Origin of the sequence: Ideonella sp. WA131b, assembly GCA_023657425.1 — a bacterium.
Taxonomy (GTDB): domain Bacteria; phylum Pseudomonadota; class Gammaproteobacteria; order Burkholderiales; family Burkholderiaceae_C; genus Rubrivivax.
The window spans coordinates 965242-1074831 of the sequence record JAGTJW010000002.1; the positions used below are offsets into that span (position 1 = coordinate 965242).

Genomic DNA, 109590 nt, shown 5'->3' on the forward strand with positions numbered 1-109590 from the left:
GCCGCCCGGCCGCGGTCCTGGCCTACGACATCCAGACGATGGGTGGCATGGAGGTCATGGCCATGCTCGACACCCTGCGGCCGGCCTACCGCGACCGCGTGCAGTTCCTCGTGGCAGCGCTGGGAGCACCGGACGGCCAGGCATTCGGCAAGCGCCACCAGGCCATCAGCGGCACGGTGGTTCTGTTCTCGGAGGCCGGCATCCCGGTGCGCACGATGCACGGCCCGGCCAGCGCCGCCGAACTGCGGCAGGCGCTCGAAGGCCTGCTTGCCCAGGGCATGCCGCGCCAGGAGCGTGAGCAGCGGTGATGGGCCCGCGGTGACGCCCTCCTGGCAAGGTGCGGGTCCGCAATCAGCTCGCCGGGCCGTCGCCGAGCGCCAGAAGCGGCTGGCCCGACACGGCCTGGGCCATCGTCAAGGCCACCAGCCCGAAGCCCAGCGCCGCAGCTGCCCAGACGCCGGCCCGCGCACGCCGCGTCGGCCAGTGCCCGGCCGCGGCGCCGCGCGCCATCAGCCAGCCGGCCAGCGGCAGCGCCTGAACCAAGTGCGTGGCCACGAAGTGCGGCACGCGCAGGTCGCCGCCCGTCGTGGACCAGCCCAGCAACGGCAGCCCCGCGCCGTTGCCGGGCACGCCACCCACCCAGGGCCCAGGGCCGGCGATGACACCGCTGGACAGCGGCACCGCCACCAACAGCGTGGCGATGCTGCCGCCCAGCAGGCCGAGCACGGCGCCCAGCCAGAGCGAATCGCGCCGGTCCGCGTTCGGTCGCTCGCGCGGGTGGCGCCACAGCGCCACGCCCACCGCTGCGGTGGTGGCCACGATCAGCAGTGCGCCAGTGCCCATGAGCGCCGTGTAGAGGAAGGCCTCGAGCCAGGTGTCGTTGTTGAAGTGCGAGGCGCGCCCTCGCGCGGCCTGCAGCACGATGTACAAGAGCTCCACCAGCGTGGCGAAGGCACCGATGCGCAGCGCCCAGCGCACCAGCGGCAGCCCCTGACGTGCGGGGTCGAGCAGGCTCAGCAGCAGCGCCACCGTGGCCCAGTGCAGCGCCAGCGAGACCTGGAACTTGAGCGGCTTGGCCCACACGCTCACGCCGGAGAGCTGCCGCGCGTCGACGGCCAATGCGCCCAGCGTGGGCAGCGCCAACACGCCGCAGGCCAGTGCGATGTGCAGCGCGGCGCGGCGCGCGTCGAACTCGGCCGGCGTCATGCCGCCGTCCCCCGCCGGCGTCGCAGCGCCAGCACCGCCGCTCCCATCAGCAGGCCCAGCGGGCCGAACATGAAGGTCACGCCCAACACCGGCGCCTGCAGCCAGCGCGACACGCCCTCGGCGTCGGCCCGCCGCGCGATCCACAGGCCCACCGCCAGGTCGAAGGCCAGGTAGTGCACCCAGCCGGCCAGCGCCACCTCGGGCACGGTGAACAGGCGCATCACCTCGGCCAACGTGCCGAAGCCGCCGCCGGGCACCGTGAAGAAGAAGGCCATCGCGAGCACCGCATAGACGAGGCACAGGCTGCCGACCACGCCGCCGCCGATGAGCCACCGCGCCCAGGGCCGGCGCGGCCCCAGGATGAGCAGCAACCAGCCCAGCAGCGCCGCGGTGCTGACGGCGCCGAACAGCGACTCGACCGGTATGGCGACGCTCATGCCGACAAAAGACCCGACGGCAAGGCCGCCCGCAGCGCGTGCAGCCGCTCGCGGGCGTAGGCCTCGCCACGCTGGCGCGAGTCGAGAAAGTAGCTGCGCCAAGGGCCGGCGTCGTAGGCGAGGTCGGGGTGGAGCAGAAAGTCGGCCTGCGCCGCCTCGCCGTCGATGCGCGCGCGGCGGCGCCGGTCGCGCTCGCGCTGGGCCGCCGTGGCCGTGGCCGGCGTGGCCCCCGCGCGCACCGACACGTCCACCGCGATGACCCAGCGCGCACCCGCCGCGCGAGCCGCCGACACCGGCAGCGGCAGCGACTCGTCGCCGTCTTCGTACTCGACCCCCTGGATGCCGACCGGCGAGACGATGCCAGGCACCGCGCCCGACGCGCGCACGGCCACGCCGGCATGGCCCCGCATGAAGTAGAACGGTGCCTTGTCGCTGCGCCGCGTGGCCGCCACGATGACGCGGCGCGGCAGGTCCTCCAGGCGCCTACCCTGCACGCCCGTGTTGACATAGTCCTGAAGGCGCTGCCCGATGATCCAGCCGCGGTCGGCGAAAGGCCAGGGGTCGAAGACGGTCAGCGGCCCGCCGCTGAGCGACAGCGCGTCGAGCTGCGCCGCCGACAGCCCGCTGGCCCAGAAGGTGCCGATCAGGGCACCGACGCTGCTGCCCACCACCAGGTCGGGCACGATGCCGGCCTCCTCAAGCACACGCAGCACACCCAGGTGGGCGTAACCGCGCGGCCCACCGCTGCCGAGCACCAGCGCCAGCCGCGGGCGGGGTTGCAGCGGCGTCAGCGCGCCCAGCGCCTCGGGGGCGTCGGCGGCCCGGTAGTCGAAGGCAGCGCAGCCACCCAGCCAGGCCGGCGCCAGCGCGCCGGCGGCGACCAGCGCCCCCGCCAAGCGGCGGCGGCCGGGTGAGGGCCGGGCGGAAGAGGCGGCGTCATCACGGGTCATGGGCGCATCGTCTCACGCCAGGGTTGACACTGTCAACTCACCGCCCCCGCCAGACCGGCGCGTAGCATCCGGCCATCGCTGCCATGCCGCCCGTCGACGCCCCGCCCACCGAGCTCAAGGACGCCTGCGTCCGCGAGGCGCGGGCGCTCATCGCCGAGCACGGCATCGAGCGGCTGAGCCTGCGCGAGGTGGCGCGCCGGCTCGGCGTCTCGCACCAGGCGCCCTACAAGCACTACCCGAGCCGCGACCACCTGCTGGCCGAGCTCATCCGCCGCTGCTTCCGCGAGTTCGCGGCCTTCCTCGACGACCGGCCGCCCGAGCCCGGCGCGCGCCGCGACCTGGCCGCACTCGGCGAGCGCTACCTGCGATTCGCCGCGAAGCACCCGCTGGAGTACCGGCTGATGTTCGGCACGCCCTGGCCGCAGGCCGAGGACGGCCAGGCCTGGCCGGCGCTGGTGGCCGATGCCGTGCATGCCTTCGACGTGCTTCGGGTCGTCCTGCGTCGGCTGCACGGCGCCAGTGCCACCCAGCGCACAAAAGTGGACCTGGACGCGATGGCCATCTGGTCGACTCTGCACGGCCTGGCCACGCTCACGCAGGCCGACGTGATGGACCACCTGAAGCTGGCCCCGCGCGTGCCGGGCCAGGTGCAGGCCCACGTGATGGCGATGCTCGGCCACGCGCTCGACGCGACGCTGGGCCGCTGAGGCGGGGGCGTGACGCTCAGGCCGGGCCTCGTTCGGCGAGCACCGCGCGCATCGCGTCGGTGAGCTCGTCGTCGTCGGGAGGCGGCGCGCCGTCGGCCAGCAGCAGCCGCAGCACCTCCGCGTAGTCGCCACCGGGCACCGGCTCGTGGCAGCCGGCATGCAGGCAGCTGCCCAGCGCGTCGCCGCCGTAGCCGTTCTTCTCGTGCCAGCGCGCCCCGTGCCGCAGCAGCAGCGCCACCATGGCGGCATCGCCGCGGAAGGCCGCCTGGTTCAGGGCGCTGGCCCGCCAGGGGCCGGGCACGTCCACCGGCCAGCCCAGCGCCAGCATCAGCCGCACCGAGGCCATCGCGCCACGCTGCGCCTGTTCGGGCAGCAGCGTGCGGTCCCAGGGGGCGAGCGCGGCGATCAGGCCCGGCCGCTCGGCCAGCAGCGTGCGGGCGGCGGGCTCGTCGGCGGCGGCGCAGGCGGCCAGGAAACGCTCGTGCAGGCCCTCGGGCGGCCGCAGCCCCTTCGCGGCCAGCCAGGCCAGGACGTCCTGCCGGCCAGAACGGGCGGCGTGCCAGGCCAGCGAGTGGCCGTGGGCGTCGGTGGCCGTGATGTCGGCGCCGTGCGCCACCAGCAGCTCGAGGTGGGCGAGCGAGCGGCCGCGCAGCACGGCGTGGTGCAGCGGCCGCGCGCCGCCTTCAAGGCCGGGCGCGTGCTCGTTGGCATCGGCGCCGAGCGCCAGCACCTGCTGCAGGTGCGCCAACGGCTCGAAGTCGAGCTGGCGGAACAGCGCGTTGGTGCCGGGCCAGCGCGCGCCGGCAGCCACCAGCGCGGCGACAATGCGGCGGTCGTCCTGCTCCACGGCGTGGTACAGCGACTCGTCGTCGTTGGGTTCGGCACCGGCGGCCAGCAGCCGCTGCACCAGCGCGACGCTGCGGGCGCGCGCCACGGCGCCGTAGAGCGCGGGCAAGGGGCGCTCGGGGAACTCGGGGTCGACGAGGCCGGCATTGGGGTTGGCGCCGGCCGCCAGCAACTGCCCGGCGGCGCGGTCCAGGGCGTGCTCGTGCGTGGCGTCTAGCGTGGCCAGCGACGAATACGCCACCAGCACGAGCGGCTCGGCGTTCCAGGGCGGCAGCGGGTGGCGCGCGTCGACGCCGGCGGCATTGCCCTGCACCAGGCGCAGCGCCGGGTGGCGCAGACCCGGCCGGGCCTGCAGCAGCGCCTGCGCTTGAGCCGGCCGCGGCGCGGCGTAGCCCCGGCCCAGGGCCAGCACGAGCACGCGCTCGACAAAGGCCGCATCGTCCAGCGCCCGCGCCCGGCGCTGCTCGACCTCGTCCAGCAGCTTCGGCCAGCTGGCGAAGCCCAGCTCGCGGGCGATGACGAGCTGCGCCTGCGCCAGCCGCGGTGGCGGCGGCAGCGCGAGCGGCGCGGCGCGCGCCAGGGCCTCGGGGTCGGCCTGCTGCCAGGCGCGCAGCAACTCGCGCGCCTGGCGGCGCAGCTGGTCGGCGTCGGGGTGCTCGGGCAGCACGCGCCGGGGCTGCGGCGGGGTGCGGTGGCCGGGTTGGCCTGACTCTCGGGCGGAATCGCTCACGGTGTTCTCCATGCATCGGTGCCCGGGATCCGCGGCATCGGGCTGCACGAAGGACGGTGGCGAAGAAGCCGGCGCACCGGCGGTGCGCCTGCAGGTGGGCTCGGCCCTGTCCGCGGATCCGGTGGCGCCCTGCGTGCGCCGCCGCGGATGTTAGCCCGGCCCGCCGTCGATCAGAACGCGTACCTGGCGCTGACGAACACCGTGCACCCGCGCGGGTCGGCGTAGGTCGGGTCGTAGGTCGACAGGAAACAGCAGCTCTGGTTGCTGAAGGGCGGCTCGGCATCGGCCAGGTTCAGCACGCCGGCGCGCAGGGTGAACGAACGCGTCACCTTCCAGCTCGCCGACAGGTCCCACAGCGAGTAGGCCTCCACCTCGCGGGGCGCGGTGCCGGGCAGACAGCTGTCGTCGGTGTGCGCCGACCAGTACGAGTTGCCCAGCGTCAGCACCAGCTCATTGAACAAGCAGTAGCCGTTGATGCATCGGTCGGCCGCCCTGTTGGCGGCGTGGCTGAGGGCGGTGGCCAACGTCATCGAAGCGTCGATGCAGGTGCTGGGCCCGACCCGCGCCGAAGCGCTGGAGCGCGCCGAGCATCACCGGCAGCGCGTGGGCGTGTGGCACCGGCGCAAAGCCCACCCCGCGCACCTGTCGGGCGGCGAGCAGCAGCGTGTGGCCATCGCCCGGGCGCTGGCCATGCAGGCGCAGGTCATGCTGTTCGACGAGCCGAACTCGGCGCTGGTCCCCGAGCTGGTGGGCGAGGTGCTGCGCGTGCTGCGCGGCGTGGCGGCCGAGGGTCGCACGATGATCGTGGCGACACATGACATGGGCTGCGCGCGCGCGGTCAGCCGCCGCGTGATGTTCCTTCACCAGGGCCGGATGGAGGAGGAGGGCGCCCCCGACGAGCTGCTCAGGCACCCGCGCAGCGAGCGGCGGCAGGCCTTCCTGGCCAACACGCTGAAGCAGCGCGTGGGTAGCTACAGCGCGCCCCGGCACCCCGGTGCGCCGCAGAGGCAGGCCAGCCGGCCCTCGTGGTGTGTCTCGCCGTAGTCCACGGTGATTTCTTCGCCTGCCGCGATGGCCCGCAGCGCATAGAACTCCACCCGCCCGTTGCGGATGACGAGCCGCGCGTTCGGCCGGCAGCTGTGGTTGGTGTAGCGCATCGGGTCTGAGCTGCGGCTGAAGTCGATGGCCTTTTTCTCGGAGAGCTCGACGATCATGATGCGCTCGTGCCGCGTGGCGCGGATCCGCGCCTCGGCCACGCTGATGCTTTCGCCGCGGATCTCGCCGATCTTCAGGCGCGGCGGGATGGCTTCGTCGGCGAACGCGCCCTGACCGTCGATGCGGCTTTCGGCCACGTGCACCGCGTACTTCTGGTAGGCCGGACGGCCCGTGCCCGGGGGTGCGGCAGGGGGGGTGGCGGGCACGTCGTGCAGGGCGGGCGGCATCGGGCGCGATGGTATCATCCGGCCCTGTCAGCGCCCCTCGTCGGAGCGCTTTTTCCTTTAAGAATCAAGCACTTGCGCACGGCACGGCCGTGGCGCGGAGCGGCCACCCCCGATGCGCCTCACGCAGATCAAGCTCTCGGGCTTCAAGAGCTTCGCCGAACCCACCACCTTCCAGCTGCCCGGGCAGTTGGTGGGCGTCGTCGGGCCCAACGGCTGCGGCAAGAGCAACATCATGGACGCCGTGCGCTGGGTGCTCGGCGAGAGCAAGGCCTCCGAGCTGCGTGGCGAGTCCATGCAGGACGTCATCTTCAACGGCAGCGGCAACCGCAAGCCGGCCAGCCGTGCCAGCGTGGAGCTGGTGTTCGACAACACGCTGGCGCGTGCCGGCGGCCAGTGGAACACCTTCGCCGAGATCGCCGTCAAGCGTTCGCTCACGCGCGACGGCACCAGCAGCTACTTCATCAACAACCAGCCGGTGCGCCGCCGCGACGTCCAGGACGTGTTCCTGGGCACCGGCCTCGGCCCGCGGGCCTACGCCATCATCGGCCAGGGCACCATCAGCCGCATCATCGAGAGCCGACCCGAAGAGTTGCGCCTCTTCCTCGAGGAGGCCGCGGGCGTGTCGAAGTACAAGGAACGCCGCCGCGAGACCGAGAACCGGCTCAAGGACACGCGCGAGAACCTCACGCGGGTGGAAGACATCCTGCGCGAGTTGAACAGCAACCTGGACAAGCTCGAGAAGCAGGCCGAGGTGGCTGCCCAGTACCGCGGCCTGCAGGAGGCCGGCACGCTGAAGCTGCACCAGCTGTGGTTCCTGAAGCACCGAGACGCCGCTGCCGAGGAGGCCCGTGTGCAGGCCGCGGCGGCCGAGGCCACGAATGCGCTGGAATCGCGGCTGGCCGAGCTGCGCCACACCGAGGCCGAGCTCGAACAGGTGCGCCAGGCCCATTACGCCGCCAACGACGTGCTGCACGCGCGCCAGGGCGAGCTGGCGCAGGCCGCGCTCGAGGTGAGCCGGCTCGAGGAGCGCATCCGCTACGTCGTCGAGGGCCGCCAGCGCGCGCAGGCGAGGCTGGCGGAGCTGCAGGCACAGAATGCGCAGTGGGCCGGCCGGCAGCAAGGGGCCGAGGCCGAGCTGGCAGAGATTGCCGACCGCATCGTGGGCGCCGAAGAGCAGGCCGACATGTTGCACGCGCAGGCCGAGGATCAAGGCTGCTTGCTGCCCGATGCCGAAGAGGCCGTGCGCGCCGCGCAGCAGACCGCCAACACCCAGCGCGCCAAGGCCGCCGAGGTGCAGCAGCAGATCCAGCTGCTGGCCGCAGACAGCCGCAACGTCGAGGAGCAAAGCCGCGGCCTGAAGACCCGGCGCGAGCGGCTGGAAGCCGAGCGCAAGGGCCTGACCGCACCCGACATGGCGCGCCTCGAGGCCCTGCGCGGCGACGAAGCCGCCGCCACCGAACGCCGCGACGAGGCCGATGCGCGGCTGGCCGAGCTCTCCGAGCAGGTGCCGGCGCTCGACGAGCAGCGCCGCACGGCGCAGGAGACGGCCGCGCGAGAGGCCGCGAAGCTCACCGACATCGGCGCCCGGCTGTCGGCGCTGCGCGCGCTGCAGGACAAGGTGCAGACCGAGGGCAAGCTCAAGCCCTGGCTCGAGAAGCACGGTCTCGCCGGCGCGCCCGGCCTGTGGAAGCAGGTGCACATCACCAATGGGTGGGAGACGACCCTGGAGGCTGCGCTGCGCGAGCGCCTGAACGCGCTCGCGGTGGGACGGCTCGACAACGTGCGCGCCTTCGGCGCCGACGCGCCGCCGGCCCGGCTGGCGTTCTACGCCCTGCCCTCGGGCCAGCCCGCCCCCACCCACCGCACGCTGCCGCCGCTGGCCGCGCAGTTGCAGCTCGGCGACGCCTCGCTGCAGGCCCTGCTGTCGGACTGGCTGGAGGGCGTCTACACCGCCGACTCGCTCGACGCCGCACTGGCGCAGCGCGCGCAGCTCACGCACGGCGAGGTCATCATGACCCGCGAGGGCCACGCCGTGAGCCCGCACGCCGTGGCCTTCTACGCGCCCGACAGCGAGCAAGCCGGTCTGCTGGCCCGTGCGCAGGAGATCGAGAACCTCGACCGCCAGCAGCGCGCGCAGGCCCTGATCGCCGACGAGTCGCGGGCCCAGCAGGTGCGGCTGGAGGCCGCCTACACCGACGCCAGCCAACGCCTGGCCACCGTGCGCCGCGAGGCCGCCGAGGCGCAGCAGCGCGCACACACCTTGCACGTGGAGCTGCTGCGTCTGAGCCAACTGGCTGACGCCGCCAACAGCCGCCACAGCCAGCTGGCCGAGGAGTTGGCCGAGATCGACGCGCAGCTCGAGTCACTGGAAGAACGCCGCGCCACCGGCGAGGCGCGCTTCGAGGAGCTGGACATCGAACTGGCCCACGCACAGGAAAGGCACGCCGAGCTCGAGGACGCCGTCATCGCCGCCGAGCGCGCGCTGGCCGACCAGCGCGAGCAGCAAAGGGCACTCGAACGCCAGGCGCAGGAGGCGCGCTTCCAGGCCCGCACGCTGGTGGCGCGCCAGGCCGAGCTGCAGCGCGGCATCGAGACCGCCGCCGCACAGGTGCGGGCCAACGTGCAGGCCGGCGAACAGCTGCAGCTGGAACTGGGCAGCTTCGACGACGCCGCGGCGCAGAGCGGGCTGCAGGGTGCGCTGGCCGTCAAGCTCGAACGCGAGCAGGCCCTGGGCCTGGCGCGCAGCGCCTACGACGACCTGAGCGCGCAGCTGAAGCGCGCCGACGAGCAGCGCCTGGCCTTCGAACGCAGCCTGGAGCCGCTGCGCGAGCAGATCACCAAGCTGCAGCTCGAACTGCAGGCCGCGCAGCTGGGCGGGGCGCAATACCTTGAGCAGCTCAGCGCCGCGGCGGTGGATCTTGAGGCGCTGGCCAGGACCATCGAAGACGGTGGCGTCAAGCTCTGGGGGCTGCAGACCGAGATCGACCGCATCCAGCGCGAGATCAACGCGCTGGGTGCGGTCAACCTGGCCGCGCTGGACGAGCTCACCACCAGCCGCGAGCGCAAGACCTTCCTCGACGCGCAGAACGCCGACCTCAACGAGGCCATCCGCACGCTCGAGGACGCCATCGCGAAGATCGACCTCGAGACGCGCGACCTGCTGGTCAGCACCTTCAACCAGGTCAACGAGCACTTCGGCCAGATGTTCCCCAGCCTGTTCGGGGGCGGCCAGGCGCGGCTGGTGATGACGGGCACGGAGATCCTGGACGCCGGGGTCCAGGTGATGGCGCAGCCGCCGGGCAAGAAGAACAGCACCATCCACCTGCTCAGCGGTGGCGAGAAGGCACTCACCGCCATCGCGCTGGTGTTCGCCATCTTCCAGCTCAACCCGGCGCCCTTCTGCCTGCTCGACGAGGTGGACGCGCCGCTGGACGACGCCAACACCGAGCGATATGCCAAGCTCGTGACGCGGATGAGCCAGGGCACGCAGTTCCTGTTCATCAGCCACAACAAGATCGCCATGGAGATGGCCGAGCAGCTCATCGGCGTGACCATGCAGGAGCAAGGCGTCAGCCGCATCGTGGCGGTCGACATGCTGAGCGCGCTGGGCATGGCCGAGGCGGCTTGAGCGTATGAGAGGCCCCGCCCCGTGACGCTGACCACCGCACTCGCCCTCGCCGCCGGCGCTGCGATCCTCGCGCTGGTCCTGCACGGCTGGTGGCGCGTGCGGCGCGCCCGACCGCGGCCCGGCCAGGCCCACCCGCGCTGGCCCGCCGGTCCCACCGACGAGCGGGCCGATCCACCGCTGGATGCGGCAGAGCAGCCGGGTGCCGTCACCGCACCCGGCGAGCCGCAGCCTGCCGCCGAGGGGGCGCTGCGCCCCGCACCCTTGCGCCGCGTGCCGCGGCTGGATGCGCTGATCGACGCGCTGGTGCCGATGGCGCTGGATGCGCCGGTGAGTGCCGAGCTGGTGCTGCAGCACGCGCCGCCGTCGCGCCGCGCCGGCAGCAAGCCGTTCTACATCGAGGGGCTGGACACGGAGACCGGCGAGTGGGAGCCCGTCAGCCCCGGACGCCGCTACGGCGAGCTGCAGGCTGGCGTGCAGCTCGCCAGCCGCAGCGGGGCCCTCAACGAGATCGAGTATTCCGAGTTCGTGCAGAAGGTCGAGGCCCTGGCCGAGGCCCTGGGCGCCCGCGCTGACATGCCCGACATGCTGGAGGTGGTGGCGCGCGCCCGCGAGCTCGACAGCCTGGCCGCGCCGCTGGATGCGCAGCTGGCCATCACCTTGCGCAGCGAGCACGGGACCTGGAGCCTGGGTTTCGTGCAGCAGGCGGCGCAACGCGCCGGTCTGACGGCCGGGGCCGTGCCCGGCCGCTGGGTGCTGCCGGCCGACGAGGAGGGCGCGCCGCCGGTGCTGGTGCTGTCCCTGGACGCCAACGCCGCCTTGGCCGCCGCCGACGAGACCGCCGCGCCGTCGGCGCTGCGCGAGCTGTGGCTGTCGCTCGACGTGCCCCAGACGCCGGCCACGGCCGAGCCCTTTCCGGCCTGGCACCTGATGGCCAAGAAACTCTGCGACGAGCTCGACGCCGTGGCCTGTGATGACCATGGCCAGCCGATCACCCTGCACGCCTTCGACACCATAGGCCGCGAGATCGGCGAGCTCTACGGACGGCTTGAGCAGCTCGGCCTGCCGGCCGGCTCGCCGGCGGCGCGGCGGCTGTTCAGTTGAGGGCAAGGGCCGCCGCATGACCCCCGACGACGCCGCGCGCCGCGCCGCCGGGTTGCGCGCGCTGCTGCACCTCCACGCACACCGCTACTACGTGCTCGACGACCCGGAGATCCCCGACGCCGAGTACGACCGCCTGTTCAGCGAGCTGCAGGCCCTGGAGCAGGCGCACCCGGCGCTGCGCACTCCCGATTCGCCCACTCAGCGCGTGATCGGCCGGGTGCTCGAGGGCCTGGCACCGGTGCGGCATGCCGTGCCGATGCTGAGCATCCAGACCGAGACGGACACCACGGCCGAGGGCGCCCGCGCCTACGACGCCCGCGTGCGCCGTGAGCTCGAACTGGCCGACGACGCCCCGCCAGTGAGCTACGCCGCCGAGCTGAAGTTCGACGGCCTGGCCATCAACCTGCGCTACGAGCAGGGCGTGCTGGTGCAGGCCGCCACGCGCGGCGACGGCGAGACGGGCGAGGACGTGACGCAGAACATCCGCACGATCGGGCAGATCCCGTTGAGGCTTCAAGGCAACGCAGCTTCCGTGCTGGAGGTCCGCGGCGAGGTCTACATGCGCCGCGACGCCTTCGAGCGGCTCAACGCGCGCCAGCGCGAACGCGGCGAAAAGACTTACGTCAACCCGCGCAACACCGCCGCCGGTGCCGTGCGCCAGCTCGACCCGGCCGTCACGGCCTCGCGCCCCTTGAGCTTCTACGCCTACGGCCTGGGCGAGTCACAAGGCTCGCCGGCCTTTGCGCGCCACAGCGAGCTGATGGGCTGGCTGCAAAGCCTGGGCCTGCCGGTGAACGAGCGCCGCCGCGTCTGCGTCGGCGCCGACGAGCTGGTGGCCTTCCACCGCGCCGTGGAGGCCGGGCGCGACGCCCTGCCCTTCGACATCGACGGCGTGGTCTACAAGGTCGACCGGCTTGATTGGCAGCGCCAGCTCGGCTTCAAGAGCCGCGAGCCGCGCTGGGCGGTGGCGCACAAGTTCCCGGCGCAGGAGCAGGCCACACGCCTGAACGGCATCGACATCCAGGTCGGCCGCACCGGCAAGCTCACGCCGGTGGCCAAGCTGGAGCCCGTCTTCGTGGGTGGCACCACGGTGAGCAACGCCACGCTGCACAACCGCTTCGAGCTGCGCCGCAAGGGCGTGCGCGTGGGCGACACCGTCATCGTGCGGCGTGCGGGCGACGTCATCCCCGAGGTCGTGGGCCGCATGCCCGGCGCCCGCGCGGCCTACGTGCCCAACTTCGCCATGCCACGCGCATGCCCGGTGTGCAGCAGCCCGGTGCGGCGCGAGAAGGGCACGCTGGAGCACCGCTGCACGGGCGGCCTTTACTGCGCCGCGCAGCGCAAGCAGGCGCTGCTGCACTTTGCCGGCCGGCGCGCCATGGACATCGAGGGCCTGGGCGACAAGCTGGTGGACCAGCTCGTCGACGCCGGCCTCGTGCGCACGCTGCCCGAGCTGTACACGCTGGGCGTGGCCAAGCTCTCGGCGCTGGAGCGCATGGCCGACAAGAGCGCTGCCAAGTTCGTGGCGGCGCTCGAGACGAGCAAGCACACGACGCTGGCGCGCTTTCTCTACGCCCTGGGCATCCGCCACGTGGGCGAGAGCACGGCCAAGGACCTGGCGCGCCGCTTCGGCACGCTCGACGCGCTGATGGACGCCACGCGCGAGCAGCTGCTCGAGGTCAACGACGTCGGCCCCATCGTCGCCGACAGCGTGCAGCAGTTCTTCGCCCAGCCGCACCACCGCGAGATCGTCGAGCGCCTGCGCGCCGTGGGCATCACCTGGCCCGAAGGCGGCGCCGAGCAGCTGGGCCTCAGGTCGCTGGCCGGCCAGACGCTGGTGCTGACGGGCACGCTGCCCACGATGGGGCGCGATCAGGCCCAGGCACTGATCGAGGCCGCGGGCGGCAAGGTCAGCGGCTCGGTGTCGAAGAAGACGGCCTACGTCGTGGCCGGCGCCGAGGCCGGCAGCAAGCTGGCCAAGGCGCTGGAGCTGGGCGTGACGGTGATCGACGAGGCTGGTTTGCTGGCCCTGCTGAAAGCCGGCGATGCCTGAGGTCACTGTGCATCGCCTGGCAGTGCGGGGTGGCGAGAGCTGCGCCAGGTTGCCATTTCTTCGGAGGCAGAACCATGACCGTTCGCGAGATCCTCAAGATGGGCGACCCGCGCCTGCTGCGCGTGGCGCAGCCGGTGCGGCAGTTCGACACCCCCGAGTTGCACGCGCTGGTGGCCGATCTCTTCGACACCCTGCACGCCGCCCAGGGCGCTGGCCTGGCGGCGCCGCAGATCGGGGTGGACCTCCAGCTGGTGATCTTCGGCTTCACGCAGAACCGGCGCTACCCGGACCGCGAGCCGGTGCCCGAGACGGTGCTGCTCAATCCGGTGATCACGCCGCTGTCGGATGAGATGGTCGAGGGCTGGGAGGGCTGCCTGTCGGTGCCCGGGCTGCGCGGCCGCGTGCCCCGCCACGCGCGCATCCGCTATGCCGGGCAAGACTTGCGCGGCCGCGCGATCGAGCGCGAGGCCACGGGCTTTCATGCCGTGGTGGTGCAGCACGAGTGCGACCACCTCATCGGCCGTCTGTACCCGACGCGCATGACCGACCTGACCCAGCTCGGCTACACCGAGGTGCTGTTCCCGGGGCTCGCGGCTGCCGACGACGACTGAGAGACTGTCTTTACATCCCACCCCCCGATCCGCGGTCGGCGCAGCGCGGGGCTCGTGCGTTGATGTCGGCATGGACCTGCATCACTTCCCGGCGCGCCGGTGGGCGCGCGTGGGCCGTGGCGGCGTCGGCCGCTGGATCGTCGACGCCGCGGCCGCCATCGCCCGGTGGCTGGCCTTCGGCACGGCGCTGCTGGGGCTGGCCGGCGCCGGGTGGGCCGCCGAGGCCGATCCGCCCGGCCGCGTCGGCCGCCTGGCCCTGCTCGATGGCCCGGTGTCCCTGTTCGACCCCGAGCGGGGTGCGTGGCGCGATGCCGACAACGGCACCGACCGCAACCGCCCGCTGACCGGCGGCGACCGCCTGGCCACTGGTGCGCGCGCGCGGCTGGAGGTGCGCATCGGCTCGACCGTGCTGCGCCTGGGCGAGCGCAGCGAGCTGGAGCTGACCCGGCTCGATGACGAGCGGCTGCTCGTGCGGCTGCACCGCGGCAGCCTGGCCGTGCGCCTGAACGCCCCCGAGCGCGCCTTCGAGACCGAGGTCGCCACCGGCGAAGCCCGCGTGGCGCCGCTGCGTGCAGGCCTGTACCGCATCGACCGCCTGATCGACGGCGAGCGCGACCGCACGGCGGTGCAGGCCTGGCGCGGCGCGCTGCGGGTGGACGGCGGCCCCGTCGTCGAGGCGGGCGAGCGCCAGCTGCTGTGGCGCGAGGGCTCGCGGCTGCTCATGGCCGAGGCCCGGCCCGAGGCCGACGAGTTCGCCGACTGGGTGGCTCGCGAGGATGTGGCCGACCGCCGGCAGGAGGACGCCTGGGCGCGCGCCGGTGAACGGCGCGTGTCGCCCGAGCTCACCGGCGCGGAAGAGCTGGACCGCCACGGCCGCTGGGAGCGCGTCCCGGAGTACGGCTGGGTGTGGCTGCCGGCCGGCGTGGCGCCGGACTGGGCGCCGTACCGCGAAGGCCGCTGGGTGTGGTTGCGGCCCTGGGGCTGGACCTGGGTGGACCGCGCGCCCTGGGGATTTGCGCCTTCGCACTACGGGCGCTGGCTCACCTGGCGGGGCCGCTGGGTGTGGTGGCCGGGCGCCGCCGTGCTGCGGCCGGTGTTTGCGCCCGCGCTGGTGGTCTGGGCGGGCACCCCATCGCTGTACGTGTCGGTGCACGTCGGCGGCCCGGGTGTGGGCTGGGCCCCACTGCCGCCGCGGGTGCCCTACCGGCCCTGGTACCGCCACAGCCAACACCACCTCGACCGCGTCGACTCCTGGCACGGCAGCTGGGGCCCGCGGCCACTGCGCGAGCTGCACACCGTGCCCGGCAGCCTGCCGCGACGACCGATCGAGCCGGTGACCGTGCCGCCGCCTGTGCTGCCGCGGGATCGCGAACGCTGGGATCGGCGCGAGGACCGCGGGCCGGATCGCGCGCAGGAGCGGCGGGAGGAGCACCCGGCGTTCGGTCCTGCACGGCCCGGGCCGCCGGCCCCGGTGGTGATGCCGGGTCCGCTGGTGATGCCGGCCCCAGTGGTGATGCCGGGTCCGTCACGGCCGGACCGCGGTGGCATGGCGGACCGTCTGCCGGAGTACCCCCGCGACTCCGCGGCGCGGCTGGCGCCCCTGGGGCCGGGGCCCTTTGCGCCACGCCCCGGCCCCGAGGCCGAGGGCCGCAAGCAGACCCCCTCGGTGCGCCACCCGGAGCACCTGTTGCGCCAGCCCTGACGCGCGGCGCGGGCCGTCTCCGGTCAGCGAAAGTCCCGGCTGCGCGGGGCCAGGCCCTGCAGCAGCGCCGAGTGGTCGACGAGCTTGCGCGCCACCAGGTGCCGCACGCCGTGCTCCGGATGGCCCTGGCACTGCCACACGCCGTAGACCGTGAGCAGCGTGGCCGCCAGCAGCGGCCGGCGCTGCAGCTCCACCTCGCGCGGCCAGACGATGACGTTGACCGAGCCGGTCTCGTCTTCCAGCGTCACGAAGACCACGCCCTTGGCCGTCTCGGGGCGCTGGCGGTGGGTGACCAGGCCGCTGGCACGCGCCAGGCGGCCGTCGGGGAAGTGCTTCAGCACCGCCGCCGGCAGCACCTTGAAGGCCGTCAGCTGTGGCCGCAGCAGCGCCAGCGGGTGCTGCGTGAGGCTCAGGCCGGTGGCGCGGTAGTCGGCGAGCACCGTCTCGGCCGCGCCGGGTGCGGCGAGCACGGGCGCGGGCTCGGTGGTGCGCGTGCGCGCCAGCATCGGCGTGGCGCGCGTGTCCACGCCGGCCACGGCCCAGGCGGCGGCATGGCGGTGGCCCGAGAGTACGGCCAGCGCGTCGGCCTCGGCCAGCAGGCGCAGATGCTGCGCGTCCAGGCCGGCGCGGCGGGCCAGGTCTTCGGCGCCCGCAAACGGCGCCTCGGCGCGCGCCGCCACCAGGCGCGCCGCGGCGGCCTCGGTGAAGCCGGCGATGCGGCCGAAGCCCAGGCGCACGGGGCGCAGCGCGCCGGCAGGGGCTGCACCGTCGGCCTCCAGCACCGTCTCCCACGCGCTCGCCAACACGCACACCGGCCTCACCACCACGCCGTGCTCGCGCGCGTCGCGCACCAGTTGCGCCGGGGCGTAGAAGCCCAGCGGCTGCGCATTCAGCAGCGCCGCCAGGAAGGCATCGGGGTGGTGGCACTTCAGCCAGGCGCTGGCGTACACCAGCAGCGCAAAGCTCGCGGCGTGGCTCTCGGGGAAGCCGTACTCGCCGAAACCCTCGATCTGCTTGAAGATGCGCTCGGCGTAGTCCTGCGTGTAGCCCTTCTCGACCATGCGGCCCACCAGCCGCTCGTGGAAGGGGCCGAGACCGCCCTTGCGCTTCCAGGCGGCCATGGCGCGGCGCAGGCGGTCGGCCTCGCCGGGGGTGAAGTCGGCGGCCAGGATGGCCAGCTGCATCACCTGTTCCTGGAAGATGGGCACGCCCAAAGTGCGCTCCAGCGCCTGGCGCACCTCGTCGCTGGGGTAGTCGACCGGCTCCTCGCCATTGCGGCGCCGCAGGTAGGGGTGGACCATGCCGCCCTGGATGGGCCCGGGCCGCACGATGGCGACCTCGATGACGAGGTCGTAGAAGCGCTGCGGCTTCAGCCGCGGCAGCATGCTCATCTGGGCGCGGCTCTCCACCTGGAAGGTGCCGACGCTGTCGCCGCGCGAGAGCATGGCGTAGACCTGCGGGCACTCGGCCGGCACCTGGTGCAGCGCCATCGGCGCGCCCTGCTTGGCGCCCACCATCACCAGCGCGCGGCGGATGGCGCTGAGCATGCCGAGAGCCAGGATGTCGACCTTGAGCAGGCCGAGCGCATCGAGGTCGTCCTTGTCCCACTGGATGACGCTGCGGCCCTCCATCGTGGCGTTTTCCACCGGCACGAGCTCGGCGAGGTCGTCGCGCGCGATGACAAAGCCGCCGGGATGCTGGCTCAGGTGGCGCGGGAAGCCGATCAACTCGTGCGTCAGCCTCATCCACAGCCGCACGAGGGGGCTGTCGGGATCGAAGCCGTTCTCGCGCAGGCGCTCGAGGTTGACGTGGCGGCCGTCGAACCAGTGCTGGGATTTCGACAGCGCCTCGATGCGCGCGAGGTCGATGCCCAGCGCGCGGCCCACGTCGCGCAGCGCGCTGCGCGGGCGGTAGCTGATGACCACGGCCGTGAGCGCGGCGCGGTGGCGACCGTACTTGCGGTAGATGTACTGGATGACCTCTTCGCGCCGCTGGTGCTCGAAGTCGATGTCGATGTCGGGCGGCTCGTTGCGCTCCTCGCTGATGAAGCGCTCGAACAGCAGCGTCGTGCGCGCCGGATCCACCGCGGTGACGCCGAGGCAGTAACACACGGCCGAGTTCGCGGCGCTGCCGCGGCCCTGGCACAGGATGCCCTGGCTGCGCGCCCAGTGCACGATGTCGGCCACCGTCAGGAAGTAAGGCTCGTAGCGCAGCCGCGCGATGAGGGCCAGCTCGTGCTCGATCATCGTGCGCACGGCCGGCGGCTCGCCGCCGGGGAAGCGGCTCTTCGCGCCATCTTCCGCGAGCTGCCGCAGCCAGCTGGTGGGCGTGTGGCCGGCGGGCGTGATCTCGCGCGGGTACTCGTACTTCAGCTCGGCCAGGCTGAAGGCGCAGGTGCCGGCGATGGCGACCGACGCCTCCAGCCAGTCGGTGCGGAACAACTGCGCCAGACGCAGGCGCGAGCGCAGGTGCGATTCGGCGTTGGCCTGCAGCGCCAGGCCGGCGCCGGCCACCGTGGTGCCCAGGCGTGTGGCGGTGAGCACGTCGAGCAGGGCCTTGCGCGAGCGGCGGTGCAGGCACACGCCACCCGTGGCCACCAGCGGCAGGCCGGTGGCGGCGGCCACGCGCTGCAGCAGTTGCACTGCCACGGCCTCGGCAGCGCGGTGGCGGCGCTGCACGGCGATGGCGCAGCGCTCGGGGCCGAACCAGGTGCGCAGCCACAGCGCGTGCTCGAACAGCGTCTCGAAAGGCTGGCCGGGCGCGGGCACCAGAAGGGCGAAGCAACCCGGCAGGCCGGCCAGCATGGGCGCCTTGGCGACGCGGCCTTCGACATCGGCGCGGTGCGCGAGGTACTGGCCCTTGGGCGCGCGGCGGCGGGCCAGCGTGATCCACTGCACCAGGTTGCCGTAGCCGCGGCGCGACTGTGCCAGCAGCACCAGGCGCGGCTCGGCCTGGCGCTGCTCGGCGGCGGCGGCCAGCGGGGGCGGCTCGGGCGGGGGTGGCGCAGCCATGGCGGCGCGGGCGCGCTCGGCCGTCACCTCGCGCAGGGCGGCGGCCACCACAGCCTGCGCGGCGGCCTGCGCGGCGTCGACCGTGACGGGTGCCAGGGTCGGGGCGCTGGCGCCCGGGCTGGCAGCGGGAGCTGCCGCGGACGCTGCCGCAGCGGCCGAGGGCGGCACCGGGGTGGACGCCGGCGCCGACAGCTGCATCTCGCAGCCGACGATCAGCCGCAGCGCCAGACGCTCGGCCTCGGCGTGCGCGCGCACGACCCCGGCGAGCGAACACTCGTCGGTGAGCGCCAGCGCGCCATAGCCCAGCGCCTGCGCGCGGGCAACCAGCTCCTCGGGGTGCGAGGCGCCGCTCAGAAAACTGAAGTTGCTGCGGCAGTGCAGCTCGGCGTAGGCCGGTAGTGCGTGGCGGGAGCGGCGGGCAGGGTGTGGGGGTGCAGACACGGCAGTCGGTCGGTGGCGACGGCGTCGGGCTCGCGCGCGCGGCGCACGGTGGCGGGCGGCTGGGCGCCGGGGTAGCGGGCGGCCTCGCGCGGGGGCGTGGCTGCGGACGGGGCGGGCGTGGGCCGCGCCACGGGGTGTTCGGGCGGCGGCCGGGTGGGGAGGGTCGCCCCTGGCGCCAAGGCATCGAGCGGGCTGCGCACGGCACCACCGCCCAGGCGCAGCACGTGCGTGTAGATCATGGTGGTGCTGACGTCGGCGTGGCCGAGCAGGTCCTGCACGGTGCGGATGTCGTAGCCCGACTGCAGCAGATGTGTGGCGAACGAGTGGCGCAGCGTGTGCGGCGAGGCCGCCTTGTGGATGCCGGCATCGTGCACGGCGCGCTTGAAGGCACGCTGGAAGCTCACGTCGAGCAGGTGGTGGCGACGGCGCAGGCCGCTGCGCGGATCGACGGCGACCTGGCTGTGCGGGAACACCCAGTGCCAGGACCAGGAATCGGCGGCACGCGGGTACTTGCGCGCCAGGGCTTGCGGCAGCACGACGCCGGCGGCGGCCTCGGCGCGGTCGGAGCGCCACAGGGCGTGGGCGCGGTCGAGCTGCTCGCGCAGTGGCGCCTCGAGCGCGGCGGGCAGCATGACGACGCGGTCCTTGAAGCCCTTGCCCTCGCGCACGACGATGGCACGGCGGTCGAAGTCGATGTCCTTGACGCGCAGGCGCAGACCCTCCAGCAGGCGCATGCCGGTGCCATACAGCAGGCGGCCAAGCAGACCGTATGGCGCCTGCTGACGATCCAGCGGCAGGGCGTCGAGCGCGGCCAGCAGCTGCTGCACCTCGGCCATCGACAGCACCACGGGCAGCCGGCGCTGGCTGCGCGGGCGGCCGATCTCCTCGATCCAGGGCACCGGCTGGCGCAGCACCTTCTGATAGAGGAACAGCAGCGCCGACAGCGCCTGTCGGTGCGTGCTGGGGGCGACGTCGCGTTCGTTGGCCAGCCAGGTGAGGAAAGCCTGGATATCGGGGCCGGCGAGCTCGGACGGGTGGCGCAGGCCGTGGTAGCGGATGAAGGCGCTCACCCAGTGCACGTAGGCCTCCTCGGTGCGGATGCTGTAGTGCAGCAGGCGGATGTGCTGACGCAGCAGGTCGAGCAGGCGCGGCGGGCTGGACATGGCGAGGACCCCCTTGAAATACTGTTCATCCGTACAGTATCTCAATCCTCGGCCGTGCGCCAGCCTCCGTGCGGGGTCTCAGAGTGTGAGAGGCAATCCAATGCGCGGGTGCATTGGATTGCCTCTCACACTCTCAGTGGGTGTAAACGAAATAATGACCTCGCGCGTTGTGTCTTGACGAGACAAGCGCGCGAGGCATGGCATGAAGAGCAAGGCTGGAGACATCGACCGCAAGGGCAAGCCCGGACGCAAGCCGTTGCTGGGCGCCGAGCATGGGGAGGTGCTTCGTGCCATCGTCGCGGAGATGCCGCACGCGGCGTTGGCTGAAGTCACGGCGGAGTTGGCCCGGCGCTGCGGTGTGAAGGTCAACCCGGTTACGGTGCGCAAGGCGCTGCGCGAGGCTGGCGTCGTGCGACTGAAGCCGCTGCGGCGCTCCTCGGCCGAGCGGGGTGAGCAAGGACGTGGCGCGGGGCCGCGCACCGGCTACAACGCCATGCACCGGCGCAGCAGCAGCCCCGAGGGCCAGCACACCGATCTGACCGACGCCGAATGGGCGCTGGTGGCCGACCTGTTCGAGCGCGATGGGCAGCCGGGCGTGCCGCCTCGCTATCCGCGCCGCGTTATGGTCAATGCCTGCTGCTACGTGGTGCGCACGGGCTGTCCCTGGCGGCTGGTGCCCAAGACCTATGCGCCTTGGCAGGCGGTGTACATGTCCTTCAAGCGCTGGGCTGCGGCCAATACGTTCGAGGCCATGCACGAGCGGCTGCGCCAGCAGTGGCGCCGGCGCGAGGGCAAGTCCCCCGAACCTACGGCGGCCGTCATCGACTCGCAGAGCACGCGCAGCACGCCCCAGGGCGGCAACACGGGCTTCGACGCGGGCAAGAAGGTCAAGGGCCGCAAGCGCAACCTCGTGGTCGACTCGCTGGGCCTGCTGCTGGCGGTCACGATCACGGCCGCCAGCGTGCAGGACCGCGACACCGCCGCCGACGTGGTGGCCAAGGCCTATGCCAAGGCACCCACGATCAAGAAGCTCTACACCGACGCCGCATACGCCGGGCAGCGCGCAGCAGCCATCGAGAAGGCTCACGGCATCACCGTGGAAGTGGTGCGCCGCCCGGGCAACCGCGCCACCGGCACCTGGCGCGACGCCCAGCAGCCCTTGTGGCCCGAGGAATCCGCCAAGCCCTTCGTCGTGCAGCCCATGCGCTGGGTGGTCGAGCGCACCCACGCCTGGCTCGAGCGCGACCGCCGTCTCATCGCCCATCACGATCGCTCCGAATGGGCGCCGCTGGCCTGGGTCTGGCTCGCACAAGCGCGTATGCTCGCAACGAGACTGGCGAACTGAACATTTCGTTCACACCCTCTCAGCCCCTCTCAGGCGGCCGGTCGAATCACGAGCGAGGCAGGATGCGGCTGTCCAGCTTCTGTGGCTTGTAGGCCGGCACGAAGCGGCACTCCGCGGGCTGGGCCGCGCGCAGTTGCCGGCAGCGTTCGGCGATGCTCCCCGGGCTGGGCTTCAGCCCGGTGTCCACCCAGTTCAGCAGCGCCTCGAACAGCGGTGGGTAGTGCGCATCACCCCAGTAACTGTGGTCGCTGGAGTCCACGAAGGCCTGCACCAGGCGCGCACCGTTGCCGGACGCCTCCATGCGCTCGCGCAGGGTGTCCTGGCCCTCCACGAACACCGTGGCGTCCCCGATGCCGTGGCTGCTGATCACGGGCACCGCAAAGCGGCCCCGGTGGTCCACGTCGGCCGCGAAGCGGGCCGCGGCGGCGGCATCGCGCGGGTAGCGGGCCACGCCCGCGTTGAGCGCCACATCGTCGGCCGAGCCCACGTAGCGCACCCCCGCGTTGTGGAAAGGGCTGACACCGCCGTTCTTCTGCACCAGGTCGCGCAAGGTGAAGGTGCCCCAGTTCAGGTGGCCGACCACCGAGCTCTCGGGGACCTTCAGCACGTCCACCAGGGTCTTGAGCTTCTGGGCCTGCACCGGCGTGCGCTGTGCCGCCGGCTTGCGCACGCCCAGGCACTCGTCGGCGCGCTGCGCCAGGTCGGCGTTGCTCAGCGTGCTGTTGGCGGGCAGGCCGATGGACAGCGGGTAGGCCGGCTCGTCCGGCCGCGGGTGGTTCTGGCACAGGAACTGGTAGATCGCCCGCAGGTCGAGCCGGAAGTCATACGTCGCCGGGCCGGCGACGACGCCGCTGGTCAGGAGGATGCCGTCCCACGAAGCAGGGAACAGCTCCGCGGCGCGCGTGGCGACCATCGCCCCCCAGGACTGCCCGTGCAACAAGGTGCGCCGCGGCTTGGCCACGTGGTCGACGAAGATTCGGCGCACACGCTCGGTGTCCTCGGCCGCCGTGGTGACGGCAAAACCGCCCTGGCGGAAGACCGAGCCGGCCCAGGCATGGCCTTCGCGCACGGTGATGGACCAGCGCTTGATGTCCTCATCGGCCCGCGTCGGGCTCGGGGGGCCCAGGGTCGGGCCGCCGTGGGCGTGCACCACCAGCACGCCGCTCCACTGGGCCGGCATCACGATGAGGTAGTGCGAGTTCGCCGAGTCCTGGCCCCGCAGGCAACGCGCGCCCGCGGGCACACCGTCGGGGCAGGCCTGGGCCTGCGGCGGGGCTTCCGGCGGGGCGGGCGGCGGCGCAGGCGGCGGGCTGGCACAGCCGCCCAGCACCAGGATCGTGGCGCCCAGCAGGGCGAAGCGGGCTTTCAGGGCAGAGGCGGACTTCATCGGTGCTCCCGGGGCGGTCAGCGGTTCTCGGGCCCGGGCCCCGTGATCAAGGCCACGGTGTCGTCACCCCCGTGCCCCAGCAGCCCAGTGGCGGTGTAGATGCCCAGCTTGCCGCGCGTGTCGGCGATGTCGAGGTTGCGCATCGTCAGCTGGCCGATGCGGTCGGCCGGCGTGAAGGCGGCGTTCTCCACCTTCTCCATCGAGAGGCGCTCGGGCGCGTACGTGAGGTTGGGACTCTGCGTGTCGAGGATGCTGTAGTCGTTGCCGCGGCGCAGCTCCAGCCACACCTCGCCGGTGATGGCGCGGGCCACCCAACGCTGGGCCGTCTCGCGCAGCATCAGGCATTGCGGGTCGAACCAGCGGCCCTGGTAGAGCAGCCGGCCGAGCTTGCGGCCGTTCATCCGGTACTGCTCGATGGTGTCCTCGTTGTGGATGCCGGTGACGAGCCGCTCGTAGGCGATGTGCAGCAGCGCCATGCCCGGGGCCTCGTAGATGCCGCGGCTCTTGGCCTCGATGATGCGGTTCTCGATCTGGTCGCACATGCCCAGGCCGTGGCGGCCACCGATGGCATTGGCCTCGGCCATCAGTTCCACGGCGCTGGCGAAGCTGCGGCCGTTCAGGGCCACGGGCACGCCTTCCTCGAAGCGCACGCTCACCTCCTCGGCGGGCACCGCGACCTCGGGCTTCCAGAAGGCCACGCCCATGATGGGCTTGACGATGCGGATGCCCGAGTTGAGGAACTCCAGGTCCTTGGCCTCGTGCGTGGCGCCGAGCATGTTGCTGTCGGTGCTGTAGGCCTTCTCGACGCTCATCTTGTAGTCGAAGCCATTCGCGATGAGGTACTCGCTCATCTCCTTGCGGCCGCCGAGTTCGTCGATGAAGCGCTGGTCCAGCCAGGGCTTGTAGATGCGCAGCTGCGGGTTGGCCAGCAGGCCGTAGCGGTAGAAGCGCTCGATGTCGTTGCCCTTGTAGGTGCTGCCGTCGCCCCAGATGTGGACGTCGTCTTCCCGCATGGCCACCACCAGCGCCGTGCCGGTGACGGCGCGGCCCAGCGGCGTGGTGTTGAAGTAGGTGGCGCCGCCGGTGCTGATGTGGAAGGCGCTGCACTGGATGGCGGCGATGCCCTCGGCCACGAGCTGCGCGCGGCAGTCGATCAGGCGGGCCAGCTCGGCGCCGTAGGCCAGGGCCTTGCGCGGGATCTCGCCGTAGTCGCTCTCGTCGGGCTGGCCCAGGTTGGCGGTGTAGGCACAAGGCACGGCGCCCTTGGCGCGCATCCAGTGCACGGCGGCGGAGGTGTCCAGGCCGCCCGAGAAGGCGATGCCGACGCGCTGGCCGGCGGGTAGCGATTGCAGGATCGTGGTCACGACAGGGCTCCGGATGAACCCGGGATTGTCGCGGATGAACGTGCCGGGGCGTCTCGGGCTCAGTGCAGCTTGACGCGAGGATCCGTGCCCCGCGTGAGCCAGCGGCTGGCCGAGCCCAGCGCCGTCTTCCACCAGCCGTGCAGCGCCACCTCGTGCATCTTGTACAGGCTGAGGTACATCGTTCGCGCGAACAGGCCCTCGACCCACAGGTTGCCGCCCACCAGCGCACCCATCAGGTTGCCCACGGTGCTGTACTCACCCAGCGAGACCAGCGAGCCAAAGTCGCGGTAGCGCCAGGGCCGCGGCGTGACGCCCTTGCACGCACGCGGCAACTCGCGCGCCAGGTGCGAGGCTTGCTGGTGCGCCGCCTGCGCGCGCGGCGGCACGCACACGCCGGCCTCCCGGCCCAGCCAGGGCGCGGCGGCGCAGTCGCCGAGGGCGTAGATGCGCTCGTCGCGGGTCGTCTGCAGCGTGGGACCGACGACGAGCTGGTTGATGCGGTTGGTCTCCAACCCGTCGAGCCCCGCCAGGAAGGCCGGCGCCTTCACACCCGCGGCCCACACCACCAGCTCGGCGTCGACACGCTCACCGCCTGCAAGCTGCACGCCCTGGGCATCGACCGCCGTCACGCGCGAACCGGCACGCACCTTCACGCCCAGCTTCATGAGCAGCCCCGTGGCCGAGGCGGCGATGCGCTCGGGCAGCGCCGGCAGGATGCGCGGGCCGGCCTCGAGCAGGTGGATGCGGATGTCGCGCTCGGGGTCGATGCGCTCGAGGTTGTAGGAGACGAGCGTGCGCGTGGCCTTGTGCAGCTCGGCCGCCAGCTCCACGCCGGTGGCGCCGGCCCCGATGATGGCCACGTTCAACTGCCCCGGGGCCAGCGGCGTGGCCTGCATGTGGGCGCGCAGGCAGGCGTTGACGAGCCGGCGGTGGAAGCGCTCGGCGTCGTCGGGCGTCTCCAGCGCGATCGCGTGCTCGGCCACGCCGGGCGTGCCGAAGTCGTTGGTGCGGCTGCCCACCGCCATCACCAGCGTGTCGTAGGGCCGCGCGTAACCCTGCGTGACGGGGCGGCCGTCCTCGTCGAGCACCGGGCCCACGTGCACGAGGCGCTGCGCGCGATCCAGGCCCGTCATCTGGCCCACGCGGTAGCGGAAGCCGTTCCAGTGGCTCTGGGCGAGGTAGTCGGTGGCGTGCTCGTGCACGTCGATGCTGCCGGCGGCGATCTCGTGCAGGTGCGGCTTCCAGAAGTGCGTGCGCGCCTTCTCGATCAGCGTGATGTGGGCGCGGCCGGTTCGGCCCAGGGTGCGGCCCAGCCGGGTGGCCAGCTCCAACCCACCGGCACCGCCGCCGACGATGACGATGCGGTGCAGACCCGAGGGTGCATTCATGGTGAACGCTGCGGCGGCCGGCGCGCGAGGGCGGCCGTCGTGTGAGGGGCGGGAAGCATCGAGCCTGAGTTTCTCAGCAATCGCGACCGCGTGCGCTCCTGGTTGCCGCCCACGCTCCGAGCCTGGCGTCGGGCGATCGACGCGGGATCGACTCGGCGCACCTCGGTATGTATGATTCATGCATACCGTTCCGATCAGAACGCACTGTTCAGGCCCCCGAACCCCCCTGCCGGAGCCCGCCATGGAAGCCACCGTCGCCGAACGCGGCCAGATCACGCTGCCCAAGCAGGTGCGCGACGCGCTCGGCCTGACCAAGGGCACCAAGCTGAAGGTCGAGCTCGACGGGGGCCGCATCGTGCTGCGCAAGGACGTCGACGACGCCATCTCGCGCGTGCGCGGCCGGGTGCCGCTGCCGCCGGGCGTGAGCACCGACGACATCATGCGCGAGCTGCGCGGCCGCGCGCCCGGCGACCCGCTGCCCGCCTGGGACCAGCCCGCGCCCCCGCGCCCGGCCGCGGGCCGCAAGCCCCGATGATCGCCGTCGACAGCAACATCCTGATCGACTTCATCGGCAACGACCCCGGCGCTGCCGATGCCGCCGACCAGGCCCTGCGCCGCGCGCTGGCCAGCGGCCCGGTGGTGGCCTGCGAGGTCGTGCTGGCCGAGGTCGTGGCAGGCCTGGGCAACGGCTCGGCGGTGATGGACGCGCTCGAGGAACTCGGCGTGGACTTCTCGCCGCTGGAGCAACGCTCGGCCGTGCGCGCGGGTGAGATGCAGCGCCGCTATCTCGAACGTCGGCGCGCCGCGGCGGCGGGCGCCGATTCGCGCCGCGTCGTGGCTGATTTCCTCGTGGGCGCCCACGCGCTGCTGCAGTGCCACGGCCTGATCACGCGCGACGCCGGTTTCTTCCGCGACTACTTCAAGGGCCTGAAGCTCATCGTGCCCCAAGCATGACGTCAGGCTCGGCCGCCACACTCGAACCACGCTCTCTCGACCCGCTTTCCTGGAGTAAGCCCATGCTGCAGTCCTACCGCCAACATGCCGCCGAACGCGCCGCGCTCGGCATCCCGCCGCTGCCGCTCGACGCCAGGCAGGTGACCGAGCTGATCGAGCTCATCAAGGCCCCGCCGGCGGGCGAGGAGGCCTTCCTGCTGGACCTGCTCACGCACCGCGTGCCCCCGGGCGTGGACGACGCCGCCAAGGTCAAGGCCAGCTTCCTGGCCGCCGTGGCGCATGGCGACATCCAGGTCGGCCTGCTCAGCAAGGCCAAGGCCACCGAACTGCTGGGCACCATGGTGGGCGGCTACAACGTGCACCCGCTGATCGAGCTGCTCGACGACGCCGAGGTCGCGTCGGTGGCGGCCGAGGGCCTGAAGAAGACGCTGCTGATGTTCGACTACTTCAACGACGTCGCGGCCAAGGCCAAGGCCGGCAACGCCAAGGCGCAGGAAGTCCTGCAGAGCTGGGCCGAGGCCGAGTGGTTCACCACGCGGCCCGAGGTGCCGAAGTCGATCACGGTCACCGTGTTCAAGGTGCCCGGCGAGACCAACACCGACGACCTCAGCCCTGCGCCCGACGCCTGGAGCCGGCCGGACATCCCGCTGCACTACCTGGCGATGCTGAAGAACACGCGGCCTGATGCCGCCTTCAAGCCCGAGGAAGACGGCAAGCGCGGCCCGATGCAGTTCATCGAGGACCTCAAGAAGAAGGGGCACCTCGTGGCCTACGTGGGTGACGTGGTCGGCACCGGCTCCAGCCGCAAGAGTGCGACCAACAGCGTCATCTGGGCCACCGGCCAGGACATCCCCTTCGTGCCGAACAAGCGCTTCGGCGGCGTCACCTTGGGCGGCAAGATCGCACCGATCTTCTTCAACACGCAAGAGGATTCGGGCTCGCTGCCCATCGAGGTGGACGTGACCCAGCTCGAGATGGGCGACGTCATCGAGGTGCGGCCCTACGACGGCAAGCTGGTGCGCAACGGCGCCACGGTGGCCGAGTTCAAGCTCAAGAGCGAGGTGCTGTTTGATGAAGTGCGCGCGGGCGGCCGCATCAACCTGATCATCGGCCGCAGCCTGACGGCCAAGGCGCGCGAGTTCCTGGGCCTGTCCGCGAGCACGGCCTTCCGCCTGCCGCAACCGCCCGTGGCCACGAAGGCCGGCTTCACGCTGGCGCAGAAGATGGTGGGCCGCGCGGTGGGCCTGCCCGAGGTGCAAGGGCAACAGCAGGGCGTGCGCCCCGGCACCTACTGCGAGCCGCGCATGACGACCGTCGGCAGCCAGGACACCACCGGCCCGATGACACGCGACGAGCTCAAGGACCTGGCCTGCCTGGGCTTCAGCGCGGATCTTGTGATGCAGAGCTTCTGCCACACCGCCGCCTACCCCAAGCCCGTGGACGTGAAGACGCACCGCGAGCTGCCGGCCTTCATCAGCAGCCGCGGCGGCGTGAGCCTGCGGCCGGGGGACGGCGTCATCCACAGCTGGCTCAACCGCCTGCTGCTGCCCGACACCGTGGGCACCGGCGGCGACAGCCACACGCGCTTCCCCATCGGCATCAGCTTCCCCGCGGGCTCGGGCCTGGTGGCCTTTGGTGCCGCCACGGGCGTGATGCCGCTGGACATGCCCGAGAGCGTGCTCGTGCGCTTCAAGGGGCAGATGCAGCCGGGCGTGACGCTGCGCGACCTGGTGCACGCGATTCCGTATGCCGCCATCAAGGCCGGCCTCCTGACGGTGGCCAAGGCCGGCAAGAAAAACGTCTTCAGTGGCCGCATCCTCGAGATCGAAGGCCTGCCCGACCTGAAGGTGGAACAGGCCTTCGAGCTGAGCGACGCCTCGGCCGAGCGCAGCGCCGCCGGCTGCACGATCAAGCTCAACAAGGCGCCGATCATCGAGTACCTCAACTCGAACGTCGTGCTCATGAAGAACATGATCGCCGACGGCTACGCCGACGCGAAGACGCTCAAGCGCCGCATCGAGAAGGTCGAGGCCTGGCTGGCTCACCCTGAGCTGCTGGAAGCCGACGCCGACGCCGAGTACGCCGCCGTGATCGAGATCGACCTGAACGAGCTCAAGGAGCCGGTGCTCTGCTGCCCGAACGATCCGGACGACGCCAAGCTGCTGAGTGAGGTGGCCGGCACCAAGATCGACGAGGCCTTCATCGGCAGCTGCATGACCAACATCGGCCACTTCCGCGCCGCGGCCAAGCTGCTGGGCGGCCAGCGCGACATCCCGGTGAAGCTGTGGGTGGCGCCGCCCACCAAGATGGACCAGAGCGAGCTCATCAAGGAAGGCCACTACGCCGCCTTCGGCACGGCCGGCGCGCGCACCGAGATGCCCGGCTGCAGCCTGTGCATGGGCAACCAGGCCCAGGTGCGCGAAGGCGCCACCGTGGTGAGCACCAGCACGCGCAACTTCCCCAACCGCCTGGGCAAGAACACCAACGTGTTCCTGGCCTCGGCCGAGCTGGCGGCCATCGCCAGCAAGCTGGGCCGGCTGCCCACCGTGGCCGAGTACCAGGAGGCCATGGGCATCATCAACAAGGATGCCGCGAGCGTCTACCGCTACATGAACTTCGACCAGATCGAGGAGTACGCGGAGACGGCCAAGGGCGTGGCGGTCTGAGCGCCGGCCGGTGGCGCGTTGCGAGATGATCGCGTCATGCACACCCGCCCTCTGCTCGCCCTGATTGCCGCGCTGTTGATGGCGGCTCCTCTGTCCGCCCCTGCGCAGAACGCGCTGGCCGACAAGCGCCTGGCCATCACCAAGGGCACCACGCCGGGCAAGGTGCTGATCGAGGCGCCGGCTGCCGCCGACGCAGCTTCGGCACCGCCGGGCGCCCCGAGCGTTGCAGCGGCCGCCTCCGCGGCGGTCCGCTCACCACCGGCGCGCCCGGGGCTGTTCAGCCGCCTGCCGCCGCCCAGCGGCCGGCCGCTGCCGGATGCGAGGCGCCTGGACGCACCCGATCAGGGCATCGTCGTCAAGAGCGCGCCGCCCGCAGCCAGCCCCGCGCGCTGACACTGTCCCACGCTCCTAGAGCCTGCGCAGCGCGTCGCCCAGCCCACTGAAGCGCCGCGTGCACCGCGCCAGCGCCTGCGCCAGCAAGGCCGGCTGCGGGCCGGCCAGCGTGAGCCGGCGGCGCGCGCGCGTGATGCCGGTGTAGACCAGTTCGCGCGTCAGCACCGGGCTGTCCTCGCCCGGCAGCACCAGGGCCACGTGGCCGAACTCCGAGCCCTGGCTCTTGTGCACCGTCATCGCCCAGGCCGTCTCCACCGCGGCCAGCCGCGACGCGGCCACCGAGCGCAGCGTGGCGCCGTCGAGGAACCACACGCGCAGCGCGCCGCCGCCCGGCGGGCCGAGCGCCACGCCGACGTCGCCGTTGAACACGCCGAGCTGCGGCTCGTTGCGCGTCACCATCACCGGCCGGCCCTCGAACCAGCCGTCGGCGCCGGGGCGGAAACCCAGCGCGTCGGTGAGGCGCGCGTTGAGTGTGGCGACGCCCAGCGGGCCTTCGCGCAACGCCGCCAGCAGGCGGAAGCCGTCGAGCGCGCGCAGCAGGGCCGCCGCCCAGGCCTCGAAGCCGGCGTCGCCGGCCGGGCGCTGGCGCTGCAGCGCCACGAAGGGGCCGTGGCCCTGCTCACCCGCAGCCAGCGCCAGCAGCGGCGTGGCGGTGGCCGCCGACGTGCGCGCCGACGTGGGCAGCGGCAGCAGGCGCAGGGCCTCGTGGCCGGCGTCGAACAGCGCGCGGGCCGCGGCCGCGTTGCCGTGGTTGGTGGCGGCCGCGAGCTCGGCGATCGGCCCGTCGAAGCGGTGGCCGGCGGTCAGCGTCACGGTCTGCGGCGCCAGCGGCGAACCGGCCGCGCACAGCTCGGCCATCACGGCGCCGGCCTCCACCGAGGCCAGTTGGTCGCGGTCGCCCAGCAGCACCAGGCGCGCGCGGGCAGGCAGCGCCTCCAGCATGGCCGCGAGCATCTCGCCGTGCACCATGGAGGCCTCGTCGACGAGCAGCAGGTCCACCGGCAGCGGGTTGCCGGCCGCGTGGGCAAAGCGCCGTGTTCCGGGCCGGCCGCCCAGCGTGGCGTGCAGCGTGCGTGCGGGCTGTGCGGCCAGCGCCGCGGCCACGATGACGCGGGCCTGGGCGATGGCCGCGGGCACGGGCACGGCACCGGGCTGCAGCGCGGCCTCGATCGACTGACGCAGACGCGCCGCGGCCTTGCCCGTGGGCGCGGCCAGCGCCAGGCGCAGCGGCTCGGCGCCGTGCAGCGCCTGCAACAGCACCAGCACGCGCGCGGCGGTCCAGGTCTTGCCGGTGCCGGGGCCGCCGTTGATGACGGCGACGCGGCCCTGCACGGCCACGGCCGCCGCACGGCGCTGGGCATCGTCGGCCGGGGTGGTGCCGGGGCGCGGCGGGAACAGGGCGTCGAGCAGCGGGGCCAGCGCGGCCCGGTCGCCTGCGACGGGTGGCGCGAGCAGGCGCTCGCGCAGCAGCACCGCGGCGCGCCGCTCGTCTTGCCAGTGGCGCCGCAACGCCAGTGCGCCGTGCTGCAGCACCAGCGGGGCCGCGGTGTCGCCGCCAGGCTCCACGGCCACGAGCGAGCACACGGCCCAGGCGCGCTGCGCCGCGGTGGCGTCGGCGGGCAGCTCGCGCGCCCAGGGCTGCGCCTCCAGCCCGGCCTCGGCCAGCGCGGCTCGGGCGCCGCCTTCCAGCGGCAGGCGCGTGTGGCCGCGCAGCTCCAGCGCCACCAGCAACCGCGTGGCCGCCCGCAGGCTGGCCGGCGCCGTGGCGTCCAGACGCGCCAGCAGCCCGGCCAGGGCATCGGCCAGCGGCGGCGTGGTGGTGCGCAGCTCGGGTTTCATGCGGACAACCCCTTGGCACCACTGAACATCGCGTCCAGCCCTTCGATCAGCGCCCGCGGCGGGGCCAGGTGCCAGGCGCCCGCGCCCGCTGCCGCCACGCCGCGCAGGAACAGGAAGGTGGCGCCGTGCAGCTGCCGCGCCGGCTGGTAGCGCCCGCCCAGCCGCTGGCGCAGGAGCCGGTGCAGCGCCACCAGGTACAGCGCCCCCTGCACGTCGTAGCGGTGGTGCAGCACGGCCTCGGCCAGGGCCTCGGGCGTGTAGGCCGCGTCGTCGTCGCCCAGGGCGTTGCTCTTGTGGTCGAGCACGCCGAAGCGGCCGTCCGGTGCCTCGAACACCAGGTCGGCAAAGCCCATCAGCAGGCCGCGCAGGCGTCGTGGCGGCAGCGCGGGGCGCTCGTGGCCCGGCAGGATGTGCTCGCGGCACATCGCGTCCACACGGGCCGCGTCCAGGCCCTCGGTGGGCAGCCAGAACTCCAGCTCGGGCCAGGTGCGCGACAGGCCCGACAGCGCCGCGCCCAGTGCGGGCACGGGCGTGTCGCAGACTTTTGCCAGCCAGTCGACCACGTCGTCGGCGTTCACCTCGGGCGCGCGGCGCGCCAGGCGCGTGCGCAGCGCCGCGGCCAGCGCGGACTCGCGCGCCAGCGCGAAGCGCTCGCCGGCCAGCCATTCGAGCTGCTCGTGCAGAAGCTGGCCTGGGCCGGTGCCACGCGGGAAGCGGTGCCAGGGCGCGGCGCGGGCCGGCGTGGCCGGCGTGCCTGGAAGGACGTCGGTGGCGGTCAGGCCCGGCGCCTCGTCGTCGCGCCAGCCCCGCGCCGGGGCGGCGTCGGCCAGGCCGCGCACGAAGCCCGAGTAGCTGCCGACGGCCCAGCCCGCGGCCGGCTGTGCGGGCAGGGTTCGAGGCGGGCGCAGCGCCCGCACCGGCTGCGGGTCGGCCCAGGGCTTTGCCGGCGCGGGCCGGCCCTCGTCGGCGCCGGTCCACAGTGGCACGAGGCGGGTGTGCGGCAGGCGGCCGGCCCACAGCTCGATGGCGGCGACAACGGCGGTGTCGTCGAGGACATCCTCGCCGCTGACCAGCCAGCCCAGCGGGCTGCGGTGCCACGCATGGGCCTTGGCGTTGCCCACGCACGCCGCCGCCACGCCCAGCCACAGGCCGTGGCGCGCCCGGGTGAGCGCCACGTACAGCAGGCGCAGGGCTTCGCGCGCCTGCTCGGCCTCGTCGGCGGCGCGCGTGGCCTCGTCGGGCGCGAAGACGACGGCGCGGCGGCCGTCGCCCGCCGTGGCCTCGTCGGCTGGCAGCACCGCGAAGGCCGGCGCGCGGTGGCGCGACACGAGCGACGCGAACGGCACGCACACCAGCCGGTACTCGAGCCCCTTGCTCTTGTGCACGGTGACGATGGGCACGAGGTCGGCGTCGCTCTCCAGGCGCAGCAGCTGCTCGTCGGGCGCGCCCTCGCCGTCGGTGGCGGTGGCGATCTCGTCGGCCAGCCAGCGCAGCAGCGCCGCCTCGCCGGGCTGCTGCTCGGCGGCGGCCTGCAGCAGCTCGGCCAGGTGCAGCGTGTTGGTGAGCGCGCGTTCGCCGCCGGGCTGCGCCCAGCGGCCGGGCGACACCAGCGTGTGCAGCGCCTGGCGCAGCGCCGCCAGCACGCCCTGCTGGCGCCACACGCCGCGCAGTGCGAGCACCTGCTCCACGGCCTGCTCGAAGCGCGCGTCGTCGTCGGCCAGCGCGCACAACTCGGCCAGCAGCAGGCCTACCCAGCCACTGGCCAGGGCGGCGCGAACGGCACGGCCGTCAGAGGGCTCGGCCACGGCGCGCAGCAGGCGCAGCAGATCGGCGGCCTCGGGTTCGGCGAACACCGAGTCCTTCTCGGAGAGGTAGACCGAGCGCACGGCCCGCCGGGCCAGCGCGGCGCGCACGGCATCGGCCTCGGCCTTGCCCCGCACCAGCACGGCAATGTCGCGCGGGCGCAGGCGGCGTTCGGGCGTCTCGCGGTCCTTGGGGTCGATGAAGCGCGCGGCGGGGTCGTCCAGCCAGGCCACGATCTGCTCGGCACAAGCCTCCGCCAGGCGCTCGCGGGCTTGGGCGACGCCGTTCACAGCGCGGTCGAGCGCCACGGTGAGCGCCGTCACGGGCGCGCCGGCCACGAGCAGGCTGTCGGCGCGGCCCATCGCGTCCACGCGCTCGAAGGGCAGCCGCGGGCGGCCGTGTGCGTCGGCGCCGAAGCGGAAAGCGCCCGCGGGCCGGCGTGTGGCCTCGGCCTGCTCGAACACGGCGTTCACGGTCGCCACGAGTTCGGGTGTGGAGCGGAAGTTCGTGCCGAGCCCATGCACGCGCGTGCCCGCCGCCTCGCGGGCGCGCAGGAAGCCGTGGATGTCGGCACCGCGGAAGCGGTAGATCGACTGCTTGGGGTCGCCGATCAGCAGCAGCGTGCGTGCAGGGTCGTCGTGGCCGAAGCCCCACAGCCGCCCGAACAGGGCCATCTGCACGGGTGAGCTGTCCTGGCACTCGTCGATCAGCGCCACGGGGTAGCGGGACAGCACCTGCGCGCGCAGGCGCCCGGCAGCCTCGCCGCGCAAGCCGGGGTCGAGCGCGTCGGACAGACGGCGCTGCAGGTCGGCGAAGCCGGCGAGCGAGGCGCGCTGCTTCTGGGCCTGCAGGCGCGCGGCGATCTGGGCGTGGGCCTGCTGCATCAGCGCGCTGCGCGTGGGATCACGCTCATCGACGGCCCGGCGCAAGGCGGCGTAGTCGCTCAATTCGACCGGCAGCTCACAGGCCTTGCCGGGCTTGAATGCAGCCTGCACCGTCTCGGGCAAGAGGCGCTCGTTGCCGGTCTTGAGGTCGAGCTCCTCGGCATTCGGGTCCAGGGCCCAGGCCTCGATCTTGTCGATCCAGCCATCGACCCAATTCGAGCGGATCACAGCGCCGTCGAAGTGGGAGCGGCCCGAAACCGTGCGGGGAGCAAACCACGCCCTCAGGGTGTCGCAGCGCTGGCCCCAACCCTGCTTCAGAGCCCGCAGCTCTTCGGCCTTGCGCCGGGCCAGGTCGCCGATGGCTTCGGCGCTGCCGGCCACGCGCACATCACCCACCTTCAGCAGCGGCACCAGCGCGTGCTCCAGCGCATCCACGTCCGGCCACTGCGCCAGCACGGCGGCCAGCGCCTCGCCCTGCAGCGGGTAGACCTCGCTGCGCCACCAGTCGCGCAGCGCCTGGCGGCGCAGCTCGGATTCGTCGGCCACGAGCTCCTCGTCGAAGCGGCTGCCACTGTCGAAGGCGTGTTCGCGCAGCACGCGCTGGCACCAGGCGTCGATGGTGTGCACGGCCGCCTCGTCCATGGCGTCGGCGGCGCGCAGCAGCAGCCGCAAGGCGGCCTCGCGCTCGGCGGCGGCGGGGCGGGCGGCGACGAGCGCCTTCAGCACGGCATCGGCATCGTGCCCGGCGCCCGCGCCCTGGCGGAAGGCCGCGGTGGCCTTCGCCAGCCGCTCGCGGATGCGCTCCACCAGCTCGCGCGTGGCGGCCTGCGTGAAGCTCATCACGAGGATCTCGCGCGGGTGCAGCGGCCGCGCACGGCCATCGCCGAGCACCAGGCGCAGCACCAGGGCGGCCAGCGTCCAGGTCTTGCCGGTGCCGGCGCTGGCCTCGATCACGTGGCTGCCGGCCAGGGGCAGCGTCAGCAGGTCGAGCCGATCAGTCATCGGCGGCCTCGTCGTCATCGTCGGCCACCACCGCGTCGGGCAGCGGGTCGATCCGCAGCGTGCCCAGCCACGCGGCGAACGGGCCGTACAGCGTGGCGGTGACGGCCTCGAAGCGAGGGGCGGCCGCCAGATCGTCGAAGCGCGGGAACAGGCGTGCGAGGTGCGGGTCCTGGTCGTCGCCGCGGCGCTGGTGGCCGCTCTCGTAAGCCGCGCGTGCGTCGCGCCCGGCCAACTTCGCCAGGCCGGTGGCCAGCGCCGTGGGCCAGGGGCCGTGTTCGCCGGTGCCCTCCAGCCAGCCCGCGGCCAGCGCGGCGAGTCTCTCGCGCGCCTCGGCTTCAGGCACGGGCCCCGCGCGCACGATGCGGTCGGTGCCCAGCACCCACAGCCCGCAGGGCCGGCCGCTCGCGCCCAGGGCCAGTTGCTCGAGCCAGGGCGCCACCAGCTTGTCGGCCCGGGGCTTGGGATCGGACTTGGATTCGCCCTTGGACTTGGGCGTTGGCTTGGGCTTGCCGCTGCACACGCGGCTGGCACTCACGCGCAGCAGCTGCGGCTGGCCCTTGGCATCCCGGCGCCAGGGCAACGGGCCGGCTTCGATGCGCAGCGTGTGCGCCGATTCCGGCAGCGCCAACACCACACCCGTGGCGGCCCGCTCGGCGGCATCCGTCGGCTCGCTGTGGTCCGAGCACCAAGCCGCCCAGGCGGCCAGCACCGGCGCCATCTCGGCGGCCAGCGCCTCGGCCGCGGCCTCACCGGGCCCGCCCCAGGGCAGGCGGCCCTCGCGCCGCAGCCGCGCCACGGTGCGCGAAAGCTGCGCCGCGGCGGCCCTGGGGTCACCCGGGTGCGCACGCAGGATCTCGTCGCGCCACTGCCAGCCCTGCAGGCCGCCGGCGGCGAAGGGCTCGTCGTCCTCGAGCGTGTCGTCCTGCAGGCGCAGGTCGGCGCGCAGACGCTGGCGGAAGAAGGCCTGCACAGGGCTGCGCACAAACTCGACCAGCCGCTGCAGCGGCAGCACCGCCGGGGGCTCCGGCGCTTCGCTGTCTCCACGCGTTGTGTCAGACACCCGCACGGGCGCCGGATCCGCGTGCAGACCGCGCCACTCGTCGGCGTAGGTAAAGAGCCGCTCGGGTCCCGAAACCTCGAGGTACAGGCGGCTGAAGGGCTGCAGCGGATGCGCCACGGTCATGGCCTTGAGCGCATCCTCGCCCCACAGCGCCACGACGTGGTCACGCAGCTGCTGCACCAGCACCGAGGGCGGCTGCGCCTGGTTGTCGCGCGCGCGGTGGGCGCTCCAGCTGATGTGCAGGCGGTCGCGCGCCGCCAGCAGCGCGTCGAGCATCAGCTGCCGGTCGTCGTCGCGGCGCGAGCGGTCGCCGGGGCGAGCCAGCTCGGTGTCGGCCATGAGGTCGAAGTCGCTGCGCGAGCCCGGGCGCGGGTACTCGCCGTCGTTCATGCCCAGCAGGCAGACACAGCGGAAGGGAATGGCGCGCAGCGGCAGCAACGTGCAGAAGGTAACGCCGCCGGCACGGAAGCGGCCGCCGCCGGCCTCGTCCACGCCCGCGAGCCAGGCCTCGCGCACGAGATCGAGGCCCACGGGCTCGGCAAAGCCCGCGGCCTCGCAGGTGGCCACCCAGGCCTGCAGGGCCTCGTCGAGCAGCGCCAGCAGGCTCTTCTCGCGGTCGTCACTGGCGCTGAACATGGCCGTCAGCAGCGCGCGAAGCTCGGGCAGCCAGGCCGCGGGCGGACGCGGCGATTCGGCCTCGGCCCACCAGGCGTCCAGCCGCGCCAGCGCGTCGGCCAGGGTGCCGAGCAGCGCGGCGTCGACACCGGCGACCTCGGGCCAGGGGTCGAGGCCCGGTTCGCCGCCCGGTGGCTCGGCCCCGGGGGGCAGCGCGCCGGTGGCGTAGCCCAGCAGCAGGCGGTCGAGCGCGAAGCGCCAGGTGCCCACGGCGCCCGCGGCCTGCAGGCCCAGCGCGGCCCGCTGCGCCTCGTGCAGGCCCCAGCGCACGCCGGCACCGGCCATCCAGGTGCCGAGCTGCTCCACGTCGGCGTCGGCCAAGCCCCAGCGCGTCGCCACGGCCGGCGTGGCCAGCCAGTCGTGCAGCTCGCTGTGCGTGAAGCGGCGCTCGCGCACCTGCAGCAGCGCCTCCAGCGAGCGCAGCAGCGGGTGGCGGCCCCGCTCGCGGCGGTCGGCCAGGCCCCAGGGGATGTGGCGGGGCTGACCCGGCGCGAAACGGCCGAACACGGCGGCGATGGCCGGCGCGAAGCGCTCGATGTCGGGAACCATCACCACCACGTCGCGCGGCTCGAACTCGCGCCGGGCGAAGGCGTCGAGCAGCTGGTCGTGCAGCAGCTCCACTTCGCGCAGCGGGCCGTGGGCCTGGTGGAAGACGAGGCTGCGGTCGCCGTTCGGCCACGGCAGCGGTTCGTTGGGGGGTGGCGGCGGGGTCAGGTCGCGCATCCGCGCCTGCACCTGATCCAGCGCCGAGCGCGCCGGGGCTTCGTCAAACAGGTCGGTGCGCGCCAGGCCCAGCTGTTCGGCGCGCTCGCGGCCGCTGTCCCACACCGCGAGCTGGCGCAGGAAGTCGCGGCCCTGGCGGCCCCAGGCCTGCAGCAGCGGGTGGCCCGCGGGGTCGTCGCTCGCCTCCAGCGCCCAGGGGTGGCTGCTGGGGTCGGGCACGGCCAGCAGCACGGGGATGTGGCGCGAGAGCTCGCCCAGCGCCTCGAGCGTGGTGTGCGGCAGGTGCGTGGTGCCGAAAAGCAGAAGCCGCGGCGGCAGGCCGGGCGGCGGGTGGCCTGCGCCCCGGGCCTTGAGCGCGGCAATGAATCGCCGGTGCAGCAAGGGGCGCGGCGCGGCCACGGGCTCGCCGGCCTCGGCCCGCTCGCCGAGTTCAGCCACCAGCGCCCGCCACAAGGCGGGCTGCCAGGCCTGGCCCCCTGGCAGCGGCTCGGCGCCGGTCTCGCCGGCCCGGCGGCGCAGCCGGTCGCGGCCAGCGGCCCAGTCGTCCAGCCAGTCGGGGCGGTAGACCTGGTACTGGTCGAACAGGTCGGCCAGGCGCCGCGCCAGCTCCAGCCGCCGCAGCGGCGACGGGTCCACGGCCAAGAAACCCGCCAGCGGCGCGAACTCGGCGTGCGCCGCCAGCTCGGGCAGCCGCCGCATCAGCCACCAGGTGAGCGGGCCCTTGTCCAGCGGCGAGGCTGCCGGCACCGCCGCCGCACCCAGCACGGCGCGCCAGGCGCGCCAGGTGAACTGCGCCGGCAGCTCGATGCGGAACCCGGCAGCCACGCCCAGCTGCTCGGCCATCGCGGCCTTGAGCCACTCGGCCATGCCCGAGCTGGGCACGAGCAGGGTCTCTTCGTCCAGCGGGCCCAGCGGGTGGCGGGCCAGCCAGTCCAGCGCCACCGTGGCCAGGTCTTCGATGCGGTTGCCGTGCAGGACGACGAAGCCGGGGCTGAAGGGGCTCCGGGCCAGCATGCGTGGACGTCGCCGTGGCCTGCGGTTCAGCGGGCGACCCAGCCGCCGCAGACCGGGAACACCTGCCCGACGAAGCAGTCGGCCGCCGGGCTGCACAGGTAGGCGGCGAACTGCGCGTCCTCGTGCGCGGAGACCAGCCGGCCCAGCGGCACCTCGCGCGACAGCCGCTCCTGGAAGCGCGGGTCGGCCTGCACGGCGGGCGGGAAGTAGGTCGGGTTGTCGACGAAGTTCTGCGCGATGGCGTTGACGCGGATGCCGCGCGGCGCGAGTTCGACGCCCGCCGCCTGCACCCAGGCCAGTTGCGCGCCGCGCGCCGCACTGTAGGTGGAGGCGCGCCTGATGCCACGCAGCGCCGAGGCGCTGCCGACGACGAGGATGCGGCCGCGGCCCTGCTGCACGAAGCCCGGCACGACCGCGGCGGCCAGGCGCGGCAGCGGGTCCACCAGCGCGGCGAAGACCTCGCGCCACTCGGCATCGCGCACCTCGGCCACCGGTGTGGAGGGCGCGCGGATCGCGAGGTTGGCCACCAGCACGTCGATCGGCCCGGCCCCACGCACCGCGGCCTCTGCCGCGCCGGGCTCTGCCAGCGGCTCGGTGCTCGCGAGCACCTGAGCGCCCTGCCCGGCCAGCGCCTCGCACAGCGCCGGGCCCATGAAGTCCCCGGCCTGCGTCACCAGGATGCGCAGCCCCTGCAGCGCGCCGCTCACCGCGGCCCCTCCCCGTGCCGCCGCAGTGCCGTGACCTCGATCTCGATGCGCATGCGCGGGTCGAGCAGCTTCGCGCCCATCATCGTGGCCGCCGGGCGCACCTCGCCGAACACCTCGCGCAGCACGGGCCAGCAGGCCTCGAAGTCGGCCGGCTCGGGCAGGATGTAGTGCACGCGCACGACGTCGGCCGTGGAGGCGCCGGCCTCGTGCAGCGCCGCCGCGATGTGGGCCAGGCACTGGCGCGCCTGTTCGGCCACGTCGGGCGAGATCTGCATCGTGCGGTAGTCGAAGCCCGTGGTGCCCGAGACGAAGACCCAGTCGCCCTGCACCACGGCGCGCGAGTAGCCGATCTGCGCCTCGAAGGGCGAGCCGGAGCTGATGAGGCGGCGATGCGTCATGCGCGCACCCGCTCAGGCCACCACCAGCCGCGGCGCGCCGGCCTCGATGCGGCCCACCACCGCCGCCGCGCCGAAGCCGTGCTGGCGGAAGGTGGCCAGCACCGCGTCCACCGACTCGGGCGTGCAGCTCACGAGCAGGCCGCCGCTGGTCTGCGGGTCGGTCAGCAGGGCGCGGTCCTCGGCCGCCAGGCTGGCCGGCACGTCCACGTCGTGCCCGTAACCGGCCCAGTTGCGGCCCGAGGCGCCGGTGACGAAGCCCTGCCCCGCCAGCCCGCGCACACCGTCCAGCAGCGGCACGGCGGCCCAGTCGATGCACACGGTGCAGCGCGCGCCGCGCGCCAGCTCCAGTGCGTGGCCCGCCAGGCCGAAGCCGGTGACGTCGGTCAGCGCGTGCACGCCGTCGATGGCGGCAAGGTCCGGCCCCGGGGTGTTGAGCCTCGTCGTCGTGGCGATCATCTGCGCGTAGCCGGCCTCGCCGAGCTCGCCCTTTTTCAGCGCCGCGCTCATCACGCCCACACCCAGCGGCTTGCCCAGCACCAGCACATCGCCGGCCTGGGCATCGGCGTTGCGCTTCACGCGCTGCGGGTGCACGAGGCCCAGCGCGACGAGGCCGTAGATGGCCTCGACGCTGTCGATGGTGTGGCCACCGGCGATGGGGATGCCGGCCGTGCGGCACACGCTGGCGCCGCCCTCGAGCACGCGGCCGATGGTGGCCGTGCTCAGCACGTTGATCGGCATGCCCACCAGCGCCAACGCCAGGATGGGCCGGCCGCCCATGGCGTAGACGTCGCTGATGGCGTTGGTGGCGGCGATGCGGCCGAAGTCGAAGGGGTCGTCGACGATGGGCATGAAGAAGTCCGTCGTCGCGATCAGCGCCTGCTCGTCGTTGAGCTGGTAGACAGCGGCGTCGTCGGCGGTCTCGATGCCCACGAGCAGCTCTTTCGGGATGGGCATGGCGGCCGTGCCCTTGAGGATCTCGCTGAGCACACCGGGGGCGATCTTGCAGCCGCAGCCGCCGCCGTGCGAAAGAGACGTGAGGCGCGGCTCGGTGGGGGTCTTTTCGGGGGCGTTCATGGTCGGTCTCCGGAAGCGGGGCGGGCCTGCTGGGCGCGCGCGGGGTCGAGCAGTTCGCGCAGCAGGGCGTGCAGGGCCGCAGACTCGGCCCGCGGCGTGAACAAGGGGGCGCGGCGGTCGCCCGCGGCGCGCAGGGTAGGCAGCATAGACGGCTCGTCGCGGCAGCGCTCGATCAGCGCCGCCAGCGCCGCATCGTCGCCGGGCGCGAACAGGCCCGGGTAATCGTCGCCCAGCAAGCCGGTGTTGCCGTCGATGGCCGAGGCCAGCACCGCCGTGCCGCTGCGCAGCGCCTCGATGACGGCGTGTGCGCCGCCTTCCATGCGGCTCGCGTGCACCAGCACGTGGGCGCGCTGGATGCGGGCGCGCGTGGTGGCGTGCGGCAGCGCGCCCAGCCAGCGCAAACGCTCATCCGCTGCGGCCCGCGCGCGCGCCTCGTCGCCGAGCGTGGGGTCGAGCGGTCCGCCGATGTGGTCGAAGCGCAGGTCGGCGCGCGCGTGCAGCCGGGCGATGGCGCGCCAGTAGGTCTGTGGGTCCTTCTCGTCGCGCAGGTGGCCCACCATCAGCACGCGCAGGTGGCGCTGCGGCTTGGCCAGCGGCCGGCGCGCCGGGCAGCTCTGCAGCACGACGCGGGCCTTGGGCCGCAGCGCCGCGGGCAGCGCGCGCGCGCCGTGGGCGTTGAGCACCACCAGGCGGTCGGCCAGCGCCAGCGAACGCTGCGCGTCGGCGTCACCCGCGATGTCGCGGTATAGGTCGGTGCCCGTGAGCACCACCACCAGCGGCCGTTTGGCGTGCGTTGCGCGCCAGGCCTGGATGGACGGCGCCGAGCGTCGCGCGTGCAGCGCCAGCAGCGCGTCGGCGTCGGCGATCTGGGCCGGCGTGGCGCGGTCAGTGAGCGTCACGCGATAAGCTGGCGCCAGCAAACGGGCCCAGCGGCGTGCCGTCTGCCAGTTGCCGTTGTTGGCCGTAGCCAATGCCGGCGTCACGAGGACGATCCGCGGAGGAACGGGCGGCCGATGCATGCGATGACGCTACCAGAGCCCGACGGTGCCGGCCCCGGCGCGGCAGCCCGTGCCGCGCGCCAGGGCGACCGCGCCACGCTGGCCGCGCTGCTGCGCGCCAGCCGCGCCGACACGCTGGCCACCTTCGCGGCGTTCGAGCGAGCGCTGCCCGGGCTGCAGGTGCCGCAGCGCGAGGAACTGAATCCGCCGCTGTGGGAGCTGGGCCACGTCGGCTGGTTCCAGGGCTGGTGGACGACGCGCTACCCGGCCTGGCGCGAGGGCCCGCGGGCCGACCCCGCGCTGCCGCGCCGCCCCGCGCAACGGCCCGACGCCGAGGCGCTGTACGACTCCGGCAGCGTGCCGCACGCCACGCGCTGGGCGCTGCCGCTGCCCGACGCGGCCAGGACCCGGGCCGAGCTCGCAGCGCAGCTCGACGCCACGCTGGCGCTTCTGCAGGATGCCCCCGACGACGCCGACGACACGCTCTACGCCTTCCGCCTGGTGCTGCTGCACGAGGACATGCACCACGAGGCCGCGCTGTACATGGCGCACGGCCTCGGCGTGGCGATCGACGACGCGCGCTGGCAGCCGCGCAGGCTGCCGGCCGCCGCGGCGGCGCTGCGCATCGACGGCGGCGAGGTCGAGCTCGGCCGCCCGGCGCAGTCGCGCGGCTTTGCCTTCGACAACGAGCACGGCGGCCACCTCGAGCGCGTGGCGCCGTTCGAGATCGACGCGCAGGCGCTGCGCGGGGACGCCTTCCTGCCGTTTCTCGCGCGCGGCCACGCCGAGCGGCGCTGGTGGAGCGAGGCCGGCTGGGCCTGGCGCCAGCAGCAGGAGCCGGCGCGCCTGGAGCGCCTGCGCGAGCGGCTGCGGCCCGAGCAGCCGCTGGCCTTCGTCAGCGCCCACGAAGCCCAGGCCTGGTGCCGCTGGGCCGGGCGCCGCCTGCCCACCGAGGCCGAGTGGGTGCTGGCCGAACGCCAGGCCGGCGCGGCCTTCCGCTGGCGCGACGTCTGGGAGTGGACGGCCAGCGCGTTTGCGCCCTTCCCGGGCTTCGAGCCGCACTTGTACCGCGACTACAGCGCGCCGTGGTTCGACAGCCGGCCGGTGCTGAAGGGCGCGTCCTACCTGACGCAGCCTCGGCTGGCCCACCCGGCCTACCGCAACTTCTTCGGCGCCAGCCGCTGCGACATCCCGGCCGGCCTGCGCAGCGTGGCGAACTGAGCCCCGGCCGCCCTAGCGCGCCACGAACACCGCGAACTCGCCGGCCTCGTCCGTCCAGTGCCGATGCTGCCCGAAGCCGGCCTCGGACAGCAGCGCGCCGAAGCGCGGCAGGGTCCACTTGTACGAGTTCTCGGTGTGGATGCGCTCACCCGCGGCAAAGCGGCGCTCGGCGCCCGGCCAGCGCACCACCAGCGCCTCGCGCGCCTGCAGGTGCATCTCGATGCGCGCTTCTGCGGCGTCGTACAGCGCCACGTGCTGCCACTGGCGGGGCCGGAAGTCGGCACCGAGCAGCGTGTTGAGACGCCGCAGGATGTTCAGGTTGAAGGCCGCGGTCACGCCCAGGGCATCGTCGTACGCAGCTTCCAGGCGTGACGCGGCCTTGACGAGGTCCACCCCCACCAGCACGGCACCGCCGCGGCTGGCGTGGCGCATGTCGGCCAGCAGCGCGCGCGCCTCGTCGGGCGCGAAGTTCCCGATGCTGCTGCCCGGGTAGAACACCAGCGCCGGGGCCTCGACGACGCCGTCGGGCAGCCGCAGGCCGGCACCGAAGTCCAGCCCCACGCCCAGCATCGCGATGCCGGGGTGCTCGCGCGACAGGCGCTCGAGCGTGCCCCGCAGGTAGTCCACCGAGATGTCGACCGCGACGTAGCGGCCCGGGGCGAGCCGCGGGAACAGCCGCGCCGCCTTGGCGCCGTCGCCGGCACCCAGGTCCACCAGCGCCGGCGCGGGACCGGTGGCAGCCAACACGGCATCGGCGATGGCGGCGCCATGGGCCGCGAACAACGCCGCCTCGGTGCGCGTGGGGTAGTACTCGTCGAGTTCGGTGATGGCGTCGAACAGGCGCGAGCCGAGCGCGTCGTACAGGAATTTCGGCGACACGGCGGCGGCCGGCAGCAGCAGCCCGGCGGCAGCCTCCGCGGCCAGCGCGGCGGCATCGGGGCGGGTCACGGCGATGAAACGGGGTGCGGTCACGGGGTGTTCCTGGCCCGGGCCACTCTATCAGCGGGCATTCGCTAGAGTCGCCGCTTCGGTTGCAAGACCATCGCCCAGGGAAGAGCCCCATGCCGTTCCTCCACGCCACCCGCCGCGCCTTGCTGCTGTCGGCTGTCGCCAGCCTGGGCCTGCTTGCCGCGCAGGCGCAGGCGCAGCAGGTCTTCCGCGTCACCACCATCCCCGAGGAAGCCGCGACCGAGCAGGTGCGCAAGTTCACGCCGCTGGCGCAGTACCTCGAGCGCACGCTGGGCGTGAAGGTCGAGTTCACGCCGGTCACCGACTACCCGGCCGCCGTGGAGGCGCTGGTCAACAAGCGCGTCGACCTCGTCTGGTTCGGCGGCTTCACGCACGTGCAGGCGCAGCTGCGCTCGGGCGGCAGGATCATCCCCATCGCCCAGCGCGAAGAGGACACCCAGTTCCGCAGCGTCTTCATCGCCAAGACGGACAGCGGCATCAAGACCCTGGCCGACATGCGGGGCCGGCAGGTGAGCTTCGGCTCGCCGAGCAGCACCTCGGGTCACCTCATGCCGCGCAGCAACCTGCTCGACGCCGGCATCAACCCCGAACGCGACTTCCGCCGCATCGCCTACAGCGGCGCGCACGACGCCACCATCGCCAGCGTCGTGAGCGGCAAGGTCGACGCCGCGGCGCTGGACATCACGGTGTGGCGCAAGTTCGTCGCCGAGAACCGCGTCGACACCAAGGCCGTGGACGTGTTCTTCACCACGCCGCCCTTCTTCAACTACAACTGGTCGGTGCACGCCGACATGCCCGCGGCGCTGCGCGAGCGCGTCACCAAGGCGCTGCTCGACCTGAGCCCGGCCACGCCCGAGGGCGCCGAGATCCTGCGCCTGAACCGCGCCACGCGCTACATCCCCACACGGGCCGAGAACTACAAGGGCCTGGAGGCCGCCGGCCGCAGCGCCGGGCTGCTGTGAGCGCAAAACGCGGGGCAGGCCCTTGAGCTTGAGCCAGGGCCTGGAGATCCGGCTGGAAGGCGTGGCCGCCCGCCACCCGGCGGCGCGCCCCGGTGTCGCCCCGGCGCTGCGGCCCACCACGTTGGGCGTGGGCGCTGGCGAGGTGCTGGCCGTCATCGGCCCGTCCGGCGCCGGCAAGACGACGTTGCTGCAGGCGCTGGCCTGCGCCCTGCCGCCCAGCGCCGGCAGGCTCACGCTCGACGGCACCGACCCATGGACGCTGCCGCGGCGCGAGCTGCAGGCGCTGCGCGGGCGCCTCTTCCTGGCGCCTCAGGTGCCGCCGCTGCCACCTCGGCAGCGCGTGGTCACGTCCGTGCTGGCCGGCCGGCTGCCGGCCATGGGGCTGCTGGCCAGCGTGAAGAGCCTGTTCTACCCGTCCGACATCCCGGCTGCGCACGCCGGGCTGGAGCGCTTCGACCTCGCCGAGAAGCTGTTCGAGCGCGTCGACCGCCTCTCCGGCGGCGAGCGCCAGCGCGTGGGGCTGGCGCGTGCGCTGCTGGCGCCAGCGCGGCTGTGGCTGGTGGACGAGCCGCTGTCGGCGCTCGACCCCGCGCGCGCGCGCCAGGCCATCGAGACGCTGGTCGGTGAGGCGCGTGCGCGCGGCGTCACCCTGGTGGCCACGCTGCACCAGGTGGACATGGCGCTGGCGCACTTCCCGCGCATCCTGGCCCTGCACCAGGGCTCGGTGGCCTTCGACCTGCCGGCCGCCGCTGTCACGCGCGAGCGGCTGCAGCGCCTGTACGCGCAGCACGAGCACGAGTTGCAGGGCGCCGCGCCGCTGCCCGACGACGCCCCCACCGCCCCGGCGGCAGCCCCGGTAGTGATGCACTGCCGGTGAAACCTTTCCGGCCCGGCCGTCGACTGGCGCCCTGATGTCCACCGCGCTCGCCCCCCACCTGGCCCCCCCCGCGCGCGACCCCGCCTGGCTGGGCCGGGTGTTCTGGATCGGCGCCGCCACCGTGCTGCTGTGGCCAATGCTGGTGGCCACCGAGTTCCGGCCCTGGATCCTGCTGGAGCGGGACAACCTCAAGGTCACGGGGCAGTTCCTCGCCAGCTTCCTGCCCCCGGCTCACGGCGCCGAATTCCTGGCCATGGTGGCGCGCGAGGCCTGGCGCACCGTGGCCATCGCCACCGCGGGCATGACGCTGGCGTTCGTGGTGGCCGTGCCGCTGACTTTGCTGTCCACGCGCGTGCTGTCGGTGTCGGCACTGTCGGGTCGCATGGCGGCGCTGCCTGCGGTGCTGCGCCAGGGCGTGCGCCTGCTGCTCATCGTGCTGCGCAGCGTGCCCGATCTGGTGTGGGCGCTGGTCTTCGTGCGCGTGGTGGGCCTGGGGCCAACGGCCGGCGTGCTGGCGATTGCGCTCACCTACGGCGGCATGCTGGGCAAGGTCTATGGCGAGATCCTCGAGTCCGGCGAGACGCACGCCACGCAGACGCTGCTGCGCAACGGCAGTTCGCGCCTGCAGGCCTTGTTCTACGGCCTGCTGCCGCAGAACGCGGCAGAGCTCACGAGCTACACCGTGTACCGCTGGGAGTGCGCCATCCGCAGCTCGGTGGTGCTGGGCTTCGTGGGTGCGGGCGGCCTGGGCCAGCAGCTCGACAACTCGATGAAGATGTTCAACGGCGGCGAGGTCTTCACGATGCTGGCCGTGTTCGTGGCGCTGGTGGCGCTGGCCGACCGCGTGAGCGCGGGGCTGCGCCGGGCGCTGGGCTGACATCACGCGCGCCGCCATGAGCCTGCCCCCCGCCGCCAACCCGCCCTACCGGCTGCCGCCGCGCCTGTTCGACGCCCGCTGCAGGGCCTGCTGGTTCACGGCCGGGCTGCTGGCTCTGATCGTCGCCAGCTTCTGGAGCCTCGACCTGCAATGGGCGCAGTTCTTCAGCCCCGAGGCGGCGCGGAGCATGGGCCGCTTCCTGGGCGAGTTGTTCCCGCCCGACACCAGCCCCGAGTTCCTGGCCCGGGTGCTGCGGGGCACCTGGGAGACGCTGGCGATGTCGGCGCTGGGCACGGCGCTGGCCGCCGCCGCGGGCCTGCTGCTGGCCCTGCCCGCCAGCCGCCTGCACGAGGGCGACGCCGCCCGCGGGCGCGGCACGATGCGCCTCGTGCTCAACGCGCTGCGCTCGGTGCCCGAACTGGTGTGGGCGGCGCTGCTGCTCATCGCCGCCGGCCTGGGGCCGTTCGCCGGCACGCTGGCGCTGGCCATCCACACCGCAGGCGTGCTGGGACGCCTGTTCGCCGAGGCCATCGAGAACGCCCCGCCCGGCCCGGGCGACGCGCTGCGCGCCCAGGGCGTGGGCCCCGTGCGCGTGTTCCTGTACGCCACGCTGCCGCAGGTGCTGCCGCAGCTGATGAGCTACACGCTGTACCGGTGGGAGAACAACATCCGCGCCGCCGCCGTGCTGGGCGTGGTGGGTGCGGGCGGGCTGGGGCAGTTGCTGCAGTTCCACATGGGCCTGTTCCACATGGGCAAGACCGCCACCATCCTGGGCGCGATGATCGCGCTGGTGCTGCTGGTGGATGCGTGCAGCTTCACGGCGCGGCGGCTGCTGACGCGCTGAACGCATCGAGCTGCCATCCCCACGCTGCCCGCCCTGCCCCTTGCCACGGCCCGAGCCTCGGGCGCGAGCGGGCACGGGACCCTCGTCAGCGCGAGGCCAGGGCTTCCCAGCGCTCCAGGGCCTGCAGCAGCTCGGCCTCCAGCGCCTCGTGGCGCGCGTGCAGCGCGGGCACGGACTGCGCGTCGCGCGCGTAGGTGGCGGGGTCGGCCAGCTCGGCCTGCAGCGCCTTCTGCTCGGCCTCCAGCGCCTCGATGCGCGCGGGCAGGCCGTCGAGCTCGCGCTGCTCCTTGTAGCTGAGCTTGGCCCTGGGCGCAGCCGCGGCCGGCGCAGGCGCGACGGCCGGCCGCGGGGCTGGGGCGGCGGCCGGCGGCGCCACACGGGCGCGCTCGCGCTGGCGCTTCCAGTCCTCGTAGCCGCCCTCGTACTCGCGCCAGAAGCCGGGCCGGCCGCCGAAGGCCGGGTCGCCCTCCCAGGCGATGGTGCTGGTGACGACGTTGTCGAGGAAGCGCCGGTCGTGGCTGACGAGGAACACCGTGCCCTCGAAGGCCTGCAGCAGCTCTTCGAGCAGCTCCAGCGTGTCGATGTCGAGGTCGTTGGTGGGCTCGTCGAGCACCAGCACGTTGGCCGGCAGCGCGAACAGGCGCGCCAGCAGCAGGCGATTGCGCTCGCCGCCCGACAGCGTGCGCACCGGTGAGTTGGCGCGCTCGGGGGCGAACAGGAAGTCGCTCAGGTAACTCATCACGTGCTTGCGCGTCACCTTGGGCGGCTGGCCCTGCTCGATCCACTCGCTGCCGGGGCTGATGGTGTCGGCCAGCGTGGCGTCGAGGTCGAGCCCGGCGCGCATCTGGTCGAAGTAGGCCACCTGCAGCCGCGTGCCCTGGCGGACCTTGCCGGCCGTGGGCTGCAGCTCGCCCAGGATGAGCTTGAGCAGCGTGGTCTTGCCGCTGCCGTTGGGGCCGATGAGGCCGACCTTGTCGCCGCGCAGGATGGTGGCGGTGAAGCGGTCCACCAGCGGCGGGCCGTCAGCCCTGCCTTCGACGGGAAAGCGCATCGACACCTCGGTCAACTCCGCGACGATCTTGCCCGGCGGCAGCCCAGCCTCCATCTCCAGGCGCACGCGCCCCAGCACGTCGCGCCGCTCGGCGCGGGCCTTGCGCAGCCCCTCCAGCCGCGCCACGCGGCCCACGCTGCGCGTGCGCCGGGCCTCCACGCCCTTGCGCACCCACACCTCTTCCTGCGCCAGCAGCTTGTCGGCGCGGGCGTTGGCCAGGGCTTCGTCCTCCAGCTCGCGCGCCTTGGTGGCCTCATAGGCGCTGAAGCGGCCGGGGTAGCTGCGCAGCACGCCCCGATCGAGCTCGACGATGCGCGTGGCCACGGCGTCGATGAAGGCGCGGTCGTGCGAGACGACGACCAGCGCGCCGCGCCAGGCCACCAGCAGCTCCTGCAGCCACTCGATGGCGGCCACGTCGAGGTGGTTGGTGGGCTCGTCGAGCAACAGCAGCTCGGGCCGCGCCACCAGCGCACGCGCCAGGGCCACGCGCTTCTTCGTGCCGCCCGACAGCGCGTCGACACGCGCGTCGCCGTCCAGGCGCAGGCGCTCCAGGCTCTCGGCCACGCGCTGCTCCCAGGTCCAGCCGTCCAGGGCCTCCAGGCGCGTCTGCACGGCGTCGAGGTCATCTCCGTCCGCATGCAGCTCGAAGCGTTCGCGCAGCGCGCGCGCCTCGGCCACACCCTCGGCCACGGCGTCGAAGACGCACGCCCCGGGCGCGAACCCGGGCTCCTGCGGCACGAACACGCGCCGCAAGCCCTGCTGCAGCGAAATCAGGCCGTCGTCGGGCTTGTCGAGCCCGGCCAGGATCTTCAGCAGCGAGGACTTGCCGGTGCCGTTGCGGCCGATGAGTGCCAGCCGCTCGCCGGATTCGATGGACAGGGCCGCGCCATCCAGCAGCGCGACATGGCCGAACGCGAGGTGCGCGCCGGCAAGGGACAGAAGGGCCATGCGCCGATTGTCGGCGCAAGGACCTGCCCGGGCGCCGACGGCGGCACCCGGGGCCTGCGGCAGCGGCGCTTCAGGCCAGCGCCCGCGTGGCGGCCGCCTGCCAGGGGCCGTCGGGATCCCGGGCCGCATGCTGCACGCAGGCGTCGACCAGCTTGATGACGTGATCGTCGTCCTGGGCGATGGCCTCGGCCACCAGCGCCGGCCAGGGGCGCAGGGCCAGCGTTGGCCGCACGACGATGCCGGCCGCCGCCACCGCCGCGGCAAAGGCGCGCCAGTAGGCGGCGCGCCCGGCCTGCAGCCGCTCGGGCTCGTCGGGGTCGAGATAGCGCTCGAGCTCGATCATCGCCAGCGAACTCGTCACCAGGTGCAGCACCGTGAAGTTGCCGCTGGCGGCATAGGCCATGCCCGCCAGGCGCGCCAGGCGCGGCAGCGTGTCGGCCGACAGCGCCAGGCCGGCGGCAAGCCGGTCGAAGCCCGGTGCGGCCGCCGCGGCGCGCAGGCCGTGGGAGATGAAGCCGCCCGCCGCGCGCACCGGCTTCAGGCGGCGCAGCAGGGTCTCGGGGTCATCGGTGTGCGGCGGCTGGGTGGGCAGCGCCTGGCCCAGGGGCCGCCAGCCGGCGGCCCAGGTGGCCAGCGCATCCACCAGCTCGGCGCGGTGGGTGGCGGCCACGGCGTGCGCGGTGCGGATGAAGCCGTGGAAGGCCGTCCCTCCCACACCCAGCATCAGCCGCGGCAGTGCCTGCTGCAGCAGATCGCCGGCCGACTCGTGCACGATCCACTGCGCGAACAGGTCGCGGTACTTGGGCCAGGCCTCGCGGTGGCCCAGGTAGTCGGCCCAGGGCTGGCCCGGTGGCCAGGGCTGCACCGCCTCGGCCGGCGAGAGGCGGCTCTCGTAGGCCTGCGCGTAGGCTTGCAGACGTTCGTCAGGCGCCCCCAGCCGCGCCAGCGCGTGCAGCGCCATCGGGCGGTGGTTGGCCAGCCCGCCGCCGTAGTCCGGCGCAAAGCCGGCCTCGGCGTCGAGCAGCCGGTGCAGGGTGTCGGTCATGGTCATGGCGTGCCTCCCGTGGTCAGCGCGGATTCCAGCGCATCGACGAACATCGCGGCCACGTCGTAGCCGGTCTGCTCGGTGATCTCGGCAAAGCAGGTCGGACTGGTGACGTTGATCTCGGTGAGACGGTCGCCGATGACATCGAGCCCCACCAGCAGCAGCCCGCGTGCGGCCAGCACCGGGCCCAAGGCCTCGGCGATGGCGCGGTCGGCCTCGGAGAGCGGCTGCGCCACGCCCTTGCCGCCGGCAGCCAGGTTGCCGCGCACCTCGGTGCCCTGCGGAATGCGCGCCAGGGCGAACGGCACCGGCCGGCCGCCGATGACGAGCACGCGCTTGTCGCCCTGCGCGATGGCCGGCAGGAACTTCTGCACCATCATCGTCTGCGCGCCGTCGCGGTTGAGCGTTTCGGTGATGGCACCGAGGTTCAGGCCGTCAGGGCCGACGCGGAAGATGCCCATGCCGCCCATGCCGTCGAGCGGCTTGCAGATGATGTCGCGGTGCTCGGCGTGAAAGCGGCGCACGTCGGCGGCGTCGCGCGTCACCAGCGTGGGCGCGATCCACTGCGGGAACTCCAGGATCGCCAGCTTCTCCGGGTGGTCGCGCAGCGCCGCGGGCTTGTTGAAGACACACGCGCCCTCGCGCTCGGCCTGGCCCAGCAGGTGGGTGGCGTAGAAGTACTCGCTGTCGAAGGGCGGGTCCTTGCGCATCAGCACGGCATCGACGCCGTTGAGCGGCTGTGGGCGCTCGTGCGGCGGCTGTTGTGCGGCGCCGAACCAGTCGTGCACCCCGGGGCCGCTGCGGCCAGTGAGGGTGATGTCGCGCACGAAGGCCGTCACGGGCTCGCCAAGCTGCCAGCGCAGGTCTTTCGGCTCGCAGGCCATCAGCGTGTGACCGCGGCGCACGGCCTCCCGCATCATCGCGAAGGTCGAGTCCTTGTGGGTCTTGAACGACTCCAGCGGGTCGGCAACGAACAGCAGCTTCACGGGCACATCTCCAGTCCAGGGCCGCGACTGTGGCACAGCGCGCGAAGCCCCATCAGCGGCGCAGGGCCGCGCGCACCACGACCCCGGCCACGACGCCCCAGAACGCGCTGGCGATGCCGAACAGCACCAGCCCGCTGGCGGTGACGACGAAGGTGACGAGCGCGGCCTCGCGCTCGGCTTCGTCCTTCATTGCGGTGGCCAGCGCCGAGCCGATGGTGGACAACAGCGCCAGCCCGGCCACGGCCAGCACCAGCGCCGGCGGGAAGGCGGCGATCAGCGCCACCACCGCACCACCGAGCAAGCCCACGACGATGTAGAAGACGCCGGCCGCGGCGCTGGCCCACCAGCGGCGCGCCGGGTCTTCGGCGGCCTCGCGCCCCATGCAGATGGCCGCGGTGATGGCCGCCAGGTTGAGCGCGTAGGCACCGAACGGCGCCAGCAAGAGCGTCGCCGCGCCGGTGGTGGCGATGGCGGGCGACACCGGCACGCGGTAGCCGGCGGCACGCTGCGCAGCCACGCCGGGCAGGTTCTGCGAGGCCATGGTCACCACGAACAGTGGCAAGGCAATGCCCACCAGCGCGGCCAGGCTGAAGGCCGGCATCGTGAACACCGGCTTGGCCAGCGCCCACTCGATGCCGGAGAAGTCGAGCCGGCCCTGGCCTGCCGCCACGGCGATGCCAACGAGCAGCACGCCGGGCACCGCGTAGCGAGGCCACCAGCGCCGCCCCGCCACGAAGGCGGCGCACATCGCGCCCACCAACAGCGGCTCGCCCGGCAGGGCGGCGAAGGCGTCGAAAGCAAAGCGCGCCAGCACGCCGGCCAGCAACGCCGCGGCCAGCGACTGCGGGATGCGGTCCATCACGCGCGCGAACCAGCCGGTGGCGCCGGCCAGCGTGATCAGCAGCGCGCAGACGATGAAGGCGCCCACGGCCTCGGCCATCGGCACGCCCGCCCCGGCGCTGACCAGCAACGCTGCGCCGGGCGTGCTCCAGGCGGTGAGCACCGGCATGCGGTACTTCAGGCTCAGGCCCAGGCTGGTGAGGCCCATGCCCAGGCCCAGCGCCCAGATCCACGAGGCCGTCTGCGCCGGCGTGGCGCCCAGAGCCGCCGCGGCCTGGAAGACGATGACCACCGAGCTGGTGAAGCCCACCAGCACGGCGACGAAGCCGGCCACGAGAGCCGACAACGGCGGCCCTTGCGGGCCTTCCGGGGCCGACAACGGCGGCCCATTCAGGCCGTCCGGGGCCGACAACGGCGGCCCATTCGGGCCGACAGGGGCCGACGTCACGGGACCTCGTGGCCCATGCTGGCCTGCCAGACGCTGGCCCAGGCCTGGCGCGACACGCTGATGCGCGTCGCCGCCACCGCCTCGGCCAGCGCCTCGATTCGGACACTGCCGGTGATCGGCACCGGCCGGCTCGGGTGCCGGCGCACCCAGGCCAGCGCGGCCGTCGCCAGGCTGCAGCCGTGCTCGGCGGCGATGGCGCCGAGCGCCGCCCGCACGCGCCGCGCCTGTTCGTCGTCGGCCGTGAACAGGCGGCCCCGGGCCAGAGGGCTCCAGATCATGGGCGGCAGACCCAGATCGGCCGCCTGCTCCAGCGTGCCGTCGGCCAGCGCCTTCATCTGCAGGGGCGAGAACTCGATCTGGTTCGTGGCCAGCGGCACACGCCGATGCAGCGCCGCGAACTGAGCCACCGTGTGGTTGCTGACGCCGAAGGCCCGCACCTGGCCCGCCGCGTGCAGCCGCACGAAGGCTTCGGCGATCTCGTCGGGGTGGGCCAGCCCGTCGGGGCGGTGGATCAGCAGCAGATCGATGCGGTCGGTGCGCAGCGCGCGCAACGAGCGCTGCACGCTGGCCAGAATGTGAGCGGCGCTGCTGTCGTAGTGTTTGACCGCCAGGCCGGGCTGCGACGCGTGCACCAGACGGATGCCGCACTTGGTGACCAGCGTCATGCGCTCGCGCAGCCCTGGCTCGGCGGCCAGCGCCTCGCCGAACAGCGACTCCACCGTGTAGCCGCCGTAGATGTCGGCGTGATCAAACGCGGTGATGCCGAGATCGAGAACCTGCTGGATCCAGCGCACCCGCGCGGCCCGGTCCTGGCCCCAGGTGTGCATCTGCCACAGGCCCGCCACCACCGGTGGCAGCGCGATGCCGTCCGAGGCGTTCAGCGCAACCCCAGCAGGCGCAGCGCCAGCTCGTGCAGCCGGCCGGCCGGATCGGCCAGCGGGTTGAGCACGCTGAAATGGTTGCTGCCCGGCAAGGTCTCGCACACCGGCACGGCGGTGGGGCCCCAGACGTCGCGGATGAGCGCGTTCTGGCGCACGAACTCGTCGCTCTCCTCCAGGCCCACGACCGCGAACAGGCGGGTGTTCTTCGGCCGCGGGAAGAACGCCGGCGACAGCCGCGCCACGGCCGACGGCGTGAGCCGCAGGTCGCGCATCACGCAGGGCGTGTGGCGCAGCGGTTCCAGGTCGTACAGGCCCGAGATCGACAGCGCGCCGGCCAGCGGCTGCAGCGGCAGGGCCGGATCGAGCTCCTTCCAGCGGCAGGTGAGCAGCATCGTCGCCAGGTGGCCGCCGGCGGAGTGGCCCACCAGCGCGATGCGAGAGGGATCGCCGCCAAGTTCGGCCGCATGATCCAGCGCCCAGACCACGGCCTGCGCCATCTGCAGCGCGATGTGCTCGATGCCGACGGCCGGGCACAGCGCGTAGTTGGGCACCAGCACCAGCGCGCCCGCGGCGTTGAAGGCGGGCGCGACAAAGGAGAAATCGTTCTTGTCGAGCGAGCGCCAGTAGCCGCCGTGAATGAACACCAGCACCGGCGCACCACCGGGCTGCGGCCGCGTCGGCGGGAAGACGTCGAGCGTCTCGTTCAGGCCTTCGCCGTAGCGCAGGTCCAGCCGCGCCGCGGGCGAGTGGGCTCGCACATGGGCCGAGGCCTCGGCCCAGTTGCGCAGGATGCGCGGGTGCTCGGCAACGCGGGCGCGGTTGTCGTATTGCTGATCAAGCCAGGCCGGGTCATCGAGGCGGGTTCGCATCGGGGTCGCGCTCCTTGGGTTGGGCAAGCAAGAGGGGCAGGCTGCGATGGTAGCGACCGCGCACAGCGGTCACGCCCGCACCGCCAGACTCGGCGGCACGATGCTATAGTGCCGCGCTGCGCGTGGGGGGGTAGCTCAGCTGGGAGAGCGTCGCGTTCGCAATGCGAAGGTCGGGAGTTCGATCCTCCTCCTCTCCACCATCTACAAGGGCTCGGACGATCTCCGGGCCTTTTTTTTGCCCGCTTCCCCCGCGTGGCGCGGATTTCCGGGCGGCTGTGCTGCGGGTGCGGGCGCGCCACGGCGCTCGGAATCGGTCACTTCCCGGGCCAGAGCCTCCATCGCGTCAGATGGCTGACCTCGGCGGGACGGTCTTGCCAGTTTTTGCCAAGCCATCCAACCTGTCGGCATGAGCACGATGAACCTCTCCTTGCCCGACAGCCTCAAGACCTTCGTCGACGAACAGGTCAGCCAGCGTGGCAAGGAGCGTGGGCGGCAGCGAGTACGTGCGCGAACTGCTCCGCCGCGATCAGGATCGGCTGCAGCTGCGCACTATGCTGTCAGGGGCGCTTCGTCGGCTCCCACAGCGTCGGTGAAGGAGACCTGCTTCGTAGGCTTGCGCGAGCGGGTGCGCGGCGCTGCCCAGGTGGCGAGAAAGACACGCAGTCGGTCGTGAAGGCCAAACCCGTTGTCCCGCGCGAGCAGGCCCGGCAGGATGTCGAGGATGCAATCACGGACTACATGTCCGAAGACGCCGAGGCTGCCGCGCTGGGCTTCATCGACGCCTTGGCGCTGGCCCACGCGCACATCAGCCGTCATCCGGCCACCGGCACGCCGCGCTACGCCCATGGGCTGAGCTTACCGGGCCTGCGCTCCTGGCCGCAGACGCCTTACCCCCACCTCCTCCTCTCCGTCGAGCGCTCGGACCCCGTCGATGTCTGGCGCGCGGCGCCGGCGGCGCGGGGATCGATGTGGCGCATCGGGGTCTCCGGGTTGATCGCGATGCAGTGATTCACGCGCTGTTCCGCGCCGAAGCCAAGCTTGGGAGAGCGTCCTCCCGTTGATAGACTTTGGTGTTGTTTGATCCACTTAAGACGCTTCCAGGTGGCAAGCGCGGACGCCATGACCGCTGAACCGTGGGTTTCCGCCGAGCAGGTCGCCCAGCACCTGGGCGTGGCCAAGGACACCGTCTACCGCTGGCGGGAAAACCGGGGGCTGCCGGCGCACCGCGTCGGGCGGCTGTGGAAGTTCAAGTTGTCTGTGGTGGACGACTGGGTACGCGCCGGGGGCGCGGACGAAGAGAGCAACGAACGTTCAAGAAGCCCGACATGACCGTCATCTCTTCCACGGCGCGCTTTCTCCCACGCGTCAGGCCTCAGAGTGGCTTCGAACCCGCGTACCGGATCGTTCGGCGCTTCAATGATGGCGGCTCGCAGACGTCCGGATCAACCTCCGATGTCTCTTGACCACGCCACCCTCTCCACCCTGCGCGACCGCCACCCAGCCTGGCGGCTGCTGGCCTCGCCGCATGCGGCGCTGGTGGCGAGCTTCCTGCACCGGGTGTTCGTGACGCCGAACGTGCGCGTGATGAGCGAGGCCGATCTCGCCGAGGCGCTGGAGGACGAGTTGTTCGCCCTGCGCGAGCAGTTGGGCCCGGAGGCTTACCCCAAGGGCGCGCTGGACTACCTGAACGACTGGGCCGCGCCCGACAAAGGCTGGCTGCGCAAGTTCTACAAGCCGGGCACTGACGAGGCGCAGTTCGACCTGACGCCGGCCACCGAGAGGGCCATCGCCTGGTTTCTGACGCTGACCGAGCGCCCATTCGTCGGCACCGAGTCGCGCCTGCTGACGCTGTTCGCGCTGTTGGAGCAGATCAGCGCCGGGACCGAGGCCGACCCGATCAAGCGCGTGGCCGACCTTCGCCAGAAGCGCGACGAACTGGACGCCGAGATCGCCCGCGTGCTGGCCGGTGACGTGCCGCTGCTGGACGACACAGCAGTCAAGGACCGCTTCCAACAGTTCCAGCAACTGGCGCGCGAGCTGCTGGCCGACTTCCGCGAGGTGGAACACAACTTCCGCCTGCTCGACCGCAAGGTGCGCGAGAAGATCGCGTTGTGGGAAGGCGCCAAGGGTGCGCTGCTCGACGAGATCATGGGCGAGCGCGATGCCATCGGCGACTCCGACCAGGGGCGCAGCTTCCGCGCCTTCTGGGACTTCCTCATGTCCACCCGGCGGCAGGAGGAGCTCTCCGAGCGGCTGGACCAGGTGCTGGCGCTACCTGCCGTCGCGGCGCTGAAGCCCGAACCTCGCACCCGCCGCGTGCATCACGACTGGCTGGAGGCAGGCGAACACACCCAGCGCACGGTGGCCCAGCTGTCCCAGCAGCTACGCCGCTTCCTGGACGACCGTGCCTTTCTGGAGAATCGCCGCATCCTGGACCTCTTGCATGGCATCGAAAGCAAGGCGCTGGCTCTGCGGGGGGCGACTCCCGCCGGCACGGTGATGCACATCGACGCGATGGCCGCGGAGATCGAGCTGCCGCTGGAGAGACCGTTGTTCACGCCGAGCGTGAAGCCGCGCCTGGCTGATATGGCGCTCGTCGCTGGCGAAGACGACATTGACACCGCGCGCCTGTTCGGCCAGATCGTGGTGGACAAGGCGCGCCTGAGGTCGGCTGTTCAACGCGCACTTCGCCGCCAGCCGCAGATCACGCTTCGCGAGCTGCTGGATGCCGAGCCCCTACACCAGGGACTGGCCGAACTGGTGGCCTATCTGGAGTTGGCCCACGCCGGGGACGGCAGCGGAGCGCTGGACGCCTTGGGCGGCCTGCGCTCCCTGGTCGACGAAACGGTGATCGAGCCGATCCGTTGGCTGTCCCGCAACGCAGAGGGCGAAGCCGTGACGCGCGAGGCGCGCTTGCCCCGCGTGATCTTCACGCGCTGACGGCGTCAAGCGGCCAGGGGGAAGAACATGAACGACGCGCTGCACGAGGAAGCTTCGGCGGAGACCCCGCCCGGCACACTGCCCGAAGTGCCCGAGTTGTCGCAGCTGTTGGTGAGCCTGCTCAAGGGCGTGCTTTACCGCGACGACGACGAGCGGCTGTGGGCCAGCCTGCTTCGCCTGCAGGCGCGGGTGAGGGAACAGTCCGCCATGCTGCTGCTCGATCTGGTGCTGGACGAGGCCGAGGGCCACGCCTTTCTGAAGAGCCGTCCCGACCCGGAAGAGGCTTCGGGGACGTCACGCCTGCCGCGGCTCGTCGCACGCCGGCCGCTGTCCTACCCGGTCAGTCTGATGCTGGCGCTGGTGCGCAAGCGCATGGCTGAGTTCGACGCCGGCGGTGGCGATACCCGGCTGGTGCTCTCGCGCGACGACATCACCGAACTGGTGCGGGTGTTCCTGCCCGATGGCACGAACGAGGCGCGGCTGATCGACCAGGTGGACGCGACGATCACCAAGGTGGTCGATCTGGGGTTTCTGCGCCGGCTCAAGCCCGCCGCCGGCAGTGCACAAGACCGAGGGACCTACGAGGTGCGGCGCATCCTGAAGGCCTTTGTCGATGCGCAGTGGCTGGCGGAGTTCGATGCGCGGATGGAGGTGTATCGCATGGCGTTGTCTGGTGGCGCTGGCAAGGAGGCCCAAGATGTTTGAGGCGCCGATGGACGCCACGACATTGGGCCTCGACTTCGTGTCCGACGACAGCCGCGTAGGCTTTCGTCTGCAGCGGCTGGAAGTGCTCAACTGGGGCACCTTCGACAAACGTGTCTGGCGCTACGAGCTCGATGGGCGCAATGGCCTGCTCACGGGCGACATCGGTTCGGGCAAGTCCACGCTGGTCGATGCGATCACGACCTTGCTCGTTCCTGCGCATCGCGTGGCCTACAACAAGGCCGCCGGGGCGGACTCGCGCGAGCGGTCCTTGCGCTCCTACGTGCTGGGCCACTACAAGAGCGAGCGTCACGAGGTCACGGGCAGTGCCAGACCCGTGGCGCTGCGCGATGCGTCGAGCTACTCGGTCATCCTTGGCGTCTTCCGCAACGAGGGCTACGACCAGGCTGTGACGCTGGCCCAGGTCTTCTGGCTGAAGGACCCTCTGGGCCAGCCCGCTCGCCTGTTCGTGGCCGCCGAGCGAGCCCTCACCGTTGCCGAAGACTTCAGCGGCTTCGGCAGTGACATCGTCGCCCTGCGCAAGAAGCTGCGCGGCTCGGGCTGCGAGTTGTTCGACAGCTTTCCGCCCTACGGTGCCTGGTTCCGCCGGCGCTTCGGCATCGAACATGAACAGGCCCTGGAACTGTTCCACCAGACCGTCTCGATGAAGTCGGTGGGCAATCTCACCGACTTCGTGCGCAGCCACATGCTGGAGCCCTTCGATGTGGGCAGCCGCATCGAGGCGCTGATCCGCCACTTCGACGACCTGGACCGGGCGCATCAGGCGGTGCTCAAGGCCAAGCGGCAGGTGGACTTGCTGACGCCCTTGGTCGACGACGGCGCGCGCCACCAGGCGCTGGTGGCCGAGACTCAGGGCTGGCGGGATGCGCGCGATCAGCTTCGACCCTATTTCGCCCGGCTCAAGGGCGACCTGCTGGACCGCCGAATCGGCTTTCTGGCAGACGATGCGGCCCGGCTGGATGCGCAGATCGAACGCCTGGACGCGGAGCGTGAAGCCGAGCGCATTGAAGTCGGACGCCTGGAGCGGGCCCTGCGAGACAACGGCGGCGACCGCCTGGAGGAACTGGCGGCAGAAATTCGCCGTTTGGAGGGGGAGAAGGTACAACGCCAGAAGAGGTCTGACCGCTTCCAAGAGTTGTTGGCCCGCGTCGATGAGGCGGCGCCAGGGGATGAAGCAGGTTTCCTCGCTCAGCAGCAGAGCATCACCCAGCGTGCCGAAGGCTTGCGCGAGCGCATTGCCAACTTGGACAACCGGGAGCGCGAAGAGGACTTCACTTTCCGCAAGGGCCGAGAAGAGCACGCCGCCCTGTCCGACGAGATCGACAGCCTCCAGCGGCGCAAGAGCAACATCGACGCCGCCCAGATCCGCATCCGCGATGCGCTGTGTTCGGCCCTGGCGATCGGCGAGGACGAACTGCCTTTCGCTGGCGAGCTCATCCAGGTGCGTGACGACGAGCAAGATTGGGAAGGCGCCGCCGAGCGGCTGCTGCGTGGCTTTGGCCTCGCGCTGCTGGTTCCGGACGCGCACTACAAGGCCGTGGCGGACTGGGTGGACCGGCAGCATCTGGGCGCCCGGCTGGTGTACTTCCATGTGCGGCAGAGGAAGGCAACGCAAGGCGCCGCTCTGCATCCGCAGTCGCTGGTGCGCAAGCTCGTCATCAAGCCGGACTCGCCACACTACGAGTGGCTAGAAAGAGAGCTTTGCCAGCGCTTCGACGTCGCCTGCTGCGACAACGGGGAGCAGTTCCGCCGCGAGGCGCGCGCCATCACACGCTCCGGTCAGATCAAGGACCCGAGCGGACGCCACGAGAAGGACGACCGCAGCCGGATCGACGACCGCAGTCGCTATGTGCTCGGTTGGAGCAATGCCGCCAAGCTGCGGGCGTTGCGCGATCAGCGGGAGCGTCTGGCGGCAAAGCTGGCCCTGCTCGGGCAGCGCCTTGGCGAGATCCAGCAGGCTCGAAATGAGCTGCGGAGTCGGCTGGATGCACTCAGCAAGCTGGAAGAGTTCACGCGCTTTGCGGACATCGACTGGATGAGCCTGGCTCGGCAAATTGCTGGACTCACCGAGGAGCGCGCGAGGCTGGAAGCCGCATCCGACACCCTGCAACACTTGGGGCGCCAGCTCAAGGCCGCGCAGGTTCGGCTTGGCGAGCAGGAGGTCAGGCGGTCCGACGCGTTGGGCAAACGGGGCGAAGTCAAGAGCAAACTTGAGACGGCGCAGGCGATGCGGGATCAGGCCGGCAGCGTGTGGAACGACTTACCGCTGACCGACGCACAGATCGAGCGCCTGGATGGCTGGCGCTCGCAGGCGCTGGGCGAGCATCAGCTGTCGATCGAGTCCTGCGACAACCGCGAGCAGGACGTGCGCAAGTGGCTGCAGGAGCGCATCGATGCGGAGGACAAGCGCCTGGCCCGTCTGACCGAGCGCATCGTCAATGCCATGCGCGGCTTCAAGGAGGAGTTCAAGGCCGAGACCGTCGAGATGGACGTGAGCCTGGCCGCGATGCCGGAGTACGAAAGGATGCTCACCGGCTTGAAGGGCGACGACCTGCCGCGATTCGAGGCGCGCTTCAAGGAGCTGCTGAACGTCAACACGATCAACGAGATCGCCAATTTCAACGCCCAGCTCGCCCGCGAGCGCGAGACGATCAGGGAGCGCGTCGACTTCATCAACCAGTCGCTCCAAGCCATCGACTACAACCCCGGCCGCTACATCAAGCTGGTGGCGCTGCCCAGCCCGGATGCGGAAATCCGCGACTTCCAGCAGGACTTGCGGGCGTGCACCGAGGGGGCGCTGACGGGCTCGGCGGACGAACAGTATTCGGAAGCCAAGTTCCTGCAGGTCAAGGCCATCATCGATCGATTCCGGGGCCGCGAAGGACTGTCGGACGCCGACAGGCGCTGGACCGCCAAGGTCACCGACGTTCGCAACTGGTTCCTGTTCTCGGCCAGCGAACGCTGGCGCGCAGACGGTGCCGAGCACGAGCATTACTCGGACTCGGGTGGCAAGTCGGGCGGCCAGAAGGAGAAGCTGGCCTACACCGTGCTGGCTGCGAGCCTGGCCTGCCAGTTCGGGCTGGAGTGGGGCGCCGTGCGTTCGCGGTCGTTCCGTTTCGTGGTCATCGACGAGGCGTTCGGGCGCGGGTCCGACGAGTCGGCACAGTACGGGTTGCGCCTTTTTCAGCAGCTCAACCTCCAGTTGTTGATCGTCACGCCGCTGCAGAAGATCCACATCATCGAGCCCTTCGTGGCCAGCGTCGGCTTCGTGCACAACGAGGGCGGACGCGACTCACGGCTGCGCTGCCTGTCGATCGAGGAGTACCGGGCTCAGAAAGCGGAAGGCTGGGCCGAAGCCAGGGCTGCCGGAGACGGCGCAGCACCATGAGCTGGACCACGCCGGCAGACTTGCGCACCCAGGTCCAACGTTTGTGGGACCGGGGCGACTTGCTGCGGGCGGCTGTCACCGACGCCGTTTCGTGGCCCCTGCGCCTGGGCTTGAAGACTCCCGGTGCGTCCGACTTGTCCGACCGCTTCGAGGCCGTTCGTGACTGGGTGCACGCCTTCGCCGATGCCCCGCAGGTTCGGGTCGAATGGAGGGCGTGGAACCACCGCGTCCAGGGAACGCAGCAGCTGCCGGCGGCCGTATGGCTCGACACCCTGCAGGACGCCTTGGCCCTCATCGGCAAGGTTCGTCAGGCGCGGCGGTTCGAGGCCTTGTGGCAGCAGACGGCAGCCGCGCAGTCGCCGCTGCTGGCGTGGCTTGTCCGGCGGCCGATCCAGGCGTTGGACCTTGCCGACCGCTGGGAGCGTCTGCTGGCCGTCGTCGTATGGCTGCAGGCCCATCCTCGACCAGGCGTGTACCTGCGTCAGGTCGACGTGCCCGGCGTGGACAGCAAGTTCATCGAGGTCCACCGAGGCGTGTTGGCCGAGCTGCTGGACCTGGCGCTGCAACCTGAAGTCATCGAGACCCATGCGACCGGCGTTGGGCAGTTCACGCGCCGATTCGGCTTCCTGGACAAGCCCGTCCGAATTCGGTTTCGCCTCCTCGACCGGGCCTTGCCCAGCCTGCCGGGCTGCCCATCCTCGACGCAGAGCCTGCCCGACATCACCCTGGACGCTGCGAGCTTCGCGGCGCTGGTGCTACCCGTCCAGCGTGTCTTCATCACCGAGAACGAAACCAACTTCCTCGCCTTCCCGCCAGCGGCGGACGCCATCGTCGTCTTCGGCGCAGGCTACGGTTGGGAACCGCTGGCGCGCGCCAAGTGGCTGCATCGATGCCAGCTGCACTACTGGGGCGACATCGACACCCACGGATTCGCCATCCTCGACCAACTGCGTGGTTGCTTCCCCGGCGCGGCGTCCTTCCTCATGGACCGTGCGACGCTCCTTGCCCACCGCCTGCACTGGAGCGAGGAGCCCGACCCGGCACGCCGCGACCTGGCGCGTCTCACGCCGGGGGAGACGGCGGTTTTTGACGACCTCCGATTCGATCGCCACCAGCCCCGGCTGCGTCTGGAGCAGGAGCGCGTGGGGTTTGGCTGGCTGCGCGATCGACTGGCAAGTGTTCCCGCACGCACACCCGTCCCCGGCGGCGAGGCAACGGCCCAGGCGCCAGTTCAAAGCCCTCCGGACCGGCATCGGCCGCCCACGCAGGACTGACTCGGGCGGACAAGAGGCTGTTTGAACTTCCGCTTCGTCAGAAGAATCTGTGGGCCAGTTTTGGCTCTGGAAGCCTGCCAAGCACGTGATACAGGGAGAGTTCAGCGATCCGGAAGGTCCTGTAGCCGTACGCTTTTCTCATAGTGACTTTGGCTTTGTTGTTCAGCCCCTCGATGATGCCGCTGGAGAACTGCTTCTTGGCCTTGAAGTAGTTGAGCAGCAGCTCGCGGTGCGCGCGCACGGTTCGGGCGAACCGCTTTACCGGCTCGATGCGTGAACGCATCGCCCGTTTGCACCAGGCGTCGAGGAACTTGGCCGCCCACGCCGGTGACGTGTATTCCCAGAACAGCTGGAATTCTTCCTTGAGCAGGTAGGCCCGCACGCTCTTCAGGTTGTAGCCCAGCAACTCGCGCAGACTCAATCGCTGCTTGTCCGTGAGGTTCTCCGGCCGCTTGAGCAGGCACCAGCGCTTCTTCTTGAGCACGGGCTCGTAGCCCTCGCGAACCATTCGCCGGGCCTCACCGGCGCGCACCTCGTCCAGCGCCTTGTTCAGCTTGGCCACCATGTGGAAGCGGTCCAGGATGTTCAGCGCCTGCGGGCAATGCCTGGCGATCATCTCCAGGTAGGGCCGCCACATGTCCGAGCAGACGAACTCGACCTTGCCGGCCAGTTCCTGGCCGATAAGGGTGAAGAAGCCTTCGAAGCTCTTCATCGTGCGGTCCCGGCCCACCCACAGCAGCCGCACGCAGTTGGCCTCGATGTGATAGACCAGCGTCAGGAACTTGTGGCTCTGACCGATGTGGATCTCGTCCACGCCAATGGCCCGCAGGGTCCCGAGTTCGCGATGCTCCAGCCCCCACTGCACGACATACTCCACCGCATGACAGACCTGATCCCAGGTCGTGCCGAAGCTCAGTGCCGTCTCCTTCCACGACAGCTTGCGTGCCCAGTGCGCCAGGTACAACATGTACGCCTTGGTCAGCGTGTGCTTGCCCATCGCCCAGGGCACTTGCTCGACCTTCACGCCGCACTGGCGGCATTGCACACGCCGCATGGCGTACAGCAGCATCACCGCATAGCCCCAGACCGGGATGAACTCGAAGCGCCGAACGGCCAGTACGTCGTACCCGGGTGCGGTGTTGCCGCAGCATGAGCAATGCGGCTTGGAGCCGCGGCGCGGCCGCACGTCGACCTCGATGGTGCTGGTGGCTTCGATCAGCCGCACGGCGGCGTAGACGAAGCCGGGGAAGTGGTGGCAGGCATTGAGCAAGCGAGCGAGCAACATGGCCGACTCCCGTGGCAGCGCCAATGACGAGTTCCATCTCGAGCCACAGGAGGCGCAGCGCCTGCGGCAAGCCTGCCCTGACCTGCACGACTGGCCCCGATCCTGGCACGTTGAGCCTGCCGACATCGTCGTGGGCCAACAGGTCGTTGAGTTGCTGACGCCGTTCCTGCTGCATCTGCTGGACCAGGGCCTGGCCAAGGCAACCGTGAGCCGGCACCGCGACAACCTCTGGACGCTCGGTGGCGAGCTGATCCGGCGCCGCTATGACGACGAAGAGCTTGCGCAGCAGGACGTCAAAGCCGCCATCGGGCAGCTCATCGGCCGTGACGGCGGACCGCTGATGTGGCCGCGCATCAACGAAGCGGAACAAGACTCGCTGGACGCAACCTGCCGCAAGCTTGAACGCTTCTGGCGCGCAGCGGCTGCCGCGCACGCATCGCGCTGACGCGTAAACACAGGACCGCGGTGGCGCCAACTGAACGGATGCCGCAACGCAGGTGATCGCCACCGTGCAGTGCAGAGTTGTCCACGGCGGCGGGCGGTCGGCGCTTGCGACGAACCGACAGACCGCCGCGGTGGGCAACTCGTGTCAAACGCTCAAATCGGCCTCAAATCGCCCACTGATAGTCCGGAAGAACCCAATCTCCTGTGGGCCTTGGAAGGTGCGCTAACTGGGCTCCCGTGGCAAGTTGTCGCCAAGGAGCACAGGCTGAGCTTGCTACTCGCTCTCGAAGCTCAGAATGGCAATGCCTAACCCCTCGCTCAAGCTGACCCGCTACGGCAGGCGCTGTAAGCCTGGTCCGCGGCACTTGGTGCATCATCGCGAACCAGGCTTACAGCGCCTGCCTCCGCGGGCAGCTTAGCTCGAACGTTAGGCGTCACAAACGAGCGCCCCTTGCGCGCCGTGGTTTTTGTAGATACACTAACCACGTGACCATCACTTACGATCCTGAGAAGAGAGCTCGAACCCTAGCCGAACGGCACCTCGACTTCGAAGACGCCAAGTTTGTCTTTGCGGCGCCGAACTTCGAGTCCGAAGACAGACGCAAGGACTACGGCGAGAGACGGATCATCTGCTTCGGCATGTTGAGAGATCGAATGGTTGTTGTTGGCTACACACCGCGCGGCGCGGATCGCCACGTGTTCAGCATGAGGAAAGCAAATGACCGCGAGCAAGCGCTCATCGCACCGCTCCTTGGGATCTGACCTCGTCAAGGTTGCAGCACACGTCATCCAGCCGGAGGAGTACGAAGAACTCCCGGAGCTGACTGGAGAAATGCTTGCCCGGGGCAAGGTGAACAAGGGCGGCCGTCCGCGCTCGGAGAACCCCAAGAAGCTGATCTCCATTCGTCTGCCGGAAGAGGTCATCCTGAAGTGGCGAGCTACCGGCCCAGGTTGGCAAACCCGCATGGCCGAGAAGCTTGCGCGCGTCGTACCCAAGTGACGCCTAACCCCTCGCTCAAGCTGACCCGCTACGGCAGGCACTGTAAGCCCGGGCTGAGGCACACTGTGCATCATCTCAGCCCGGGCTTACAGTGCCTGCCTCCGCGGGCAGCTTAGCTCGAACGTTAGGCCTCAAAGGAGAAACCATTGGTCATTCGCCCCGTCCTGAATACAGAGATGCCTGAGCTTCTCGCGCTGATTCGCGCCAAAGCGGAGTTCGACGGAAGCTTGGAGTCACTTGTAGCCACTACCGAATCGCTGCGACACGCGCTGTTTGCTGAACAGCCGAACGCCTACGCTCTCGTCGCCGACGTTGACGGAAAGCTGGTGGGCATGGCGACCTACTACGCCATCTTCTCGAGTTTCATAGCCAGACCCGGTCTTTGGATGGATGATCTGTTCGTCTACGAGAGATACCGCGGGAAGAACATTGGAGAAGAGCTTGTCCGCGAACTCTGCCGAGTCGCCAAGTCCTCAGGCTGCGCTCGCTTGGACTGGCTTGTGTCTTCCGCGAACGAGCGAGGCAAGAAGTTCTACTCACGAATCGGAGCCACCATCTTCGAGAAGGGGCGCCTTGTTCGCCTGAACGAAGAACGCATAAATGCGCTCGCTGCGGTTGAGGCCTAACCCCTCGCTCAAGCTGACCCGCTACGGCAGGCTTTGTAAGCCCGGCCTGAGGTACTCTGTACATTCTCTCAGTCCGGGCTTACAAAGCCTGCCTCCGCGGGCAGCTTAGCTCGAACGTTAGGCGTCATGAAGCTTCCTCTGCCCGCAATTGTCGCGTTCTTGACCGATATCGAGCGCCTGAAGTTGGTCAAGCGGCGCGCCTACGTCAGCGACCTCTCACGACAAGAGAACTCAGCCGAGCATAGCTGGCACCTAGCTATGGGGCTAATGATAATTGCGCAGGAACTCAGCCTCGAACTTGATCTACACAAAGCGCTCGTCATGGCCCTGATCCATGATGTTTGCGAGATCGACGCGGACGACACGCCAGCGTTTGGACCCTTGCGCCCGGAACAGCAAGCAGTTGAACTCGAGTGCATTGAACGCTTGGCTGCAACCGGAGGCACATTCGGGCAACAGATGAGAACGCTGTGGCTCGAATATGAAGAACAAATCACAATCGAAAGTCGATGGGTAAAGGTGCTTGATCGCCTTATGCCATTCATAGTCAATCTCGCCGCAAATGGGAGAAACTGGAAGGAACAGTCGATAAGTCGCTCTCAGCTCCTTAGAGTAAACGCACCAGTTAAGGCGCACGCTCCGGAGATATTCCGGTGGATGGAGCAACGCATTGAGCAGTGCGTTCGTGACGGGTGGCTGCATGACGCCTAACCCCTCGCTCAAGCTGACCCACTACGACATGCAGCGTAAGCCTAGTGTGCGGCGCCTTCGGCACCTTCGCACACCAGGCTCACACTGCATGCCTCCGCGGGCAGCTTAGCTCGAACGTTAGGCAGCACAAACGAAGTCCGTGGTGCACCGAGAGATTCGGCGCCTATCGGCGTGTACTGAACAGCCACGAAAGAGCGGTAACGCGCCTTCTTCGGCGTCAAACTGTTCAGGCCGCAAGCACATGACCGAATCGAACCAACCTACTCGATCATGTCAATGACTCGGCGAAGAGTGCAGCGCCTTCTCAGCCGGTTCACGCGCGAGAAGCGCTCCGATCAAACAGCCAGAGCTCAGTCAGTTGGTCGGTCCGCCGCTCTCCAGCCGGTTGTGGCTTCGGTCAGCCACAGCTGGTGCGGCGGCTTGAAGACCCGACACACCACCTTCTTCTGCGCGGAGCGGGAAGCACCGCTGCGTGTGAGCAAGCTGAAGTGCCTTAACCTAACCCGGAGCGTCGCGGGTAAACCCTCAGTGCTGCCTAACCCCTCGCTCAAGCTGACCCGCTACGGCATGCAGCGTAAGCCTGGTGTGCGGCGCCTTCGGCACCTTCGCACACCAGGCTTACACTGCATGCCTCCGCGGGCAGCTTAGCTCGAACGTTAGGCGTCACGATCCACATGCTCAGCCCTTCCCTCGTCATCTTCGACTGCGATGGTGTGCTCGTTGACAGCGAGCTTCTCAGCCACTCTGTGCTGAGAGAGATGATCGCTGAGTTCGGCGTCGATCTGACGCTCGAGGAAACACTTGAGCACTTCATGGGCACGTCTACCGAAAAGTGCCTTGAGGTACTCAACTCCCTTGTTGGACAGTCTGCGCCCGCTGACTTCTTCCATCAATTCAGGACACGTACTTTTGCCGCGTTCGCAAGAGATCTAACATCTGTGCAGGGTGCACCCGAACTGCTTGCTGCACTACACGTACCGTACTGCGTCGCATCCAACGGTCCGCGCGAGAAGATGCGCTTTACCCTTGGGCACACCGGTCTGCTGCCTCTGGTTGAGGGGCGTCTATTCAGCGCTCAAGATGTCGCGCGTCCAAAGCCAGCACCTGATCTGTTCCTAAATGCAGCAGCCTCCCTTGGCGCACAAGCCAGTAGCTGCGTGGTGATAGAGGACAGTCCAACTGGTGTCGCCGCAGCGCGAGCAGCGGGCATGGTCGTGTACGGCTTCGCCGCCATGGGCCAATCCAAGAAGCTCTTCCAAGCCGGCGCTCAGCTCGTGTTCGGCAGCATGAGTGAACTTCCGGCCTTGCTCGGCAGTGCGCAGTGACGCCTAACCCCTCGTTCAACCCTGACCCGCTACGGCAGGCGCTGTAAGCCTGGTCCGCGGCACTTGGTGCATCATCGCGAACCAGGCTTACAACACCTGCCTCCGCGGGCAGCTTAGCTCGAACGTTAGGCCCGCCGGGAAACAATGCCTGTTGTCCTCAGCTCGGCTCGCCGCAGGCGGCTCGCCTCTGCCACTCGCCCCCTCCCTCGCGAGGCGCCTCTGTGCACCACTGTTCAGCGCCCCGCTTCGGGTCCGCCGCTTCTTTGGTAGCCACCGCCGCAACATGCTTCGTACGGAACCGCTCACCTCGAGCCACTCGTCCTTGTTTCCCGCGCACCGGACGCAAGACTCCAATCGTCCGCGCCGCACTCCTTCTCGGGTGCGCCCGGTGCGCTGCACCCAAGCGGCTGGCCTAACCCGTCGCTCAAGCTGACCCGCTACGGCAGGCGCTGTAAGCCTGGTCCGCGGCACTTGGTGCATCATCGCGAACCAGGCTTACAGCGCCTGCCTCCGCGGGCAGCTTAGCTCTAACGTTAGGCCGCAGAACGACCGCTTGTTCGAGATCCGCATCCATGCACCCCAAGATCCCCATCCGCAGCATCGACTACACGGTGATTTACGTTCGCCAGATGGACGCAATGAGAGAGTTTTACGGCAAGACTCTCGGTTTCTCGCTTCATCGAGAACTCAGCCCGAACTGGGTTGAGTATCGTGTCGGCTCCAATCTACTCGCACTTGCCGTCGGCGGCGGACGGTTCAAAGACACTACACCCCCAGTCGGCACGTTGATGCTGCAGCTTGCCTTTCGGGTTGCCCCTACAGAGGTTGCCAGTTGCGCCGCCGCTCTCGCGGAGCGAGGTACAGAAATCATCTCGGGACCAACCGACGAACCTTTTGGGCATCGGACTCTTTTCTTTCGCGACCCCGATGGCAACGTTCTGGAAATCTATGCCGAACTCTAGAAGCAGCCCTTTCGGCGCTTCCTCTAGGGCACTGCGGCCTCTCAAGAAACTCCTTCCAAGTAGTTGATTCGCTTATAGTTTTTCGGCGTTATGCGGTCGGCACCAGACTCATGCCTAGGCTCTGAGCGCGCCGCTGCAGGTGGTGGATAACGCGCTGTCTGTAGCGCTCTTCGTAGTACTGCTGACCTTGGTCGACGTACTCCTGTCCCTTGGTCATCAGCGCGTAGAACAGGCGCGCCAGCTTGTGGGCCGCAGCCGTGACGGCCTTGCCTTTGTCCATGCGGCCGCACAGCCGCCTGTAGTAGGCCCCCAGCGCTGACTTGCTGCTTCGCAGTGCCGCCGCCGCTTGCCGGAACGCCTGGCTCGCTCTGTTCACGCTGTGCTTGGTCTTCGCACCCAGCACCTTGCCCCCACTGATTCGCGTGCCCGGGCACAGGCCCAGCCAGGACGCGAAGTGCTTGTCGCTGGGGAAGCGGCTAAGGTCCGTTCCGACTTCGGCCACGATGTTCAGCGCCGTGGTCTCGTCGATGCCGTCCACCTTGGTCACGTCCACTCCGCACATCTTCAACAGTCGCTCTCGGACGTTGAACTTCGGCGCGTTCTTGGCCTTGCTGCGCTTCTTGCCCTTGCCGAGTTCCTTGGTGTGGACTTCCAGCTTGGCCATCACGCGCTGGATCTCGGTCTCGCACTCCTGCAACTGCTGCGCGTAGAAGTCGAATCTGCCCAGCGCCTGCTTCAGCGCCAACAGATGCTCCGCCCTCCACGTGCCTTGCAGGCTCGCCGCGATCTCCTCCTCGCTGGCCTTGATCCGGCTGTCCCGGTACGCCGCCAGCACCTGCGCATCGCGCTCGCCCTCGACGATGGCCCTGACGATCTTCTGGCCCGTCACACCTGCCACGTCGCTGATGGCCTGGCTGAGCTGGATGTTCATCAGCGTCATGGCCTTTTGCATGTGCTGCACGCTGCGGCCCTGGTCGGCCAGCAGCCTCGTCCGCAGCCGGTTGAACTCCCGCAGCTCGCAGAACTGGTCTTGCGGCCTGAACGCCGCCTTCAGCAGTCCGTAGCTCAACAACTGCTGGATCCACCGGCAGTCCTGCACGTCGCTCTTGCGCCCAGACACGTTCTTCACCTGCCGGGCGTCCACCAGCATCACTTCGAACCCACGCCGCTCCAGCAGCTCGTACAGCGGTATCCAGTACACCCCCGTGGACTCCATCGCCACGATCTTCACGCCGCACTCCTGCAGCCAGTCGGCCATCGCTTGCAGATCCCTGGTGTACACCCCGAACTGCCTCACCGATTGCTCCGCCGCTTCATTGGGCACCGCCACGAAGTGCATCGAACCACCCACATCGATGCCAGCCGCATCCGGGTGCATCACCTCCAGCTTGCTTCGGCCTGTCCTGGCCTTGCTCATCGCCATACCTTGCTCCATCATCCGTTGCGGGATGCGGAGCCAACTATGGGTACGTCGTCGTAGCTCACTCTCTCAAACGGGATGCACCAGGCCTCGGCGCCCTTCCAAGAACACCAAGGCCTGCCGCTCACCAATGTCGATGACGTCACCCAAGACCAACCTAACCCTCGGGCATCAAGCACCAGTGTCCGTCCGGCCTTGGTCGGCTCCGCACCCCATCTTTTGCCACAACCGGCGCAGCAGTTTCATCGGAACGATTCGCGCGCGTCAGCGTGCGCTGCGGCCTCTCAAGAAACTCCTTCCAAGTAGTTGATTCGCTTATAGTTTTTCGGCGTTATGCGGTCGGCACCAGACTCATGCCTAGGCTCTGAGCGCGCCGCTGCAGGTGGTGGATAACGCGCTGTCTGTAGCGCTCTTCGTAGTACTGCTGACCTTGGTCGACGTACTCCTGTCCCTTGGTCATCAGCGCGTAGAACAGGCGCGCCAGCTTGTGGGCCGCAGCCGTGACGGCCTTGCCTTTGTCCATGCGGCCGCACAGCCGCCTGTAGTAGGCCCCCAGCGCTGACTTGCTGCTTCGCAGTGCCGCCGCCGCTTGCCGGAACGCCTGGCTCGCTCTGTTCACGCTGTGCTTGGTCTTCGCACCCAGCACCTTGCCCCCACTGATTCGCGTGCCCGGGCACAGGCCCAGCCAGGACGCGAAGTGCTTGTCGCTGGGGAAGCGGCTAAGGTCCGTTCCGACTTCGGCCACGATGTTCAGCGCCGTGGTCTCGTCGATGCCGTCCACCTTGGTCACGTCCACTCCGCACATCTTCAACAGTCGCTCTCGGACGTTGAACTTCGGCGCGTTCTTGGCCTTGCTGCGCTTCTTGCCCTTGCCGAGTTCCTTGGTGTGGACTTCCAGCTTGGCCATCACGCGCTGGATCTCGGTCTCGCACTCCTGCAACTGCTGCGCGTAGAAGTCGAATCTGCCCAGCGCCTGCTTCAGCGCCAACAGATGCTCCGCCCTCCACGTGCCTTGCAGGCTCGCCGCGATCTCCTCCTCGCTGGCCTTGATCCGGCTGTCCCGGTACGCCGCCAGCACCTGCGCATCGCGCTCGCCCTCGACGATGGCCCTGACGATCTTCTGGCCCGTCACACCTGCCACGTCGCTGATGGCCTGGCTGAGCTGGATGTTCATCAGCGTCATGGCCTTTTGCATGTGCTGCACGCTGCGGCCCTGGTCGGCCAGCAGCCTCGTCCGCAGCCGGTTGAACTCCCGCAGCTCGCAGAACTGGTCTTGCGGCCTGAACGCCGCCTTCAGCAGTCCGTAGCTCAACAACTGCTGGATCCACCGGCAGTCCTGCACGTCGCTCTTGCGCCCAGACACGTTCTTCACCTGCCGGGCGTCCACCAGCATCACTTCGAACCCACGCCGCTCCAGCAGCTCGTACAGCGGTATCCAGTACACCCCCGTGGACTCCATCGCCACGATCTTCACGCCGCACTCCTGCAGCCAGTCGGCCATCGCTTGCAGATCCCTGGTGTACACCCCGAACTGCCTCACCGATTGCTCCGCCGCTTCATTGGGCACCGCCACGAAGTGCATCGAACCACCCACATCGATGCCAGCCGCATCCGGGTGCATCACCTCCAGCTTGCTTCGGCCTGTCCTGGCCTTGCTCATCGCCATACCTTGCTCCATCATCCGTTGCGGGATGCGGAGCCAACTATGGGTACGTCGTCGTAGCTCACTCTCTCAAACGGGATGCACCAGGCCTCGGCGCCCTTCCAAGAACACCAAGGCCTGCCGCTCACCAATGTCGATGACGTCACCCAAGACCAACCTAACCCTCGGGCATCAAGCACCAGTGTCCGTCCGGCCTTGGTCGGCTCCGCACCCCATCTTTTGCCACAACCGGCGCAGCAGTTTCATCGGAACGATTCGCGCGCGTCAGCGTGCGCTGCGGCCTCTCAAGAAACTCCTTCCAAGTAGTTGATTCGCTTATAGTTTTTCGGCGTTATGCGGTCGGCACCAGACTCATGCCTAGGCTCTGAGCGCGCCGCTGCAGGTGGTGGATAACGCGCTGTCTGTAGCGCTCTTCGTAGTACTGCTGACCTTGGTCGACGTACTCCTGTCCCTTGGTCATCAGCGCGTAGAACAGGCGCGCCAGCTTGTGGGCCGCAGCCGTGACGGCCTTGCCTTTGTCCATGCGGCCGCACAGCCGCCTGTAGTAGGCCCCCAGCGCTGACTTGCTGCTTCGCAGTGCCGCCGCCGCTTGCCGGAACGCCTGGCTCGCTCTGTTCACGCTGTGCTTGGTCTTCGCACCCAGCACCTTGCCCCCACTGATTCGCGTGCCCGGGCACAGGCCCAGCCAGGACGCGAAGTGCTTGTCGCTGGGGAAGCGGCTAAGGTCCGTTCCGACTTCGGCCACGATGTTCAGCGCCGTGGTCTCGTCGATGCCGTCCACCTTGGTCACGTCCACTCCGCACATCTTCAACAGTCGCTCTCGGACGTTGAACTTCGGCGCGTTCTTGGCCTTGCTGCGCTTCTTGCCCTTGCCGAGTTCCTTGGTGTGGACTTCCAGCTTGGCCATCACGCGCTGGATCTCGGTCTCGCACTCCTGCAACTGCTGCGCGTAGAAGTCGAATCTGCCCAGCGCCTGCTTCAGCGCCAACAGATGCTCCGCCCTCCACGTGCCTTGCAGGCTCGCCGCGATCTCCTCCTCGCTGGCCTTGATCCGGCTGTCCCGGTACGCCGCCAGCACCTGCGCATCGCGCTCGCCCTCGACGATGGCCCTGACGATCTTCTGGCCCGTCACACCTGCCACGTCGCTGATGGCCTGGCTGAGCTGGATGTTCATCAGCGTCATGGCCTTTTGCATGTGCTGCACGCTGCGGCCCTGGTCGGCCAGCAGCCTCGTCCGCAGCCGGTTGAACTCCCGCAGCTCGCAGAACTGGTCTTGCGGCCTGAACGCCGCCTTCAGCAGTCCGTAGCTCAACAACTGCTGGATCCACCGGCAGTCCTGCACGTCGCTCTTGCGCCCAGACACGTTCTTCACCTGCCGGGCGTCCACCAGCATCACTTCGAACCCACGCCGCTCCAGCAGCTCGTACAGCGGTATCCAGTACACCCCCGTGGACTCCATCGCCACGATCTTCACGCCGCACTCCTGCAGCCAGTCGGCCATCGCTTGCAGATCCCTGGTGTACACCCCGAACTGCCTCACCGATTGCTCCGCCGCTTCATTGGGCACCGCCACGAAGTGCATCGAACCACCCACATCGATGCCAGCCGCATCCGGGTGCATCACCTCCAGCTTGCTTCGGCCTGTCCTGGCCTTGCTCATCGCCATACCTTGCTCCATCATCCGTTGCGGGATGCGGAGCCAACTATGGGTACGTCGTCGTAGCTCACTCTCTCAAACGGGATGCACCAGGCCTCGGCGCCCTTCCAAGAACACCAAGGCCTGCCGCTCACCAATGTCGATGACGTCACCCAAGACCAACCTAACCCTCGGGCATCAAGCACCAGTGTCCGTCCGGCCTTGGTCGGCTCCGCACCCCATCTTTTGCCACAACCGGCGCAGCAGTTTCATCGGAACGATTCGCGCGCGTCAGCGTGCGCTGCGGCCTCTCAAGAAACTCCTTCCAAGTAGTTGATTCGCTTATAGTTTTTCGGCGTTATGCGGTCGGCACCAGACTCATGCCTAGGCTCTGAGCGCGCCGCTGCAGGTGGTGGATAACGCGCTGTCTGTAGCGCTCTTCGTAGTACTGCTGACCTTGGTCGACGTACTCCTGTCCCTTGGTCATCAGCGCGTAGAACAGGCGCGCCAGCTTGTGGGCCGCAGCCGTGACGGCCTTGCCTTTGTCCATGCGGCCGCACAGCCGCCTGTAGTAGGCCCCCAGCGCTGACTTGCTGCTTCGCAGTGCCGCCGCCGCTTGCCGGAACGCCTGGCTCGCTCTGTTCACGCTGTGCTTGGTCTTCGCACCCAGCACCTTGCCCCCACTGATTCGCGTGCCCGGGCACAGGCCCAGCCAGGACGCGAAGTGCTTGTCGCTGGGGAAGCGGCTAAGGTCCGTTCCGACTTCGGCCACGATGTTCAGCGCCGTGGTCTCGTCGATGCCGTCCACCTTGGTCACGTCCACTCCGCACATCTTCAACAGTCGCTCTCGGACGTTGAACTTCGGCGCGTTCTTGGCCTTGCTGCGCTTCTTGCCCTTGCCGAGTTCCTTGGTGTGGACTTCCAGCTTGGCCATCACGCGCTGGATCTCGGTCTCGCACTCCTGCAACTGCTGCGCGTAGAAGTCGAATCTGCCCAGCGCCTGCTTCAGCGCCAACAGATGCTCCGCCCTCCACGTGCCTTGCAGGCTCGCCGCGATCTCCTCCTCGCTGGCCTTGATCCGGCTGTCCCGGTACGCCGCCAGCACCTGCGCATCGCGCTCGCCCTCGACGATGGCCCTGACGATCTTCTGGCCCGTCACACCTGCCACGTCGCTGATGGCCTGGCTGAGCTGGATGTTCATCAGCGTCATGGCCTTTTGCATGTGCTGCACGCTGCGGCCCTGGTCGGCCAGCAGCCTCGTCCGCAGCCGGTTGAACTCCCGCAGCTCGCAGAACTGGTCTTGCGGCCTGAACGCCGCCTTCAGCAGTCCGTAGCTCAACAACTGCTGGATCCACCGGCAGTCCTGCACGTCGCTCTTGCGCCCAGACACGTTCTTCACCTGCCGGGCGTCCACCAGCATCACTTCGAACCCACGCCGCTCCAGCAGCTCGTACAGCGGTATCCAGTACACCCCCGTGGACTCCATCGCCACGATCTTCACGCCGCACTCCTGCAGCCAGTCGGCCATCGCTTGCAGATCCCTGGTGTACACCCCGAACTGCCTCACCGATTGCTCCGCCGCTTCATTGGGCACCGCCACGAAGTGCATCGAACCACCCACATCGATGCCAGCCGCATCCGGGTGCATCACCTCCAGCTTGCTTCGGCCTGTCCTGGCCTTGCTCATCGCCATACCTTGCTCCATCATCCGTTGCGGGATGCGGAGCCAACTATGGGTACGTCGTCGTAGCTCACTCTCTCAAACGGGATGCACCAGGCCTCGGCGCCCTTCCAAGAACACCAAGGCCTGCCGCTCACCAATGTCGATGACGTCACCCAAGACCAACCTAACCCTCGGGCATCAAGCACCAGTGTCCGTCCGGCCTTGGTCGGCTCCGCACCCCATCTTTTGCCACAACCGGCGCAGCAGTTTCATCGGAACGATTCGCGCGCGTCAGCGTGCGCTGCGGCCTAACCCCTCGCTCAAGCTGACCCGCTACGGCAGGCACTGTAAGCCCGGCCTGAGCCACTAACCCCTCGCTCAAGCTGACCCGCTACGGCAGGCACTGTAAGCCCGGCCTGAGCCACTCGTACTATCGTCTCAGTCCGGGCTTACAGTACCTGCCTCCGCGGGCAGCTTAGCTCGAACGTTAGGCTGCACAGGCGAGGCCCGATGCCCGGGACTTGACGCTGCGCTTTAGCGTAGCTACACTAAGTCCGTGCGTATCGACTTCGACCCAGCGAAAGACAAGCTCAACATCGCCGCCCACGGCCTATCGCTTGCCTTTGCAAAGCAACTCATCTGGGACGAAGCACTTGTCTGGGTTGACGAGCGCTTCGAGTACGACGAGCTACGCATGATTGGTCTTGTTCCAGAAGGCAATCGGTTGTACTACGTTGCCTTCGTTGACCGCGGCAAGACACGCCGAGTCATTAGCCTGCGTCCAGCCGAACGCCGAGAGGTGAAGCACTATGTCGAACACTACCCCTAAGCGAACGATCGTCATGCCCGCGGAGGCTGAGAACCGGAAGATCCGGCGTGCAGCTAGCGCTGATCCAGATGCCCAGCCGTTGACAGACGCCCAGTTGCAGACGATGGTGCCACTGAAGGCACTTCGAGGCCGCCCAAAGTCAGAGAACAAGAAGCTCCTCGTCTCGGTGCGCTACAGCCCAGAGGTACTCAGATTCTTCCGCAGCACTGGCGAAGGGTGGCAGTCCCGTATGGACGGAGTGCTTCAGGAATACGTGGCTAAGCAAGTCACTCGGCGCCGCACCAAGAGTGCAGCCTAACCCCTCGCTCGAGCCGACCCGCTACGGCAGGCACTGTAAGCCCGGCCTGAGCCAGTCGTACTATCGTCTCAGTCCGGGCTTACAGTGCCTGCCTACGCGGGCGTCTCAGCTCGAACGTTAGGCAACACAAACGAAGTCCGTGGTGCGCCAGCAGAGTCAGCGCCTGTCGGCGTGTGTTGAACAGCCGCGAAAGAGCAGCAACGTCTCTTTACCGGGGTCAGCTTGTTCGGTTCTTCCGGACTATCAGTGGGCGATTTGAGGCCGATTTGAGCGTTTGACACGAGTTGCCCACCGCGGCGGTCTGTCGGTTCGTCGCAAGCGCCGACCGCCCGCCGCCGTGGACAACTCTGCACTGCACGGTGGCGATCACCTGCGTTGCGGCATCCGTTCAGTTGGCGCCACCGCGGTCCTGTGTTTACGCGTCAGCGCGATGCGTGCGCGGCAGCCGCTGCGCGCCAGAAGCGTTCAAGCTTGCGGCAGGTTGCGTCCAGCGAGTCTTGTTCCGCTTCGTTGATGCGCGGCCACATCAGCGGTCCGCCGTCACGGCCGATGAGCTGCCCGATGGCGGCTTTGACGTCCTGCTGCGCAAGCTCTTCGTCGTCATAGCGGCGCCGGATCAGCTCGCCACCGAGCGTCCAGAGGTTGTCGCGGTGCCGGCTCACGGTTGCCTTGGCCAGGCCCTGGTCCAGCAGATGCAGCAGGAACGGCGTCAGCAACTCAACGACCTGTTGGCCCACGACGATGTCGGCAGGCTCAACGTGCCAGGATCGGGGCCAGTCGTGCAGGTCAGGGCAGGCTTGCCGCAGGCGCTGCGCCTCCTGTGGCTCGAGATGGAACTCGTCATTGGCGCTGCCACGGGAGTCGGCCATGTTGCTCGCTCGCTTGCTCAATGCCTGCCACCACTTCCCCGGCTTCGTCTACGCCGCCGTGCGGCTGATCGAAGCCACCAGCACCATCGAGGTCGACGTGCGGCCGCGCCGCGGCTCCAAGCCGCATTGCTCATGCTGCGGCAACACCGCACCCGGGTACGACGTACTGGCCGTTCGGCGCTTCGAGTTCATCCCGGTCTGGGGCTATGCGGTGATGCTGCTGTACGCCATGCGGCGTGTGCAATGCCGCCAGTGCGGCGTGAAGGTCGAGCAAGTGCCCTGGGCGATGGGCAAGCACACGCTGACCAAGGCGTACATGTTGTACCTGGCGCACTGGGCACGCAAGCTGTCGTGGAAGGAGACGGCACTGAGCTTCGGCACGACCTGGGATCAGGTCTGTCATGCGGTGGAGTATGTCGTGCAGTGGGGGCTGGAGCATCGCGAACTCGGGACCCTGCGGGCCATTGGCGTGGACGAGATCCACATCGGTCAGAGCCACAAGTTCCTGACGCTGGTCTATCACATCGAGGCCAACTGCGTGCGGCTGCTGTGGGTGGGCCGGGACCGCACGATGAAGAGCTTCGAAGGCTTCTTCACCCTTATCGGCCAGGAACTGGCCGGCAAGGTCGAGTTCGTCTGCTCGGACATGTGGCGGCCCTACCTGGAGATGATCGCCAGGCATTGCCCGCAGGCGCTGAACATCCTGGACCGCTTCCACATGGTGGCCAAGCTGAACAAGGCGCTGGACGAGGTGCGCGCCGGTGAGGCCCGGCGAATGGTTCGCGAGGGCTACGAGCCCGTGCTCAAGAAGAAGCGCTGGTGCCTGCTCAAGCGGCCGGAGAACCTCACGGACAAGCAGCGATTGAGTCTGCGCGAGTTGCTGGGCTACAACCTGAAGAGCGTGCGGGCCTACCTGCTCAAGGAAGAATTCCAGCTGTTCTGGGAATACACGTCACCGGCGTGGGCGGCCAAGTTCCTCGACGCCTGGTGCAAACGGGCGATGCGTTCACGCATCGAGCCGGTAAAGCGGTTCGCCCGAACCGTGCGCGCGCACCGCGAGCTGCTGCTCAACTACTTCAAGGCCAAGAAGCAGTTCTCCAGCGGCATCATCGAGGGGCTGAACAACAAAGCCAAAGTCACTATGAGAAAAGCGTACGGCTACAGGACCTTCCGGATCGCTGAACTCTCCCTGTATCACGTGCTTGGCAGGCTTCCAGAGCCAAAACTGGCCCACAGATTCTTCTGACGAAGCGAACTTCCTATGCGCCCCGCTGTTGCCGCCCGCCCATGGTCGCCGGCTGACGCGCTGCCTGCCGCAGGCGCGCTTCGAGCTGATCGAGGGCTGGGGCCATGACCTGCCGGCGGCGCTGTTGCCGCGTCTGGCCGCAACGGTGCAATTTCACTCCGGCTGAGGGCAAGCCGCGATGGCTGCGGCGCGGGCATTGCGTATAAACCGGGGCGTGCAGACCAAGAGCAGTGCAGTGCGGGAGAGGTGCTGGCGATCGCCGATCGCCCGCCCGGACCTCGTGCGCCCGCGCTGAGCATGGGTCCCCCCTGGCGCAGGCTGATCGTGCTCAGCCTGTGGCTGCTCTGCCTGGCTCAGCCGGCGCTGGCTCAGCCCGCCTTGCGACCGCAGCTGGAGGCCATCGAGCGCTTGCCGCCGAGCCGCCAGGAGCAGCGCCTGCAGCAGCTCGAAGCCCTGGCCGTCACCCCCGGCAGCGCCGAGGCGCTGGAGCGCCTGTTCCTGATCGGCTGGACGCATGCTCAGAACAGGCGGTTCGACGCGCTGGCGCAGCTTGAGCCACGCTGGCGCGATTGGGAGAAGGCAGCGGCGGTGGCCGAGCGACCGCTGGCGGCGCTGGCGCAGATGCTGGTCATCGCCCACGCCCAGCTCACGGACGGCCGTTACCGCGAGGCACGCGAGACCTACCAGGCACCGCCGGTGCGCGACAGCCTGCCGCTGCTCTGGCGTCTGCGCTGCGCGACCGCCGAGGGCAATGTGCAGGCCGAGTTCGGCGACCTGGAGGCGGCGCTGGTGCAGCACCTGGACGCGCTGACGCTGGCGCAACGCACCGGCCAGGACTGGCGCCACGCCGACGCGCTCTACGACCTGGCCCACACGCAGACACTGCTGCGGCAGCACCAGCGCGCGCAGGAGTCGATGCGACAGCTGATTGCGCTGCTGCCGCCCGACGCCAACGACGCCGACCTGTCGCGCATCCACAACATGCACGCCATCGTGCTGGACAACGCCGGCGAGCCCGCCGAGGCGCTGAAGCTGATGGAGCTCTCGCTGCAGCATGCACGGCGCGACGGCGACCGCCGTTCGATCGCGCTGCTGCTGGCCAATCTGTCGTTTGCCTACCTGGATCGCCAGGAGCCACAGCGCGCGCTGACCACCGCCGAGGAGGCCCACCGCCTGGCGCTGCAGCTCGGCCTGACCTCGGCGATGAGCCTGGCGCTGCACAACGGCGGCGTCGCCAAGATCGTGCTGGGCCGCCTGGCCGAGGGCAAGGCGGACGTCAAGCGCTCGATCACGCTGGAGCTGCAGTCGGGCGGCACGACCTATGCCGCCGTTGGCTGGCGCGAGCTCGGCCAGTACCTGGAGAAGGCCGGCGATCTGCCCGGCGCCGTCGAGGCCTTCGAGGCCTACCGCCAGCTGGCCGACGGCCTGTCGCGCGCCGACCACCGGCGCACGCTGGCCGAGGCGCAGTCGCGCTTCGATGTCGCGCAGCGCGATCGCGAGGAGGCGCTGCTGAAGGAGCGCATCCAGCTGCGCGAGGCCCAGGTGCGCGACCAGCGCCTGCGCTTTGCGCTCGGCGCCGTCGCGCTGGCCAGCGCCGCGGCGCTGGCTGCGGCGCTCTGGTTGCTGGCGCGCCGGCTGCGCCGCAACAACGCGCAGCTGGCGCTGACCAATCGCGAGCTGGCGGCGCAAAGCGAGGTCGACCCGCTGACCGGCCTGGGCAACCGGCGTCGCCTGCTGCAGCTGGTCGGCCGACCCGAGGCGCCGCTGCAAGGCAGCCTGTTCCTCATCGACATCGACCATTTCAAGCAGATCAACGACCGCCACGGCCATGCCGGCGGCGACGCCGTGCTGCAGGCCATCGCCGGCCGGCTGCGCAACGCGCTGCGCGAACCACTCGGCGTGATGCGCTGGGGCGGCGAGGAGTTCCTGCTCTTCCTGCGCGACATCGACGTGCCGCTGGCCGACGCGCTGGCCCAGCGCCTGCTCAAGGAAATCGGCGGCACCCCGGTGTCGCTGCGCGACGGCCGCGAGCTCAGGGTCACCGCCTCCATCGGCTATGCGCTGTTCCCGCTGCCGGGATCGAACGCGAGCTTCAGCGCCGAGCGCGCCGTCGACCTGGTCGACGCGTTGATGTACCAGGCCAAGTCGCTTGGCCGCAACCAGGCCTGGGGCCTGGTCGGCGCCAGCCTGGACGACGCGAAGCTGCTGCGCGACGCACTGACCGGGATGGGAGGCGCCACCAGCGCCGACGGCCTGCAGCTGCGCCGCTGGCCGGCACAGGAGGACCCGGCATGAAGCATTGCCTCGGCCTGCTGCTGGCGCTGGGCCTGGCAGCGTCGGTGAGCGCCCAGACCAGCCTTCATGCGCTGCGGGAACAGGGCGAGCTGCGCCCGCAGCAGGCATTGCAGGCGCTGCTCGCGCTGCCGCCAAGCAGCGACCCGAGCGAGCAGGAGCAGCGCCGCCATGTCGAGGCCGTGCTGCGCCTGCAGGCCGGCGATGTCGAGGCGGCGCTCGCCGTCTACCCGGGTGGCGAGGCCGGCAGCGCCGGCGGGCTCTTCCTGCGCGCCCGTGTCGCGCGCTTGCGCGGTGGGGTCGCCGAGGCCGCTGCGCTGCTCGAACGCAGCCTGGACCTGCAGCGACCGATCTGCGAGCCGCAGCCGCAGGCCGCTTGCGACAGCCGGCTCTACATCGACAGCCTGCTGCATCGCGCCCGCGTGCATGACGCGCTCGACGAGTACCTGCTCGCCGAGCAACGCCTGCGGCGCGCACTGAACCTGGTGCGCGCCACCGGCCAGACCGGCCTGGCCGCACCGCTGCTCGCCGATCTGGCGCAGCTGGCCCAGGTGCAGGACCAGCCCGAGCGCGCGCAGCAATTGCTCGCCGAGGCGCAACGCGAGGCCGCCGGCCTGCCGCTTCGCCTCGCCCAGGTCAAGCTGGCCGAGGCGACGATCGCGCGACGCCTCGATCGTCCTGCGCAGCGCCGCGAGGCCCTGCTCGCCGTGCTCGACCTGGCCAGCGACGCACCGCACCTGGCCGCGCTGGCGCGCAACAACCTCAGCGACCACCACCTGCTGGCCGGCGAACCCGGGCCGGCGCGCCGCTACGCCGAGCAGGGCCTGGCCGGCGGCGGCCTGGACCCGGTGCTTGAGCAGTCGCTGCGCCACAACCTGGCCGTCAGCCTGATCCGGCTGCGCGACTTCGATGCGGCGCGCGCGCAGATCGCGCAAGGCGACCGCCTGGTCGCGCCCGAGGGCATGACCGACCGCGTGCGCGCCGAGGAATTGCGCGATCTGGGCCGCGCCTGGGCCGCCAGCGGCCAGTGGCGCGAGGCCCTGAAGGCCTATCACGAGGAGCGGAGGCTGACCGAACAGGCCGATGCGCGCGAGCGCGACAACGCGCTGGCTGCGCTGCGCCAGGACCTGGCGGCGCGCACCCAGGAGGCGGAGATGCAGCTGCGTCACGAGCGCGACGCGGTGCTGGAACGCACGCTGGCCAACCAGCAGAAGCTGACCTGGCTGGGCTGGCTGGCCGGCGTGCTGATCGGGCTGTGCCTGCTCATCGGTGGCCTGCTCTGGCTGGGCTCGCGGGCCGCCAACCAGCGCCTGCAGCGCAGCCGCGAACGCCTGCAGACGCTCAGCGAGCGCGACCCGCTGACCCAGCTGGGCAATCGCCGCGCCTTCCAGCAGGCCATGCAGGCGCGCGGCGACGCGCCCTTCGAGGCCGGTCTGCTGCTCGTCGACCTCGACCATTTCAAGCGCATCAACGACCAGCTCGGCCATGGTGTCGGCGACCAGGTGCTGCAGGTCGTCGCGCAGCGCCTGGCGGCCCAGGTGCGCAAGGACGATCTGCTGGTGCGCTGGGGCGGCGAGGAATTCCTGCTCTACGCGCCCAGCGTGAGCGGCCTGGGCCTGCGCCAGCTGGCGCAGCGCCTGCTGCGCACGCTGGAGCTGGAACCGCTGGCGCTGGACGGCGGGCGCAGCCTGGCGGTGAGCGCGTCGCTGGGCTTTGCGCTGTTCCCGCTGCCGCCCGATCGCCCGGCCTTCGGCTGGGAGCAGGCGGTCAACTGGGTCGATCTGGCGCTGTACGCGGCGAAGAACGCCGGCCGCGCGCGCGGCGTCGGCATCGTCTCGGCGCGCCTGCCCGACGCCACCTCGCTGGCCCAGGTCGAGGCGGATTTCGAGGGCGCCGCGCTGGCCGATCGCATCGAGCTGGTGCAGGTCACGGCGAACTGAAGAGCAGCCAGAGCCCGCCAGCGATCAGCAGCAGCACCAGCAGGTAGAGCGCAATCTGCAGCGCCAGGCCGCGGCGCCACCAGCGGCCCAGGCGCTCGGCGCCCTGCAGCAGCGCCGGCGCACCGCTGCTGGCGGCGCGTGCCCGGGCGCGGGCCAGCAAGGGCGCCGGCAGGCGGCGCAGCAGCCAGCTCAGGGCCAGCGGCAGGATGATCAGCTCGTCCAGCCAGCCCAGCACCGGGATGAAGTCCGGGATCAGGTCGATCGAACTCAGCGCGTAAGCGACCAGGGCCAGCGCCAGCCAGCGCAGACGGCGCGGACGATGCCGCGCTGGCCCGGGCGCAGCTAATGGACGGCAAGCTGATGCTGATCACCAATGTCCGCGACATGACCGCGAACGAGGTGGTGCGCCGCTACAAGTCGCTGGCCGACATCGAACGCGGCTTCAAGGTGCTGAAGTCGGAGATCGAGATCGCGCCGGTCTTCCACCGGCTGCCCGAGCGCATCAGGGCCCATGCGAGCATCTGCTTCATGGCCTTGATCCTGTACCGCGTGATGCGCCAGCGCCTGAAGCTCGCCGGCAGCGAGTTGTCGCCGGAGGCAGCCTTGGCGGACTTGCGTCGCATCCAGCGGCACACGGTCACCATTGACCGCAGCGCCCCTATCCACGGCGTCTCCACCGTTCAACCACGCCAGGCCGCAGCCCTGGCCGCGCTAAACGTCAAGAAGCCGACCATCGACGCCCAGATGCCGCTGCTGTAGTGGCATTTTCCAAGGCCTGGCCTATATGGATCAAGCACTTACAGCGGTTAGTGTCGAACTCGGGGGGCCAGCCGTACTCGCCCTTGAATTCGGCGTGGATCGCGCGGATGTGCGCTACCAGGGCCTCGTTGCTTACACGCCTGGGGCCGGGTTCCGGCGGTGCTGCCTTGCTGCTGCGCTGGCGGTGCTCGAAGAAACCGCTGACGCTCACCCCCAGCACCTGGCACATCAGCGTGACGGGCCACACCGTCTTGAGCTTGTCGATCCAGGCGTACTTCACAGTGACTCCTTCGCGAAGTACGCCGTCACTTTTTTTAAGATGTCGCGCTCCATCTTGACCCGCGCCAGCTCCGCCCGCAGCCGCGCCAACTCCATCTGCTCGGCACTGACCGGCCTGTCCCCAGCGCCTTGCAGTTCACCCTTCTCGGCCGCCCTGATCCAGTTGCCCAGCGTGGCCTTCGGGATGTCCAGAACCCGTGCCGTCACGGCCGCGTCCTGCCCGCCCTTGACCAGCCTGACCGCCTCCAGCTTGAACTCCAACGTGTACCTCGCCCTGCGGCGCTTGCCTTCTTGCTTGCTCATCTCTCGTGCTCCATCTCTGTGATTTCATCATCAGCTATGGACTACGTTTTTCAGGGGCAAGGCCAAGCGAGGGGTTAGGCCGAAATACTGTTCCATTAGTTGATTTTCGTCCATACTTGGCCATGCGCAACCACCGGAGCAGCCATGGCCAGGACGAAGGCGACATTGGGTTCAGGGGCGCGACTGGCGGACTACTTGAGTGCGAGTCTGCTGGCCCGGGTGTTTCCTGCGGAGCGAGTGCACGAAGCGCTGGATGCGCACGGTGTGAACTCGCAGCGCATCCGTCGTTTTCCCGCCGTGGCGGGGGTGTACTACACCATGGCGCTGAGCCTGTATCCGGAGGCCGCCTAGGAAGAGGTGTTTTCGGTTGTCGCGCAGGGCCTGGCCTGGGCCCGGGGGTCGCAGCAGCCACCGCCGGTGTCCAAGTCCAGCATCAGCGCGCTGCGCAGCCGCATGGGCTCGGCACCGCTGCGCGATCTGCTGCGCAGCTGCTGCCTGCCGCTGGCGGATCCGGCGCGGCAGCCGCAGGCCTTCTACAAGGGCCAGCGCCTGATGGCGATCGACGGCAGCCGCCTGGAGCTGGCCGACGAGGTCGATGTGGCCACCGCTTTCGGCCGCCCGGGCAGCCGCACCGGTGTGGCGGGCTACCCTCAGGCGCAGTGCGTGGTCCTGGCCGAGTGCGCCACCCACGCCATCGTGGCTGCCGAGCTTGGACCCTACCGGGGCGACGAGTGGGCGCTGTGCCAGTGGCTGCTGGGGGCGCTGGAGCCGGGGATGCTGTTGCTGGCCGATCGGGGCTTCAACGGCTTCGAGCACTGGCAGCAGGCACTGGGCAGCGGCGCGCAGTTGCTGTGGCGGGCCACGGAGTCGCGGCTGCTGCCGGTGGAGCAGTTGCTGCCCGACGGCTCCTACCTGAGCCGCATCAAGCCCACCGGGGTGGGCAAGGCAGCGGCCGCTGCCCAGGCGCTGCAGGTGCGCGTCATCGAGTACCAACTGCCAGGGGTGCCCGATGCTGCGCCCCGCTACAGGCTCATGACCAGTCTGCTCGATCCGGTGCAGGCGCCGGCGCTGGAGCTGGCGGCGCTGTACCACCAGCGCTGGCAGGTAGAGGCGGTGTTCGACGAACTCAAGACGCATCTGCGCCAGGGCCGGCGCGTGCTGCGCAGCAAGACCGCCGAGCTGGTGCGCCAGGAGTTCTACGGCTGGATGCTGGCGCACTACGCGGTACGCTGGCTGCTTCACGAAGGGGCGGCCCGCTGCGGCCAGGCCGACGAGGCGCTGTCGTTCACGGCCCATGTCCAGCTGCTGCGCCGCGAGCTGCCCCGCTCCGGGGCTTTTCCCCCCAGCGCAACCCAGACGCCGACAGCGATGGCTTCGTGAGCTGCTGCAGGCCAGCGCCAAGGCCCTCTGCGTGCGAACGCTCAACCAGCAGCGGCCACGCATGGTCAAGCGCCGCAATTCGCCGTACGCCCCCTACACGTCACAAAGAGTTCACCGCCCGTGCAGCTTTGAGCCCTGCATCAGCGCGCCCGCGGGGAGGCGAGCCGCGACAGCCGGACCAAGGGCAGCAAAGAACGAGTTCATGCCCTAATGGAACAGTATTGGGTTAGGCCGCATTTGTGATGCCTGGACTTGCTAGCTTTCCGAGCAGCCACTGCAGGCCGGACAAATGCTGTTGATCGTGGCTGCAAAGATAGTGCACGAGGCTCCGCAGTGTGACTTGACCATAGCCTTCAAACTGAGCTGGCCGATCTAGCTGCTCGATAGTGAGGGTCCGGAGCAGACCTAAGGTTTCGGATCTCGCACAACGGAAGTCGTGTAGAACTGCCGCAGCCTCCCTCTGGTGGTAAAGGCGGTCTCGCGCCATCGCTTCGGTGTCCAGCGACGGGAGAGCGGGATTCCACTCGTCCAGAGTTCGTTGGATTCGAACTTGATACCCTTCCACCTCGATGTCGAGGACGTGACAGATTTGCTCAATCGCGGATAGCGGCTCGCTGGGCACGCCTTCCCAGGATGCGGGTGCGAAGTGCCTCGACTCAAGAGGGAACGACTCGTATAGCGACGAGAGCTGGTCAGGGAAGGCCTCAAGGGCAGCGAAAGTTGGTTGGTTCATGCAGGGTGGTAGAGATGCGGCCTAACGTTCGAGCTAAGCTGCCCGCGGAGGCAGGCGCTGTAAGCCTGGTTCGCGATGATGCACCAAGTGCCGCGGACCAGGCTTACAGCGCCTGCCATAGCGGGTCAGCTTGAGCGAGGGGTTAGGCTACAAAGTCCGCCATTCCTGCCGCTCCACCGCCTCAGTCCAGCGCACCAGAACCTGCTGCGCCTTTCCGCACCACAGGCATTCCCGCGTGTCGCCGTCCTTCGTCCATCGGGTGTCGTCGCCCACGAAATGCCCCTTATGTTCGGGGTCAATCGCGCAGCGCCCGTCTCGCACGTAGCGCGGCCAGAAATCGGCCACTTCCACCAGCCCGCGCAGGTTCACCCAGCAGCAGCTTTCGGCCTTGGTGCCGTAGCACAGCACGTTCATCAGCCGCGCGCCGATCAGGTCGAGCAGGCCTTCAAGGAGATCAAGCACGACTTGGCCATCCGGCCGATCTTCCACAAGACCGAGCCGCGCATCGAGGCCCACATCTTCGTGGCCTTCCTGGCGTACTGCCTGCAGGTCACCCTGAAGGCCAAGCTGCGGGCGCTGGCCGGTGGCACCACACCACGCGAGGTGCTGGCCAAGTTCAAGACCATGCAGATGGTCGACGTGCATCTGCCCACCACCGATGGCCGCGAGTTGACCTTGTCGCGATACACGCAACCGGAGGCCGAACACCGCATGCTGCTGGACCAACTGCGGCTGAGCCTGCCGGGCCAGCCGCCACCGAAGATCACCGCCGCGCAAGCCAGACAAGCCACCGCAGAACTCGTCCTTTAGTGGAGACCTACGGGTCTCGGACAAGTCAAATCAACAACTTGGCAGTGGTGTCAGGGGCAAACTGAGAAAGACGGGCTAGGCGCGCAGCGAACGCAGCCTCATGCGGCCTCGCGCTGGCGCAGCCAGTCGCTGGGTGTCTGGCCGATGCGCTGCTGGAAGGCGCGCGACAGCGCGTTCGCGCTGCCATAGCCGACCTCGGCGGCGACCGCCTTCAAGGGCTGGCCGCGGCTGAGCAGGCGCTGGGCAAGGCCCATGCGCAGCGCGGTCAGGTAGTCGCCTGGCGGGCTTCCGGCCCGCTCGGTGAACTGCGCGGCAAAACGCGCCCGCGACATGCTGACCCTGAGGGGTGCGATGCCCGCGCGAGGGCGAAGCGCGCCAACCCCTGTGCGCCGACATCGACGGGTTCAGTCTGCACGCCGCGGTGCGGGTCAAAGCGCACGACCGCAAGCGGCTGGAACAGCTGTGCCGCTACATCACCCGGCCAGCGCTGCCCGACGAACGCGTGCAGCTCAACGCCGCGGGGCAGGTGGAGCTCAAGCTCAAGACACCTTGGCGCGACGGGACCACGCACCTGGTGATGAGCCCGCTGGAGTTCATGCAGCGGCTGGCGACGTTGGTGCCGCGGCCCAGGCTGCACCTGATCAGGTCTGCGCGCCCTATAGCCCCAGGCAACGCGGCACCAACGAGAACACCAACCGCCTGATCCGCCAGTACCTGCCCAAGGGCACCGACCTATCCCTGGCGACCAACCAACAACTGCGCTTCATCGAGCGCCGGCTCAACAACCGGCCACGACGCGTCCTCGGCAGCAAGACCCCCAACGAGTCCTACGCAGATGCCGTTCGCCGCTTCGCGCCCTACTCAAGCGCGAGCTGAGTCAAGGCCGGCCAAAGGCCGCCCGTAGGGCTTGGCCTTGACGCAGTTCGCGCTTACGGTACGCTGCGCAACAGGCGTGAAGGCCACGCACTTGGCGGCCTGAACGCCTGTTCGCAATTAGGCGTCTAATCATCCACCTCGCGTTGCACTTCGCCTGGACACACGCCCGCGGGGAACTCGGCCCGCCCACCCTCAGTGGGCCACTGTGATTGCAGTTTGCGCCTATGATGCTATCATGTGACTGTGAACAGCACGCAGCGCAAGACACTCGAGAAGGTACTCGCCGACCCCGTCAACGGGAACATCGAGTGGTCGAGAATCGAGTCTTTGCTTCAGGCAGCAGGCTGCAAGGTGATCGAGGGCGCCGGCTCCTCAGTCACCTTTGAGTTTGCCGGTCGAAAGATGACACTGCACCGCCCGCATCCTGGGAAAGAAGCGCTTCGCTACCGTGTATTGGCTGTGCGTGAGTTCATAGACAGAATGGGGATCAAGCCATGATAAACTCCATGCTCTACAAGGGCTACACGGCTAGCATGGTCTTCGACGCAGAAGACAAGGTCATCGTTGGGCGCGTTCAAGACATCGACGACATCATCTCCTTCCACGGTGAGTCCGTAGCAGAGTTTGAGGCGAACTTTCACTCCGCCATTGAAGGCTACCTCGCCGCATCCAAAGAGCTTGGTTCTGCTCCAGAGCGCCCGGCAAGCGGGAAGGTCATGCTACGCATCGCACCAGAAGTTCATGCGGCAGCCCTCAAAGCGGCAGCAAGATGCGGTACTAGCCTGAACAAGTGGGCTGAAGGAGCACTTGGCAAGGCAGCGCGGAAGGCTCCAGTACGGGCTGCAGCGCGCAGCGAAGCCTAACCCCTCGCTCAAGCTGACCCGCTACGGCAGGCACTGTAAGCCCGGCCTGAGCCACTTGCACTATCGTCTCAGTCCGGGCTTACAGTACCTGCCGTAGCGGGCAGCTTAGCTCGAACGTTAGGCGTCATGTCCGCTGCATTGGCCCGCCCACCCAAGGAACAACACAATGGCCAACTCTGTACGCACCTGCCTCTGGTTCCGTGACGGTCGCGGACGAGAGGCCGCACGGTTCTACTGCGCTCTGGTTCCGGGAAGTCGGGTCGAGGCAGTCTTCGACATCTCTGGAGATGGCGCCTCCTGGCTAATCGACTTCACGCTGGGCGGGGTGCCGTATCAGATTCTCGATGCGGGACCAATGTTCACGTTATCTGAGGCTGTGTCGATCTCGGTCGAGACGGACGATCAGGCAGAGACGGATAGGTTGTGGGCAGCGCTAACCACAAATGGCGGCGAGGAAAGCCACTGCGGCTGGCTCAAGGATCGCTATGGTGTGTCGTGGCAAGTGTTCCCGCGGCGCCTGACAGAATTGACCCTAAGCGCTGACAAGACTGTGTCTGTCAAAGCGATCGCGGCGATGATGAAGCAGAAGAAGATAGACATTGCTGAAATCGAAGCTGCGGTGCTTGCCCAGTGAGGCCTAACACAATACTGTTCCTTTAGGGCATGAACTCGTTCTTTACCACCCTTGGCCCGGCTGTCGCGGCTCGCCTCCCCGCGGGCGCGCTGATGCAGGGCTCAAAGCTGCACGGGCGGTGAACTCTTGGTGCCTTGTAGGGGGCGTACGGCGAATTGCGGCGCTTGACCATGCGTGGCCGCTGCTGGTTGAGCGTTCGCACGCAGAGGGCCTTGGCGCTGGCCTGCAGCAGCTCACGAAGCCATCGCTGTCGGCGTCTGGGTTGCGCTGGGGGGAAAAGCCCCGGAGCGGGGCAGCTCGCGGCGCAGCAGCTGGACATGGGCCGTGAACGACAGCGCCTCGTCGGCCTGGCCGCAGCGGGCCGCCCCTTCGTGAAGCAGCCAGCGCACGGCGTAGTGCGCCCCCGAGTTCGACACTAACCGCTGTAAGTGCTTGATCCATATAGGCCAGGCCTTGGAAAATGCCACTACAGCAGCGGCATCTGGGCGTCGATGGTCGGCTTCTTGACGTTGAGCGCGGCCAGGGCTGCGGCCTGGCGTGGTTGAACGGTGGAGACGCCGTGGATAGGGGCGCTGCGGTCAATGGTGACCGTGTGCCGCTGGATGCGACGCAAGTCCGCCAAGGCTGCCTCCGGCGACAACTCGCTGCCGGCGAGCTTCAGGCGCTGGCGCATCACGCGGTACAGGATCAAGGCCATGAAGCAGATGCTCGCATGGGCCCTGATGCGCTCGGGCAGCCGGTGGAAGACCGGCGCGATCTCGATCTCCGACTTCAGCACCTTGAAGCCGCGTTCGATGTCGGCCAGCGACTTGTAGCGGCGCACCACCTCGTTCGCGGTCATGTCGCGGACATTGGTGATCAGCATCAGCTTGCCGTCCATGAGCTGCGCCCGGGCCAGCGCGGCATCGTCGATCTCGTAGGCGAACAGGTCGGACTTCAGATCGACCCGGATGATGCGCGCCAGATGCGCGTCGCTGACCTCGTGGAACAAACGCGCCTTGGCGCCGGAATCCGAGAGCTTGCGGCCGCGGTGTACCTGGCCGGCGTCCTGCGCATCGAGCTTGCTGGCCCATTGCGCTGCGCGCTCTTCCAATGCGTGGATCCTCGCCAGCCGCTCCTGGGTCTGCTCCGTCGCACGCACGGGGTTGTGGGCGACCACCAGTCGGTGGCCCTGCCACTGCGCCTCCTCGACGACTTCGTCGGTGGCCTGGGCCATGCGTGCACTCATCGGCGCCAAGAGATCGACGAACTCCCCATAGCGCCGCCCTGGCACCGCCAGGATGAATTCCAGTGGCCGATCCCCCGCCACGTGGAGCTTGGTCAGCGCCTCGATGTTGTCCAGCGAGAGCAGCCCGCGGTCGGCCACCACGACCAGGCGGCGGATGTGCGGGTAGCGCGCCAGCACCTTCTTGAGCGTGGGCTCCAGCGTCGGCGCCTCGGCCGTATTGCCGTCGAAGACCTCGTGGTAGATCGGCATACCGTCGGCCGTCTGCACCACGCCCAGCATGAACTGGCGGGCGATGACGCCTTCCTTGGACATGCCGAAGTGCCGCACGTCGCCGTCTTGCTGGCTGTGGCCCTCGGCGCGGATGGTCGTCAGGTCGTAGAAGACCACCGAGAGGTCTTCGTCGATGAGCGGCCGCAGCAGCTGCGCCACGCAGTCATCCACGGCCTGCTGGTGGTCCATCAGCGCATCCATGCTGCGCAGCAGATGCTGGTGGCTCAGCTTGGCCACGTCGATGCCCGGCATGCTCACCGTCTGCAGCCAGCGCAGCACACCCAGCTTGGACTCCGGATCGCTAAGCCGGTTGAAGGCCATCACCCGGATCGCCTGCTCGACGGCGGTGGTGAAGCGGGCGCGCCGGAACACCGCCCCCAGGGCATTGAAGCCCAGCTCATGCCACAGCGCATCGAGGGCCCAGACATCGCCCAGGCACAGGGCCGACTCGAAGCGCACCTGGAGGTCGCCGCCCGTGGCAACTGGGCGCCCCTTGGCTCGCAACAGGCCATCCAGAAGCGAGTCGACCTGACCGCCGCGCTCGTCGATGCGGCCCAGAGTGGCTACCGTGCGCTGGCGCGGCTTGCCGTGTTCATCGCGGAACGACTCGACCAGTTGCGCGTAGGTGCGTTCGCCGGACCGGGTGAGCTTGATGAACATGGCGAGAGTGTAGCTACCTCCCTGTTGCATGCCAATACCCTCGCACGCATGGCGTGCCACTACAGAAAAACTGGCGCTGCAGCGCTAACTTGTTGATCCTAAGAACCGCTGTTGAACCCGCGCCCGTGCCGGTTTCTTCAACGCTGGCGCGGGGTTGAGGCTGTTTGGCACACTCACCCGATGGGTGAAGGCAACGAACCAAAGAAGACGGCTCTGGCGCAGGCCAGCGAGGACGCCATGGTGGTCGACACGATGGGTGGTCGCGTGCACGTGCGCTGGGACGAGACAGCGCAGGCCACGCCCCACGGACAGATCGTGTTCTTCGCCGAATTCCTGGCCACGGCCGGTGTCTTCGACCGCTGGGTGCAGGACTGCCCGCTGAAGTACAGCAGCCCCAACGCATCGCGCCCGCGTGACGTGCTGGGCACGCTGATGCTGGGCATCCTGGCCGGCAGCAAGCGCTACGCGCACATTGCCGGCGTGCGCGGCGACGCAGTGGCGGCCAAGGCCCTGGGCCTGCGCGGCATGGTCAGCGAAGACTCGGTGCGCCGGGCGCTGGCGGCGATGGTGCCCGAGGCCAGCGAACCGTGGATGCGCAGCGCGCTGATGAGCAGCGTGCGCGAAGCACTGGACCGGCCGTGGGTGTTGGACATGGATGCCACCATCAAGCCGCTGTACGGCCGCCAGGAAGGTGCGGAGATTGGCTACAACCCGCACAAGCCGGGCCGCCCCAGCCACGTGCTGCACACCTTCTGGGTCGGCAACCTGCGTCTGGTGCTCGATGCGGTGCTCAGTTCGGGCAAGCAACACACCTCGGGCCACGCCAAGGCCGCGATGGCGCGGCTGCTCGACGAGCTGGGCGACAAGACTCCGGCGCTGGTGCGCGGTGACTGCGGCTATGGCAACGAGGACATCATCGACGTGTGCGAGCAGCGCTCCTTGAGCTACCTGCTGCGCCTGCGCAAGACGGCCAACGTCAAGCGGCTCATCGAGCGACTGTTCAGGCGCGAGGACTGGACGCGCGCCACCGAGGCCAGCCAGGGCTGGCAGGCCATCGAAGACGAGCTGCGCCTGAGCGGCTGGAGCAAGGCACGGCGCGTCGTGGTGCTGCGACGGCGCATCAAGCACGACATCGCGCTGACGAGCAAGAAGCGCGGCCAGCACGAGACCAACGGGCAACTCGTCCTGGCGCTGCCGCACGACGAGGTGCAAGACAACGCGCAGGTCTGGGAGTACACCGTACTGGCGACCAACGCGACGTACGACATCGCGGCGATCGGCCAGCTCTACCGTGATCGCTGCGACTGCGAGAACGGGTTCGACGAGTTGAAGAACCAATGGGGCTGGGGCGGCTTCACCACGCAAGACATGCACCGCAGCCAGGTCACCGCGCGAGCCGTGGCACTGGTCTACAACTGGTGGAGCTGGTACGTCAGGGCGGCCAACCCGCAGGCCCGGCGCGAGGCGCTGACGAGCCGGCCACTGCTGCTGGCGGCCGTGGGTCGAGCCACCAGCAGCGGCAACCAGACCACGCTGTACCTCACGCCGATGCACGCCGAAGCTGGCTTGATCAAGTCGATGATCGCCAACGTTCATGCGGCCATTCAGCACGTCAAAGCTGCTGCGGAGCAGTTGCCAAAGCTCGACCGCTGGCGGGCACTGCTGGCCTACATCTGCCAGCGCATCGTCGGCCAAATCGGCCTGCCAACCCCGCCGCCGCCGCTCCCGGCGCCGGGGTAACTGCTGCATTTAGGTTGATTACATTGGCGCCGGGGCGAGAAAATCGCTCGAACTCGGCTTTTGGTGTCGAACTCGGGGGTTCAGGCCTTCACGCAGGATCTGCATGCCCACGGCGGTGAGCCCACAGCGATCGCCCACGTCTGCATGGACATGAGTGCGGCGTACCTCAAGGGGGCTGCCACCTACCTGCCCAACGCGCTGGTCAGCTACGACCGCTTCCACGTCGTCAAACTCGCAGGCGAAGCCATGGACGAGGTGCGCGCAGCCGAGTGGAAGACCGAGCAGGCGCAGGTGCAGCAGGAACTGGGCGTGCTGACGGCCAAGCAGCGCCGCTCCATCCTGTGGGGCATGCGCAGGAATCCTTCGGGCTGGACGGCCACGCAGCTTCAAGCCATGCACTGGTTGCAGCGAGCAAACCTGAAGACTGCGCGTGCCTGGCGGCTGAAGATGGCGCTGCGCGAGGTGTTCGCCAACGCACGCCGCCACAACCAACCCGAGCTCGCTTGCGCCGAGTTGAAGGCCTGGCTGTCGTGGGCGCGGCGCAGTCGCCTGGAGCCCTTCAAGCGGCTGGCGGCCACGCTCAGAGACCACTTCGATTCAGTCGTGCGAGGCATGCTCGATCACCGCAGCAACGCCTTCGTCGAGGCGATGAACGGGCTGATGCAGCAAGCCAAGCGCGCGGCCCGCGGCTTCAGGACAGCAGCCAACTTCATCGCCATCGCTTATCTGCGCCTGGGCAAGCTCACCCACTTGCCGGCATCGCCCTTCGTGCCGGCAATGGCACTGTCAGCGGGCCTGACACAGCATCGGATGTGCGGTCAAGTTCCACACGGAACGGCATAGAGCCAAGCTGACCCGCTACGGCAGGCGTTGTAAGCCCGGCCTGAGCCAGTTGTACTATCGTCTCAGTCCGGGCTTACAACGCCCGCCTCCGCGGGCAGCTTAGCTCGAACGTTAGGCCTCGCGATCCACTCACCGTGCAGGCCCAGCGCTTCGTATGCGCCGTTCAGCATCGCACACGATCCCGCGCTTCGTACACGCCATGAATGCCAATTCAAACGCAATGCCTGGCATCGCTACGGAGATGCGCGTCAAACTCTCCAACGCCAATGACTGGTCACGGTCAGCGCAAGGTGAACCAGTCGTCGCAGTAGGAAGCCGTTCCTTAACCCCGCAAGCTCCGGTCCAACTGGCCAGCCACGCGACAGGTCGCACGCCAGGCAAGGCGCAAAGCGCCCTGCCAAGTTGCCGGTCGGGTGCAGCGGCAGCCGAGTAAGGCCCCCGCTATCGCCTTCTTCGTGCTACGGCACGGTCAACAGCCGGTCCATCGACATCGAGCCGTCCGCAGCGCGGAGCGGGAGGCGCCCGTCGAGTCCCTGGAAATTCACCAACCGCGGGTTTACCCTCAGCGAGGCCTAACCCCTCGCTCAAGCTGACCCGCTACGGCAGTCTTTGTAAGCCCGGCCTGAGGTACTCTGTACATCTTCTCAGTCCGGGCTTACAAAGCCTGCCTACGCGGGCAGCTTAGCTCGAACGTTAGGCCTCAGAAACTGAACTTGTGGCGCGCCATCACCATGAATGCAACCAGCCCGTCGCTCGAAGAGTTCCTCGTTCAAGCAGAGATGGCTTTTCGCTTCCTCGAGGACGAATATGGTTGTGTTAAGCAGTCTTCGGCCGCCTCACTGCATCCGAACCCCTTCTCTGTTCGCTATGAGAACGCACTCACCGCAGTAGTTGTCGAAGGAGTGAACTGGGGTAGCGCAGCCATAGTGTCAGTCGGCAAGAAAGGCGGAAGACCGGGGAACATCCATGAGCTCGTGCCACTGTGGACCCTTGCTCGCCTTGAAGCCGAAGGAAAGGAGAACGCACTCACGGTCGCAGGTCAATTCGCACAGTTGCAGGCGAGCGCAGCCGCCCTACAGAGGTTGGCTGGACCAGCGCTTCAGGGGGACTTCGCTGCAATCGAAGCTGCTCGCGCATATCTAGAAGAACACGTGCCCAAAGCTTCAACTCCCTGACGCATGCCCCAGCTCGTATGCGCTGCGAACTGAGGCCTAACCCCTCGCTCAAGCTGACCCGCTACGGCATGCAGCGTAAGCCTGGTGTGCGGCGCCTTCGGCACCTTCGCACACCACGCTTATGTGGGCGCCGGCTTGAATTTGTCTTCTTTCAGCCGGTCTGAACGTGCGTGTTCTTGCTGATCCGTCTTCTTCGGATCACCGTCTCTGACGGTCTTCTTCAGCTCCGTTCTCCTTCTTCTTCAGACTCTGCGCCGACGAGTGTTCGCTCGAGGTGGTTGTCGCGCTCGACGGGTTCGTTGGGGAGCGACGATGGCCAAGGCGGGACAGCGCAAGTGCATGTCGTGCGGGGAGTTTTTCCTCCCCGACCATCGCAGCGGTGAACGTCAGCGCTACTGCTGCGCCGTCGATTGCCGGCGCGCGAGCAAGGCAGCCAGCCAGGCCGCCTGGTTGTCCAAGCCATCCAACCGCGACTACTTCAGCGGCCCCGTGCACGTCGCCCGCGTCCAGGCTTGGCGCGCCGCGCATCCCGGCTACAGCTGCGACCGGGTGCGCCCGCCGCGGGCGTTACAAGATCTCTTGCCGCTGCAAGTGCCTGATTCGATTGAGGAATCGGCCAATCGTGTCGAGGCTCCCGGGGCGCCCCCGACCGTGGCGTTACAAGATCTCTTGATCGCCGAATCGCCTTTGCTGGCGGGGCTTGTGGCCCATCTGTTCCAGCCGGCGCTACAAGATGACATGGCCAGCACCACCCGGCGCCTCGTACAACTTGGGCGCGACGTGATCAACGGGAGGTGCGGTGAAGGCCATCAAGCAGCTACTTCGGCCCGAGCGGCTGCGCCAGGTCCCCGAGCAGTTCAGCTGGGTTGACCAGGCGCTCGTGCAGCAGCACTTCATCGACCGCTGTGAGGCCCGCTCGGCGGCGCTGTACCTGTTCCTGGTCACGGTGTCCGATGCCCAGGGCCTGAGCTACTACGGCTCGGCCACGCTCGCCCGGCGGCTGCACCTGAGTGACGAGCAGTTCGCCGCGGCACGCCAGCAGCTCATCGAGCTGGATCTCATCGCCTATCGCTCGCCGCTGTACCAGGTGCTGGCCCTGCCGGGGACCGTGGCGGCGCAGCGCCCGGCGCCGCGTCCACCGGGCGTTGCCGGGGCCAACACCGGCGGCCAGCCCGTGAGCCTGGCCGCGCTGCTGCAGCAGGCTCGAGCGCGCCGTGGTTGACTACGAGACCTACTGCCGCATCCGTGACCACCTGGTGCGCCAGCAACTCACGGTGGCGCAGACCGCGCGAGCGCTGGGCCTGGATGTACGCACCGTCGCCCGGTGGGCGCAGGCCGAACAGTTCCGAGCGCGCAAGGCCGTGCTGCGCGCCAGCAAGCTCGACGCCTTCAAGGGCCAGATCGTGCGCTGGCTCGACGCCCACCCGTACAGCGCCCAGCAGATCTACCAGCGGCTGCTCGAGGCCGGCTACGGCGGCGGCATCACCATCGTCAAGGACTACGTGCACCGCATCCGCCCGCGACAGCGGCCGGCCTTCCTCAAGCTGGACTTCGAGCCGGGCGAGTGCGCGCAGCTCGACTGGGGTGAGTTCGGCACCGTCGCCGTGGGCAACACGCGCCGGCGCCTGAGCTTCTTCGTGATGGTGCTGTGCTACAGCCGGCGCATGTACCTGGAGTTCACCGTGTCGCAGGAGATGGAGTTCTTCCTGGCCTGCCACGAGAACGCCTTCGCCGCCTTCGGTTCAGTGCCCGCGCGGCTGATGGTCGACAACCTGAAGTCCGCCGTGCTCAAGCGCCTGGTCGGTGAGGCGCCGGTGTTCAACCCCAAGTACCTCGACTTCTCGCGCCATTGGGGCTTCCAGATCACCCCCTGCAACGTGGCTTCGGGTTGGGAGAAGGGACGCGTGGAGAACGGCGTGGGTTACGTGAAGAAGAACTTCCTGGCCGGCCAGGAGTTCATCGACTTCAGCGCCGTGCAGCCCGCCGCGCAGCTGTGGGTGGACACGGTGGCCGACGTGCGCGTGCACGGCGCCACCCAGCGCCGACCCGTGGACATGTTCGAGGAAGAGCGCGCCCGCCTCAAGCGGCTCAACCCCGTCGGGTTCGACCTCGCACGCGTGCGCACGGCAAGCGTCAACAAGCAGTTCCGCGTCGCGCTGGACTCCAACACCTACTCCGTGCCCTCGCGCCATGTGGGTCAACGCCTGACCCTGAAGGCCTGGGCCGACCGCTTGTGCATCTATGCCCACGACCAACTCGTCGCGCTCCACGCGCGAAGCATGCAGCGCAACAAGGACTTCGAGCTTGCCGAGCACGCCCAGCAACTCGCCCAGCAGCGCAAGAGCGCCCGCGAGCAACGCCTGCTGGTGCAGTTCCTGGCCCTGTCGCCGCGCGCCCAAGCCTACCGCGAGGGCCTGGAGGCCCGGCGTGTGAACGCCCGGGTGCACCTGCGCCAGATCCTCGCCCTGGCCGAGATGCACGGCCGCGAGGCCGTCGAGCGCGCCATCGACGACGGTCTGGAGCTGCAGGCCTTCAGCGCCGAGTACATCGCCCACATCCTGGCCGCGCGCCGGCGCATCGGGGCCGAGCCCGCCGCCCTGCAGCTCACCCGCAGTGCCGACCTGCTCGACATCGAGATCCCCGCGCCCGACCTGTCCATCTACGACCGTGAGTGAAGGAGCGACAACCATGCGAGCACGCCACGCCCACCCCGATGCCCTGTCCGCGCAGGCCAAGCTCACCGCGCTGAACCTGCCGTTCATGCGCGAGAACTACCAGCCACTGGCCAAGGCCGCCGCCGACAAGCAGTGGTCGCACTTGGCCTACTTCGCCGAGCTGCTCAACGGCGAGGCCGCCCAGCGCGAGGACCGACGCGTGCAGCGCTGCATCCGCCAGGCCCGCTTCCCCGTGCTCAAGACCATCGACAAGTTCGACTGGAACTGGCCCACCAAGATCAACCGGCCGCAGATACAGAACCTGTTCCACCTGGACTTCGTGGCCCGGCACGCCAACGTGGTGTTCATCTCCGGCGTCGGCCTGGGCAAGAGCCACTTGATGACGGCCCTGGGCTATGCAGCGTGCCAGCGCGGGCACTCGGTGCTGTTCACCGGCGCCATCGACATCATCAACACGCTGGCCACCGCGCAGGCCGCCGGCGGCCTCAAGCGGGCGCTGGCAGCCTACGTCAAGCCCGAGGTGCTGTGCATCGACGAGCTGGGCTACCTGCCCATCGACAAGTTCGGCGCCGACTGCCTGTTCCAGATCATCAGCCACCGCTACGAGCGCGGCACCACGCTGTTGACAACGAATCGCCCGTACAAGCAATGGGCCGGGATCTTCAACAACGACGCGACCCTGGCCTCGGCACTCCTGGACAGGCTGCTGCACCACGTCGAGACCGTCGTGATCGAAGGCAAGAGCTACCGCGGCCAGTCACACGCCGAGATCTGAAGCACGCCGGCATCCACTGCGTGCCGCGTCAGCGCCGGCATCACGCCACTCCCTCCGCGATCCCCTCAGCATTTCGAAACCGGCCAGAACTCAACACGTTCGCACCGGCGCCCACACGCTTACACTGCATGCCTCCGCGGGCAGCTTAGCTCGAACGTTAGGCAGCACAAGAAGACCCGATCTGATGCGATGTGTAGTTTTCTGAGCCGCCGCACGAATGCACGAGCTCCGGCCAGTGCGGCAATCATTCTTGCGTGGGTTTTCTGCCCTACCTTGCAGGGGCGCTTGCGCGGCGTCACAGCATCGCAGCGCTCACACCCTACGCTTGGCTGCAGCGCTTCGCGGTCAGCAGTGTTTGAACTTGATCCGCCGCTGTCAGTCAGAGCTTGGTGCCGCCGCCAAACAGGCAACTGCGGCTTCGCTGTACGCTTGCCGTGGCGGCGGACTTGGACGCATCGCGGGAGCCCTGCGCGACTGCTCGACCTCCACACTTCGCCAGCTTGGATACTCTCACCCGCCCATGTCGGCTGCACAGTGCTGCCTAACCCCTCGCTCAAGCTGACCCGCTACGGCAGGCGCTGTAAGCCTGGTCCGCGGCACATGGTGCATCATCGCGAACCAGGCTTACAGCGCCCGCCTACGCGGGCAGCTTAGCTCGAACGTTAGGCAACACAAACGAAGTCCGTGGTGCGCCAGCAGAGTCAGCGCCTGTCGGCGTGTGTTGAACAGCCACGAAGTCGCAGCAACGTCTCTTTACCGAGGTCAGCTTGTTCAAGCCTCAGGCACATGACCAAATCGAATCAACCCACTCCGTCATGTCAATAACTCGGCCAAGAGTGCAGCGCTTTCTCAGCCGGATCACCCGCAAGAAGCGCCCCGATCAAACAGCCAGAGCTCAGTCAGTTGGTCGGGCCGCCGCTCTCCAGCCGCTTGTGGCTTCACTCAGCTGTAGCTGGAGCGGCGGCTTGAAGACCCGACACACCACCTTCTTCTGCGCGGAGCGGGAGGCACCGCTGAGTGTCAGCAAGCGGAAGTGCCTTCACCTAACCCAGAGGTTTGCGGGTAAACCCTCAGTGTTGCCTAATTCCTCGCTCAAGCTGACCCGCTACGGCAGGCGCTGTAAGCCTGGTCCGCGGCACATGGTGCATCATCGCGTACCAGGCTTACAGCGCCTGCCTCCGCTGGCAGCTTAGCTCGAACGTTAGGCATCACAGAACATCCCTTCCTCTTCACAACCGCCAACGGAGGCTTCCATGGCAACCGAGAACTTCCGCGTAACGCATCCCGTCGAGGTCCAGAATGACGCCAAAGCCCGCGTTGCTCTTGACTTAATGGATCGCATCTCTCAGTGGGAGGAAGGCAAGGATGCGGAGAAGAAGAAGCGAGACTACTGGCTTACTCTGTACGCGCAGTGCTACAGGGCTGCGAACGGGGATGGCCTGAAACATGTTCTTGAACGAGAGTAGCCGCCTCAAGCAGTTTCTCTACGCTGCTGCCAAACTGTGGCAGCAGCATCTCGATGATTCGCAGTCGCTTCTCTTGCTCAACTTCGCTAGGGATGTTGCTTGAGTCCATACTTGCCTTTCTATTGCCATGATGATGGCGCTAACGCCGTGAACGTCACGGCCCGTAAATCAGTGATGCCTAACCCCTCGTTAAAGCCGACCCGCTACGGCAGGCAGCGTAAGCCTGGGCTGAGGCACTTTGTGCATCATCTCAGCCCAGGCTTACGCTGCCCGCCTCCGCGGGCGGCTTAACTCGAACGTTAGGCAGCACAAGAAGCCCCGATCTGAAGCGATGTGTAGTTTTCTGAGCCGCCGCACGAATGCACGAGCTCCGGCCAGCGCGGAGATTGCTCGTGCGTGGGTTCTCTGCCCTACCTTGCAGGGGCGCTTGCGCGGCGTTACAGCATCGCAGCGCTCCCACCCTACGCTTGGCTGCAGCGCTTCGCGGTCAGCAGCGCTTGAACTTGATCCGCCGCTGGCAGTCAGGGCTTGGTTCCGCCGCCAAACAAGCAACTGCGGCTTCGCTGTACGCTTGCCGTGGCGGCGGACTTGGACGCATCGCTGCAGCCCTGCGCGACTGCTCGGCCTCCACACGTCGCCAACTTCCATACTCTCACCCGACCATGCTGGCTGCACAGTGCTGCCTAACCCCTCGCTCAAGCTGACCCGCTACGGCATGCGCTGTAAGCCCGGGCCGCGGCACACGGTGCATCATCGCAGCCCGGGCTTACAGCGCACGCCTCCGCGGGCAGCTTAGCTCGAACGTTAGGCCTCGCATTCAACGCGCAGTGCATGCCAAGCGCTTCGAATACGCCGCTTGGCAGCTCGAACAGTGCCGCGCGTCGGCCGCGCAGCGAAAGTCAAGGCCGCTGCGGTGCTCTTCGGCTCCATCGGGAAGCCCTCGAAGCCAATGACTGGCCAAGCTCGGTGCAAGCTCAACCGCTCGTCGCAGCAGGGAGCCGTTGTCCAACCCAGCAAGCTCTGGTACAGCCGGCCAGCCACGCGAGCAGTTGCACGCCAGGCAACGCGCAAAGCGCCCTGCCAAGCTGCCAGTCGGGTGCAGCGGCAGCCGAGTATGGCGCCCGCTATCCGCTTCTTCGCGCTTCGGCCCACTCAACAGCCAGTCCTTGGTCATCGGGCCTTCCGCAGCGCGGAGCGGGAAGCGCACGTCGAGCCTTTGGAACGTCACCAACCGCGGGTTTACCCACAGCGAGGCCTAACCCAATACTGTTCCATTAGTTGATTTTCGTCCATACTTGGCCATGCGCAACCACCGGAGCAGCCATGGCCAGGACGAAGGCGACATTGGGTTCAGGGGCACGACTGGCGGACTACTTGAGTGCGAGTCTGCTGGCCCGGGTGTTTCCTGCGGAGCGAGTGCACGAAGCGCTGGACGCGCACGGTGTGAACTCGCAGCGCATCCGTCGTTTTCCCGCCGTGGCGGGGGTGTACTACACCATGGCGCTGAGCCTGTATCCGGAGGCCGCCTACGAAGAGGTGTTTTCGGTTGTCGCGCAGGGCCTGGCCTGGGCCCGGGGGTCGCAGCAGCCACCGCCGGTGTCCAAGTCCAGCATCAGCGCGCTGCGCAGCCGCATGGGCTCGGCACCGCTGCGCGATCTGCTGCGCAGCTGCTGCCTGCCGCTGGCGGATCCGGCGCGGCAGCCGCAGGCCTTCTACAAGGGCCTGCGCCTGATGGCGATCGACGGCAGCCGCCTGGAGCTGGCCGACGAGGTCGATGTGGCCACCGCTTTCGGCCGCCCGGGCAGCCGCACCGGTGTGGCTGGCTACCCGCAGGCGCAGTGCGTGGTCCTGGCCGAGTGCGCCACCCACGCCATCGTGGCTGCCGAGCTTGGACCCTATCGGGGCGACGAGTGGGCGCTGTGCCAGTGGCTGCTGGGGGCGCTGGAGCCGGGGATGCTGCTGCTGGCCGATCGGGGCTTCAACGGCTTCGAGCACTGGCAGCAGGCACTGGGCAGCGGCGCGCAGTTGCTGTGGCGGGCCACGGAGTCGCGGCTGCTGCCGGTGGAGCAGTTGCTGCCCGACGGCTCCTACCTGAGCCGCATCAAGCCCACCGGGGTGGGCAAGGCAGCGGCCGCTGCCCAGGCGCTGCAGGTGCGCGTCATCGAGTACCAACTGCCAGGCGTGCCCGATGCTGCGCCCCGCTACAGGCTCATGACCAGTCTGCTCGATCCGGTGCAGGCGCCGGCGCTGGAGCTGGCGGCGCTGTACCACCAGCGCTGGCAGGTAGAAGCGGTGTTCGACGAACTCAAGACGCATCTGCGCCAGGGCCGGCGCGTGCTGCGCAGCAAGACCGCCGAGCTGGTGCGCCAGGAGTTCTACGGCTGGGTGCTGGCGCACTACGCGGTACGCTGGCTGCTTCACGAAGGGGCGGCCCGCTGCGGCCAGGCCGACGAGGCGCTGTCGTTCACGGCCCATGTCCAGCTGCTGCGCCGCGAGCTGCCCCGCTCTGGGGCTTTTCCCCCCAGCGCAACCCAGACGCCGACAGCGATGGCTTCGTGAGCTGCTGCAGGCCAGCGCCAAGGCCCTCTGCGTGCGAACGCTCAACCAGCAGCGGCCACGCATGGTCAAGCGCCGCAATTCGCCGTACGCCCCCTACACGTCACAAAGAGTTCACCGCCCGTGCAGCTTTGAGCCCTGCATCAGCGCGCCCGCGGGGAGGCGAGCCGCGACAGCCGGACCAAGGGCAGCAAAGAACGAGTTCATGCCCTAATGGAACAGTATTGAGGCCTAACCCCTCGCTCAAGCTGACCCGCTACGGCAGGCGCTGTAAGCCTGGTCCGCGGCACATGGTGCATCATCGCGAACCAGGCTTACAGCGCCCGCCTCCGCGGGCAGCTTAGCTCGAACGTTAGGCCTCACATTCACATCCACGCTCACACCCTCTGAAGCGCCCCAGATGCTTAAGACTATCAATCTGCAGGCAGTTGCCTACCTAGTGTAGTGTTCGACTCTTGAAGGAACTTAATTGAGTTTTCCACCTCCAATGCTCTACTTCGGTTTGCAATGGAGCGAAAAATTGCGAGTTGCCCCAGGGATAGAGTTGACGGATGAGCAAGAGGTCGAACTGACGAGGCTTGCGCGCTCCAAGCGCACCAGCGTCAGGCTGGCCCAGCGTGCACAGATCGTCCTGCTGGCCGCACAGGGCCTTCAGAACAAGGACATCGCCGAGCAACTGGGCGTAGGGCGCGTGCAGGTTGCTCGCTGGCGCGAGCGCTATCTGCAGTCCGGCCTTCCGGGGATTGAACAGGACCTGCCGCGCGGCGCCCCGCCCGTGAAGATGGACGTTGCCAAGTTGGTGGAGCTGACCACGCAGAGCACGCCCGTGGCTGCCACGCACTGGAGCACTCGCAAGATGGCTGCAGTGCTGAAGGTCAGCCCGAGCACGGTGATGCGCCACTGGCAGGCCAACGGCCTGAAGCCGCACTTGGTGCGCGGCTTCAAGGTGTCCCGCGACCCGAAGTTCGTCGAGAAGCTCGAAGACATCGTGGGCCTGTACATGTCCCCGCCCGAGCACGCGTTGGTGCTTTGCTGCGACGAGAAGAGCCAAGTACAGGCGCTGGACCGCACGCAGCCGGGCCTGCCGATGAAGAAGGGGCGCGCGCAGACGATGACGCACGACTACAAGCGCAATGGCACAACCACGTTGTTCGCGGCGCTCAACGTGCTGGACGGCACCGTCATTGGCCAATGCCAACAGCGTCACACGCACGCAGAGTGGCTGAAGTTCCTGCGCAAGATCGATCGTGAAACGCCCAAGGACAAAACGCTGCACTTGATCGCCGACAACTACGCCACGCACAAGCACCCTGCGGTGCAGGAATGGCTGGCCAAGCGCCCACGCTTCAACATGCATTTCACGCCGACCTCAGCGTCGTGGCTGAACATGGTGGAGCGATTCTTCCGGGACATCACAGTCAATCGGCTGCGCCGTGGCGTGTTCACGAGCGTGCCCGAGTTGATCACTGCCATTGAAAAGTACGTCGCCCATCACAACACCAAACCAAAGCCGTTCATCTGGACCAAGAGCGCCGCCGACATCCTGCAGAAGGTAATTCGGGCCAATGCGCGCTTAAGTTCCAAACAGAACGCAACACTACACTAGGAGCATGGGCGCATCTACGCCCGCTTTGGCTTCGTGCGTTCAGGTGAGCCAACCTCGCAGAACGGGTTTAGGTTTGTGCCTATGCAGCGGGCCGCCGCCGAGTGAAGCCTAACCCCTCGCTCAAGCTGACCCGCTACGGCAGGCGTTGTAAGCCCGGTCCGAGGTACCCTGTACATTTTCTCGAACCGGGCTTACAACACCTGCCTCCGCGGGCAGCTTAGCTCGAACGTTAGGTGGCTCAACGCGCCAGCCGTGTCGCTCCAGCAACCGCCGGGCACGCTCCAGGTCGGCAGTGTTCGCCACGCGCTGAACCGGCACGTATGGCGCCACTCCCAGCCAGGCGCGAACCTCGTTAACCATCGACAGTTCGATTTTCCTTTTGCTCCGTCGCCAAGCGTCCTTGTCTTCTTCCCATCCCGGCAACGCCACAGCGCCGCGCCAGATGCTCAACTCGTCGGCGGCCAGTGCCATGTAAGCATCGCGGCTATCAATCCCACGCTGCTCAAGTTCCCAGCGCGTGCCGTGCTTCAAGCCCCACCACCAGGGCACAAGGCTTGGGTTTTCCGTTGCCCAGACACGCGACTTCTCTCTGCGCTCAAGCGAAGCCAGCATGTAGCGAACGGTGTCGCCACACACGCCAGGCGCTGCGCCAGTCGCCTTCAACGTCAGGCCGGTGTCTCGCAGCCTTTTGGCTTCCTCATATCGCTTCCAGTCACGCATACAGTTCCTCAGTTTTCCACCAGCCACCTAACCCCTCGCTCAAGCTGACCCGCTACGGCAGCCAATGCCCGGCCGCTCCGGGCGGGCGTTGCCATCGTCCCTGCGCGGCCGGTCATCGGCTTCCTCCGCAGGCAGCTTAGCTCGAACGTTAGGCGTCACAACCAACGTAGTCTGCGCCGCTACATTCTGCATCTACGGTTTGCTTGACCCTGCGACAGAACGCATATACAGTCTGCGCATGATCACCTGGGACGAGCCAAAACGTCGAACCAACCTCCAGAAGCACAAGATCGATCTTGCCGATCTGGAACCTGTTTTCGACTACCCGATGGTCACGGTGGAAGACTCTCGAGAGACCTACGGTGAACTGAGACTGCAAAGCCTCGGAATGTGGATGGGTCGAGTCGTCTTCTTGGTCTGGACTCCGCGAGGTGACGACACCGCGCATCTGATCTCATGCCGCTATGCCGAACGTCAAGAAGCCGATGACTACTTCCAAGCCCTTTAGTGCAGCAGAGATTGCCGCTGCCCGAAAAGCCGCGACGACTGAATCATCTTTGGAATCTCCGAAGGTCGACTGGAGCAAGGGTGCAGTCACGTCAGGCGGAGGGGTCGCCTCCACTCTGGCTGGAATGCGCCGCACCCGCGGACTAAACAAGCGACCCGTGAAAGAGCAGGTTGCGATCCGACTCGATCCAGATGTAGTCGGTGCTCTCAGGGCAAGTGGGCCTGGTTGGCAAACCCGCGTCAATACAGCGCTGAAAGAATGGCTGGCTTCACAGCCTTCTAAACGCAAGGCACGTCCGCCAGGTGCGGTCTAACCCCTCGCTCAATCTGACCCGCTACGGCAGGCCTTGTAAGCCCGGTCCGCGCCAGTCGTACTATCGTCGCGCACCGGGCTTACAAAGCCTGCCTCCGCGGGTAGCTTAGCTCGAACGTTAGGCCGCAAAGCCCACGCTCAGGTGCCCACCACCGATAGAATGCCGGCTTCAGCAGCGGAGCGCCCCATGAAGTCACCTCGTGTCATCTCTGATCCCGAGATCCTCGGAGGTACTCCTGTGTTCGTCGGAACGCGGGTCCCCGTACGAATCCTGTTTGAACACCTCGAGGCCGGAGACCCATTGGAAGTTTTCCTTGAAGACTTTCCGTCCGTGAGTAGGGAGCTTGCTGTGCAGGTCCTTGAAGACGCCAAATCCCAGCTGGAAGCTGATGCGCATACTGCTTGACGAGTCTGTGCCGTGGCGCCTTGGCCGTCATCTCACGGGGCACACCTTTACTTCAGTCCAGAAGCACGGCTGGGCAAGCATCAAGAACGGCAAGCTGCTCGCTCTCGCGGCTGGCGAGTTTGACGTTCTCCTAACCGCCGACAGGGGCATGGAGTACCAACAGAATCCTGGAACCCTTCCGATTGCGATCTTGGTCGTACGTGCCAAGAGCAATCGCATGGACGATCTGGTTCTTGCCGTTCCGGCAATTCTGGAAGCTCTCGCCAGTCTTGCGCCTCGCACGCTCGCCCGCGTTGCGGCCTAACCCCTCGCTCAAGCTGACCCGCTACGGCATGCAGCGTAAGCCTGGTGTGCGTCGCCCTCGGCACCTTCGCACACCAGGCTTACACTGCACGCCTCCGCGGGCAGCTTAGCTCGAACGTTAGGCCCGCCGGGAAACAATGCCTGTTGTCCTCAGCTCGGCTCGCCGCAGGCGGCTCGCCTCTGCCGCTTGCCCCCTCCCTCGCGAGGCGCCTCTGTGCACCACTGTTCAGCGCCCCGCTTCAGGTCCGCCGCTTCTTTGGTAGCCACCGCCGCAACATGCTTCGTACGGAACCGCTCACCTCGAACCACTCCTCCTTGTTTCCCGCGCACCGGACGCGAGACTCCAATCACCCCCGCAGCTCTCCTTCTCGGGTGCGCCCGGTGCGCTGCACCCAAGCGGCTGGCCTAACCCCTCGCTCAAGCTGACCCGCTACGGCAGGCGCTGTAAGCCTGGTCCGCGGCACTTGGTGCATCATCGCGAACCAGGCTTACAGCGCCTGCCTCCGTGGGCAGCTTAGCTCGAACGTTAGGCCCGCCGAAGAGCAATGCCGGTTGTCCTCATCACGGCTCGCCGCACGCGGCTCGCCTTCGCCACTTGTCCCCTCGCTCGCAAGGCACCTTTGGACTTCATCGTTCAGCGCCCCGCTTCGGCCCTGGCTTTCCTTTGCACGCCACCAGCGCAAGCTGCTTCGCAGGGACAGGCCTGTGGGACGCCACCTGTCTGTGCTCACCGCGCACCGGGCGCAGAACTTCAACCTCTCCAGCAGCACTCCATCTCGGGTGCGCCCGGTGCGCTGCGCACCAGCGGCTGGCCTAACCGGTCGCTCAAGCTGACCCGCTACGGCAGGCACTGTAAGCCTGGTCCGCGGCACATGGTGCATCATCGGGAACCAGGCTTACAGCGCCTGCCTCCGCGGGCAGCTTAGCTCGAACGTTCGGCCTCACAACAGACGCCCAGGTCAGGCCTCGGCCCAGTTTAGCGCAGCCATCTGTTTGTGCATACAATCCGCTCTGTGCGGATCACCTTCGACCAATCCAAGAACGAACGCAACCTGAGGCTGCGAGGTCTTAGCTTCGAGAGAGCCGCAGACTTCAGCTTCGACTCCGCTGTGTTCGCCGTGGACGATCGCAGGGAGTACCCTGAGACTCGGTACGTAGCTCTGGGTCTTGTGGGAGACCGTGTCCACGTTCTGTGCTTCACAGAAACTACCGACGGGGTTCGTGTCATCAGCTTTCGCAAGGCCAACCCAAGAGAGGTGAAGCGTTATGCCCAAGCGCGTTCCACTGACTCGCCCTGATGGCGAAGTCCGCGAGTTGAAGGCGGAAGACATCAAGAGCTTCCGGTCAGCGACTGCCCTGCCCGCTTCGCTGCAACAGAAGCTTGGCGTACGCGGTCCGCAGAAGTCGCCCACGAAGGAGCGAATCACCATCCGATTGTCCCGAGACGTTGTTGAACGGTTCCGGGCAACCGGTGAAGGGTGGCAGTCCCGAGTCGACGCAGCTCTGCAGGACTGGCTCAAGAAGCAGAAGCGCGGCTCTGTGCAGTGAGGCCGAACCCCTCGCTCAAGCTGACCCACTACGGCAGGCACTGTAAGCCCCGCCTGAGGTACTCCGTACATTGTCTCAGTCCGGGCTTACAGTACCTGCCTCCGCGGGCAGCTTGGCTCGAACGTTTGGCCTCGCAAGCACACGTATCGCCGGTCATCGCAAGATTTCGTCAACGGAGTCAGCCAATGCGGCAAACGCAAATCCCCTTCCGTCGCTCAATCTTGGTTCTACCCATACTGGCGAGTTTTGTTGCGTGCACCCCAACGCCACCGAACGACGCAGTTCTTGCAGAACTTGCTGCCCTCGCACCTGCCCTCCTCAAGCAATATCAATCAAGCTTGATTCCGGCAGACAAGTGGCCACTTACAATAGTGCGGTTGAAACCTCGACATGTTCTGGCTAACTCGACCGGCCTATATATTGCCCGATCACACTTCTTTGTCCTAGAAAGCGGACTGTTCGTACCACGGGCTCCAGACTTCGCTCCAAAGGAGGGCACAGACCCTTCTTACTCACCTCTCACTTCGGGTGTGTTCTCCTATCGCATAAGCGGGTAGTCATCCCTGACCCACGAGCGAGGGCTAACCCCTCGCTCAAGCTGACCCGCTACGGCATGCAGCGTAAGCCTGGTGTGCGGCGCCTTCGGCACCTTCGCACATCAGGCTTACACTGCATGCCTCCGCGGGCAGCGTAGCTCGAACGTTAGGCATCGCGGCAGTCTCACTATTTAAGTGCAACGCTCCAACCCCAATATGGAGCTTTGCAATGGGTTCGAAGTACTCACATCTTTCTGATGCCGAACGTTGGGCGATTGAGACCAAGCTCAAGGAGCGTCAGAGCTTGGCCGCCATCGGTCGCACCATGGGCCGCCATCGCAGCACCATCTGTCGCGAACGCAAGCGCGGATGCCATACATTGCGCACAAGTCCTTCACGCTGTGCGCCTCGAGCTTGTAGTCCCGTACGAATTGCTTCCTCAGTTCCATGACGTTGACTTCTTTCCAGGGCATCGGAAACTCCTCTTGTGAGCTCCGATCGTCCTATTGCGTGTCAACCATCCGCCCAGAGAATCTGTCAACCATCCGTCCCGGTCGTACCCGCGCGCGGCC

General features: G+C 69.0%; 97 protein-coding genes, 1 tRNA gene and 4 pseudogenes (1 of these 102 only partly in view). 64 read left to right on the forward strand and 38 right to left on the reverse strand.

Translation table 11 applies throughout. The annotated features are described in order from the left end of the window. Positions 1-308, forward strand: partial view of a hypothetical protein gene (locus KA711_14520; GenBank protein MCM0610182.1) — the 3' portion only. Its footprint begins 82 nt before the window's first position; the window shows 308 of its 390 coding nt (coding positions 83-390); its start codon lies beyond the left edge, outside the window; its stop codon occupies positions 306-308. A gap of 43 nt (positions 309-351) precedes the next feature. Here KA711_14520 and KA711_14525 read toward each other — a convergent pair whose 3' ends face one another. Genes KA711_14525 through KA711_14535 form a run of 3 tightly spaced genes read right to left on the reverse strand, consistent with a single transcriptional unit; the run spans position 352 to position 2593 of the window. Beyond that, positions 352-1206, reverse strand: coding sequence for a hypothetical protein (locus KA711_14525; protein MCM0610183.1), 855 nt, complete (start codon positions 1204-1206; stop codon positions 352-354). Next, on the reverse strand, positions 1203-1643 hold the full coding sequence (locus tag KA711_14530; protein MCM0610184.1) for a DUF4281 domain-containing protein: 441 nt from the start codon (positions 1641-1643) through the stop codon (positions 1203-1205). The genes KA711_14525 and KA711_14530 overlap by 4 nt, the downstream gene beginning before the upstream one ends. Further along, positions 1640-2593 (reverse strand): patatin-like phospholipase family protein, encoded by a 954-nt coding sequence (locus KA711_14535; GenBank protein MCM0610185.1) that lies wholly within the window; start codon positions 2591-2593, stop codon positions 1640-1642. Before KA711_14535 ends, KA711_14530 begins: the two co-directional genes overlap by 4 nt. An 83-nt stretch (positions 2594-2676) precedes the next feature. Between KA711_14535 and KA711_14540 the strand changes: the two genes are divergently transcribed. Then, positions 2677-3300, forward strand: coding sequence for a TetR/AcrR family transcriptional regulator (locus KA711_14540; protein ID MCM0610186.1), 624 nt, complete (start codon positions 2677-2679; stop codon positions 3298-3300). Positions 3301-3316: 16 nt separating this feature from the next. On the opposite strand, the gene KA711_14545 is transcribed toward KA711_14540, so the two are convergent. After that, entirely contained in the window at positions 3317-4876 is a 1560-nt protein-coding gene (locus KA711_14545) for an ankyrin repeat domain-containing protein (GenBank protein MCM0610187.1), read from the reverse strand. A 170-nt stretch (positions 4877-5046) separates the two neighbouring features. Next, positions 5047-5337 carry a TonB-dependent receptor gene (locus KA711_14550; protein MCM0610188.1) on the reverse strand — a complete coding sequence of 97 codons (291 nt, stop codon included), beginning with the start codon at positions 5335-5337 and terminating at the stop codon, positions 5047-5049. Positions 5338-5350: 13 nt separating this feature from the next. On the opposite strand from KA711_14550, the gene KA711_14555 reads away from it, so the two are divergent. Next, complete coding sequence (locus KA711_14555) at positions 5351-5920, forward strand: amino acid ABC transporter ATP-binding protein (GenBank protein MCM0610189.1); 570 nt, start codon at positions 5351-5353, stop codon at positions 5918-5920. Here KA711_14555 and KA711_14560 read toward each other — a convergent pair. After that, on the reverse strand, positions 5848-6318 hold the full coding sequence (locus KA711_14560) for an SET domain-containing protein-lysine N-methyltransferase (GenBank protein ID MCM0610190.1): 471 nt from the start codon (positions 6316-6318) through the stop codon (positions 5848-5850). The two genes, KA711_14555 and KA711_14560, sit on opposite strands and share 73 nt — an antisense overlap. 112 nt (positions 6319-6430) lie before the next feature. Here KA711_14560 and smc point away from each other — a divergent pair, with 112 nt between their 5' ends. From smc to KA711_14585, 5 genes are all read left to right on the forward strand, one after another. Continuing rightward, the gene (gene smc / locus KA711_14565) at positions 6431-9946 is read left to right on the forward strand and encodes a chromosome segregation protein SMC (GenBank protein MCM0610191.1); all 3516 of its coding nucleotides are present in this window, start codon (positions 6431-6433) and stop codon (positions 9944-9946) included. 21 nt (positions 9947-9967) lie between these two features. Continuing rightward, entirely contained in the window at positions 9968-11047 is a 1080-nt protein-coding gene (locus KA711_14570; protein ID MCM0610192.1) for a cell division protein FtsZ, read from the forward strand. A gap of 16 nt (positions 11048-11063) precedes the next feature. Beyond that, complete coding sequence (gene ligA, locus KA711_14575; GenBank protein MCM0610193.1) at positions 11064-13100, forward strand: NAD-dependent DNA ligase LigA; 2037 nt, start codon at positions 11064-11066, stop codon at positions 13098-13100. A 74-nt stretch (positions 13101-13174) separates the two neighbouring features. Next, positions 13175-13711: a peptide deformylase gene (locus KA711_14580; GenBank protein ID MCM0610194.1), complete on the forward strand. Its 537-nt coding sequence runs from the start codon at positions 13175-13177 to the stop codon at positions 13709-13711. 70 nt (positions 13712-13781) lie between these two features. Beyond that, positions 13782-15413 carry a hypothetical protein gene (locus KA711_14585; GenBank protein ID MCM0610195.1) on the forward strand — a complete coding sequence of 544 codons (1632 nt, stop codon included), beginning with the start codon at positions 13782-13784 and terminating at the stop codon, positions 15411-15413. A 23-nt stretch (positions 15414-15436) separates the two neighbouring features. On the opposite strand, the gene KA711_14590 is transcribed toward KA711_14585, so the two are convergent. Together KA711_14590 and KA711_14595 are read right to left on the reverse strand one after the other, a co-directional pair. Beyond that, a complete protein-coding gene (locus KA711_14590; protein MCM0610196.1) occupies positions 15437-18865 on the reverse strand; it encodes an error-prone DNA polymerase in 3429 nt (1142 codons plus the stop codon). Then, the gene (locus KA711_14595; protein MCM0610197.1) at positions 18775-20028 is read right to left on the reverse strand and encodes an integron integrase; all 1254 of its coding nucleotides are present in this window, start codon (positions 20026-20028) and stop codon (positions 18775-18777) included. The genes KA711_14590 and KA711_14595 overlap by 91 nt, the downstream gene beginning before the upstream one ends. 202 nt (positions 20029-20230) lie before the next feature. Between KA711_14595 and KA711_14600 the strand changes: the two genes are divergently transcribed. After that, positions 20231-21373 (forward strand): IS5 family transposase, encoded by a 1143-nt coding sequence (locus tag KA711_14600; GenBank protein ID MCM0610198.1) that lies wholly within the window; start codon positions 20231-20233, stop codon positions 21371-21373. A gap of 46 nt (positions 21374-21419) precedes the next feature. On the opposite strand, the gene KA711_14605 is transcribed toward KA711_14600, so the two are convergent. Genes KA711_14605 through KA711_14615 form a run of 3 tightly spaced genes read right to left on the reverse strand, consistent with a single transcriptional unit; the run spans position 21420 to position 25512 of the window. Then, complete coding sequence (locus KA711_14605) at positions 21420-22760, reverse strand: hypothetical protein (GenBank protein ID MCM0610199.1); 1341 nt, start codon at positions 22758-22760, stop codon at positions 21420-21422. Between the two features lie 17 nt (positions 22761-22777). Beyond that, positions 22778-24124: an argininosuccinate synthase gene (gene argG, locus KA711_14610; GenBank protein ID MCM0610200.1), complete on the reverse strand. Its 1347-nt coding sequence runs from the start codon at positions 24122-24124 to the stop codon at positions 22778-22780. A 59-nt stretch (positions 24125-24183) separates the two neighbouring features. Beyond that, positions 24184-25512: an NAD(P)/FAD-dependent oxidoreductase gene (locus tag KA711_14615; GenBank protein ID MCM0610201.1), complete on the reverse strand. Its 1329-nt coding sequence runs from the start codon at positions 25510-25512 to the stop codon at positions 24184-24186. Positions 25513-25753: 241 nt separating this feature from the next. Here KA711_14615 and KA711_14620 point away from each other — a divergent pair, with 241 nt between their 5' ends. From KA711_14620 to KA711_14635, 4 genes are all read left to right on the forward strand, one after another. Beyond that, complete coding sequence (locus KA711_14620; protein MCM0610202.1) at positions 25754-26047, forward strand: AbrB/MazE/SpoVT family DNA-binding domain-containing protein; 294 nt, start codon at positions 25754-25756, stop codon at positions 26045-26047. Then, positions 26044-26466 carry a type II toxin-antitoxin system VapC family toxin gene (locus KA711_14625; GenBank protein ID MCM0610203.1) on the forward strand — a complete coding sequence of 141 codons (423 nt, stop codon included), beginning with the start codon at positions 26044-26046 and terminating at the stop codon, positions 26464-26466. The genes KA711_14620 and KA711_14625 overlap by 4 nt, the downstream gene beginning before the upstream one ends. A 62-nt stretch (positions 26467-26528) precedes the next feature. Further along, the gene (acnB, locus tag KA711_14630) at positions 26529-29132 is read left to right on the forward strand and encodes a bifunctional aconitate hydratase 2/2-methylisocitrate dehydratase (protein MCM0610204.1); all 2604 of its coding nucleotides are present in this window, start codon (positions 26529-26531) and stop codon (positions 29130-29132) included. 36 nt (positions 29133-29168) lie between these two features. After that, positions 29169-29525 (forward strand): hypothetical protein, encoded by a 357-nt coding sequence (locus tag KA711_14635; GenBank protein ID MCM0610205.1) that lies wholly within the window; start codon positions 29169-29171, stop codon positions 29523-29525. 15 nt (positions 29526-29540) lie between these two features. Here KA711_14635 and recD read toward each other — a convergent pair whose 3' ends face one another. The 7 genes from recD to KA711_14670 are packed head-to-tail and all read right to left on the reverse strand — an operon-like array spanning position 29541 to position 41723. Then, the gene (gene recD / locus KA711_14640; protein MCM0610206.1) at positions 29541-31364 is read right to left on the reverse strand and encodes an exodeoxyribonuclease V subunit alpha; all 1824 of its coding nucleotides are present in this window, start codon (positions 31362-31364) and stop codon (positions 29541-29543) included. Beyond that, positions 31361-35053 carry an exodeoxyribonuclease V subunit beta gene (recB, locus tag KA711_14645; GenBank protein ID MCM0610207.1) on the reverse strand — a complete coding sequence of 1231 codons (3693 nt, stop codon included), beginning with the start codon at positions 35051-35053 and terminating at the stop codon, positions 31361-31363. Before recB ends, recD begins: the two co-directional genes overlap by 4 nt. Next, positions 35046-38525, reverse strand: coding sequence for an exodeoxyribonuclease V subunit gamma (gene recC, locus KA711_14650; protein ID MCM0610208.1), 3480 nt, complete (start codon positions 38523-38525; stop codon positions 35046-35048). The genes recB and recC overlap by 8 nt, the downstream gene beginning before the upstream one ends. A gap of 26 nt (positions 38526-38551) precedes the next feature. Further along, a complete protein-coding gene (locus KA711_14655; GenBank protein MCM0610209.1) occupies positions 38552-39178 on the reverse strand; it encodes an SDR family oxidoreductase in 627 nt (208 codons plus the stop codon). Between the two features lie 50 nt (positions 39179-39228). Continuing rightward, positions 39229-39630 carry a RidA family protein gene (locus KA711_14660; GenBank protein MCM0610210.1) on the reverse strand — a complete coding sequence of 134 codons (402 nt, stop codon included), beginning with the start codon at positions 39628-39630 and terminating at the stop codon, positions 39229-39231. A 12-nt stretch (positions 39631-39642) separates the two neighbouring features. Further along, positions 39643-40704 carry a selenide, water dikinase SelD gene (selD, locus tag KA711_14665; protein MCM0610211.1) on the reverse strand — a complete coding sequence of 354 codons (1062 nt, stop codon included), beginning with the start codon at positions 40702-40704 and terminating at the stop codon, positions 39643-39645. Then, positions 40701-41723 (reverse strand): TIGR04348 family glycosyltransferase, encoded by a 1023-nt coding sequence (locus KA711_14670; protein MCM0610212.1) that lies wholly within the window; start codon positions 41721-41723, stop codon positions 40701-40703. The genes selD and KA711_14670 overlap by 4 nt, the downstream gene beginning before the upstream one ends. Before the next feature lie 3 nt (positions 41724-41726). Between KA711_14670 and KA711_14675 the strand changes: the two genes are divergently transcribed. Continuing rightward, positions 41727-42923 carry an SUMF1/EgtB/PvdO family nonheme iron enzyme gene (locus KA711_14675; GenBank protein MCM0610213.1) on the forward strand — a complete coding sequence of 399 codons (1197 nt, stop codon included), beginning with the start codon at positions 41727-41729 and terminating at the stop codon, positions 42921-42923. Between the two features lie 12 nt (positions 42924-42935). Here the strand turns inward: KA711_14675 and egtD are convergent, their stop codons facing one another. Next, on the reverse strand, positions 42936-43895 hold the full coding sequence (gene egtD / locus KA711_14680) for an L-histidine N(alpha)-methyltransferase (protein ID MCM0610214.1): 960 nt from the start codon (positions 43893-43895) through the stop codon (positions 42936-42938). A gap of 89 nt (positions 43896-43984) precedes the next feature. On the opposite strand from egtD, the gene KA711_14685 reads away from it, so the two are divergent. From KA711_14685 to phnE, 4 genes are read left to right on the forward strand one after another with little or no spacing between them, the layout of a single operon-like run. Beyond that, a complete protein-coding gene (locus KA711_14685) occupies positions 43985-44854 on the forward strand; it encodes a putative selenate ABC transporter substrate-binding protein (GenBank protein MCM0610215.1) in 870 nt (289 codons plus the stop codon). A gap of 40 nt (positions 44855-44894) precedes the next feature. Continuing rightward, positions 44895-45731, forward strand: coding sequence for an ATP-binding cassette domain-containing protein (locus tag KA711_14690; GenBank protein MCM0610216.1), 837 nt, complete (start codon positions 44895-44897; stop codon positions 45729-45731). Positions 45732-45765: 34 nt separating this feature from the next. Then, a complete protein-coding gene (locus tag KA711_14695; protein ID MCM0610217.1) occupies positions 45766-46608 on the forward strand; it encodes an ABC transporter permease in 843 nt (280 codons plus the stop codon). A 16-nt stretch (positions 46609-46624) separates the two neighbouring features. Further along, on the forward strand, positions 46625-47452 hold the full coding sequence (gene phnE, locus KA711_14700) for a phosphonate ABC transporter, permease protein PhnE (GenBank protein ID MCM0610218.1): 828 nt from the start codon (positions 46625-46627) through the stop codon (positions 47450-47452). A gap of 85 nt (positions 47453-47537) precedes the next feature. Here phnE and KA711_14705 read toward each other — a convergent pair whose 3' ends face one another. The 6 genes from KA711_14705 to KA711_14730 all read right to left on the reverse strand — a co-directional run bounded on the left by KA711_14705 (position 47538) and on the right by KA711_14730 (position 54520). Next, positions 47538-49451, reverse strand: a complete 1914-nt coding sequence (locus tag KA711_14705) for an ATP-binding cassette domain-containing protein (protein MCM0610219.1) — start codon at positions 49449-49451, stop codon at positions 47538-47540. Positions 49452-49521: 70 nt separating this feature from the next. Further along, positions 49522-50502 carry a DUF4243 domain-containing protein gene (locus KA711_14710; GenBank protein MCM0610220.1) on the reverse strand — a complete coding sequence of 327 codons (981 nt, stop codon included), beginning with the start codon at positions 50500-50502 and terminating at the stop codon, positions 49522-49524. Next, positions 50499-51482: a glutathione synthase gene (gene gshB / locus KA711_14715; GenBank protein ID MCM0610221.1), complete on the reverse strand. Its 984-nt coding sequence runs from the start codon at positions 51480-51482 to the stop codon at positions 50499-50501. Before gshB ends, KA711_14710 begins: the two co-directional genes overlap by 4 nt. 52 nt (positions 51483-51534) lie before the next feature. Then, complete coding sequence (locus tag KA711_14720; GenBank protein ID MCM0610222.1) at positions 51535-52668, reverse strand: benzoate/H(+) symporter BenE family transporter; 1134 nt, start codon at positions 52666-52668, stop codon at positions 51535-51537. A gap of 98 nt (positions 52669-52766) precedes the next feature. Continuing rightward, positions 52767-53597, reverse strand: a complete 831-nt coding sequence (locus KA711_14725) for an aldo/keto reductase (GenBank protein MCM0610223.1) — start codon at positions 53595-53597, stop codon at positions 52767-52769. Between the two features lie 50 nt (positions 53598-53647). Further along, positions 53648-54520 carry an alpha/beta hydrolase gene (locus KA711_14730; GenBank protein ID MCM0610224.1) on the reverse strand — a complete coding sequence of 291 codons (873 nt, stop codon included), beginning with the start codon at positions 54518-54520 and terminating at the stop codon, positions 53648-53650. Positions 54521-54644: 124 nt separating this feature from the next. On the opposite strand from KA711_14730, the gene KA711_14735 reads away from it, so the two are divergent. The 7 genes and pseudogenes from KA711_14735 (at position 54645) to KA711_14765 (ending at position 62845) form a co-directional block, all read left to right on the forward strand. Next, positions 54645-54720: transfer RNA gene (locus tag KA711_14735), tRNA-Ala, on the forward strand. A gap of 469 nt (positions 54721-55189) precedes the next feature. Then, a pseudogene (locus KA711_14740) lies at positions 55190-55462 on the forward strand (type II toxin-antitoxin system RelE/ParE family toxin). A 177-nt stretch (positions 55463-55639) separates the two neighbouring features. Beyond that, the gene (locus tag KA711_14745; protein MCM0610225.1) at positions 55640-55849 is read left to right on the forward strand and encodes a helix-turn-helix domain-containing protein; all 210 of its coding nucleotides are present in this window, start codon (positions 55640-55642) and stop codon (positions 55847-55849) included. A 123-nt stretch (positions 55850-55972) separates the two neighbouring features. After that, complete coding sequence (locus KA711_14750) at positions 55973-57460, forward strand: DUF3375 domain-containing protein (GenBank protein ID MCM0610226.1); 1488 nt, start codon at positions 55973-55975, stop codon at positions 57458-57460. 27 nt (positions 57461-57487) lie between these two features. Further along, positions 57488-58165: a DUF4194 domain-containing protein gene (locus KA711_14755; GenBank protein MCM0610227.1), complete on the forward strand. Its 678-nt coding sequence runs from the start codon at positions 57488-57490 to the stop codon at positions 58163-58165. Positions 58166-58172: 7 nt separating this feature from the next. Next, a complete protein-coding gene (locus KA711_14760; GenBank protein MCM0610228.1) occupies positions 58173-61571 on the forward strand; it encodes an ATP-dependent exonuclease SbcCD, C subunit-like protein in 3399 nt (1132 codons plus the stop codon). Next, entirely contained in the window at positions 61568-62845 is a 1278-nt protein-coding gene (locus KA711_14765; GenBank protein ID MCM0610229.1) for a hypothetical protein, read from the forward strand. The genes KA711_14760 and KA711_14765 overlap by 4 nt, the downstream gene beginning before the upstream one ends. A 37-nt stretch (positions 62846-62882) precedes the next feature. Here KA711_14765 and KA711_14770 read toward each other — a convergent pair whose 3' ends face one another. Further along, positions 62883-64130 (reverse strand): ISL3 family transposase, encoded by a 1248-nt coding sequence (locus KA711_14770; GenBank protein MCM0610230.1) that lies wholly within the window; start codon positions 64128-64130, stop codon positions 62883-62885. Between KA711_14770 and KA711_14775 the strand changes: the two genes are divergently transcribed. From KA711_14775 to KA711_14810, 8 genes are all read left to right on the forward strand, one after another. Further along, entirely contained in the window at positions 64129-64575 is a 447-nt protein-coding gene (locus KA711_14775; protein MCM0610231.1) for a hypothetical protein, read from the forward strand. The two genes, KA711_14770 and KA711_14775, sit on opposite strands and share 2 nt — an antisense overlap. A gap of 141 nt (positions 64576-64716) precedes the next feature. Then, positions 64717-64884, forward strand: coding sequence for a TfoX/Sxy family DNA transformation protein (locus KA711_14780; GenBank protein ID MCM0610232.1), 168 nt, complete (start codon positions 64717-64719; stop codon positions 64882-64884). Positions 64885-65060: 176 nt separating this feature from the next. After that, the gene (locus KA711_14785; GenBank protein ID MCM0610233.1) at positions 65061-65336 is read left to right on the forward strand and encodes a BrnT family toxin; all 276 of its coding nucleotides are present in this window, start codon (positions 65061-65063) and stop codon (positions 65334-65336) included. Then, complete coding sequence (locus KA711_14790) at positions 65293-65574, forward strand: BrnA antitoxin family protein (GenBank protein ID MCM0610234.1); 282 nt, start codon at positions 65293-65295, stop codon at positions 65572-65574. Before KA711_14785 ends, KA711_14790 begins: the two co-directional genes overlap by 44 nt. Before the next feature lie 176 nt (positions 65575-65750). Further along, positions 65751-66200 (forward strand): GNAT family N-acetyltransferase, encoded by a 450-nt coding sequence (locus tag KA711_14795; protein MCM0610235.1) that lies wholly within the window; start codon positions 65751-65753, stop codon positions 66198-66200. 126 nt (positions 66201-66326) lie between these two features. Next, positions 66327-66911, forward strand: a complete 585-nt coding sequence (locus KA711_14800) for an HD domain-containing protein (protein ID MCM0610236.1) — start codon at positions 66327-66329, stop codon at positions 66909-66911. 674 nt (positions 66912-67585) lie between these two features. Further along, complete coding sequence (locus KA711_14805) at positions 67586-68236, forward strand: HAD family hydrolase (GenBank protein ID MCM0610237.1); 651 nt, start codon at positions 67586-67588, stop codon at positions 68234-68236. A gap of 572 nt (positions 68237-68808) precedes the next feature. Continuing rightward, positions 68809-69198: a VOC family protein gene (locus KA711_14810; protein ID MCM0610238.1), complete on the forward strand. Its 390-nt coding sequence runs from the start codon at positions 68809-68811 to the stop codon at positions 69196-69198. A gap of 88 nt (positions 69199-69286) precedes the next feature. Here KA711_14810 and KA711_14815 read toward each other — a convergent pair whose 3' ends face one another. From KA711_14815 to KA711_14830, 4 genes are all read right to left on the reverse strand, one after another. Further along, positions 69287-70621: an IS110 family transposase gene (locus tag KA711_14815; protein ID MCM0610239.1), complete on the reverse strand. Its 1335-nt coding sequence runs from the start codon at positions 70619-70621 to the stop codon at positions 69287-69289. Between the two features lie 328 nt (positions 70622-70949). Further along, on the reverse strand, positions 70950-72284 hold the full coding sequence (locus KA711_14820; protein MCM0610240.1) for an IS110 family transposase: 1335 nt from the start codon (positions 72282-72284) through the stop codon (positions 70950-70952). Between the two features lie 328 nt (positions 72285-72612). Further along, a complete protein-coding gene (locus KA711_14825) occupies positions 72613-73947 on the reverse strand; it encodes an IS110 family transposase (GenBank protein ID MCM0610241.1) in 1335 nt (444 codons plus the stop codon). 328 nt (positions 73948-74275) lie between these two features. Further along, positions 74276-75610 (reverse strand): IS110 family transposase, encoded by a 1335-nt coding sequence (locus KA711_14830; GenBank protein ID MCM0610242.1) that lies wholly within the window; start codon positions 75608-75610, stop codon positions 74276-74278. Between the two features lie 526 nt (positions 75611-76136). Here KA711_14830 and KA711_14835 point away from each other — a divergent pair. Together KA711_14835 and KA711_14840 are read left to right on the forward strand one after the other, a co-directional pair. Next, on the forward strand, positions 76137-76409 hold the full coding sequence (locus KA711_14835; protein MCM0610243.1) for a BrnT family toxin: 273 nt from the start codon (positions 76137-76139) through the stop codon (positions 76407-76409). Then, on the forward strand, positions 76390-76707 hold the full coding sequence (locus tag KA711_14840) for a BrnA antitoxin family protein (GenBank protein ID MCM0610244.1): 318 nt from the start codon (positions 76390-76392) through the stop codon (positions 76705-76707). The genes KA711_14835 and KA711_14840 overlap by 20 nt, the downstream gene beginning before the upstream one ends. Before the next feature lie 422 nt (positions 76708-77129). Here the strand turns inward: KA711_14840 and KA711_14845 are convergent, their stop codons facing one another. Next, positions 77130-77576, reverse strand: coding sequence for a hypothetical protein (locus tag KA711_14845; GenBank protein MCM0610245.1), 447 nt, complete (start codon positions 77574-77576; stop codon positions 77130-77132). Between KA711_14845 and KA711_14850 the strand changes: the two genes are divergently transcribed. From KA711_14850 to KA711_14865, 4 genes are all read left to right on the forward strand, one after another. Continuing rightward, entirely contained in the window at positions 77575-78822 is a 1248-nt protein-coding gene (locus KA711_14850) for an ISL3 family transposase (GenBank protein MCM0610246.1), read from the forward strand. The two genes, KA711_14845 and KA711_14850, sit on opposite strands and share 2 nt — an antisense overlap. A gap of 28 nt (positions 78823-78850) precedes the next feature. Next, on the forward strand, positions 78851-78988 hold the full coding sequence (locus KA711_14855; protein MCM0610247.1) for a hypothetical protein: 138 nt from the start codon (positions 78851-78853) through the stop codon (positions 78986-78988). 131 nt (positions 78989-79119) lie between these two features. Further along, on the forward strand, positions 79120-81117 hold the full coding sequence (locus KA711_14860) for a GGDEF domain-containing protein (protein ID MCM0610248.1): 1998 nt from the start codon (positions 79120-79122) through the stop codon (positions 81115-81117). Next, positions 81114-83054: a GGDEF domain-containing protein gene (locus tag KA711_14865; GenBank protein MCM0610249.1), complete on the forward strand. Its 1941-nt coding sequence runs from the start codon at positions 81114-81116 to the stop codon at positions 83052-83054. Before KA711_14860 ends, KA711_14865 begins: the two co-directional genes overlap by 4 nt. On the opposite strand, the gene KA711_14870 is transcribed toward KA711_14865, so the two are convergent. Next, the gene (locus tag KA711_14870; GenBank protein ID MCM0610250.1) at positions 83041-83361 is read right to left on the reverse strand and encodes a DUF1232 domain-containing protein; all 321 of its coding nucleotides are present in this window, start codon (positions 83359-83361) and stop codon (positions 83041-83043) included. The genes KA711_14865 and KA711_14870 overlap by 14 nt on opposite strands. Before the next feature lie 8 nt (positions 83362-83369). Between KA711_14870 and KA711_14875 the strand changes: the two are divergent. Continuing rightward, positions 83370-83813 (forward strand): annotated as a pseudogene (locus KA711_14875) (IS1634 family transposase). Between the two features lie 64 nt (positions 83814-83877). Here KA711_14875 and KA711_14880 read toward each other — a convergent pair. Then, positions 83878-84395: pseudogene (locus KA711_14880) on the reverse strand (transposase). 144 nt (positions 84396-84539) lie between these two features. Between KA711_14880 and KA711_14885 the strand changes: the two are divergent. Together KA711_14885 and KA711_14890 are read left to right on the forward strand one after the other, a co-directional pair. Beyond that, positions 84540-84746 (forward strand): transposase domain-containing protein, encoded by a 207-nt coding sequence (locus KA711_14885; protein ID MCM0610251.1) that lies wholly within the window; start codon positions 84540-84542, stop codon positions 84744-84746. Between the two features lie 6 nt (positions 84747-84752). Further along, positions 84753-85775: an IS4 family transposase gene (locus KA711_14890; GenBank protein ID MCM0610252.1), complete on the forward strand. Its 1023-nt coding sequence runs from the start codon at positions 84753-84755 to the stop codon at positions 85773-85775. A 226-nt stretch (positions 85776-86001) separates the two neighbouring features. Here the strand turns inward: KA711_14890 and KA711_14895 are convergent, their stop codons facing one another. Together KA711_14895 and KA711_14900 are read right to left on the reverse strand one after the other, a co-directional pair. Further along, positions 86002-86508, reverse strand: a complete 507-nt coding sequence (locus KA711_14895; GenBank protein MCM0610253.1) for a DinB family protein — start codon at positions 86506-86508, stop codon at positions 86002-86004. A 147-nt stretch (positions 86509-86655) separates the two neighbouring features. Next, positions 86656-86970: a hypothetical protein gene (locus tag KA711_14900; GenBank protein ID MCM0610254.1), complete on the reverse strand. Its 315-nt coding sequence runs from the start codon at positions 86968-86970 to the stop codon at positions 86656-86658. Between the two features lie 3 nt (positions 86971-86973). Between KA711_14900 and KA711_14905 the strand changes: the two genes are divergently transcribed. Then, entirely contained in the window at positions 86974-87318 is a 345-nt protein-coding gene (locus KA711_14905; GenBank protein ID MCM0610255.1) for a hypothetical protein, read from the forward strand. A gap of 98 nt (positions 87319-87416) precedes the next feature. On the opposite strand, the gene KA711_14910 is transcribed toward KA711_14905, so the two are convergent. After that, positions 87417-87650, reverse strand: coding sequence for an AraC family transcriptional regulator (locus KA711_14910; protein MCM0610256.1), 234 nt, complete (start codon positions 87648-87650; stop codon positions 87417-87419). A gap of 14 nt (positions 87651-87664) precedes the next feature. Here KA711_14910 and KA711_14915 point away from each other — a divergent pair, with 14 nt between their 5' ends. From KA711_14915 to KA711_14930, 4 genes are all read left to right on the forward strand, one after another. Further along, positions 87665-88021, forward strand: coding sequence for a transposase (locus tag KA711_14915; protein ID MCM0610257.1), 357 nt, complete (start codon positions 87665-87667; stop codon positions 88019-88021). Positions 88022-88431: 410 nt separating this feature from the next. Further along, on the forward strand, positions 88432-88692 hold the full coding sequence (locus tag KA711_14920) for a type II toxin-antitoxin system HicA family toxin (protein ID MCM0610258.1): 261 nt from the start codon (positions 88432-88434) through the stop codon (positions 88690-88692). Next, complete coding sequence (locus tag KA711_14925) at positions 88689-89057, forward strand: type II toxin-antitoxin system HicB family antitoxin (protein MCM0610259.1); 369 nt, start codon at positions 88689-88691, stop codon at positions 89055-89057. Before KA711_14920 ends, KA711_14925 begins: the two co-directional genes overlap by 4 nt. A 166-nt stretch (positions 89058-89223) precedes the next feature. Next, entirely contained in the window at positions 89224-89691 is a 468-nt protein-coding gene (locus tag KA711_14930; GenBank protein ID MCM0610260.1) for a VOC family protein, read from the forward strand. Positions 89692-90157: 466 nt separating this feature from the next. Here the strand turns inward: KA711_14930 and KA711_14935 are convergent, their stop codons facing one another. After that, a complete protein-coding gene (locus tag KA711_14935; protein MCM0610261.1) occupies positions 90158-91849 on the reverse strand; it encodes an IS1634 family transposase in 1692 nt (563 codons plus the stop codon). 180 nt (positions 91850-92029) lie between these two features. Between KA711_14935 and KA711_14940 the strand changes: the two genes are divergently transcribed. The 10 genes and pseudogenes from KA711_14940 (at position 92030) to KA711_14985 (ending at position 104790) form a co-directional block, all read left to right on the forward strand. Then, the gene (locus KA711_14940) at positions 92030-93589 is read left to right on the forward strand and encodes an IS1380 family transposase (GenBank protein MCM0610262.1); all 1560 of its coding nucleotides are present in this window, start codon (positions 92030-92032) and stop codon (positions 93587-93589) included. Positions 93590-93676: 87 nt separating this feature from the next. After that, positions 93677-94369, forward strand: a pseudogene (locus tag KA711_14945) (transposase). A 776-nt stretch (positions 94370-95145) separates the two neighbouring features. Continuing rightward, positions 95146-95607: a hypothetical protein gene (locus KA711_14950; GenBank protein ID MCM0610263.1), complete on the forward strand. Its 462-nt coding sequence runs from the start codon at positions 95146-95148 to the stop codon at positions 95605-95607. A 799-nt stretch (positions 95608-96406) separates the two neighbouring features. After that, positions 96407-96829 (forward strand): hypothetical protein, encoded by a 423-nt coding sequence (locus tag KA711_14955; GenBank protein MCM0610264.1) that lies wholly within the window; start codon positions 96407-96409, stop codon positions 96827-96829. Further along, positions 96822-98282: an IS21 family transposase gene (istA, locus tag KA711_14960; protein MCM0610265.1), complete on the forward strand. Its 1461-nt coding sequence runs from the start codon at positions 96822-96824 to the stop codon at positions 98280-98282. Before KA711_14955 ends, istA begins: the two co-directional genes overlap by 8 nt. A gap of 13 nt (positions 98283-98295) precedes the next feature. After that, positions 98296-99057 (forward strand): IS21-like element helper ATPase IstB, encoded by a 762-nt coding sequence (gene istB / locus KA711_14965; protein ID MCM0610266.1) that lies wholly within the window; start codon positions 98296-98298, stop codon positions 99055-99057. Positions 99058-100310: 1253 nt separating this feature from the next. Then, positions 100311-100523: a hypothetical protein gene (locus tag KA711_14970; protein ID MCM0610267.1), complete on the forward strand. Its 213-nt coding sequence runs from the start codon at positions 100311-100313 to the stop codon at positions 100521-100523. Positions 100524-101846: 1323 nt separating this feature from the next. Then, positions 101847-103082, forward strand: a complete 1236-nt coding sequence (locus KA711_14975; GenBank protein MCM0610268.1) for an IS4 family transposase — start codon at positions 101847-101849, stop codon at positions 103080-103082. A 484-nt stretch (positions 103083-103566) separates the two neighbouring features. After that, positions 103567-104685, forward strand: a complete 1119-nt coding sequence (locus tag KA711_14980) for an IS630 family transposase (GenBank protein ID MCM0610269.1) — start codon at positions 103567-103569, stop codon at positions 104683-104685. A 12-nt stretch (positions 104686-104697) separates the two neighbouring features. Further along, the gene (locus tag KA711_14985) at positions 104698-104790 is read left to right on the forward strand and encodes a GNAT family N-acetyltransferase (protein MCM0610270.1); all 93 of its coding nucleotides are present in this window, start codon (positions 104698-104700) and stop codon (positions 104788-104790) included. A gap of 15 nt (positions 104791-104805) precedes the next feature. On the opposite strand, the gene KA711_14990 is transcribed toward KA711_14985, so the two are convergent. Continuing rightward, a complete protein-coding gene (locus KA711_14990) occupies positions 104806-105405 on the reverse strand; it encodes a hypothetical protein (GenBank protein MCM0610271.1) in 600 nt (199 codons plus the stop codon). A gap of 238 nt (positions 105406-105643) precedes the next feature. Between KA711_14990 and KA711_14995 the strand changes: the two genes are divergently transcribed. The 7 genes from KA711_14995 (at position 105644) to KA711_15025 (ending at position 109469) form a co-directional block, all read left to right on the forward strand. Beyond that, positions 105644-105913, forward strand: coding sequence for a BrnT family toxin (locus KA711_14995; GenBank protein MCM0610272.1), 270 nt, complete (start codon positions 105644-105646; stop codon positions 105911-105913). Continuing rightward, a complete protein-coding gene (locus tag KA711_15000; GenBank protein ID MCM0610273.1) occupies positions 105891-106226 on the forward strand; it encodes a BrnA antitoxin family protein in 336 nt (111 codons plus the stop codon). The genes KA711_14995 and KA711_15000 overlap by 23 nt, the downstream gene beginning before the upstream one ends. 186 nt (positions 106227-106412) lie before the next feature. Beyond that, positions 106413-106631 (forward strand): DUF433 domain-containing protein, encoded by a 219-nt coding sequence (locus KA711_15005; GenBank protein ID MCM0610274.1) that lies wholly within the window; start codon positions 106413-106415, stop codon positions 106629-106631. Further along, a complete protein-coding gene (locus KA711_15010) occupies positions 106615-106935 on the forward strand; it encodes a DUF5615 family PIN-like protein (protein MCM0610275.1) in 321 nt (106 codons plus the stop codon). The genes KA711_15005 and KA711_15010 overlap by 17 nt, the downstream gene beginning before the upstream one ends. A 1012-nt stretch (positions 106936-107947) precedes the next feature. Continuing rightward, on the forward strand, positions 107948-108232 hold the full coding sequence (locus tag KA711_15015; GenBank protein MCM0610276.1) for a BrnT family toxin: 285 nt from the start codon (positions 107948-107950) through the stop codon (positions 108230-108232). Continuing rightward, a complete protein-coding gene (locus KA711_15020; protein MCM0610277.1) occupies positions 108201-108482 on the forward strand; it encodes a BrnA antitoxin family protein in 282 nt (93 codons plus the stop codon). Before KA711_15015 ends, KA711_15020 begins: the two co-directional genes overlap by 32 nt. Before the next feature lie 765 nt (positions 108483-109247). Continuing rightward, positions 109248-109469, forward strand: coding sequence for a helix-turn-helix domain-containing protein (locus KA711_15025; GenBank protein ID MCM0610278.1), 222 nt, complete (start codon positions 109248-109250; stop codon positions 109467-109469). The last annotated feature ends 121 nt before the right edge of the window (positions 109470-109590 follow it).

Bases quoted from the DNA above. Each gene is read 5' to 3' on its own strand.
- KA711_14660 (MCM0610210.1), bottom strand. From the start codon at position 39,630: ATGACGCATCGCCGCCTCATCAGCTCCGGCTCGCCCTTCGAGGCGCAG.
- KA711_14990 (MCM0610271.1), bottom strand. From the start codon at position 105,405: ATGCGTGACTGGAAGCGATATGAGGAAGCCAAAAGGCTGCGAGACACC.
- recD (MCM0610206.1), bottom strand. From the start codon at position 31,364: ATGAAACCCGAGCTGCGCACCACCACGCCGCCGCTGGCCGATGCCCTG.
- KA711_14765 (MCM0610229.1), top strand. From the start codon at position 61,568: ATGAGCTGGACCACGCCGGCAGACTTGCGCACCCAGGTCCAACGTTTG.
- KA711_14790 (MCM0610234.1), top strand. From the start codon at position 65,293: ATGACCGCGAGCAAGCGCTCATCGCACCGCTCCTTGGGATCTGACCTC.
- recC (MCM0610208.1), bottom strand. From the start codon at position 38,525: ATGCTGGCCCGGAGCCCCTTCAGCCCCGGCTTCGTCGTCCTGCACGGC.
- KA711_15020 (MCM0610277.1), top strand. From the start codon at position 108,201: ATGCCCAAGCGCGTTCCACTGACTCGCCCTGATGGCGAAGTCCGCGAG.
- KA711_14750 (MCM0610226.1), top strand. From the start codon at position 55,973: ATGTCTCTTGACCACGCCACCCTCTCCACCCTGCGCGACCGCCACCCA.
- KA711_14775 (MCM0610231.1), top strand. From the start codon at position 64,129: ATGGCCGACTCCCGTGGCAGCGCCAATGACGAGTTCCATCTCGAGCCA.
- istB (MCM0610266.1), top strand. From the start codon at position 98,296: ATGCGAGCACGCCACGCCCACCCCGATGCCCTGTCCGCGCAGGCCAAG.
- KA711_14980 (MCM0610269.1), top strand. From the start codon at position 103,567: ATGCTCTACTTCGGTTTGCAATGGAGCGAAAAATTGCGAGTTGCCCCA.
- KA711_14605 (MCM0610199.1), bottom strand. From the start codon at position 22,760: ATGAAGTCCGCCTCTGCCCTGAAAGCCCGCTTCGCCCTGCTGGGCGCC.
- KA711_14600 (MCM0610198.1), top strand. From the start codon at position 20,231: ATGAAGAGCAAGGCTGGAGACATCGACCGCAAGGGCAAGCCCGGACGC.
- KA711_14910 (MCM0610256.1), bottom strand. From the start codon at position 87,650: ATGTCGCGGGCGCGTTTTGCCGCGCAGTTCACCGAGCGGGCCGGAAGC.
- recB (MCM0610207.1), bottom strand. From the start codon at position 35,053: ATGACTGATCGGCTCGACCTGCTGACGCTGCCCCTGGCCGGCAGCCAC.
- KA711_14995 (MCM0610272.1), top strand. From the start codon at position 105,644: ATGATCACCTGGGACGAGCCAAAACGTCGAACCAACCTCCAGAAGCAC.
- KA711_14705 (MCM0610219.1), bottom strand. From the start codon at position 49,451: ATGGCCCTTCTGTCCCTTGCCGGCGCGCACCTCGCGTTCGGCCATGTC.
- KA711_14860 (MCM0610248.1), top strand. From the start codon at position 79,120: ATGGGTCCCCCCTGGCGCAGGCTGATCGTGCTCAGCCTGTGGCTGCTC.
- KA711_15025 (MCM0610278.1), top strand. From the start codon at position 109,248: ATGGGTTCGAAGTACTCACATCTTTCTGATGCCGAACGTTGGGCGATT.
- KA711_14655 (MCM0610209.1), bottom strand. From the start codon at position 39,178: ATGGGCCCGGCGCTGTGCGAGGCGCTGGCCGGGCAGGGCGCTCAGGTG.
- KA711_14850 (MCM0610246.1), top strand. From the start codon at position 77,575: ATGTTGCTCGCTCGCTTGCTCAATGCCTGCCACCACTTCCCCGGCTTC.
- KA711_14560 (MCM0610190.1), bottom strand. From the start codon at position 6,318: ATGCCGCCCGCCCTGCACGACGTGCCCGCCACCCCCCCTGCCGCACCC.
- KA711_14615 (MCM0610201.1), bottom strand. From the start codon at position 25,512: ATGAATGCACCCTCGGGTCTGCACCGCATCGTCATCGTCGGCGGCGGT.
- KA711_14770 (MCM0610230.1), bottom strand. From the start codon at position 64,130: ATGTTGCTCGCTCGCTTGCTCAATGCCTGCCACCACTTCCCCGGCTTC.
- KA711_14885 (MCM0610251.1), top strand. From the start codon at position 84,540: ATGGCCAGGACGAAGGCGACATTGGGTTCAGGGGCGCGACTGGCGGAC.
- KA711_14725 (MCM0610223.1), bottom strand. From the start codon at position 53,597: ATGCACACCTGGGGCCAGGACCGGGCCGCGCGGGTGCGCTGGATCCAG.
- KA711_14815 (MCM0610239.1), bottom strand. From the start codon at position 70,621: ATGGCGATGAGCAAGGCCAGGACAGGCCGAAGCAAGCTGGAGGTGATG.
- KA711_14530 (MCM0610184.1), bottom strand. From the start codon at position 1,643: ATGAGCGTCGCCATACCGGTCGAGTCGCTGTTCGGCGCCGTCAGCACC.
- KA711_14595 (MCM0610197.1), bottom strand. From the start codon at position 20,028: ATGTCCAGCCCGCCGCGCCTGCTCGACCTGCTGCGTCAGCACATCCGC.
- KA711_14730 (MCM0610224.1), bottom strand. From the start codon at position 54,520: ATGCGAACCCGCCTCGATGACCCGGCCTGGCTTGATCAGCAATACGAC.
- KA711_14970 (MCM0610267.1), top strand. From the start codon at position 100,311: ATGGCAACCGAGAACTTCCGCGTAACGCATCCCGTCGAGGTCCAGAAT.
- KA711_14580 (MCM0610194.1), top strand. From the start codon at position 13,175: ATGACCGTTCGCGAGATCCTCAAGATGGGCGACCCGCGCCTGCTGCGC.
- KA711_14805 (MCM0610237.1), top strand. From the start codon at position 67,586: ATGCTCAGCCCTTCCCTCGTCATCTTCGACTGCGATGGTGTGCTCGTT.
- KA711_14895 (MCM0610253.1), bottom strand. From the start codon at position 86,508: ATGAACCAACCAACTTTCGCTGCCCTTGAGGCCTTCCCTGACCAGCTC.
- KA711_14535 (MCM0610185.1), bottom strand. From the start codon at position 2,593: ATGACCCGTGATGACGCCGCCTCTTCCGCCCGGCCCTCACCCGGCCGC.
- acnB (MCM0610204.1), top strand. From the start codon at position 26,529: ATGCTGCAGTCCTACCGCCAACATGCCGCCGAACGCGCCGCGCTCGGC.
- KA711_14710 (MCM0610220.1), bottom strand. From the start codon at position 50,502: ATGACCATGACCGACACCCTGCACCGGCTGCTCGACGCCGAGGCCGGC.
- KA711_14865 (MCM0610249.1), top strand. From the start codon at position 81,114: ATGAAGCATTGCCTCGGCCTGCTGCTGGCGCTGGGCCTGGCAGCGTCG.
- KA711_14670 (MCM0610212.1), bottom strand. From the start codon at position 41,723: ATGCATCGGCCGCCCGTTCCTCCGCGGATCGTCCTCGTGACGCCGGCA.
- KA711_14585 (MCM0610195.1), top strand. From the start codon at position 13,782: ATGGACCTGCATCACTTCCCGGCGCGCCGGTGGGCGCGCGTGGGCCGT.
- KA711_15010 (MCM0610275.1), top strand. From the start codon at position 106,615: ATGCGCATACTGCTTGACGAGTCTGTGCCGTGGCGCCTTGGCCGTCAT.
- KA711_14525 (MCM0610183.1), bottom strand. From the start codon at position 1,206: ATGACGCCGGCCGAGTTCGACGCGCGCCGCGCCGCGCTGCACATCGCA.
- KA711_14620 (MCM0610202.1), top strand. From the start codon at position 25,754: ATGGAAGCCACCGTCGCCGAACGCGGCCAGATCACGCTGCCCAAGCAG.
- smc (MCM0610191.1), top strand. From the start codon at position 6,431: ATGCGCCTCACGCAGATCAAGCTCTCGGGCTTCAAGAGCTTCGCCGAA.
- KA711_14810 (MCM0610238.1), top strand. From the start codon at position 68,809: ATGCACCCCAAGATCCCCATCCGCAGCATCGACTACACGGTGATTTAC.
- KA711_15005 (MCM0610274.1), top strand. From the start codon at position 106,413: ATGAAGTCACCTCGTGTCATCTCTGATCCCGAGATCCTCGGAGGTACT.
- KA711_14555 (MCM0610189.1), top strand. From the start codon at position 5,351: ATGCATCGGTCGGCCGCCCTGTTGGCGGCGTGGCTGAGGGCGGTGGCC.
- KA711_14800 (MCM0610236.1), top strand. From the start codon at position 66,327: ATGAAGCTTCCTCTGCCCGCAATTGTCGCGTTCTTGACCGATATCGAG.
- ligA (MCM0610193.1), top strand. From the start codon at position 11,064: ATGACCCCCGACGACGCCGCGCGCCGCGCCGCCGGGTTGCGCGCGCTG.
- KA711_14760 (MCM0610228.1), top strand. From the start codon at position 58,173: ATGGACGCCACGACATTGGGCCTCGACTTCGTGTCCGACGACAGCCGC.
- KA711_14925 (MCM0610259.1), top strand. From the start codon at position 88,689: ATGATAAACTCCATGCTCTACAAGGGCTACACGGCTAGCATGGTCTTC.
- KA711_14830 (MCM0610242.1), bottom strand. From the start codon at position 75,610: ATGGCGATGAGCAAGGCCAGGACAGGCCGAAGCAAGCTGGAGGTGATG.
- KA711_14820 (MCM0610240.1), bottom strand. From the start codon at position 72,284: ATGGCGATGAGCAAGGCCAGGACAGGCCGAAGCAAGCTGGAGGTGATG.
- KA711_14675 (MCM0610213.1), top strand. From the start codon at position 41,727: ATGACGCTACCAGAGCCCGACGGTGCCGGCCCCGGCGCGGCAGCCCGT.
- KA711_14745 (MCM0610225.1), top strand. From the start codon at position 55,640: ATGACCGCTGAACCGTGGGTTTCCGCCGAGCAGGTCGCCCAGCACCTG.
- KA711_14625 (MCM0610203.1), top strand. From the start codon at position 26,044: ATGATCGCCGTCGACAGCAACATCCTGATCGACTTCATCGGCAACGAC.
- selD (MCM0610211.1), bottom strand. From the start codon at position 40,704: ATGAACGCCCCCGAAAAGACCCCCACCGAGCCGCGCCTCACGTCTCTT.
- KA711_14940 (MCM0610262.1), top strand. From the start codon at position 92,030: ATGGGTGAAGGCAACGAACCAAAGAAGACGGCTCTGGCGCAGGCCAGC.
- phnE (MCM0610218.1), top strand. From the start codon at position 46,625: ATGAGCCTGCCCCCCGCCGCCAACCCGCCCTACCGGCTGCCGCCGCGC.
- KA711_14540 (MCM0610186.1), top strand. From the start codon at position 2,677: ATGCCGCCCGTCGACGCCCCGCCCACCGAGCTCAAGGACGCCTGCGTC.
- KA711_14755 (MCM0610227.1), top strand. From the start codon at position 57,488: ATGAACGACGCGCTGCACGAGGAAGCTTCGGCGGAGACCCCGCCCGGC.
- KA711_14845 (MCM0610245.1), bottom strand. From the start codon at position 77,576: ATGGCCGACTCCCGTGGCAGCGCCAATGACGAGTTCCATCTCGAGCCA.
- KA711_14975 (MCM0610268.1), top strand. From the start codon at position 101,847: ATGGCCAGGACGAAGGCGACATTGGGTTCAGGGGCACGACTGGCGGAC.
- KA711_14840 (MCM0610244.1), top strand. From the start codon at position 76,390: ATGTCGAACACTACCCCTAAGCGAACGATCGTCATGCCCGCGGAGGCT.
- KA711_14635 (MCM0610205.1), top strand. From the start codon at position 29,169: ATGCACACCCGCCCTCTGCTCGCCCTGATTGCCGCGCTGTTGATGGCG.
- KA711_15000 (MCM0610273.1), top strand. From the start codon at position 105,891: ATGACTACTTCCAAGCCCTTTAGTGCAGCAGAGATTGCCGCTGCCCGA.
- KA711_14695 (MCM0610217.1), top strand. From the start codon at position 45,766: ATGTCCACCGCGCTCGCCCCCCACCTGGCCCCCCCCGCGCGCGACCCC.
- KA711_14825 (MCM0610241.1), bottom strand. From the start codon at position 73,947: ATGGCGATGAGCAAGGCCAGGACAGGCCGAAGCAAGCTGGAGGTGATG.
- KA711_14930 (MCM0610260.1), top strand. From the start codon at position 89,224: ATGGCCAACTCTGTACGCACCTGCCTCTGGTTCCGTGACGGTCGCGGA.
- KA711_14685 (MCM0610215.1), top strand. From the start codon at position 43,985: ATGCCGTTCCTCCACGCCACCCGCCGCGCCTTGCTGCTGTCGGCTGTC.
- KA711_14935 (MCM0610261.1), bottom strand. From the start codon at position 91,849: ATGTTCATCAAGCTCACCCGGTCCGGCGAACGCACCTACGCGCAACTG.
- KA711_14795 (MCM0610235.1), top strand. From the start codon at position 65,751: ATGCCTGAGCTTCTCGCGCTGATTCGCGCCAAAGCGGAGTTCGACGGA.